The sequence below is a fragment of the Priestia sp. TRM10 genome, from assembly GCF_057808375.1.
Genome location: NZ_JBJZOT010000013.1, coordinates 518,262 through 633,604, shown reverse-complemented (window position 1 = coordinate 633,604; position 115,343 = coordinate 518,262). Strand labels below are relative to the sequence as shown.

110 protein-coding genes, 1 pseudogene and 2 riboswitches (1 of these 113 only partly in view) are annotated in these 115,343 nt (G+C 36.2%); of the genes and pseudogenes, 24 read left to right on the top strand and 87 right to left on the bottom strand.

All coding sequences use genetic code 11. From position 1 onward, the window contains the following. Positions 1 to 579: 579 nt before the first annotated feature. On the bottom strand, positions 580 to 1,500 hold the full coding sequence (locus ACK3CR_RS14515; protein WP_430239162.1) for a DMT family transporter: 921 nt from the start codon (positions 1,498 to 1,500) through the stop codon (positions 580 to 582). A gap of 118 nt (positions 1,501 to 1,618) precedes the next feature. On the opposite strand from ACK3CR_RS14515, the gene ACK3CR_RS14510 reads away from it, so the two are divergent. After that, a complete protein-coding gene (locus ACK3CR_RS14510) occupies positions 1,619 to 2,956 on the top strand; it encodes an aminotransferase-like domain-containing protein (protein WP_410915039.1) in 1,338 nt (445 codons plus the stop codon). Positions 2,957 to 3,473: 517 nt separating this feature from the next. Here ACK3CR_RS14510 and ACK3CR_RS14505 read toward each other — a convergent pair. From ACK3CR_RS14505 to ACK3CR_RS14470, 8 genes are all read right to left on the bottom strand, one after another. After that, positions 3,474 to 4,577, bottom strand: coding sequence for a GerAB/ArcD/ProY family transporter (locus ACK3CR_RS14505; protein ID WP_488975634.1), 1,104 nt, complete (start codon positions 4,575 to 4,577; stop codon positions 3,474 to 3,476). 314 nt (positions 4,578 to 4,891) lie between these two features. Further along, positions 4,892 to 5,905, bottom strand: a complete 1,014-nt coding sequence (locus ACK3CR_RS14500; RefSeq protein ID WP_243512583.1) for a DUF3231 family protein — start codon at positions 5,903 to 5,905, stop codon at positions 4,892 to 4,894. 641 nt (positions 5,906 to 6,546) lie between these two features. Beyond that, positions 6,547 to 7,311, bottom strand: a complete 765-nt coding sequence (locus ACK3CR_RS14495) for a DUF817 domain-containing protein (RefSeq protein ID WP_488975633.1) — start codon at positions 7,309 to 7,311, stop codon at positions 6,547 to 6,549. A gap of 135 nt (positions 7,312 to 7,446) precedes the next feature. Further along, on the bottom strand, positions 7,447 to 7,668 hold the full coding sequence (locus tag ACK3CR_RS14490) for a helix-turn-helix domain-containing protein (RefSeq protein WP_061806037.1): 222 nt from the start codon (positions 7,666 to 7,668) through the stop codon (positions 7,447 to 7,449). Between the two features lie 10 nt (positions 7,669 to 7,678). Further along, positions 7,679 to 8,161, bottom strand: a complete 483-nt coding sequence (locus ACK3CR_RS14485; protein WP_243512601.1) for a DUF2975 domain-containing protein — start codon at positions 8,159 to 8,161, stop codon at positions 7,679 to 7,681. A gap of 369 nt (positions 8,162 to 8,530) precedes the next feature. Continuing rightward, entirely contained in the window at positions 8,531 to 9,472 is a 942-nt protein-coding gene (gene manA, locus ACK3CR_RS14480) for a mannose-6-phosphate isomerase, class I (protein WP_243512604.1), read from the bottom strand. Positions 9,473 to 9,489: 17 nt separating this feature from the next. Continuing rightward, on the bottom strand, positions 9,490 to 11,436 hold the full coding sequence (locus tag ACK3CR_RS14475; RefSeq protein WP_243512607.1) for a PTS fructose transporter subunit IIABC: 1,947 nt from the start codon (positions 11,434 to 11,436) through the stop codon (positions 9,490 to 9,492). Between the two features lie 149 nt (positions 11,437 to 11,585). After that, the gene (locus ACK3CR_RS14470) at positions 11,586 to 13,532 is read right to left on the bottom strand and encodes a BglG family transcription antiterminator (RefSeq protein WP_488975631.1); all 1,947 of its coding nucleotides are present in this window, start codon (positions 13,530 to 13,532) and stop codon (positions 11,586 to 11,588) included. A 707-nt stretch (positions 13,533 to 14,239) separates the two neighbouring features. Here ACK3CR_RS14470 and ACK3CR_RS14465 point away from each other — a divergent pair. Both ACK3CR_RS14465 and ACK3CR_RS14460 read left to right on the top strand, forming a co-directional pair. Then, on the top strand, positions 14,240 to 14,548 hold the full coding sequence (locus tag ACK3CR_RS14465) for a four-helix bundle copper-binding protein (protein ID WP_488975630.1): 309 nt from the start codon (positions 14,240 to 14,242) through the stop codon (positions 14,546 to 14,548). Positions 14,549 to 14,673: 125 nt separating this feature from the next. Beyond that, positions 14,674 to 15,258, top strand: coding sequence for a cysteine hydrolase family protein (locus ACK3CR_RS14460; RefSeq protein WP_243512638.1), 585 nt, complete (start codon positions 14,674 to 14,676; stop codon positions 15,256 to 15,258). Positions 15,259 to 15,395: 137 nt separating this feature from the next. Here ACK3CR_RS14460 and ACK3CR_RS14455 read toward each other — a convergent pair whose 3' ends face one another. The 6 genes from ACK3CR_RS14455 to ACK3CR_RS14430 form a co-directional block, all read right to left on the bottom strand. Further along, positions 15,396 to 15,632 carry a DUF3953 domain-containing protein gene (locus ACK3CR_RS14455; protein WP_243512641.1) on the bottom strand — a complete coding sequence of 79 codons (237 nt, stop codon included), beginning with the start codon at positions 15,630 to 15,632 and terminating at the stop codon, positions 15,396 to 15,398. Positions 15,633 to 16,209: 577 nt separating this feature from the next. After that, positions 16,210 to 16,641 (bottom strand): MarR family winged helix-turn-helix transcriptional regulator, encoded by a 432-nt coding sequence (locus ACK3CR_RS14450; protein WP_268585474.1) that lies wholly within the window; start codon positions 16,639 to 16,641, stop codon positions 16,210 to 16,212. A gap of 447 nt (positions 16,642 to 17,088) precedes the next feature. Next, the gene (locus tag ACK3CR_RS14445) at positions 17,089 to 17,568 is read right to left on the bottom strand and encodes a hypothetical protein (protein WP_243512660.1); all 480 of its coding nucleotides are present in this window, start codon (positions 17,566 to 17,568) and stop codon (positions 17,089 to 17,091) included. Positions 17,569 to 17,825: 257 nt separating this feature from the next. Further along, complete coding sequence (locus tag ACK3CR_RS14440; RefSeq protein WP_488975629.1) at positions 17,826 to 18,812, bottom strand: proline dehydrogenase family protein; 987 nt, start codon at positions 18,810 to 18,812, stop codon at positions 17,826 to 17,828. A 307-nt stretch (positions 18,813 to 19,119) separates the two neighbouring features. After that, positions 19,120 to 19,968, bottom strand: a complete 849-nt coding sequence (locus tag ACK3CR_RS14435) for an STAS domain-containing protein (RefSeq protein ID WP_328122835.1) — start codon at positions 19,966 to 19,968, stop codon at positions 19,120 to 19,122. 211 nt (positions 19,969 to 20,179) lie between these two features. Then, positions 20,180 to 21,076 carry a Cof-type HAD-IIB family hydrolase gene (locus tag ACK3CR_RS14430; protein WP_410915083.1) on the bottom strand — a complete coding sequence of 299 codons (897 nt, stop codon included), beginning with the start codon at positions 21,074 to 21,076 and terminating at the stop codon, positions 20,180 to 20,182. A gap of 194 nt (positions 21,077 to 21,270) precedes the next feature. On the opposite strand from ACK3CR_RS14430, the gene ACK3CR_RS14425 reads away from it, so the two are divergent. Continuing rightward, a complete protein-coding gene (locus ACK3CR_RS14425) occupies positions 21,271 to 21,609 on the top strand; it encodes a cupin domain-containing protein (RefSeq protein WP_410915082.1) in 339 nt (112 codons plus the stop codon). Between the two features lie 111 nt (positions 21,610 to 21,720). On the opposite strand, the gene ACK3CR_RS14420 is transcribed toward ACK3CR_RS14425, so the two are convergent. Continuing rightward, entirely contained in the window at positions 21,721 to 22,302 is a 582-nt protein-coding gene (locus tag ACK3CR_RS14420) for a GNAT family N-acetyltransferase (protein WP_488975626.1), read from the bottom strand. Positions 22,303 to 22,735: 433 nt separating this feature from the next. On the opposite strand from ACK3CR_RS14420, the gene ACK3CR_RS14415 reads away from it, so the two are divergent. From ACK3CR_RS14415 to ACK3CR_RS14405, 3 genes are all read left to right on the top strand, one after another. After that, complete coding sequence (locus tag ACK3CR_RS14415; RefSeq protein WP_488975625.1) at positions 22,736 to 24,001, top strand: Y-family DNA polymerase; 1,266 nt, start codon at positions 22,736 to 22,738, stop codon at positions 23,999 to 24,001. Positions 24,002 to 24,015: 14 nt separating this feature from the next. Beyond that, entirely contained in the window at positions 24,016 to 24,348 is a 333-nt protein-coding gene (locus ACK3CR_RS14410; RefSeq protein ID WP_488975623.1) for a YolD-like family protein, read from the top strand. 192 nt (positions 24,349 to 24,540) lie between these two features. After that, positions 24,541 to 25,455: a class I SAM-dependent methyltransferase gene (locus ACK3CR_RS14405; protein ID WP_328122826.1), complete on the top strand. Its 915-nt coding sequence runs from the start codon at positions 24,541 to 24,543 to the stop codon at positions 25,453 to 25,455. Between the two features lie 156 nt (positions 25,456 to 25,611). Here the strand turns inward: ACK3CR_RS14405 and ACK3CR_RS14400 are convergent, their stop codons facing one another. From ACK3CR_RS14400 to ACK3CR_RS14335, 14 genes are all read right to left on the bottom strand, one after another. Continuing rightward, the gene (locus ACK3CR_RS14400) at positions 25,612 to 27,225 is read right to left on the bottom strand and encodes a C40 family peptidase (protein ID WP_488975622.1); all 1,614 of its coding nucleotides are present in this window, start codon (positions 27,223 to 27,225) and stop codon (positions 25,612 to 25,614) included. A 637-nt stretch (positions 27,226 to 27,862) separates the two neighbouring features. Further along, on the bottom strand, positions 27,863 to 28,996 hold the full coding sequence (gene ald, locus ACK3CR_RS14395) for an alanine dehydrogenase (RefSeq protein ID WP_488975621.1): 1,134 nt from the start codon (positions 28,994 to 28,996) through the stop codon (positions 27,863 to 27,865). 285 nt (positions 28,997 to 29,281) lie between these two features. Beyond that, complete coding sequence (locus tag ACK3CR_RS14390; protein WP_488975620.1) at positions 29,282 to 29,815, bottom strand: NAD(P)H-dependent oxidoreductase; 534 nt, start codon at positions 29,813 to 29,815, stop codon at positions 29,282 to 29,284. Between the two features lie 171 nt (positions 29,816 to 29,986). Further along, entirely contained in the window at positions 29,987 to 31,198 is a 1,212-nt protein-coding gene (locus ACK3CR_RS14385) for an NAD(P)/FAD-dependent oxidoreductase (RefSeq protein WP_488975619.1), read from the bottom strand. Continuing rightward, a complete protein-coding gene (locus ACK3CR_RS14380) occupies positions 31,195 to 31,521 on the bottom strand; it encodes a (2Fe-2S)-binding protein (protein ID WP_488975794.1) in 327 nt (108 codons plus the stop codon). The genes ACK3CR_RS14385 and ACK3CR_RS14380 overlap by 4 nt, the downstream gene beginning before the upstream one ends. Before the next feature lie 5 nt (positions 31,522 to 31,526). Next, positions 31,527 to 31,799, bottom strand: coding sequence for a (2Fe-2S)-binding protein (locus ACK3CR_RS14375; RefSeq protein ID WP_488975618.1), 273 nt, complete (start codon positions 31,797 to 31,799; stop codon positions 31,527 to 31,529). A 317-nt stretch (positions 31,800 to 32,116) separates the two neighbouring features. Continuing rightward, complete coding sequence (locus tag ACK3CR_RS14370; RefSeq protein ID WP_488975617.1) at positions 32,117 to 32,911, bottom strand: aspartate/glutamate racemase family protein; 795 nt, start codon at positions 32,909 to 32,911, stop codon at positions 32,117 to 32,119. Between the two features lie 94 nt (positions 32,912 to 33,005). Continuing rightward, positions 33,006 to 33,941, bottom strand: coding sequence for a 4-hydroxy-tetrahydrodipicolinate synthase (gene dapA / locus ACK3CR_RS14365; protein ID WP_328122818.1), 936 nt, complete (start codon positions 33,939 to 33,941; stop codon positions 33,006 to 33,008). Positions 33,942 to 33,972: 31 nt separating this feature from the next. Further along, the gene (locus ACK3CR_RS14360) at positions 33,973 to 35,166 is read right to left on the bottom strand and encodes an NAD(P)/FAD-dependent oxidoreductase (RefSeq protein ID WP_243512734.1); all 1,194 of its coding nucleotides are present in this window, start codon (positions 35,164 to 35,166) and stop codon (positions 33,973 to 33,975) included. A gap of 37 nt (positions 35,167 to 35,203) precedes the next feature. Continuing rightward, the gene (locus ACK3CR_RS14355; protein ID WP_243512744.1) at positions 35,204 to 36,724 is read right to left on the bottom strand and encodes an aldehyde dehydrogenase family protein; all 1,521 of its coding nucleotides are present in this window, start codon (positions 36,722 to 36,724) and stop codon (positions 35,204 to 35,206) included. A gap of 369 nt (positions 36,725 to 37,093) precedes the next feature. Continuing rightward, positions 37,094 to 38,578, bottom strand: coding sequence for an alanine/glycine:cation symporter family protein (locus tag ACK3CR_RS14350; RefSeq protein WP_488975616.1), 1,485 nt, complete (start codon positions 38,576 to 38,578; stop codon positions 37,094 to 37,096). 1,032 nt (positions 38,579 to 39,610) lie between these two features. Continuing rightward, positions 39,611 to 40,951, bottom strand: a complete 1,341-nt coding sequence (locus tag ACK3CR_RS14345) for an aspartate aminotransferase family protein (RefSeq protein ID WP_276517267.1) — start codon at positions 40,949 to 40,951, stop codon at positions 39,611 to 39,613. Positions 40,952 to 40,996: 45 nt separating this feature from the next. Beyond that, complete coding sequence (locus ACK3CR_RS14340) at positions 40,997 to 42,454, bottom strand: CoA-acylating methylmalonate-semialdehyde dehydrogenase (RefSeq protein WP_243512749.1); 1,458 nt, start codon at positions 42,452 to 42,454, stop codon at positions 40,997 to 40,999. A 190-nt stretch (positions 42,455 to 42,644) separates the two neighbouring features. Beyond that, positions 42,645 to 44,270: a PucR family transcriptional regulator gene (locus ACK3CR_RS14335; protein WP_243512758.1), complete on the bottom strand. Its 1,626-nt coding sequence runs from the start codon at positions 44,268 to 44,270 to the stop codon at positions 42,645 to 42,647. 501 nt (positions 44,271 to 44,771) lie between these two features. Between ACK3CR_RS14335 and ACK3CR_RS14330 the strand changes: the two genes are divergently transcribed. Further along, the gene (locus ACK3CR_RS14330) at positions 44,772 to 45,653 is read left to right on the top strand and encodes a LysR family transcriptional regulator (RefSeq protein ID WP_243512760.1); all 882 of its coding nucleotides are present in this window, start codon (positions 44,772 to 44,774) and stop codon (positions 45,651 to 45,653) included. Between the two features lie 103 nt (positions 45,654 to 45,756). On the opposite strand, the gene ACK3CR_RS14325 is transcribed toward ACK3CR_RS14330, so the two are convergent. Next, complete coding sequence (locus ACK3CR_RS14325) at positions 45,757 to 45,900, bottom strand: FbpB family small basic protein (protein ID WP_488975614.1); 144 nt, start codon at positions 45,898 to 45,900, stop codon at positions 45,757 to 45,759. Positions 45,901 to 45,985: 85 nt separating this feature from the next. Then, a complete protein-coding gene (locus tag ACK3CR_RS14320; protein ID WP_243512805.1) occupies positions 45,986 to 46,168 on the bottom strand; it encodes a YolD-like family protein in 183 nt (60 codons plus the stop codon). A 356-nt stretch (positions 46,169 to 46,524) separates the two neighbouring features. Here ACK3CR_RS14320 and ACK3CR_RS14315 point away from each other — a divergent pair, with 356 nt between their 5' ends. After that, positions 46,525 to 47,067 carry a GNAT family N-acetyltransferase gene (locus ACK3CR_RS14315; RefSeq protein ID WP_328122814.1) on the top strand — a complete coding sequence of 181 codons (543 nt, stop codon included), beginning with the start codon at positions 46,525 to 46,527 and terminating at the stop codon, positions 47,065 to 47,067. Between the two features lie 318 nt (positions 47,068 to 47,385). Here ACK3CR_RS14315 and ACK3CR_RS14310 read toward each other — a convergent pair whose 3' ends face one another. After that, the gene (locus tag ACK3CR_RS14310; RefSeq protein ID WP_243512815.1) at positions 47,386 to 47,769 is read right to left on the bottom strand and encodes a VOC family protein; all 384 of its coding nucleotides are present in this window, start codon (positions 47,767 to 47,769) and stop codon (positions 47,386 to 47,388) included. 123 nt (positions 47,770 to 47,892) lie between these two features. Beyond that, positions 47,893 to 48,086, bottom strand: a pseudogene (locus ACK3CR_RS14305) (hypothetical protein); the annotation flags it as partial. Between the two features lie 207 nt (positions 48,087 to 48,293). Here ACK3CR_RS14305 and ACK3CR_RS14300 point away from each other — a divergent pair. Next, positions 48,294 to 49,052, top strand: a complete 759-nt coding sequence (locus tag ACK3CR_RS14300) for a DUF998 domain-containing protein (protein ID WP_480380820.1) — start codon at positions 48,294 to 48,296, stop codon at positions 49,050 to 49,052. 80 nt (positions 49,053 to 49,132) lie between these two features. Here the strand turns inward: ACK3CR_RS14300 and ACK3CR_RS14295 are convergent, their stop codons facing one another. The 4 genes from ACK3CR_RS14295 to ACK3CR_RS14280 form a co-directional block, all read right to left on the bottom strand. After that, entirely contained in the window at positions 49,133 to 49,306 is a 174-nt protein-coding gene (locus ACK3CR_RS14295) for a putative immunity protein (protein ID WP_410915324.1), read from the bottom strand. Between the two features lie 191 nt (positions 49,307 to 49,497). Further along, positions 49,498 to 49,824 carry an antibiotic biosynthesis monooxygenase family protein gene (locus tag ACK3CR_RS14290; RefSeq protein WP_410915325.1) on the bottom strand — a complete coding sequence of 109 codons (327 nt, stop codon included), beginning with the start codon at positions 49,822 to 49,824 and terminating at the stop codon, positions 49,498 to 49,500. A 94-nt stretch (positions 49,825 to 49,918) separates the two neighbouring features. Further along, the gene (locus ACK3CR_RS14285; protein ID WP_243512829.1) at positions 49,919 to 50,284 is read right to left on the bottom strand and encodes a nuclear transport factor 2 family protein; all 366 of its coding nucleotides are present in this window, start codon (positions 50,282 to 50,284) and stop codon (positions 49,919 to 49,921) included. An 88-nt stretch (positions 50,285 to 50,372) separates the two neighbouring features. Further along, the gene (locus tag ACK3CR_RS14280) at positions 50,373 to 51,284 is read right to left on the bottom strand and encodes a TetR/AcrR family transcriptional regulator (RefSeq protein WP_410915326.1); all 912 of its coding nucleotides are present in this window, start codon (positions 51,282 to 51,284) and stop codon (positions 50,373 to 50,375) included. A 243-nt stretch (positions 51,285 to 51,527) separates the two neighbouring features. On the opposite strand from ACK3CR_RS14280, the gene ACK3CR_RS14275 reads away from it, so the two are divergent. Next, positions 51,528 to 52,805, top strand: coding sequence for a cytochrome P450 family protein (locus ACK3CR_RS14275; protein WP_488975612.1), 1,278 nt, complete (start codon positions 51,528 to 51,530; stop codon positions 52,803 to 52,805). Positions 52,806 to 52,885: 80 nt separating this feature from the next. On the opposite strand, the gene ACK3CR_RS14270 is transcribed toward ACK3CR_RS14275, so the two are convergent. After that, complete coding sequence (locus ACK3CR_RS14270; protein WP_488975611.1) at positions 52,886 to 53,524, bottom strand: NAD(P)-dependent oxidoreductase; 639 nt, start codon at positions 53,522 to 53,524, stop codon at positions 52,886 to 52,888. A gap of 180 nt (positions 53,525 to 53,704) precedes the next feature. On the opposite strand from ACK3CR_RS14270, the gene ACK3CR_RS14265 reads away from it, so the two are divergent. Continuing rightward, positions 53,705 to 54,157 carry an Rrf2 family transcriptional regulator gene (locus ACK3CR_RS14265; protein WP_243512837.1) on the top strand — a complete coding sequence of 151 codons (453 nt, stop codon included), beginning with the start codon at positions 53,705 to 53,707 and terminating at the stop codon, positions 54,155 to 54,157. 54 nt (positions 54,158 to 54,211) lie between these two features. On the opposite strand, the gene ACK3CR_RS14260 is transcribed toward ACK3CR_RS14265, so the two are convergent. From ACK3CR_RS14260 to ACK3CR_RS14250, 3 genes are all read right to left on the bottom strand, one after another. Further along, positions 54,212 to 55,435, bottom strand: a complete 1,224-nt coding sequence (locus ACK3CR_RS14260) for an ABC transporter permease (RefSeq protein ID WP_243512846.1) — start codon at positions 55,433 to 55,435, stop codon at positions 54,212 to 54,214. Next, positions 55,435 to 56,304 (bottom strand): ABC transporter ATP-binding protein, encoded by an 870-nt coding sequence (locus ACK3CR_RS14255; protein WP_243512855.1) that lies wholly within the window; start codon positions 56,302 to 56,304, stop codon positions 55,435 to 55,437. Before ACK3CR_RS14255 ends, ACK3CR_RS14260 begins: the two co-directional genes overlap by 1 nt. A 185-nt stretch (positions 56,305 to 56,489) precedes the next feature. Beyond that, positions 56,490 to 56,666: a hypothetical protein gene (locus ACK3CR_RS14250; protein ID WP_243512864.1), complete on the bottom strand. Its 177-nt coding sequence runs from the start codon at positions 56,664 to 56,666 to the stop codon at positions 56,490 to 56,492. Positions 56,667 to 56,844: 178 nt separating this feature from the next. On the opposite strand from ACK3CR_RS14250, the gene ACK3CR_RS14245 reads away from it, so the two are divergent. After that, complete coding sequence (locus ACK3CR_RS14245; RefSeq protein ID WP_488975610.1) at positions 56,845 to 57,045, top strand: hypothetical protein; 201 nt, start codon at positions 56,845 to 56,847, stop codon at positions 57,043 to 57,045. Between the two features lie 21 nt (positions 57,046 to 57,066). Here ACK3CR_RS14245 and ACK3CR_RS14240 read toward each other — a convergent pair whose 3' ends face one another. Genes ACK3CR_RS14240 through ACK3CR_RS14225 form a run of 4 tightly spaced genes read right to left on the bottom strand, consistent with a single transcriptional unit; the run spans position 57,067 to position 59,138 of the window. Continuing rightward, on the bottom strand, positions 57,067 to 57,822 hold the full coding sequence (locus tag ACK3CR_RS14240; protein WP_488975609.1) for an STAS domain-containing protein: 756 nt from the start codon (positions 57,820 to 57,822) through the stop codon (positions 57,067 to 57,069). Next, positions 57,812 to 58,474: a cobalamin B12-binding domain-containing protein gene (locus ACK3CR_RS14235; RefSeq protein ID WP_488975608.1), complete on the bottom strand. Its 663-nt coding sequence runs from the start codon at positions 58,472 to 58,474 to the stop codon at positions 57,812 to 57,814. Before ACK3CR_RS14235 ends, ACK3CR_RS14240 begins: the two co-directional genes overlap by 11 nt. Positions 58,475 to 58,485: 11 nt before the next feature. Further along, entirely contained in the window at positions 58,486 to 58,836 is a 351-nt protein-coding gene (locus ACK3CR_RS14230; protein WP_480380827.1) for a hypothetical protein, read from the bottom strand. Beyond that, positions 58,833 to 59,138: an antibiotic biosynthesis monooxygenase family protein gene (locus ACK3CR_RS14225; protein WP_488975607.1), complete on the bottom strand. Its 306-nt coding sequence runs from the start codon at positions 59,136 to 59,138 to the stop codon at positions 58,833 to 58,835. Before ACK3CR_RS14225 ends, ACK3CR_RS14230 begins: the two co-directional genes overlap by 4 nt. A gap of 259 nt (positions 59,139 to 59,397) precedes the next feature. Here ACK3CR_RS14225 and ACK3CR_RS14220 point away from each other — a divergent pair, with 259 nt between their 5' ends. Further along, the gene (locus tag ACK3CR_RS14220) at positions 59,398 to 59,904 is read left to right on the top strand and encodes a DinB family protein (RefSeq protein WP_410914807.1); all 507 of its coding nucleotides are present in this window, start codon (positions 59,398 to 59,400) and stop codon (positions 59,902 to 59,904) included. Positions 59,905 to 60,149: 245 nt separating this feature from the next. Beyond that, on the top strand, positions 60,150 to 61,007 hold the full coding sequence (locus ACK3CR_RS14215; RefSeq protein WP_172460228.1) for a LysR family transcriptional regulator: 858 nt from the start codon (positions 60,150 to 60,152) through the stop codon (positions 61,005 to 61,007). A gap of 27 nt (positions 61,008 to 61,034) precedes the next feature. On the opposite strand, the gene ACK3CR_RS14210 is transcribed toward ACK3CR_RS14215, so the two are convergent. The 3 genes from ACK3CR_RS14210 to rpsN all read right to left on the bottom strand — a co-directional run bounded on the left by ACK3CR_RS14210 (position 61,035) and on the right by rpsN (position 62,701). Further along, positions 61,035 to 61,508 carry a DUF1643 domain-containing protein gene (locus ACK3CR_RS14210; RefSeq protein WP_243512866.1) on the bottom strand — a complete coding sequence of 158 codons (474 nt, stop codon included), beginning with the start codon at positions 61,506 to 61,508 and terminating at the stop codon, positions 61,035 to 61,037. Between the two features lie 79 nt (positions 61,509 to 61,587). Further along, on the bottom strand, positions 61,588 to 62,328 hold the full coding sequence (locus ACK3CR_RS14205) for an SDR family oxidoreductase (RefSeq protein WP_488975605.1): 741 nt from the start codon (positions 62,326 to 62,328) through the stop codon (positions 61,588 to 61,590). A gap of 103 nt (positions 62,329 to 62,431) precedes the next feature. Further along, positions 62,432 to 62,701: a 30S ribosomal protein S14 gene (rpsN, locus tag ACK3CR_RS14200; RefSeq protein ID WP_040058093.1), complete on the bottom strand. Its 270-nt coding sequence runs from the start codon at positions 62,699 to 62,701 to the stop codon at positions 62,432 to 62,434. A 240-nt stretch (positions 62,702 to 62,941) separates the two neighbouring features. On the opposite strand from rpsN, the gene ACK3CR_RS14195 reads away from it, so the two are divergent. Then, a complete protein-coding gene (locus ACK3CR_RS14195; protein WP_488975603.1) occupies positions 62,942 to 64,177 on the top strand; it encodes a Bcr/CflA family efflux MFS transporter in 1,236 nt (411 codons plus the stop codon). Between the two features lie 353 nt (positions 64,178 to 64,530). After that, entirely contained in the window at positions 64,531 to 66,147 is a 1,617-nt protein-coding gene (locus ACK3CR_RS14190; protein ID WP_019393416.1) for an ABC-F family ATP-binding cassette domain-containing protein, read from the top strand. Positions 66,148 to 66,182: 35 nt separating this feature from the next. Here the strand turns inward: ACK3CR_RS14190 and ACK3CR_RS14185 are convergent, their stop codons facing one another. The 7 genes from ACK3CR_RS14185 to gltB all read right to left on the bottom strand — a co-directional run bounded on the left by ACK3CR_RS14185 (position 66,183) and on the right by gltB (position 75,301). Further along, positions 66,183 to 66,857: a YjbE family putative metal transport protein gene (locus tag ACK3CR_RS14185; protein ID WP_488975602.1), complete on the bottom strand. Its 675-nt coding sequence runs from the start codon at positions 66,855 to 66,857 to the stop codon at positions 66,183 to 66,185. Positions 66,858 to 66,984: 127 nt separating this feature from the next. Beyond that, on the bottom strand, positions 66,985 to 67,182 hold the full coding sequence (gene cspD, locus ACK3CR_RS14180) for a cold-shock protein CspD (RefSeq protein WP_019393414.1): 198 nt from the start codon (positions 67,180 to 67,182) through the stop codon (positions 66,985 to 66,987). 234 nt (positions 67,183 to 67,416) lie between these two features. After that, positions 67,417 to 68,124 carry a poly-gamma-glutamate hydrolase family protein gene (locus tag ACK3CR_RS14175; RefSeq protein ID WP_488975601.1) on the bottom strand — a complete coding sequence of 236 codons (708 nt, stop codon included), beginning with the start codon at positions 68,122 to 68,124 and terminating at the stop codon, positions 67,417 to 67,419. Positions 68,125 to 68,311: 187 nt separating this feature from the next. After that, positions 68,312 to 68,467 (bottom strand): hypothetical protein, encoded by a 156-nt coding sequence (locus tag ACK3CR_RS14170; RefSeq protein ID WP_019393412.1) that lies wholly within the window; start codon positions 68,465 to 68,467, stop codon positions 68,312 to 68,314. An 87-nt stretch (positions 68,468 to 68,554) separates the two neighbouring features. Beyond that, positions 68,555 to 69,130, bottom strand: a complete 576-nt coding sequence (locus ACK3CR_RS14165; RefSeq protein ID WP_243512881.1) for an HAD-IA family hydrolase — start codon at positions 69,128 to 69,130, stop codon at positions 68,555 to 68,557. Between the two features lie 120 nt (positions 69,131 to 69,250). Next, on the bottom strand, positions 69,251 to 70,729 hold the full coding sequence (locus ACK3CR_RS14160; RefSeq protein ID WP_488975600.1) for a glutamate synthase subunit beta: 1,479 nt from the start codon (positions 70,727 to 70,729) through the stop codon (positions 69,251 to 69,253). Positions 70,730 to 70,747: 18 nt separating this feature from the next. Then, positions 70,748 to 75,301 (bottom strand): glutamate synthase large subunit, encoded by a 4,554-nt coding sequence (gene gltB, locus ACK3CR_RS14155; RefSeq protein ID WP_488975598.1) that lies wholly within the window; start codon positions 75,299 to 75,301, stop codon positions 70,748 to 70,750. A gap of 145 nt (positions 75,302 to 75,446) precedes the next feature. On the opposite strand from gltB, the gene gltC reads away from it, so the two are divergent. Further along, positions 75,447 to 76,349: a glutamate biosynthesis transcriptional regulator GltC gene (gene gltC / locus ACK3CR_RS14150; protein WP_243512904.1), complete on the top strand. Its 903-nt coding sequence runs from the start codon at positions 75,447 to 75,449 to the stop codon at positions 76,347 to 76,349. 216 nt (positions 76,350 to 76,565) lie between these two features. Here gltC and ACK3CR_RS14145 read toward each other — a convergent pair whose 3' ends face one another. Beyond that, positions 76,566 to 76,940, bottom strand: coding sequence for a hypothetical protein (locus tag ACK3CR_RS14145; protein WP_019393406.1), 375 nt, complete (start codon positions 76,938 to 76,940; stop codon positions 76,566 to 76,568). Between the two features lie 257 nt (positions 76,941 to 77,197). Between ACK3CR_RS14145 and ACK3CR_RS14140 the strand changes: the two genes are divergently transcribed. Next, positions 77,198 to 77,572 (top strand): thiol-disulfide oxidoreductase DCC family protein, encoded by a 375-nt coding sequence (locus tag ACK3CR_RS14140; protein ID WP_243512906.1) that lies wholly within the window; start codon positions 77,198 to 77,200, stop codon positions 77,570 to 77,572. Between the two features lie 32 nt (positions 77,573 to 77,604). On the opposite strand, the gene ACK3CR_RS14135 is transcribed toward ACK3CR_RS14140, so the two are convergent. The 5 genes from ACK3CR_RS14135 to glsA all read right to left on the bottom strand — a co-directional run bounded on the left by ACK3CR_RS14135 (position 77,605) and on the right by glsA (position 80,760). Beyond that, positions 77,605 to 78,447, bottom strand: a complete 843-nt coding sequence (locus ACK3CR_RS14135) for a prohibitin family protein (RefSeq protein WP_328122791.1) — start codon at positions 78,445 to 78,447, stop codon at positions 77,605 to 77,607. Between the two features lies 1 nt (position 78,448). Next, entirely contained in the window at positions 78,449 to 78,595 is a 147-nt protein-coding gene (locus ACK3CR_RS14130; protein WP_172461076.1) for a hypothetical protein, read from the bottom strand. 253 nt (positions 78,596 to 78,848) lie between these two features. Continuing rightward, on the bottom strand, positions 78,849 to 79,037 hold the full coding sequence (locus tag ACK3CR_RS14125; RefSeq protein WP_488975597.1) for a hypothetical protein: 189 nt from the start codon (positions 79,035 to 79,037) through the stop codon (positions 78,849 to 78,851). A 61-nt stretch (positions 79,038 to 79,098) separates the two neighbouring features. Continuing rightward, positions 79,099 to 79,623 (bottom strand): hypothetical protein, encoded by a 525-nt coding sequence (locus ACK3CR_RS14120; protein WP_488975596.1) that lies wholly within the window; start codon positions 79,621 to 79,623, stop codon positions 79,099 to 79,101. 207 nt (positions 79,624 to 79,830) lie between these two features. After that, a complete protein-coding gene (glsA, locus tag ACK3CR_RS14115) occupies positions 79,831 to 80,760 on the bottom strand; it encodes a glutaminase A (RefSeq protein WP_410914944.1) in 930 nt (309 codons plus the stop codon). A 208-nt stretch (positions 80,761 to 80,968) separates the two neighbouring features. Between glsA and shc the strand changes: the two genes are divergently transcribed. Continuing rightward, positions 80,969 to 82,825, top strand: coding sequence for a squalene--hopene cyclase (gene shc, locus ACK3CR_RS14110; RefSeq protein WP_488975595.1), 1,857 nt, complete (start codon positions 80,969 to 80,971; stop codon positions 82,823 to 82,825). 42 nt (positions 82,826 to 82,867) lie between these two features. Here shc and ACK3CR_RS14105 read toward each other — a convergent pair whose 3' ends face one another. The 20 genes from ACK3CR_RS14105 to ACK3CR_RS14010 form a co-directional block, all read right to left on the bottom strand. After that, a complete protein-coding gene (locus tag ACK3CR_RS14105) occupies positions 82,868 to 83,068 on the bottom strand; it encodes a DUF6501 family protein (protein WP_019393399.1) in 201 nt (66 codons plus the stop codon). A 64-nt stretch (positions 83,069 to 83,132) separates the two neighbouring features. Further along, on the bottom strand, positions 83,133 to 83,873 hold the full coding sequence (locus ACK3CR_RS14100; protein ID WP_328122782.1) for an alpha/beta hydrolase: 741 nt from the start codon (positions 83,871 to 83,873) through the stop codon (positions 83,133 to 83,135). Between the two features lie 116 nt (positions 83,874 to 83,989). Next, positions 83,990 to 84,133: a CapE family protein gene (locus ACK3CR_RS14095; protein ID WP_019393397.1), complete on the bottom strand. Its 144-nt coding sequence runs from the start codon at positions 84,131 to 84,133 to the stop codon at positions 83,990 to 83,992. Between the two features lie 24 nt (positions 84,134 to 84,157). Next, positions 84,158 to 85,711, bottom strand: coding sequence for a gamma-glutamyltransferase family protein (locus ACK3CR_RS14090; RefSeq protein WP_488975594.1), 1,554 nt, complete (start codon positions 85,709 to 85,711; stop codon positions 84,158 to 84,160). A 15-nt stretch (positions 85,712 to 85,726) separates the two neighbouring features. Continuing rightward, positions 85,727 to 86,899, bottom strand: coding sequence for a CapA family protein (locus ACK3CR_RS14085; protein WP_243512938.1), 1,173 nt, complete (start codon positions 86,897 to 86,899; stop codon positions 85,727 to 85,729). 14 nt (positions 86,900 to 86,913) lie between these two features. After that, the gene (pgsC, locus tag ACK3CR_RS14080; RefSeq protein ID WP_019393394.1) at positions 86,914 to 87,363 is read right to left on the bottom strand and encodes a poly-gamma-glutamate biosynthesis protein PgsC; all 450 of its coding nucleotides are present in this window, start codon (positions 87,361 to 87,363) and stop codon (positions 86,914 to 86,916) included. 15 nt (positions 87,364 to 87,378) lie between these two features. Then, positions 87,379 to 88,563: a poly-gamma-glutamate synthase PgsB gene (gene pgsB, locus ACK3CR_RS14075; RefSeq protein WP_061805970.1), complete on the bottom strand. Its 1,185-nt coding sequence runs from the start codon at positions 88,561 to 88,563 to the stop codon at positions 87,379 to 87,381. Positions 88,564 to 89,078: 515 nt separating this feature from the next. After that, positions 89,079 to 90,773, bottom strand: a complete 1,695-nt coding sequence (locus tag ACK3CR_RS14070; protein ID WP_488975592.1) for an ABC-ATPase domain-containing protein — start codon at positions 90,771 to 90,773, stop codon at positions 89,079 to 89,081. A 77-nt stretch (positions 90,774 to 90,850) separates the two neighbouring features. After that, entirely contained in the window at positions 90,851 to 92,128 is a 1,278-nt protein-coding gene (odhB, locus tag ACK3CR_RS14065; RefSeq protein ID WP_410914803.1) for a 2-oxoglutarate dehydrogenase complex dihydrolipoyllysine-residue succinyltransferase, read from the bottom strand. A gap of 15 nt (positions 92,129 to 92,143) precedes the next feature. After that, positions 92,144 to 95,002 (bottom strand): 2-oxoglutarate dehydrogenase E1 component, encoded by a 2,859-nt coding sequence (gene sucA / locus ACK3CR_RS14060; RefSeq protein ID WP_243512966.1) that lies wholly within the window; start codon positions 95,000 to 95,002, stop codon positions 92,144 to 92,146. A gap of 412 nt (positions 95,003 to 95,414) precedes the next feature. Further along, positions 95,415 to 96,752 (bottom strand): 5'-deoxyadenosine deaminase, encoded by a 1,338-nt coding sequence (locus ACK3CR_RS14055; RefSeq protein ID WP_410914802.1) that lies wholly within the window; start codon positions 96,750 to 96,752, stop codon positions 95,415 to 95,417. 160 nt (positions 96,753 to 96,912) lie between these two features. Beyond that, positions 96,913 to 97,779 carry a LysR family transcriptional regulator gene (locus ACK3CR_RS14050; RefSeq protein WP_328122777.1) on the bottom strand — a complete coding sequence of 289 codons (867 nt, stop codon included), beginning with the start codon at positions 97,777 to 97,779 and terminating at the stop codon, positions 96,913 to 96,915. A 60-nt stretch (positions 97,780 to 97,839) separates the two neighbouring features. Next, positions 97,840 to 98,619: a class I SAM-dependent methyltransferase gene (locus ACK3CR_RS14045; protein WP_488975591.1), complete on the bottom strand. Its 780-nt coding sequence runs from the start codon at positions 98,617 to 98,619 to the stop codon at positions 97,840 to 97,842. Positions 98,620 to 98,745: 126 nt separating this feature from the next. Further along, complete coding sequence (locus ACK3CR_RS14040; protein ID WP_243512981.1) at positions 98,746 to 99,801, bottom strand: C45 family autoproteolytic acyltransferase/hydrolase; 1,056 nt, start codon at positions 99,799 to 99,801, stop codon at positions 98,746 to 98,748. Between the two features lie 75 nt (positions 99,802 to 99,876). Continuing rightward, the gene (locus tag ACK3CR_RS14035; RefSeq protein ID WP_488975590.1) at positions 99,877 to 101,805 is read right to left on the bottom strand and encodes a vWA domain-containing protein; all 1,929 of its coding nucleotides are present in this window, start codon (positions 101,803 to 101,805) and stop codon (positions 99,877 to 99,879) included. Positions 101,806 to 101,816: 11 nt separating this feature from the next. Continuing rightward, positions 101,817 to 102,683, bottom strand: coding sequence for an ATP-binding protein (locus ACK3CR_RS14030; protein ID WP_040058469.1), 867 nt, complete (start codon positions 102,681 to 102,683; stop codon positions 101,817 to 101,819). 114 nt (positions 102,684 to 102,797) lie between these two features. Then, on the bottom strand, positions 102,798 to 103,001 hold the full coding sequence (locus ACK3CR_RS14025) for a DUF2187 family protein (RefSeq protein WP_019393383.1): 204 nt from the start codon (positions 102,999 to 103,001) through the stop codon (positions 102,798 to 102,800). A gap of 239 nt (positions 103,002 to 103,240) precedes the next feature. Then, positions 103,241 to 104,491, bottom strand: coding sequence for a hypothetical protein (locus tag ACK3CR_RS14020; RefSeq protein WP_488975589.1), 1,251 nt, complete (start codon positions 104,489 to 104,491; stop codon positions 103,241 to 103,243). Further along, a complete protein-coding gene (locus ACK3CR_RS14015; protein WP_488975587.1) occupies positions 104,481 to 106,466 on the bottom strand; it encodes an AAA family ATPase in 1,986 nt (661 codons plus the stop codon). The genes ACK3CR_RS14020 and ACK3CR_RS14015 overlap by 11 nt, the downstream gene beginning before the upstream one ends. A gap of 22 nt (positions 106,467 to 106,488) precedes the next feature. After that, complete coding sequence (locus ACK3CR_RS14010; protein ID WP_410914754.1) at positions 106,489 to 107,424, bottom strand: alpha/beta fold hydrolase; 936 nt, start codon at positions 107,422 to 107,424, stop codon at positions 106,489 to 106,491. A 279-nt stretch (positions 107,425 to 107,703) separates the two neighbouring features. Between ACK3CR_RS14010 and ACK3CR_RS14005 the strand changes: the two genes are divergently transcribed. Beyond that, a complete protein-coding gene (locus tag ACK3CR_RS14005; protein WP_243513014.1) occupies positions 107,704 to 108,906 on the top strand; it encodes a MerR family transcriptional regulator in 1,203 nt (400 codons plus the stop codon). 32 nt (positions 108,907 to 108,938) lie between these two features. On the opposite strand, the gene ACK3CR_RS14000 is transcribed toward ACK3CR_RS14005, so the two are convergent. Further along, a complete protein-coding gene (locus ACK3CR_RS14000; protein WP_019393378.1) occupies positions 108,939 to 109,073 on the bottom strand; it encodes a hypothetical protein in 135 nt (44 codons plus the stop codon). A gap of 148 nt (positions 109,074 to 109,221) precedes the next feature. Then, positions 109,222 to 109,323: riboswitch (TPP riboswitch) on the top strand. Positions 109,324 to 109,406: 83 nt separating this feature from the next. On the opposite strand from ACK3CR_RS14000, the gene tenA reads away from it, so the two are divergent. Then, positions 109,407 to 110,096 carry a thiaminase II gene (gene tenA / locus ACK3CR_RS13995; RefSeq protein ID WP_488975793.1) on the top strand — a complete coding sequence of 230 codons (690 nt, stop codon included), beginning with the start codon at positions 109,407 to 109,409 and terminating at the stop codon, positions 110,094 to 110,096. 28 nt (positions 110,097 to 110,124) lie between these two features. Here tenA and thiE read toward each other — a convergent pair whose 3' ends face one another. Genes thiE through thiW form a run of 4 tightly spaced genes read right to left on the bottom strand, consistent with a single transcriptional unit; the run spans position 110,125 to position 112,868 of the window. Then, positions 110,125 to 110,754, bottom strand: a complete 630-nt coding sequence (gene thiE, locus ACK3CR_RS13990; RefSeq protein ID WP_243513019.1) for a thiamine phosphate synthase — start codon at positions 110,752 to 110,754, stop codon at positions 110,125 to 110,127. Next, a complete protein-coding gene (gene thiM, locus ACK3CR_RS13985) occupies positions 110,729 to 111,553 on the bottom strand; it encodes a hydroxyethylthiazole kinase (protein WP_243513021.1) in 825 nt (274 codons plus the stop codon). Before thiM ends, thiE begins: the two co-directional genes overlap by 26 nt. Beyond that, complete coding sequence (gene thiD, locus ACK3CR_RS13980) at positions 111,553 to 112,368, bottom strand: bifunctional hydroxymethylpyrimidine kinase/phosphomethylpyrimidine kinase (protein ID WP_488975586.1); 816 nt, start codon at positions 112,366 to 112,368, stop codon at positions 111,553 to 111,555. Before thiD ends, thiM begins: the two co-directional genes overlap by 1 nt. Continuing rightward, positions 112,365 to 112,868 (bottom strand): energy coupling factor transporter S component ThiW, encoded by a 504-nt coding sequence (thiW, locus tag ACK3CR_RS13975; RefSeq protein ID WP_040058113.1) that lies wholly within the window; start codon positions 112,866 to 112,868, stop codon positions 112,365 to 112,367. The genes thiD and thiW overlap by 4 nt, the downstream gene beginning before the upstream one ends. Before the next feature lie 84 nt (positions 112,869 to 112,952). Then, a riboswitch (TPP riboswitch) is annotated at positions 112,953 to 113,063 on the bottom strand. A gap of 378 nt (positions 113,064 to 113,441) precedes the next feature. Between thiW and ACK3CR_RS13970 the strand changes: the two genes are divergently transcribed. Both ACK3CR_RS13970 and ACK3CR_RS13965 read left to right on the top strand, forming a co-directional pair. Continuing rightward, positions 113,442 to 114,332 (top strand): EamA family transporter, encoded by an 891-nt coding sequence (locus ACK3CR_RS13970; RefSeq protein ID WP_488975585.1) that lies wholly within the window; start codon positions 113,442 to 113,444, stop codon positions 114,330 to 114,332. A gap of 450 nt (positions 114,333 to 114,782) precedes the next feature. After that, positions 114,783 to 115,343, top strand: partial view of a spore germination protein gene (locus tag ACK3CR_RS13965; protein WP_488975584.1) — the 5' end (the start) only. 918 nt of this gene lie beyond the right edge of the window; 561 of the gene's 1,479 nt are visible here — the first part of the coding sequence; the start codon lies at positions 114,783 to 114,785; its stop codon lies off the right edge, out of view.

Sequence of the window (115,343 nt, the reverse complement as noted above, 5' to 3'; positions counted from 1 at the left end):
CAAAACAGGATTAAAAACACCTATTGTTTTAACTTACAAAGTCTCTTACATTTTTGTAAGATATAAAAAAGGAGAGTAAGGGAATAAATTCGTGTACAACATATGTATATAAGAAAAAACGCTGCAACCCTTATTCTTATGGTTTGCAGCGTTTTTTCTTAAAGTAGAGATACAATATTCCGCTTCTCCATCATCTACACTTTATAACAATGTATATTTCTAACATATCCTTATAAAAAGGTCCCCGATCTTACATAAAACTTTTATGAATTAGAAGCTCTGTTTTACCTTATAAAATATCATTTTTTAGTCTCGATAATTTATCTTCGCCACAATAAATAGGCACAAACTTCTTGGTAAACAAGGAATCTGTGCCTTCTCTTTCTTTTCTATGCAGTTTTTTCATTTCTTATTTGATTAATTATAATAGAAATTTCTTTATAAATGGTTAATAGTTCTGTTGTACATTGCTCACTTTTATATCTGCCTCAATATTTAACTAAGCATCTATTAGTTTTAGAAGAGCTCTTGCTCATTTATGGATATCGTATAATTCGTCATCAAAACAAGAGTAAGAGGCTATGCCTTTTTATTGATTTTACCCCTTACACCAACAAAATTTGTCCCCACAACACCAATAATAATGATAATTCCACCAATTAAGTGATAGAAGTGGAACGTTTCTTGTAAAAATAAAACGCCAGCTACAATTGTAATTAGCGTAGCCACATTACTAAAAACACTCATTTTGGCTGCTTCGATTTTGGACAAAGCAAAATTTGAAAGATATGACGTAACAAGCGATGATAATATTCCTAAATACAAAATAGCTAATACAAAGTCCACATGTAAAAATGGTTGAAAAAATCCACCCATTGTTCCTTCTATCATACGACTTCCAATTGCCATACTATTAAACACAACAAAACCAAATAATGTCATAACATACGTTATCGTTAATAAGGAATATTGTTGTGTAAGCTTTCTTGCAAAAACATTATATAAGGCAGAAGCAATAGAGGAAATAATAATAAGTGCACTTCCGACTAAATTTGCTGTTTTAGCTCCTGTCCCATTCATCACAAGTAAGTAAATGACGCCAATCACTGATAAACATATAAAAACAAGCTGCACACGTTTTGCTCTCTCCTTCAAAATTACAATAGCAAATAGTAATGTAAAAATAGGTATTGTAGCTTGTATAATTCCAGCTTCCGAAGAAGATGTCCTAGCTAGACCAAATATTTGAAAAGCGAAAAATAGCATTGGATATAACAGGGCTAAAGGTAGGATTCTAGTAATATCTCTCCAATGTATCTTTAATTTATTTTTAGTGAATTGTACAAAAATTGTCGCTCCAACAAAGGCAATGGTAAAGCGATGAGCAAGTGTGTCTAATGGTGTAGCCACCACCAAAGTCATTTTAACAAACATAAAGGATAGCCCAATAATAAATGCATAGGCTATCGCAGCAATATAAGCTTTACTTTTTTCAGTCATACAAATTACTCCTTCTATTTTTTATCCGATTGATAAATCCATCATAATCAATCTTAGAACTTTTTGCGATATAATAAATACGCATCTGTACCGATACAGATAATAAAGGAGGCTTCATATGTTTAAATACGAATCGATATACAATAACATAAAAGATCGAATTCAACTGGCTGATTTACAGGCAGGTGAAAAGTTGCCATCTATTCGTGATTTATCTCAGCAATTTACTTGTAGTAAAAGTACGATATTAACGGCTCTCAATAAACTAGAAGATCAACACTTGATTTACGCCATTCCTAAAAGTGGTTACTATGTAGTAGATCATCAAATGCCACATAAACCTTCTACTACCGATTTTATAGACTTTGCTACGTCATCTCCAACATGGCACGCCTTTCCTTATAAAGACTTTCAACATTGCATGAATAAAGCAATTGATACGTATCAAGAAGAATTATTTCATTATGGAACCCCAAATGGTTTGCCTTCCTTAATTGATGAAGCTAGAAAACTATTAGAGACGTATCAAATATTTACACATTCAGATCATATTTTTGTTACTTCAGGCGTTCAGCAAGCTTTAGCGATTCTTAGTCTCATGCCTTTTCCTAATCATCGTAAAACGATACTTGTTGAACAGCCAAGTTATCATCTTTATATGGACTTTATAAAAACCTATAAGCTACCAGTAGTTGGGATTAGAAGGACCGTAAATGGAATTGATTTAGAGGAATTAGAACAAATCTTCCGTTCTCATGATATTAAATTTTTTTATACGATGCCACGATTTCATAGCCCTTTAGGCACTTCCTATCGTAAAAAAGAAAAAGAAGCCATTCTATCTTTAGCCGCTAGATATGATGTTTATATTGTAGAAGATGACTATTTAGCCGATTTTGAACAAAATACAAAAGTAGATCCGCTATTTTCGTATGATACACATAATCATGTGATTTATTTAAAAAGTTTTTCTAAAATTATGTTCCCTGGATTACGTATAGGGTTTGCGGTCTTACCACCATTATTAACTCCTCTCTTTCAGAGATATAAAAAAACAACGGATATTGACAGCTCAATGATTTCACAAGCAGCATTGGAACTTTATATAAAGAGTGGCATGTTTAATCATTATCGTGCTAGAGTAAGCGGTACTTATGCAGCCCGCGCAACCATACTTCAGCATGCTTTAAAAAAACATTTGTCTGTATATCAATCTCCCTCAGAAATTTGTATGCATAGTCACATTGTATTACCAAAGAGAGTCAATTTAAATTTACTTATTTCTCATTTAAATCAACATAAAGTTTTATTAGAACCTATTGATGGAAATTATTTAGATGGCGTTTTGAATGAAAGAATTTTAAAGTTGAATATTTCTAACATAAAAGAATATAAAATTGAAGAAGGAATTAAAAAAATCGCTATAGCTTTAAATAATAGCAAAAACTACTTCTAATAAGAAAGATGATTCAATTATACATTTCCAGGTTATGTGGTGATATTGATAATCATAGTAACGAGGAAAAAATCAGTTCAGTTGTTTTTATAACCAAAGCAAAGATGAACACTATACTTTAGGTGTCAAAAAATGAGTTTATGGAGTAATACATACAAATTCAGGAAAATGTTTCAGTGCATAAATTAGATACGGATTGTTAATTATTATGGATATATTGCTATTGTAAAATTTAATATCATTGAATTAACATTTTAGCCAAAAATAATCTGATCCTTAGTAATAGAATAAACATACGATATACACGGCTAGTTCACAAAACACGGTAAAGAAAGTTTGATTAAATCAAATCTCCTTTACCGTGTTTTATTCAATCTTGATAAAAATAAGGATTAGTAATTCGAGATAAAACAAAGAAAAATCCCACTAAATACGTTTCTAATCCGAATGTAAAAATCCCTATTTACCCTTTTTGTTATTATGCTAAATTCTCTTTTTATTCGTGTTTAATAATAGCTTATTGCTCGTTCAATTTCCTTTTAAAATGCGAACGGATACTAGAGATTAGCAGCATAAACAAAGGAACAACGACAAACATAACGAAAGAAACGATCTCTGTAATAAAACCTTCTTCCCCTTGCTCTGAAAAACTAGAAGCCATTGTAAGAGATAGGAAAATAACAATAGTCCCTATAGGTAAAAGAATGGGATGATACCTTTTTAATTTAAATAAATCAGCTATTCCAATAATTGCACTATATAAATAGACCGATGCTTTGAAAAAGACAGTAATCAATAATGTAAAAACCACAATTGCGTCAAGTCTTTCAATAAAATCCAACAGATTGACCTTCCCAACTGCTGTTAACGTTGGAAATGTAGACTTTTTCATCACTTCTAAACCAAGAACAGATATATTTAACAAGACGGTCCACCCTAAAATAAGTCCGCTTGAAATTAAGGCTACCAGCCATACTCTCTTTACTAATTGAGGTTGATTTAAATATGGTGCGATCATCGTAAAGGCTATCATTTCACCAAATGGGAAAATGAGTAGATGAGGAAAGGCTGTAGTAAAGATAGGCTTCCATCCATGTTCAAGAAAAGGAAGGATATGATGAAAATCAACATCTCCTGATACAAGAACAAAAAAATTCCCCGCTCCCCCTAACAAAAGTAAAATAACAATAAATACTTCTGCTGTCCTCCCTACTACTTCCACTCCTAGATGAATGACATAGCACATCACTAGCACAAGGGTAAGATTAATTGCCAATAAGGGGGTTTCTGATAAGGTAGATGAAACTAATAAATCTCCGAATTCCCGTACGTTTCTTCCGCAAATATACAAGAAATAGACACAGTATAACAAACCAACAATCCATCCAACGTATTTACCCAATATCTCACGTGTATATCCAGTAAGAAGCAAGTTAGGATATTGACGAAATAAAAAATAATAGATAAACGATAAGATAATCCCTCCACTCATTGCTAAGAGAATAGAAAGCCAGACATCCTTTCCTGCCTCTCCTCCGTAGCTGACAACCAAGGCTGTTCCTAACTCAAAGATAAACATCAAAGCAAAGAGTTGAATTCCGCTTATTTTTGCTTTCTCCATTCATTGAAAACTCCCTTCTTTGCTTATATCTATTGATTTATATAGGATTTGATTGTCATACTTGTTTAAGGGATGAAGCGTACTGGGATGATCGTCGAAACAGCTGACATGGACATCCGAATATCGCTTTCATACAACATTAACAAGGTGAACTTGAGCCATAACACTTCTATAAAGTTATTTACCATCTTTAAAAACGAGAAAACGACTGATTCAAGTCGTTTCTTCTCGTTTTATACTTTAGATGATATCCAAATCTTATTTACATCATTATATTTTTATCAAATCGTTCTTTCATAACTCCTCTTACGGGTTCATTTTTTCTTTTTTACCAGTTGCTCTTTATCTAATGTTGTAGGAGGCTGCTCCATCCATTTATTCTTAATCATGATATCAGCTCCATCCTTAGCATACTGAGCCACCTCAAAGGATAAACGTTCATAATTAAGAATGAGGTCCGTTCTTTGACTAGCTGATGCTGCTGTAGAGTAATTTCCTGTTCCTGTTGCACTTAACATTCCCATATGAAACATAGCCAGTTTATCCGAAAAAGGCGGTGTTGTAGCATCGGTAATGGCAACATCAGATGAAATAGGGGATTCTATATCGCTATCAAGAAGAATCCTTGTGAAAATCCGCATATGTTTTCGGGAAATATCCCTTCCTCTTAACATCCAATTTTGAATTTCTTCATGAGGGGAGACCTGAGCAAAACTAAGGGACAGTTTACTTCCGATATGGTTAGTGACACTATTCATGTATAAATGAGAAATTTCTATAGCATTTAATGGCCGTTGTTTATTGAATAGAGAAAAACCACTTAAATATTTGTGACTATCTACAAAATCCGTTTTGGTCGGGTACGGGATATAAGGTGCTCGAATATATAATCCCTTTTCTAGTAATAAATCTGTAGTTTTATCAAATAAATCAGATGTTTCTCCCAGTCCTTTTATAAAATACGTTTTGAGGTCTTTCCTCGCCCCCATAGAGGTGAATCCACTATATCCAAGCATCCCTACTCTAGTCATATGGGCTAAATATTGAAGGATAAAAGCATCTGTATATAACCGAGGAGCATTCACATTCACATCCTCATCTGTAAATCCTGTTGGGAGTGGAATCTGTTCTTGTTGAAATAATGTGGTTAACTTCTCAATATGAGCACAAGAGATATCATACGCCTCCTGAATAAGGGGACGCATATCTTCATCTTCTACCGTCTGTAAGAAATAAGATAATACACATTTGGACATACTATCTTGCATATAGTTAGTCCATATACAAGCTATTTCAGCTGACGTTAATTGAGTAGGATGTGTCGTCATAATCTAGGTACCTCCAGAGAATAATTGTTCAAGATATGTATATTATTTACAGATTTAATCTAAATTATTATGACGAAAGCCAAGGGAGAATCTCCCCTGTCCTTTATTTATTATTTAGTGGTATCTTTTTTCTGCCTGAAACCAATTTACAAAACGATGAGTAATCAATAGTAAAACAGCATAAATCATGATATTCAGATATCCCCGTTTTTCTTCTATTTATAAATTTTCCATACAAAAACTCACTAAGACATAACTTAGTGAGTTAGAAAATGTATAGATTATGTATTTTTAATTTACATAAAACATCTTTGGGAAAGTTAGAGAGGCTTGGCTCCCGTATCATTTAAGAGTTCTGTGCCTTTTCTTTTTTCGTTACTCCATAAATGCGCTCGATAAAGAACTTAAATAAACTTCCCTCCTATAGTTTAAGTAAATATTTTCACAAGAACCCCTACTAAAGAAAGCTATTTATAAAGAAAAAAGCAACAATTCTAACGTTGCTTTTTCCAATTTATCTTATTCGCAATTTTGTACGCTAGAGGAATTTCAACTTACAAAAGCCCAATGCCTTATTATGCTAAGGATTTGACTCTTAAAAAGAGCGTTCTTAGCAGTATAAAAATTAACTAGTATCTATCCTAGCGGTAATTTTCCTTAACCTGCTTTAACGTCGCTACTATAAGAAAGCTAACAATCACTAATAAGAGCCATGAACTCACCTTTCCTAGATGAACGAGGCTCCATGAATCAGTTTGGTTTGGATATTCCCACGCTCCAAAGAACGTTGCGATATTTTCGGCTATCCATATAAAAAAACCGATGAGCACAAAAGAAAGCGCGATTGGCATACGGTAACGAGTTCCATCAACTTCGTATATGACCCATGATTGCCAAAAGACGATAATTACAAGTCCAGATAACCACCAACGAATATCAATCCAATAATGGTGGGTGAAAAAGTTCAAATAAATCGCAGCTGTAAGAGGTACAACTACCAAAAACGGTGGCCACTTAATCAGTTCAACCTTAAATCTCCTCCACGCCTGGCAAAGATAACTCGCTACACTTGCGTACATGAATCCACTATACAAAGGTACTCCAAAAATTTTAGAATATCCTTCCTCTGGGTAAGACCAGGAACCCATATGTACCTTAAAAAGTTCAAGAAAGAGTCCAATAAGGTGAAACAATGTGATAACCTTTAGTTCATCCTGTGTTTCAAGTCCAAAACGCACCATCCACCACTGCATCAGAAGACAGATGATGAGCAGCCAGTCATATCGTGACAGGAAAGATATCGGCATGATTTGCGTAAAAGCCAAAGAGGCAAAAATAACGACAGGAAACAAACACGAGAGGGCCTGCTCCCAACCAAAACGAACGAGTTGTTTTAGTGCCCTCATGATTCTGTGCTCCAGAGTTTTTTTCTGAATATAGGGAAGTCCTGCTTAGTGTAGATGAATACATTTAGAGTTAGATGCATAAGTTCACCCCTGAACAACTTTCTCTTCCTCTCTATGTTACATATTCCTATTTTATTAATCTTGGGTATCTTCATCACTTCGGTATTCTAGAAGATCTCCTGGTTGACATTCTAATGCTTTGCAAATCGCCTCTAAAGTGGATAATCGAACTGCCTTTGCCTTTCCATTTTTCAATATAGAAAGATTAGCCATCGTTATTCCAACCCTCTCCGAAAGTTCCGTAACGCTCATTTTCCTTTTAGCCAGCATCACGTCAATATTGATTATAATTGCCATTGTTTTCACCTCAGACTGTTAAGTCATTTTCTGATTTTATATCAATCGCTTCTTTTAATAGTTTTTGAAGAACAGCAGCAAAGACCGCAATTACCATTGAAGCAAAAATAATTACTAATCCAATTAATATAATACCCGGGGCATCGTCTTTCTCCGCTATGAGATATAAAAGTGGCATGCCGACCACATATAAGATACTGATTGTGATGGCACAGTATTTTATATTCTTTAAAGCTTTTACAGAAATTGTAGAGAACGCTTTATTCTTATCAATATAACTTAAAAGTTTAAAAGCTTGATACAGAGCAATGTAAAAAGGGATTGCCGCTGCATACAAATCGATAAAAATAAGATATTTTATATACGCCATATCTGGATACAATTCTGCTGCATAACTCCCTACCTCAGGCACTAAAAATATGCATAAAGCAAGAACTGGAATTCCCATAAGAATAACAGCTATCTTTAAAAAGAAGGTTGTTCCTTTGTTCATAAAAAGCACCTCACTTATTTATTGTCAGTTTGAATTTAACACATAATTTATTGTTTCACAATAAATTTTTATTCAATATTGTTATTTTTTTATTGCTAAATAAATGTTAATTGTTTCAAAAGCGATAGGTGGCCTTAGTCAAAAGACTACGATTCTATCTCGTAGTCTAAAAAAATAGATTTGACTTATTATTAGAAAGTATTATCAAGTTAAGTAAAATAGCTGTAGTAATTGGGAATAAAAAAAGCTTTGGTTAGACCAAAGCTTTTTTTATCCTTATGTTGTAGTAGAAAAAGGGAAAATGTCATTAAACAGACTTTCTAGTATTATCAGTAACAAGTAATATACTACGCTTAATAAATACAGCTATTACAAACTTGAAACAATACATTTAGTATCACCGACAAGTTCATATTCTCCAAAACTAGTAGGCAATATAAAATGATCTCCCTTTTTGAAGAAATAACTCTTATCTTCCTTTATTAGTTCCCCTTCTCCATCAATTATGCTAACAAGAAGAAATTGCTTTTGCTGTTTCAAATGGGCTAACCCTTTTAGCTCCCATTTTTCTACCGAAAAATAATCTCCTTGAACAAAGTGTGTTATGCTCAAATTTTCTACTTTTTCATGCATAACTGATAGTTGATTTTGTGTAAATGGTGTCTCAGTCACTTCAATACTCTTTTCAAGATGAACCTCACGTAAATTCCCTTCAGAATCTCTTCTATTATAATCATATAATCGATAAGTTGTATCTGAATTTTGCTGCGTTTCTAATATTAAAATCCCTTTACCAATTGCATGAACCGTGCCGCTTGGCACATAGAAGAAATCTCCTGGTTTTACCTTTATTCGATGTAATAGTTTGTTCCATTCTTGATTTTCAATCATAGCAATTAATTCTTCTTTTGTTTTTGCATGATGCCCATAAATAATTTCTGCATCTTCTATAGCATCAATTACATACCAACACTCTGTTTTTCCTAGTTCTCCTTCATGGATACTAGCATATTCATCATTTGGATGAACTTGAACGGATAAGTCTTGATTAGCATCTAAGATTTTTGTAAGAAGAGGAAAACGTTCTCCCTCCACATTCCCAAATAAATCTCGATGTTCTTCCCATAATTCACCTAAAGATAATCCTTTATATTTTCCGTTCTTAACCACACTTTGTCCATGTGGATGCGCTGAAAAAGCCCAGCACTCCCCAGTATGATTCGATGGAATTTCATATCCAAAAGAAATTAATTGTGTCCCCCCCCAAATTCTTTCTTGAAAAACTGGTGCAAAAAATAACGGTTCAGTCATAATTAAAATCCTCCATTCTATGCAATTTCATCTAGTAACTTGTATGCGTCTTCTTTTGTTTGAACAGATAATAATCGCTCTTTATAACTGTCATCCATCAGTTTTCGAGAAAGCATTTGAAGGATTTTCAAATGTTCATTCCCTTCACTTTCTTTTGGTACAGCAATCATAAATATTAACTTCGCTTCCGTTCCATCAAGGCTTTTCCAATCCACACCTGATTGCTTGATTCCAAATACAACACTTGGTTTCCTGACAGCATCTGATTTTCCATGTGGAATCGCAATGTTCATGCCAATACCTGTTGTACCTTCTTGCTCACGATTCATAATTGCTTGTTTAAATTCTTCCTCTGAATGAAGTGCACCAACATGGTTCAATTTTCCGATCATTTCATCAATGATCTCATCGCGTGTTTCCCCTGTTAAATCCGTTTCAATAAGCTCTAAATTTATAATTTCTGTTAGTTTTTGAATAACAATTTGTTTACTTTCTATTTGAGTTTCTTGTTGCACTTGTGGCATTTCTCTTGTTGCTGAAACTTCTTTTATTTGTTCAATTTCCGGCTTTTTTATTTTTGACATATCTTTTTTCAATACATTTACTATAATAGCCGTCACACTAGATCCTACAATTACAGCTACAAAGAACATCACTACATTATCTACAGCTCCTAACACAGCAACAATTGGACCGCCATGCGCTACTCTATCTCCTACATGACCAATCATTGCAATAACGGCACCTGTCATAGAACCCGCCATAACACTTGGAATAACACGAAGGGGATCTTGTGCTGCAAATGGAATTGCACCTTCAGTAATACCAAATAGCCCCATTGTAAATGCTGCTTTCCCCATTTCCCTTTCAGACGTTTGGAACTTTCTCTTTCCTATAAACGTAGCAAGCCCCATTCCAATTGGCGGAATACAAATTGCTGCAGCAATTGGACCCATAATTTCGTAGTTTCCTTCTCCAATCATCGCTGAACCAAACAAGAAGGCTACCTTATTGAACGGTCCACCCATATCAAAAGAAATCATAGCTCCTAAAATAAGCGCTAAAAGAATAGAACTTGAACCTTGCATACCTGCTAACCAAGCTGTTAATGACTCAAAAACTTGTGCGACAGGAGCACCAATAATAAATACAAATGCAAGACCTACAATAAGTGAAGCAACTACTGGAATGATAATAATCGGCATAATAGGTTGAATCGCTTTTGGAACTTTTAACTTTTTAATCCCTAACGCCATATAACCAGCTAAGAAACCAGCGATAATTCCGCCAAGGAAACCAGCACCGCTTTCACTTCCATAAAAACTTCCCGTTGCCGCAATATATCCACCAATCATACCAGGAACAAGGCCAGGCTTATCTGCTATACTATAAGCAATATATCCTGCTAAAATTGGCACCATAAATGTAAAGGATGTGCTGCCAATTTGCTCAATTGTTTTCCAAAAAGAACCTTCTGGAATAACTAAACCACCTGGTGTTTTTTCTCCCCCGAGAGTTAGCGCAATGGCAACTAATAATCCACCTACTACAATGAATGGCACCATGAAAGATACTCCATTCATTAAATGACGATATATTGGATTTTGTTTTTTCGCTGTTTGATTCCCTTCTAGCGTTTTAGACTGTGAACGATAAATTGGTACATCACTACTTACTACTTTCTGGATCAATTCCTCGGGTTTACGAATACCATCTTGTACTCCAACAACTAGTAATGGCTTTCCTACAAATCTATCTTTATTTACAGCTCTATCAGCAGCGATAATAATACCGTCTGCTTCGCGGATATCCTGCTCATTCAGTTCATTTTCCACCCCGATACCACCTTGGGTTTCAACCTTCATTTGAACTCCTAATTTATCCGCTGCTTTTTGCAAATTTTCCGCTGCCATATATGTATGGGCAATCCCATTCGGACACGATGTAATGGCTAATATTTTCATTTTCAATCCTCCTCACTTCCTTTGTAAGCGCCTACATTCAATATATATCAAGATGAAGATGACAAAAGTTTCGTTTTTTACCGTAACTTCCGGAAAAATCGACCTTTTACCATAATAAAAAAGTGAGGTATCTCAACCTCACTTTTCGCTTAATTATGCAAATAGGATAAAAACTTCATTACATTTGTTTCCTTTGTCAGCTTTTGAACAAAAGATGGTTGTTCACTTATAACAGAAAGCTCTTGGAATAGTCTCTTTGTTACTTCTTTCCCATCGCTCTTAACTGCTAACATGAATACAAGTGATACTTCCTCCGTTCCCCATTCAATTGGTTCTTTCAATGTCGCAATGGCAATAGCTGATTCCTTAATAAACTTAGCATTCGCATGAGGAATGGCAATCCCGGTCCCAATCGCTGTTGCTGACATTTTTTCTCTTATAATCGCATGTTCTGCATAATCTTTATCAACATAACCTTTACTATGCAAAGCTTCTGCTAACTTTTCAATTAACTGATAAGGGTGTTTCACTTCTTGTTGTAAAAACACTAAGAACGGCGTTGTGTAGTTTAACATAACAAAGTCTTCTTTTTCTTTATAATGTGTTTTATTCAGTTGCTTTATAAAATCTTCTAGTTTTTTTTCTTCTGTCCACTCTAATAACGGAGATACGACAAAGTGAGGAAGAGCGAGTTTAGGAAGGGTGATTGTAGAAATAATAAGTTCTACATCTTGATGTGTCGCTAAGTACGCCTCCAAATCTGCTTTCGCTATACACCCCATCACGTGAACATGACGAAATCTCCGTTCAATCTTTGTGCGTAACAACTGGGACATTCCAATTCCCATATGGCAAACAATAATGACTTTTTTAGATTTTTCTTGATGATCCAAACGTTCCATCGCTGCTTCAAAGTGTAAAGTAAGATATGCTGCTTCCTCTTCTGGGATGTAAACAGCAAGCGTTTCATTCATTTCTTCTAATACTTGAATTAGCATATCGAACATATAAGGATACATTCTTTTTATATCATGAAGCATTGGATTCGATAGTGAAAGATCATAATGCAACCGATTCAATGTGGTATATAAATGAATATGTAACCCCTCAATAAGAACTGGATCCTTACTAAAATCTATTTCATTTAACTGTGACATACGTGTAATCAAATATTGAACAATCTGGGAAAGAATCAGGTTATTTTCACTAAACTTACTCTCTCCTTCTGCTTTCTCCTGATAACGAAGCTTCCCTCCTAAAATATGAGTTGTTAAATAGATCGCTTCTTCTTCTGGAAAACGAATCGTAAAAACCAACTCCAGTTGTTTTAAAAATTCCAACGTCCAGTTGTATTCTTTTGTTTCTTTCATTATTTTAATTTCTTGTTCAGAAATTGAAATAGACTGCTTAAGTTTTATTCTCCGTATCATAAGTAACGTGTGGGTCAATAAACTTTCAAATGTATCATCTGTAAAGAACAAGGAATGCCGTTTTTGTAGCGCTTTCAATTCCTTCATAACAAATTCAACTTCATGATATAGAAATTGCTTCTTAATAAATTGATGTGTAAAATCCGAATTACGAATTAAATCTGACAATCTAGCTAGCGCCTTTCTTTTATCCTTTTCACTTCCCTCAATCATCAATCCCACTCTCTGTTTGGAAATGATCGTTAATCCAAAACGACTTAACCACTTTTCAATGTTATCTAAATCTTTCTTTATAGTAGCCCGATTGACAAAATGCTGAGTAGCCATCTCCTGTGCTGTAACTGATTTTACATTCATCAACAAATTATAAGCAATATCCAAAATTCTTTCTTCATCTGATTCATACTTTGTACGATTATGAACACGATACAATCTATTAAATAAATCTATCTTTTCAGCTTCCTCAATCTCTAAGTACACCCCTAATCCAGGTTTTCGAACAAGAAGGGCACTCGAATACTTCATAAGATAATCCTCAATTGCTTTAAAGTCATTACGAATCGTTTTTTCCGAACAATTCACTCGATCTGCAAGGTCTTGCACCAATACATGTTCATCGGATTCAGATAACAATAAAAATAGAACTTCCTTTTGTCTTGTATTCATTCATTTCACCTATTCCCTATATCCTTTTATTCTCTGTCCATTATTTCTCCCTATGTTTAAAGGATATTTTGCTTTCTTATAAATACTGCTTTAATATATATGTATTTATTCTGGACGTTCACCTATATTTATACTATAGGTTATTACCTAAATACCATAACATAATAGTTGATGACCCCGATCATGGTAAATATTAAAATACCTTTGTTTTGTAAATAATATAACTTCCTTTTCTATATTATTTTTAGTGAAATCTATTTCTATATACACGATAAAATCCTACATTAATGAGCAAACTATTCAAGGGGTTGTGAGCTTTCCAGTTTCTTTAAGCCTTATCTTGCTCTAAACAAAAAAGATACTGGATCCCTCTCATATCCTTTTTTGTTTTTACATTGTATAAAGAACATAAACCTAGTTACCCTAATGTTACTTATCGTACATAAACTACTAGAGAAAACTTTCTAAAATATATAAGTATATTAATCTAATAGTTTGGACAGACTACTTATGTATTCCCTCCCCTATTCGGATAAATGAAAAAATCCTTTGCTGTACCAAGCAAAGGATTTTCTTTTGATTAAAGGTTATTTATTATAGGAAATTGCACATAATGAAAACTCTCTGTTATACATTTATACGTTTAACAAAAGAGAAAAAAGTCTAGTGTAATTAAAGAAGAAAAAAATGATAGGAGGAATTTTAATATGTCACATGAAAACTATCAATCTATAATTGAAACTCTACATGAATGTATGACTACTTGTAATCACTGTTATGATGCCTGCTTGAAAGAAGAGAATGTTAAAATGATGGCTCAATGCATTCGTTTGGATCGAGAGTGTGCAGATATTTGTGCTTATTTAGAACAAGCTTTAGGAAGAGGGACACCCTTTGTTTCTGAATTAGCTCAAGTATGTGCAGCTATTTGTGAAGCATGTGGGAACGAGTGCAAAAAACACGATCATGATCATTGTCAAAAATGTGCAGAAGAATGCAAGAAGTTAGCTTCATAAGCTAGAGATGGATATAAAACTTCTAAAAACATATTTTAGGAAATTTAAATAAAATTCTCACTTTATAATCCATCTCTATAACATAAATGTTAAAATATGTAGAAAAGACGTAAGGAGATTGACACATGAAAGAAAACTTTACTAATACGGCTTTAATAATCATTGATGTCCAAAAAGCTTTTGAAGATGAAAAATGGGGGCCAAGAAACAACCTGCATGCTGAGGACAATATTAAACTCTTATTAAAAGCGTGGAGAAAAAGAGAATATCCAATTGTACATATTCAGCATTTATCTGATAACGATCAATCCATCTTCCATCCTAATAAACAAAGTTCAGCTTTTAAAGATAGTGTAGTTCCAATAAAAGATGAAACTATTTTTAAAAAGAAAGTAAACAGTGCTTTTATAGGAACTGGTCTTGAGGAACATTTAAAAGAAAACAACATACAAAAAGTTGTCATTGTAGGATTAACAACTCCTCATTGTGTATCTACTACTACTCGAATGAGTGGTAATTTGGGATTTGAAACTTACTTAGTATCTGATGCAACGGCTGCATTTGCCATCAAAGGAGCAGACAACACCTATTATTCCGCTGAACAAATCCATAATGTTTCTTTAGCAACTTTAGATAATGAGTTTGCTAAAGTTTTGAGAACGGAAGAAGTAATGCAAAAGTTAAATTCAATTGAAACAACACAATTATAAGCATTGACTGTTTACTATAATAAAACTCAGTGACTATGATCTTGATTATAAGCAGGAAAAAGGAGTGAGATCTTTTAGATAATCATTCCTTTTTCTTTTAAGAATTTCTCAAACAAAATATTTAGCTGTTACAATCACTAATTTAATAAAAACCCTTGTATAGATCCAGATAAGGCAAATAAGGAAACCACAATGCACACATAACCCCAAAATTCTTTTTTGTTTTTTTGAAGTTCAATGAATCCTGTTACTAATATTAGAGCGCTCAATAGTAACATAGAATATGGCATAAGCTTAAAACTTTGAGTGAGTAAGCCATATCCAGATAAAATAACAACTATTACTGATAAAAAAACTCTTAATCCTTTCAACATATCTGTCCTCCTCCACGATCTAGTTTCATCATATCGTTTTGTTTTATGTTCTTAAAACTAGGCATCAAATTCTTGAATAAAGAAAGAAAGCATCATTCCAAGAAGGAGCATTATGTATAAAATATAAAACAGTTTAGATGTTGCCTCCCACCGTTTCTTCCAACTCTCTCTAAAAATTTTCTATCTATACTTCCCTTCATTTTTAAAAAGAAGATTTGCTTTTACTAAGGTACCATATTCTATTCGTGAACTAATCTCCCGCACTGATTTTTATTATAGCATCTATTTATTCCCCTCTATTTTATACGAACACATTAAACAAAAGTTCTATGATTATTACATAGATAATTACGAAAGAGGAACTTTGGCAATTCTAGTTACGTCTAGTTCATCTAACACAAAATATCGTACGTAAAAAGCTGTTGAGATTATGGTTTTCAATACGGTTTATGTCTTGTCATAAAAAGAAAAAAGCACAACTCCGTTGCCTGGCAAGGAGTTTGTACTTTTTCTTTCCCTTAGATCTACCTTCTAGAACTGAGTGTAGAAGGCATAGCTAAAGTCATATTATTGATCATCACGTTCTTTCGAGTTTTATCTTTTTTAACAAATAAATAAAGTCTTCTAGTTCCTCATTTGTGAAATCTTCAAATTTCTCATCGAAACATTCATATAGCACTTGTTTCATTTCCTTAGTAAGTTCTATTCCCTTATCCGTCATGGTAACGTATACAATTCTACGATCTGTTGTACTCCGTTCTCGAGTGATTAACCCTTTTTTAATTAACCTGTCACTAACACCTGTAATATGACTTGTTGCTACTTGAAGCTTATTCGAAATTTCCGAAACTGTCATCTTTTGATTATGTTCAAATAAAACTTTTAGCACGTAAAATTCATTTAGCGGGATATAATGTTTTACTATAGGTTGGATAGTTGAGCGTTTTCTCTTGATTTGTGTCCTAAAGGTTAGTACTAGATTTTTTACAAGTAATTCTCTTTCTTCCACTCTCCATGCTCCTTTGTTAATAATGTAATTAAAATAAGCTTATATATATTATATTAAATATAATGGTTTTTTGCACAGATAGATTACTGAATTTGGAATTTGATGATAAATGTCTATTTGAAAAGGAGAAAATAATAGAATAAAGACAGTGTAGAATAGCAAAAAGTAGGGAAGTAAAAAAGCCCAAAATCGTTAATCAACAACAAGTTTGGGCTTTTCCTTAAATTGTAACGAAGGTCAAGCAGAAATGGTCCTTGGCCTTTAGTTTATGAGTAAGCTTTCTCTGCTTAATGATAGATATATTCATTTCTAGTCCATATCACACTTTTTATAAAGCATACATAATAGTAAAAGCAATTGATCCCTATTTTTGAAATGAAGATAATATTGCCTTTTTATCGAAGTAATGGCAATGACCAGACATAAATTATTGAAATAGGCACATGCCTAGTTTTGCTTTTTTATTTCCCTATCTGACTTTAAAACATCTTGTATAAAAAATTGATAACCATAATTAATAACGGCTGTAGCAATTGATAAGATGAATAATTGAAAACGAGTCATATTTACCATTTTGTAGATTTTTAATTTTTCTGCAATACTTGTTAAAGGATAAGCAAACATATAATCAAATAAAATATTAAGGAGCATATAATGACTAAATTTCCCATACGTTAATTTAAAAACCCAAAAGTTTGCTATAAAAAATGGCCCAAAAATAAAAGAAATGTCACTTGAAAGTCTTGGAAAAATGGGCGTTTTAACTTTCCACCATGTATAACTTTTAGATAGTTCACTGATTAGAGCAATAACTAATGAACTAAAAGTTAAAACAGGCAAATATCTTTTAAAAGTCAACTTATCCACCTTAAAAAGTGATAACCAAGGTAATAGAAGCACAGCAAGCAACACTGATTTTCCTTTCACTACACAACAACTCCTATTAAAAATAAAAAATCCTATTACTATTAAGTTAAACTAGAATTATTCTGTGCAATAAATTAAATTTGATACCCCTAAAAGAATTAGTGAACGATTAACTCATTTAGCTTTCCCTTTTTAGGTTGGATGTTCTACACATTTTTAGTGATTATAATGTAACTTTTTAATACTTACATAAAATAGTTACATAACAAAGTAAAAAAGGTTGCGTAATTCACAACCTTTTTTACTCCATTCTGCGCTTAGTATAGAGACTGATTGCCGTTGTGGGGAGTAATCATATCTGTGAGGGCTACATAGATGTTAGGCGGATATTCAGCAAGTCTGTGACACAAATACAAGTACCACTCTGTTCCGTATGTAAGATCCACTCTTGTTTTATAATTTCCGTCCTTTAAACGTTTCATGAAATCAGCTCTTACTCCATATAACATTTCAAGTTCTACGTTGTCTTGATTTAAATGGCCTCGTTTTTTTAGTTCTTGAATGATCGATTCATCGTGGGTTGCAATGGAAGTAGGATGGTTTTTCTTTATTAATAGCTCAGCAAACTGAAGATAACGATGATTTAATTCATCTGACCTCGTAATAGCAAGGTTAGGTGGCTCTTGATAAGCACCTTTTACTAACCTAATTTTCCCTGGATAATGAAGTAAATCAAGAATGTCATCTTCGGAACGATTCAAATGAGCTTGGAGTGTAAGGCCGACATTATCATATTCTCGAGATACCTTTTTATAAATTTCAATGATCCTATCGGTTTTATTTGATTCTTCCATACTAATCATAATGTACAAACTGGATTTCTTTGCTTTCGCAGCCAATTCTATAAGGTTTTTGAGGGCAATATCGGAATGAACGGACAAGCCTATGTGAGATAAATCAAGAGATATGGTAGATGGCATAGATGCTTCCCCTAAGCTTTCCATTAAATCCATAAACCTTTCCTTAGCACACTCACACTCCTCAACTGTTTCTGTATTTTCTCCTATGTATTCAAGAGAAATAGCATAACCTTTGTTTAGTAATTCTCTTCCTTTTATGATTCCGTCTTCTTTTATTTCTCCCGCAATAAACCTTTTCGCTGCACGTTTCAATAAAGGATAAAGTTCTTCAGATCCCTGAATTTTTGTCTTTACTTGTTGATTTCTCGCAATTGATTTTAGAGCCTTAATAACATTACTTTCTTCCTCAGAAAACAAAGTTACACCATCTTCAACTTGCTTCATCTGTAAACACCTCTTCATTCCTTAAAATGTAAGATTTCATTCTAAATTTTACCATAAAGATGTGTGTAAACGACATTATTTAATACCTACTCTATACAAATTCAGGTTACATATAACCTAACGTACCTCTTATATAACGTTAGGGTACATAATCTTGATTACTCACACTAAAAAGACCTTATTAATTACTAATAAGGTCTTTTTAATCTTTTATTTATTAAAAAATACAAAACTTGCTTATTTAAAGGTTTTCGTTTCTCTAAATTCCCTTTTCATATCCATAACCCGACTGCATGCAAATAACAGGTTACTGAAGTAAACTTCGTTGAACTAAAGCTTGATGAATACTAGAAACCACAGATAAGTCATCAAAATCGATTCCAATTTGGATGGCGGTTTGAGCAATTTCAGGTCGAATTCCTGAAAGTGTACAGGTCACACCAATTAATTTCAAAGCCTTGATTAATTGAAAGATTTGATGAGCCACCATCGTATCGATAATGAGTACTCCAGATAAATCAATTAAAAGATGATTTACTTGTTGATCTGAACATTGCTGTAAAGTATTTTCCATTACCTTCTGAGCACGATCAGTATCAATATCTCCTACAAGAGGGAGAAGAGCGAGCTCTTCACTAAGTGAAATAATCGGGGAACTTAATTCATGAATCATATCCTTTTGAGCAGCTAGACGTTCTTCCGCATATTTATAACTTTCTTTTGAAAAAGCTAAAATCACACGATTAAAGGTTTCAATAATCTTACGATTCCAGCCGTTAATCGTTTCTTGCGAATAGGTCTCTTTGCTCGTTTTTACAAATTCTTGTATATAATCTAAATACTGTTCTTGATTATTAAAGAACTCTCGCAATATTAAGTGAGTTGGTGTATGTTGATGTTCTTCTTCCCGGGAAGTCTCATGAATCCATTTATTGAAAGTAGATAAAAACTCATCCTTAGAACATGTTTCATCAAAGACTCTACAAAAACGTAAATGAAACTCATAATTTTGGTTCTTTACCATCTCAACAACTTCAGGGTCATCAGATGCATACACACCAGATGAATTGTCTTTGTCTAAAGCTTCATACCATTGTTCAGTCAATAAGCGTGTTCTTTCTAATAAAAAATGATATAGTTGGTTATTTTGATCCATCTTTACATACTCTCCTCATTTCTTTCTAAAAACCTTAAACATGTATTAAGTATATATGTTTTAACCTGTTTTCAACAACTATAAGAGGATAGCTTATAATAAAAGCTCCTCATTTTTGCTTAAGACTGATAAACTAGCATAGCTAACAACAAAAAGCATAGCTAACAGGGCTATGCTTTTGTCTTCTTTTTTTAAGAACTGATGAATTAGGTTATTTATTATCTTTTTTAGAAGTGATCATCTCTTGATTTGGCTTTTGCAGTCTGAATTGAGAAAGATAGTGATATACTCCATCTTCATCACATGTAAACTCTGTTACATCATCAACAATTTCTTGAATAGAAGCCGATGCATTCTTCATTGCTACAGCATGGCTAGCAAATTGAAACATTGGTAAATCATTATTACTATCCCCAATAGCAAGAATTTCATCCGCAGCCAATCCAAAATGATTTAACATCTGCTTGATCCCTGTTGCTTTATTTACATTTGCAACCATTACTTCGACATTGTGATTGGAAGAAGTAGAAGTCGTAAAATCTATTTCTTTCTTTAGTTCGTTGAGCTCATCTTTCCATTTATTAATATGTTCTTTTGTTCGTGAAAAGAAATAGAACTTCGAAAATTCACTTCCCTCAACGTCATCTTTCCAAGCAATTTCTTCTTTAAGAGCATTCTTGCGTGAAAGCCACTCATTAATTTCAACACTGTCTGGCTTTGGCTCTCGAATTTCTTCTTCCACGTATTGTTTATCTTGTTTTAATGTCATACGTTGAGCATCATATGGGAAAAGCTCATAGTACACCTTGTTTTTTCTCGCTTTTTTAATAATCGTTTCTACCAGCTCAAGGGAAAGAGAATGTTTAAATACGGCCTCTCCGTCTACATATCCTGCCATACCATTTGACGTAATACATCCATCAACTTTAAATCCTTCTGGCACTAATTCTTCTATTTCATCAAAGGCTCTTCCTGTAGCAATAAAAACAAATATTCCTTGAGCCCGCAAGTCATCAATAATTTCTTTTGTTGCCATACTCACCTTATTATAGCGGTTTAAAATTGTCCCATCCATGTCTAAAAATATTGCTTTAGGTTTTAAAATCATGCCTATTCCCCCTATATGTAAAAAAGCTTACCTCGCAAGTATAAGCTTTTCTATTTATAACCTCAAGAAAACCAACCAAATACTGATGGAGATTTGGATTATTCAAGAAAGCAGTTATTGTAAAGTAAGAATCTAAAAGTTATAGTATTCATCTCACAGAATTATCTGATTATACTGAAAGGAACGAGATAAAAATGAAAATCAGTCAAAAAAATGCAGAACATTATATTTGGGGAGATCAATGCGATGGATGGCGTTTAGTAAATCAAAAAGATTTAAGTGTTATCCATGAACGTATGCCCCCTAATACCGCTGAAGTACGCTATTACCATACAAAATCTCGACAGTTTTTCTTTGTATTAAAGGGAACTGCTACATTAGAAATAGATGGACAATTAGAAAATATAACACCACTTGAAGGAGTAGAAGTTCCTCCTCATGTTGCCCACCAAATGATGAATCGCTCTGACGAAGATGTTGAATTTCTTGTTATTTCTCAACCAACAAGCAAAGAAGATAGAGTCCAAATTTAAGGGTACTGATCCTATATTCCACAATTAATGACCAGGTAAATTTTAACACAAATTAAGAGTTCTAGTATGATATAAGGAAAAAATTTAATTTCTATATGGATGCATGTTTGTTTACATATTTAGCTTACTTTCTTGCAGTTTCTCAAAATCTTGCTTTAACAAAGAATACATATATAAATCATCAAATTTCCCACATGTGAACTCATAATTCCTCAATAACCCTTCTCTAATAAAACCTTTTTTTTCTATTAATTTCTGTGAAAGTATATTAGGAGGCTCTACTAAAGCTTCTATTCTTTGAAACTTTAAATCTTTAAACCCATACCTTATGACAGCCTCCAATGCCTCACTCGCAATTCCATGCCCCCAATAATCTCTATTTAATTCATAACCAATTTCAGTTCGGTAATGCCCGGGAACTCTATTAAGAAAGCCGCAACTCCCTATAACTTCATCTTTTCCTTTTAAAGTGATTCCCCATCTTATTCCCGTTTGTTCATTTAGTATTGATTGATACCAGGAAATCTCATTTAAAGCCTCATTGATGGTTTGAAAAGGTGCTAAACCGTAATATTTCATTACTTCTTCATCAGACAGATATTTTAAAATATCATTTGCATCATCTTTTACAATTTCTCTTAATAACAGCCTATTTGTTTCAATGAATGGAAAGTTATTAACATCTTTAGTCATATAAATTCCCCCATCTCATATTTGTTCTTATCTTTTTAATTATAAATATTTCTAAACATCTCGCATCTTAATATATAAGTTTACCCTGTTTAATCGCCATTAGTGAAAAGTTAAGATGTGTTGATATTTATAGAATCCCCAGCTGGTTCTCTCTCTTCACATACTATAAACAGGGATGACTGAAGCGTAAATAAAACAACCTAGTAGTAGATAAGAAATATTAAAATTGTGTTGAATGTTACCTCTTATCATGCGGATAATTTTATCTTCTACAAATTAATAAACTAACAGACTCCTAACTTAAAGCTCAAAAAATGGTTATTTTATACTTCATTTTAAGGATTATGGAATACACCCAATTTTTAATAGGTTGATAAAGGAACATTTGTTCTTATATAATAGAACAAATGTTCTTTTTCAAGGGGTTATTTTTATGGATTACAAGCATCTACCAAACAGAGTCATTATGTGTATTGATATGAAGTCCTTTTTTGCTTCCGTTTCTTGCGTAATACGACGGTTAGATCCTTTAAAAACAAAACTTGCTGTTGTAGGAGATACAAAACGGTCAGGATCTATTGTGTTAGCCTCTACACCGTTATTAAAAAGAGAAGGAATTCAAACAGGAAGTCGCCTCCTCGATATTCCGAAAAGGAAAGATATTTATGTTGTGAATCCTTCTATGGAGCGATATGTTAAAGCTTCCAACTATATTTCAAGTCTAGTCTTACAATATGTTGCTCCTGAAGATTTCCATGCATATAGTATTGATGAGTTATTTATTGACGCTACAGCTTCTTTACATCTATTTGCTCGAACACCAGAGGAGTTAGCTCATAAAATAATCCATGAGATTTATCAAAAGACGCGGCTGGCAGCTACAATTGGAATTGGTTCGAATCTCTTACTCGCTAAAATTAGTTTAGATCATGAAGCAAAGCATAGCCCAACAGGAGTCGCTTATTGGCGCTATGAAGATGTTCCTTTTAAGTTATGGTCCGTTCATCCGATGAAAGATTTTTGGGGAATTTCATCCGCTACAGAAAAACGATTAAACAGGTTAGGCATTTATACGATCAAAGAACTAGCCCTATCTTCTAGAGAAATGTTAAAAAAAGAATTCGGTGTCCTAGGGGAAGAACTCCATCAGCATGCTAATGGCGTTGATTATAGTCGTATCTCAGAGATATACATTCCTCGATCTCGTTCATTTGGGAAGAGTCAAATTTTATTTCGTGATTATACAAATCGAAAAGAAATTGAATTATTGCTATTAGAGCTATTAGATGATATATGCTTTCGCTTACGAATGCATCAAGTAGTCGCTCAAACGATTCATTTATACATTGGTTATAGCACACAAAGAGGTAGAGGATTTTCAAGACAAAAGAAAATGGTAAGAGCCTCCAACTTAAGCCAAGATATTTTCCCCTATTGTTTAACAATCTTACATACATATGACAACGGAATGCCTATCCGCTCTATTGGCATTTCATTATCGAATACAAGCATTCAACAAGAAGAACAAATGAGCCTGTTTGAAGATAGCAATCAGCGCGAAAAAGCGTATGCATTAGCCAAAACGATCGATGAGATTCGTCTTCGTTATGGGAAGAATAGTCTTCTGCGCGCTTCAAGCTCTCTCGATTATTCAACCGTTCGTTATCGAAATAGCTTAATGGGAGGACATAAAGCATAAAGGAGGATGATACGATGAAAGACAGAGGAATGAAAAAATGGAGAGCTTTTGCAAGCATACCTGAACAATACATAGGATTACAAGAAATTATAGATAGGCAATTAGAAATACCTAAGCCTCTTTTAACAGAAGATCAAATGGGGCAGATGAATCAAGTATTGGTTGAAGCTTTACATACGAATCAAAAAGTATATCTAACTTGCTACAAGCATGGAAAACACATCACGGAAACGGGGTTCATTCAGTTTGCTGATCCCTCTAGAGACCTCTTTATGTTCACTGATAAAAACTCTAAATTAAAGAGAAAAGTGAAATTAAGTGAAGTGATGAATATTCAGTTTGTCTAACCAAAAAACTATTTTCTAAAGTAGCTTTCTCTTTATACAATGAATACGGAGAAAACAGTACTTATCACTTGAAATTTGACAAAAAAATCATTTTATGCTATAATTTACAAATAATAAACTAACGTATATAATAGGATTCTCCTGGCCAGGAGAATCCTATTTTTTTGTTCTAAATTGAAGGAGCGGGTTTGCGTGAAAAAAGATGAATCCAGTTTAACTTCATTGATATCTACTTTTGGCAGAGCTTATCACAGTCAATTTGATACCCCTAAAATCTTTGACGACTACCTAGCTAAAGAGTTAATTTCGCAACAAGAGTTCAGTAACATTAAAGAGAATATGATTCAAGGAATACATTTCTTCAACAAAGATATAGCACAGAAACTTAAAGGAAATGAAGAAGAAATATTAAAGTGGATCACCCAAGTTCAACTTTCTCCAACACCCTTGGCCCGTACTGCATATTGCGAAAAGGTACTACTAAATGAAATAGGGTTAGGGCTAGAACAATATGTCATACTTGGAGCTGGATTGGATACTTTTTGTTTTAGACATCCAGAGTTGCAACCTCGTGTAGAGATATTTGAAATTGATCACCCTTCTACACAACAATTTAAAAAGTCCCGTTTAAAACAAGCTAAATTTGAAATTCCGAGTAATCTTCACTTTATTCCTATGGACTTTACTCAAACGTTCTCTTATCAATCCCTAATAGACGAAGGATTTGGTCACAAAAAAACGTTTTTTAGTCTTCTAGGGGTTTCTTATTATTTAACAAAAGAAGAAATTTCAAGCTTAATCAATCATTTATTTGCTGAAATTCCAGCAGGAAGTTCCATTGTCTTTGATTACGCGGGTGATAACCTTTTTAAAGAAAAAGGATTGTCCAATAGAGTTGAAAACATGATCAAAATGGCTGAAGCAAGTGGAGAACCTATGAAATCCTGTTTTTCCTACAAGGAATTAGAGCATATGTTAGAAAAATCAGGATTACTTATTTATGAACATCTATCTCCCTCTCAGATTCACGAGCTTTATTTTTCCAACCGAGGAGATTACTTATCAGCTTTTGAAACGACTCATTTTCTTCATGCTGTAAAAAGGTAAATCATCCATAAAAAGAATAATAGTTCTTCACGAATGTGAATCTAAAAGGCTCCTTTGCGTACTCGAAGCAAAGGAGCCTTTTTTCTTAAAGATGATGTTTTGAAATAGAGCCCACTACTTTATAAGAATCATTTCATTCAAAGCTACACCGAAGAGTTATCCTTCGACATTAAGACGTCTAGCACTATAATAAATAGGGTTCCAATAAGAGCTCACTTTATAATTGGCAATGCGAACCCCTTCCATTCTTGAAACAACGGCTATTTGTCCATTTCCAACATAGATAGCAGGAATAATACTGTTAGATTTAAAGAATACGAGATCTCCTGGTCGCAAATCCTCTTCTTGTACTTCTGTTCCTTCTTGAAGCATATTTTTCCCATAACGAGGTAAATCAATGCCTATTTGTTTATAAACATATTGAACAAATCCACTAGTATCAAATCCTTCTGGTGATGTACCTCCTGATTTGTAAGGAACATCTAGCAAATCTATTGCTTCTTTAACAACTGGAACATCATTAGGGATGGTTAGATTTTTCACTCGTCTAATACCAGCGAATTTTTCCGTGTAGAAATTATATGATAAGTAATTGATTCTGACCTCTGCTGAGCCTGTTCTTGACGCATGAATCATTTGATTGTTTCCTGCATAGATTCCCACATGAGAGATGCCTGGACGATGCGTATTTTGGAAGAATACGAGATCACCTACTTCAATATCTTCCTTTTTAACAGGTGTACCTAGCTTCCACTGTTGTTCAGGTGCTCCAGGTAAGTAAATTCTGAGTACTTTTTCATACACATATTTTGTGAATCCAGAACAATCGAAACCACTTGGTGTTTTACCACTTTCAAGGTAAGGTGCTCCCATGTATTTTAAGGCCTCACTGATTAGTGGGTCTTCACGATCAATATCCCGAACCTCTGTTATTCGTTTAGCTCCATAAAAACGGCTATTCCAATAAGAAGAATCTTCAAAATCAATTATAGTTATGCCTTTTGTAGACGAACTGTAAATCATTCTTCCCTTTCCTACATAAAAAGCTGTTGTCGTAATATTTCCTGTATCAGCATTTTTAAAGAAAAGAACGTCGCCAGGCTGAAGATTTCCCTTTGATATGTCTGTTCCTAAACTCCATTGTTCACTAGAGTTATCCGGAATTTTGAGATCCAGAGCTTGTCCAAATACATACTGAACAAATCTTGCCGAATTAAAACCTTCCTCAGGCGTCTTCCCGTTGCTTGAGTAATCAACTCCGATGTACTTCATCGCTTCTTTTAAGAGCGGGGATTCAACTCCATAAAGATTGTTAGGATCAAGTCGTTTAGCTCCGATATATTTATTAGCATAGTAGCTTCCCTCTGTTAATTCAGCTTTTATAACCCCTTTTGAGACGGAACTAATGATGATTTCATTGTTACCATTATAAATGCCAACGCTTGTTACATTTTCTGTATTTTCTCCTTTAAAAAAGACAAGGTCACCAGCCTGGAGATTTCCCTTTTCTACATCTTTACCAAGCTCGAATTGTTCCCTTGGATACAGGGGTAACTCCACACCTTTAGCTTCTTTAAAAACATACTGAACTAACCCCCCCGTACTAAATCCTTGATTGGGTTCTTTCCCATCTGTAAGATAAGAAACACCCAAATACTTTTGAGCTGTTTCTGAAACACTTTTTTCTTCATTCGCAAAAGCTGAATTGGGGAGGAAAATGAATAGAAAAAAGATGCCTAGAATTAAATATGTATGAAACCGTTTTGACAAATCTCTCACTCCTTCTTTTTTTACCTTTCCATTATTCCGTCAATCACATTTGGATACAATAGTTAAAACCGCCTGTTTTTTGTAAATAAGTTAATGTAAGTGCTCTTCAGGCAGACAATTACCCCTAAGTAATTATCCTTAATACCCGTAGAAGAAAGAATATAATTACCTATAGACTGACTTTATCGGTAGTGAAAAGAGTTGAGTTCATTTGAATTTTGTAGGGACAGGTACCCTTTTATAGAATGAATAGAAATATCTAATACTCTTTGGGATGTAACATTAGTAAATTTCACTGTTACATTAAAGCTATAATACCGATTATTATCACCTGTCACTTTTGCCTGGATCATAAGTCTTTCTTTCCTAACGTCATAACGAACAATATGTGAAGAAAGATTATGAGCCAATCTATACCTTCACTTTTTAAATATTTACCTTTTTTTCAAAATACGACTACACAATACCTCCATAAAAAAGCAGGCTATCCCGCTTTCTTTGGATAACCTGCTTTTTATGAACATTTCTTCTCACTGTGCAGCTTTTTTACTCATACATAATCATACCTCAATCGAGGAACGTTAATATATGGCCTCCTGTAATTTTGAAAGGGGTTAGAACAATATATTCACTTCTCTTAAACAGTTGTGAATTCTTTTTCGAAAACCTGTTCTGGAGAGACAAAGTTATAGGCAAGATCTTTTGCGACAGCTTCATATGTGATTTCACCGTTTGCTACATTTAATCCAAGTTTTAACGATTCATTATCGAAGATTGCTTTGAATACACCTTTGTTTGCAATCTGTAATGCGTAAGGAACAGTAACATTTGTTAAAGCAATTGTGGATGTTCTTGGAACTGCTCCAGGCATGTTTGCTACTGCATAATGAACCACATCGTATTTTGTGTATGTTGGGTTGTCATGTGTAGTAATTTGATTGACCGTTTCGACAATACCACCTTGGTCAATAGCTACATCTACAATAACAGAGCCCGGCTTCATAGCTTCTACCATGTGTTCTTTTACCAACTTAGGAGCTTTTGCACCTGGAATTAAGACTGCTCCAATTAAAAGGTCAGCCTCTTCTACCGCTTGTGCTATGTTAGATGGGTTAGACATTAATGTTTTAATTTGATTACCAAAAATATCATCTAGCTGACGTAAACGACTTGCACTTAAATCCAGAATGGTAACATCCGCGCCTAACCCTATTGCGATTTTTGCTGCATTTGTACCTACGACTCCCCCACCGATAATGGTTACTTTACCGCGATTAACACCTGGAACCCCAGAGAGAAGAATACCTTTACCTCCATTTGATTTCTGTAAAAACTGAGAACCAATTTGAGCAGCCATCCGCCCTGCTACTTCACTCATCGGAGTAAGAAGAGGAAGAGTACCGTTTTCTACAACTGTTTCATACGCAATGGCAATAACCCCTGTATCCTTAAGAGCTTGAGCTAGATCTGGCTCAGCAGCTAAGTGTAGGTAAGTGAATAGAATTAGTCCTTCACGGAAATAACGATATTCACTTGGGAGTGGTTCTTTTACTTTCATAATCATTTCAGCACGACTCCATACTTCTTCGGCATTCGTAATTATTTGTGCTCCAGCAGCGGTGTAATCTTCATTTGTAAACCCACTTCCACTTCCTGCGTCTTCCTCAATCAGAACTTCATGTCCAGCATTTATAAAAGAAACGACTCCAGCTGGTGTAAGAGCAACTCGGTTTTCATTATTTTTAACTTCTTTTGGTACTCCAATAATCATTCTACTTTTCCTCCCAATTTAAACATTTTCTGATATACAGTATAGGTTTCCAACCTGACCAAACGAATACTTCTTTTGATTACAGTTAGGATTGTATTTCAAGTATAAACACTGGTTCCTTATCCAACATTAGACACACTGTAAGAAACCGTACAGATCTCATAGGACATACAGGATTATTCCCTTGCAGAAAGTGAGGTTTATATACTCTTCAAAAAAGGTGAAGGTCCCCTTTAATTAAAGAGGATCTCCACCTTCTTTCTTACCCTATGTATCCTTCGTACTTTACTCAAGGATATCTCTAGACAAAATATAATTTGCATATTCTCTAGCATTCTCTTCTATTTCTTCTATAGTTGCCTTATAAGTTCCATGAAAAACAAACGATGGTAAAAAGGTAGTTCCTATTAAATTACTAGTTGCTTGAAATGGTTTCAAAAGCTCACTCATCGAATACTGATTACGTCCACCAGCTTGATATCTTTCTTCAGCACTTCCGGATGTTACGGCTAAAATAAGATCTTTATTGTGTAATTTGTTCCCTTCAGAACCGTAAGCCCATCCATAAGTGAGCACCTCGTCTTGCCATTTCTTTAGTAATGGAGGTGAACTATACCAATAGAAAGGAAACTGTAAAACAATTCGATCATGTTCCTCACATAACTTCTGCTCTTTTTCAATATCAATGATTTCATCAGAATATTGTTTATAAAGGTCATGAATGGTTATATTAGAGTGCTTTTTCAATTCTTCCATCCATGCTTTGTTTACAGTTGAATTTTCAATATTCGGATGAGTAACAATGACTAATACTTTCATTATTTCTCCTCCCGTATATTCTCTAGAATTTCATTACTTGTATCTTCAATAATAAAAGGGGGTTTTTACATCAAAAAATCTGGATCAATACTACTTCTACTATAGAACCTAAGCAATGTATGATAATTATGGAGTAAAAAAAGAATACATTAGGAAACCGCTATTTTATAGTTAAATAGATATTTTTTTATCCGTTGATTCGTAAAATTTACGATGCAGGGCTTCGCGAGCCTCTTCAATACCCTGATTAAATTGGATAAGTGCTTTACGTCTTGTTTCTATCGTTTGTTTAATTGCTTCATTAATTTTTTCATCAGCACGGTCAGTTAGAGCATTCAGTTCACACGCAACGGAAAGCCCAGCTACATTCCCTTGAGCCTTAGCGACTTTAGCACTTTCAACTCCCGTAATGTTACCAGCTACATACAATCCTTTAAGATTTGTTTGCATACGTTCATTATGCAAAGGTACATGTCCCCCTAATTCCGGAACATAGGAGAAAGAACATCCTGCAACTGCAGCGAGTTCAGACATCGGAGTAAGTCCTCCTGCTACACACACAAAGTCAGCCTCTATCACTTTCTCCGTTCCAGGTATAACCGTTCCGGTTGCCGAAATATTAGCAATACGCACACCTTCTACTTGTTCCTCTCCAACAATTTCAAGAGCTGTTTTGCGTAATTGAATAGGAATCCCCCACATTTTGAACCCATTCTTAGGATATAAACGTGCCCCAAGTTTTGGACTTACCCACTTTCCACCAAATCTTATTAAAGGTGAAGGAGCTAAATGTGAAAGTCTTAAAAGTGACTCCATCATTTTCTCTGGATTGGATAAATCCCCAGATATAAGACTAGGAGGTGGAAGTAGAATATTCTCAATGCGAACCCCGCATAGCTGTAATTCACGAGAAATAGCTACCGATAGAACATTAACACCAATAATAACTCCCTTCTCTCCTGCTTTTACACGATGAACATTTCCCATCACCTGTGCTGCTCCAATTGACATCACCCCAGGGAGAGTCCATCCAGGAATAGGGATAGGAATTTCTGAAGCTCCTGTAGCAAGTAAGAGACATTTAGATTCAATTATTTTATCTGTAGTGTATACACACCATCCAGTTTGCGATTTAACTAAATCATAAACAGATACTCCACACAGGATGTTCACACCTAATTCGATGGCACGATCATAAAGTTTTTGTGCTTCCTCAATCCCATTTACCCACTTGCCATCAGGTTCTTCATGTAACTGTCCTAATAAACGGCCCCCTGGCTTTACAAATTCATCAAGTATATACACTTTTAATCCATTTTCAGCTGCTGAAATAGCTGCTCCTAAACCAGCTGGTCCGGCACCAACAATTACAAGATCAATCATACTGATCCTCCTTTGAGAGAAGTTGGGGAAAGAGTTGCATTTGACTCAATTTTCATATTCTCTTCCACTGTAGTCAGGCAAGCTCTCACTGTTCTTTCTCCATCTATGATTACCCGACATTCAAAGCAATGACCAATATTGCAGTAGATACCACGTGGACTAGCCTTATCCTCATGTTTCCGTAGTGTTCGAACTCCAGAGGCGAGCAAAGCAGAGGCAATGGTATCTCCTTCATAAGCTATATAGCGCTTACCATTAAAATAGAAATTCACCCCTTGCTGCTCTTTAATATCACCTAAAACTGGATGTTCATTAACTCTCATAGATTTCACTTTGTTTCCCCTCCTAACACCCCAAATGAAACAGGTCTGACAGGGGGACGATAACTAAGTGATACCTCATCAGAAATCGCTGGACCACCTAATTGCTCTACTAATTTATCAATTGTGCCACGACAAGTACGTCCTCCACAAGGTCCCATTCCTGCCCTTGTTCGTAGCTTTACTTCACGTGAAGAGCATTGAAAACGTTCAACTGTTCCTTTAATTTCTCCCAGTGTAATTTCCTCACATCTACATACTACGATTTGATTTTCGTTCATTGGATTTATCCTCCATTACTATAAGTTAACCTCATAAACCCGAAATTCTTCATTCTCTACACTTTTAGAGAATGACTGAGAACAATCGATCATTGATTAGAAGATATCTAGAAGCTCTTATATAAGTTACAGCTAGATAAATAAAGAGACATCAACATTCATTCCTTCTAAAATAGATGTACGGTCATCTATCTTATCCAAGAGAGAACGTTACATGTCTCATCCATCCACACATTTAAAAAATATGGTTAAAACAATTAACTAATTGCGTGTACACGCTACGTTTATGTTAATTATTTACTAACTCCTTGGTGTTTTTAGATAAAACCGTAATATGGTTTTTGACTAGTAGCATAATGAACCCATCTAATCATTGTAATAAAGTCAAACACAGGCATTTTCACTGCTCTTTGGATATCAGCTGCATACGGTGGTAAATCACTACATTCAAGCAGAATTGCTCCAATGTCAGGGTTTTCATTTATCATATCCGTAGCTGCTTTTATCACTTCTTGTTTTACTTTTTCATTATCAAAAGATCCTCTGCTTTCAATAATAGCCGAAAACTCTGGTAATCTTCCTAAATCCTTAACGACACAAATACTTGGGTCATCTATACCGCAGCTTTTAAATAAATTTGGCGTAATTCCATGTGCATCTGCTGTCAACATGCCTATCTTCTGATTAGGTTTTAACCCTGTTTTAATCCAAGGGACTTGAACAACACTTGAAAGGTAGACTGGGATATCAACAGCTGCTGCTACTTTCTCTTGAAAGTTACCAAAAAATCCACATGCAGCACAGATTGCTCGTGCTCCTTCCGCCTCGAACTCTTTTGCAGCTTTTATAATGTCTTCTAGTAAAGTAGGATCGCCTGCATGAATTCTTTCCTGATTACAATTTGGAACAACCTTTAACCTTACTGGAAAGTCATAGGTAGATAAATTAGCGACGTTTCCCGGTAAAATAGGGTACCAGCATTCATCTAAGTAGAGAATCCCAACTGAATATCCTGCCACATACTGGCCTTTTTTCATTGTAATAATCGTGCTTTCTTTTTCCTTCCCTAAATAACCGTATTCTCGTTCATCATCTAATGCTTTGATAGTCAACTACGGCCCCTCCTTATAGTTTTAGAGAATACATTTGTATTCTCTAAAACTATTAATCTCATTCTATTCACATTCATCTTCTATCACGCTCAGTTTACACCCCAGAAGTAATCCCTTTATCCATTGATTTAACCTCGTATCCTAACTTTACCAGTTCCTCTTTCAGCTTCATTTTGATTTCATCAGTAGGCTGTGTTAAAGGCTTTCTCACTTTTCCACCTTTCATTCCGATCAAGTCCATGCCTGCTTTTACCGGTCCCGGATACGGATTACCTTCCGCCTCCATTAAGCCATAAATACCCGATAATTTTCGGTTCAAATCACGTGCAGCATTTACATCACTTTTCTCAACTATCAGTTCGTACATCTCTACAAGTTCTTTAGGAAGCAAATTAACGAGGATCCCAAAAGCACCTTGTCCTCCAACGGAGAAAGTAGGAAGGATAAAGTGTTCTTCACCCGTAAATACCGTAAAGTTTTCAACATCCTTCGTTAAAGCTACAACCTCACATAAGTGACCAAAATCTGCTGATTCCTTAACGCTTACAATGTTTTCTTCCTGGCTCAATTCATAAATCATTTCAGGCGAAATGGTAACGCTAGTTGCTCCTGGGTAATTGTAAATGACGATTCCGACATTTGATTTTGCAGCTACTTCCTTGAAAAATTCACGAATTCCTTCTTCACTTGTCTTATGATAATAAGGAGGTAAAACTAATCCCCATTTAGCACCACATTCTGCCGCATAATTGGCAAGTTCAATCGTTTCCTCGGCAGTTGAGCAGCCAACACCTGCCATAACAGGAACTCTTCCTGCGGCATACTCACAACCAGCCTTAATTAAACTTTTACGTTCGTCTAATGACATAACATGGTACTCTCCTGTTGTGCCTCCGACTAAAAGACCATGGACTCCACTTTCAACTTGGAAATCGATTACTTTCTTATAAGACTGAAAATCAATTGTTTCATCATCATTGAATGGCGTAATTAACGGTACAAAAATTCCTTTTGGTGTAATACTCATCATATATTCCTCCTATTATTTACATTCCTTAGTTTTAGATGTTAACAGCTAGTTTTTTTTTGTATCTCGAATAATTCAGTTTATCAATGTTAAAATCGGTTGGCTCACCTGTAATAAGCTGAGTTACCATTCTTCCAGTGATAGGAGACATACTAATTCCATCCCCTTCATGTCCACTAGCAATGAAAAATCCAGGTACATGTTCTACCTCTGATACAATTGGAAGATGGTCTTCAACCCAAGGTCTTACTCCTGCATAGGCTCTTATACAGTTAATATCTTTTAGTTTTGGCAAAAAGCGAATGGCTCTCTCTGCTATTGCACGCATTACTTCAACTTCTGAACTGATATCAAATCCTCTAAAGGCTCTATGACCGCCTACTAAAAAGTTATTTGCATCAGTGGGCTCAATCGTGAAGGCTACATTATGTTTTTCAACTAACTCACTGACATTTCTTTTAAAATGAATATCTTCAAATTTAGATAACATATATCCAAATTCATGAACTTTTTGACTTGCTACCTTAAACGGCGTTTTTTCAGATATTAATACCATGCCTTTTCTTGGCTTAATTGGTATATGAACGCCTACCATTTGAGCTATTTTAGGTGACCATACTCCAGCACAATTCACAATTCTTTTTGTTTTAAAGGTGCCTCGGTCTGTTACTACACTTTCAACTCTTCCTTTGTTATCTAGTGTAATATCTTGTACAGAATGATAGTCATAGACTTTCAATCCTAACTTTTTTCCTTCTTCAACAAACGCATAGCATAATTTATAAGGATTCATAGACGAGTCTACCTCTGTCCATATCCCACCAGCTAAATCATCTGCTAAATATGGCTCAATTTCCTGTAATTCCCCTTTGTCAACCATGCGCATATCATAACCATCTTTAGCTTGTTCAGAAACATATCCTCTGGCAATTTCTAGCTCTTTATCTGTCTCGCAAACATAGAGACTTCCTCTTGAAGCAAATTCAAAATCTACCGAAAATTCTTTTGCTAATTGTTTAAAAAGTTGGATACTTGCATAGCCAATTTCCGTATCAATACCTGGTTTTTTATCGCAAATTAAAGCTACTGCGTCACATCTGCTAGAAGTACCTGATGCAACACCGCCTTTCTCAATTAATGCGACTTCTAACCCTTTTTTAGCCAAATGATACGCTACACTAGATCCGATTACACCAGCTCCGATGACAATAACGTCAAAACTTCCCATTTGCATTCCCCTCTAAAAAAGAATGGTTTAAATACTCTTATTTCCCCTCAAAGAACCCTGATGGTTCTACTTTAAGATTTACATTAATTTGTTTGGTTTCTAGATACTCCTCAAAGCCATACGTTCCTAAATCTCTTCCAATTCCACTCTGCTTGTAACCTCCCCAAGGAGCTTCATTAAACGTTGGATGATACGTATTAATCCAAGTAATTCCTGCACGTAAACCGCGAATAACACGTTGCGCTTTCGCTCCATCTTGTGAGAACACAGCTCCTGCTAAGCCAAAGTCTGTCCCATTTGCTAATTCAATCGCTTCTTCTTCTGTTTTAAAGGTCTGAATGACTAAGACAGGTCCAAAAATTTCTTCTTGAACGATTCTCATATCAGGTTTCGTATTACCAAAGATCGTAGGTTCAACAAAGAACCCTTTACCAAACTCTCCTTCGACAATTCGGTTACCACCGCAAAGTAAGGTAGCTCCTTCATTTTTTCCGATCTCGATATAATCAAGAACTGTATTCATATGGTCTTCTGAAACAAGTGGCCCCATTTCAATACCATCCATCCAACCTGGACCTACTTTAATCATCTTGGCGCGTTTCACCAGTTCAGGTACAAAACGATCATATAAGCTTTCTTCTAACAGTAGACGGGAGCCTGCTGAACAAACTTGACCTTGATTGGCGAAGATAGCATACAATGCATAATCAACAGCTACGTCGAACTCTGCATCAGCGAAAACGATATTAGGAGATTTACCTCCTAACTCTAGACTGATATTTTTCACCGTGTCAGCTGCTGATTTCATTAACCTAATGCCTGTATCAGTACCACCAGTAAAGGAAATTTTATCGACATCCGGGTTAGCAACTAATTCTGCTCCAACCTTACTTCCGGCTCCTAACACTAGATTTACAACACCTGATGGAAATCCTACTTCATCAATGATTTCAAATAAACGAATGAGGGAAAGCGGTGTTTGCTGAGCTGGCTTAACTACTACTGTGCATCCAGCAGCAAGGGCAGCTGCAATTTTTTGATTAGCCATTACTAATGGATAATTCCATGGAACAATAATGCCCACAACTCCAATCGCTTCACGAACGACCATCGCTTGAATATCATCCGGAACGTCATATGTTTGACCATGAGGCTTCGTTGCTAACCCAGCATAATAACGTAATTGATTTACCGCATCTTCAACATCAGCTATTGATTCTCGTAATGTTTTTCCATTGTTTAATGTATCTAAATAAGCAAATTCTTCTTTTCTCTCTTCTAATTTATTTGAGATTTGAAGAAGAAGTTCTGCACGATCTCGAGCTCTACTGTTCATCCATCCATCTTCATAAAATGCCTTCCTAGCAGCTGTTATAGCTTTTTTGGCATCTACTTCTGTTCCTTCAGTAACGGTTCCAATTACTTTACTATTTGCAGGATTGATAATTTTCCTTGTCTGGTTTCCTTCACTTAATGTCCATTCACCATTGATATACATCTTTTGAGTGATATCATTGCTAATTAAGGCTGACTCAACTTCATTTATTGTTAGATTCATTACTCTCTCCCCTTCTCCATTATTTGATAACTAATCTCTAATATGTGATTAATTTAAAGATAAAATATATTACTCATTGTTACATTGGACACTGTGTAAGAAGTAGAGACTTATAAATTAGACACGTATCAACACTGCTTAGTATACATTCCAGCAATTATTGATGAGATAAGGTATGAAGCCTGTTATTTTCCTCTATATGACTACCTACCTGGCCAAAACTAAACAGTTAGGCTAATTTTTTAGAAACAAAAATAACCAGCGATATCTTAATTAAATTTCAAGGTATCGCTGGTTATCCGCAAATTTTAACAACATTAATCATTTAATTTTGTATTCTAGTTTAAAGAATTCACAAACGGATTTTTATCATGATGAAATAATCTTCCGATCCTTTCGTTCAGTATCTTCTTTTTCAAGGCTTTCTTTTTCCCAAAACTCTGCATCCGAAATTCCTACCTTTGTAGAGTCAAATACAGGATTTTTCCCTTCTTTTTTTTGTCTCTCATAATCTTTTAATACTTTTAAGGCCGTTTTGGTAAGAAGGAAAATACTAAAAAGGTTTAACCAAGCCATAATACCAAAACCCAAGTCACCTAACGCCCAAGCAAATGCGGACGTATTTATACTGCAATAAAAAACAGTGATCAACAACGCTATCCTTAAAACATGCTTAGGCCAAACTACCTTTACTTTCCGATTTCGATTAAGAAAAGCTAAATTGGTATCTGCCATATAAAAGTAAGTTATAAGAGTCGTAAATGCAAAGAATAGAATAGCAATCGCAATGAAAGGAGCGCCAAAGCCTGGGATTACTGATTCAACGGCATTTTGGGCATAAATTGGACCTGGTTCAAGGTTCCCAAGGTTATTTACAATAGGTTGTTTCCCTTCCGGTGTTACATTATACATACCTGTAACAAGAATCATAAACGCAGTTGCTGAACAAATAATTAATGTATCAATATATACCGAGAAAGCTTGAACTAATCCTTGTTTGGCAGGGTGGGATACTTCTGTAGCAGCAGGATAAAATGTTTCGCTACCAAATCCAGCTGCATTAGCAAAAGCCCCTCTTTTTACTCCCCATGTAATAGCTGATCCAATAATCCCACCAAACGCAGCATTTGTACCAAATGCACTTGTGAAAATAAGGACAAACATTTCAGGAATCTTATCGATATTGCCAACTAAAACGATAATACAAACGATGAGGTAGGCGCTAGCCATAAAGGGGACAATAACCTCAGCTGTTTTTGCAATTCGTTTGACACCTCCAAAAATAATAAATGAAAGCGCAACCACTAATACGATCCCTGTAAATACCGGTTCTATACCAAAGGCAGTATTCATAGCCGAAGCAACAGTATTTACTTGAACACCTGGTATTAAAATTGATGCTACAATCATCGTTATCACAGCAAACAATACTGCTAACCACTTTAGCTTTAAACCTTTTTCAATATAGTAAGGTGTTCCACCTCGAAACTCTCCATCTAATTTTCTTTTATATACTTGCGCAAGCGTTGTTTCAATAAATGAGGTACATGCTCCTAAACAAGTCATAAACCACATCCAAAATACAGCACCAGGACCTCCATATGCAATTGCAGTAGCTACACCCGCGATTGTCCCTACTCCTACCCGACTTGATATGGATAATGCTAAAGCCTGAAAAGAGGATACTCCAGCTTCAGAACTTTTGCTTTCAAATACTAGTTTTATCATATCCTTAAAAAGTCTAAACTGAAGAAAACGAGTAGCAATCGAGTAAAATAAACCTAATCCAAGAAAGGTATAAACCAGTACAGGACTCCAAATATAACTATTTAACCAATTTACTAATGTCTCCATAAAAATAACCCCTCTCATCAATGGAAATCATCTTTTGAAATCTCACTTCTTCTAACAATTCTAGTAAGGATGATACACATTTACTTACATACAGTGTTTTTTCTTAGTAATGGCATTCTCATTCATTATGTGCTTAAAAATCCTATTTCTTTTGTTCTTATACCTTTATCAACAAAGTTATCTTATTTAGATATATTACTTCTCATTTTTCAAATTAAAAGCCACGTTAAAGATCAGAATTTTATTGTCGTGTTCTCCTTAATAGATTCTCCTATTCCTCCTCACTTTTTTTCATATTTCTAGCAATTTCACTTAATAAAACACTTTAAATTTAACGGAATATTGATAATATTAAGATAATTCATTCACAAAAATTTAACATTAGACAGTGTGTTAAGGATTTTGGTTCTACAATCATACACTGAGATATTTTCCCATTATGTAAATTGATCATAATTACCCTGAAATCTAAATATCTTATCAGAGTTCTTTATAAATAATTGGTATATTAATAGTGTTAAGAAAGTAATGCTGAGGTTGAGATAGAAAATGAAGTAAAGTAATAGATAAAAAGACGATTTTATTCTATTAAGGAAATCGTTTTAGACATTCAATATGATAAACTGTATGTTTCGTCTTCAAATTTTAGATTTAGGAGTAGTAAGGATCGGTAAAAGAATGGTTCTAATCCCATTCATTCTATTACCTATACACCTATTAATGGCTCTTAAAAAAAGAAAGCAACCATAATGTATATAATTAAATGATTTATTTTCATGTGAGAACCTGATTGGTTTTAATCGTATCCTCTTATGTATGAAATGTTGTACTTATTTAAAATAAAGATTAAATTCAATAAAACTGATACAAAAGAATAGATTGGTATCCTTTTGTATCAGTATATTTTATATTCATCTTACAACTCATATCATTGTTTGCATGATGGAGAGAACAATGTACATCATCTGTTTTGATTTCTTCTTCATTTCTACTACTTTTTAAGACCTTTTAACTACGATTACTTCTACGTTATTACAATTGAGCTATGCTCTCTTTTAACGTTTTAACAATAAACATAAAGTCTTCTTCCGTAATACTTAAAGGAGGAGATAGCTGTAGTATGTTATTATATCCTGCAACTGTGTCACCATTTTTACCAACAATCAATCCTTTTTCCTTGCACGTATTGATAACTTGATTGATCTTCGTCATTTCAATTGGTTCTTTGGTTTGTTTATTTTTTACGAATTCAATTCCTAAAAGCAGTCCCTTGCCACGAATATCTCCTACGTTTGGATGTTCTTTTACATCCTCTAATTCAACTAATAAGCGTTCACCTAATTCTCTAGAACGTTCAATAAGGTTTTCATTTTCCATAATTTCTAGATTTTTTAGCGCTAGAGCACAAGCAGCTGGGTTTCCTCCAAATGTATTAACGTGACGGAAACGATCATAATCCTCACTACCCATATATGCTTCATAAATTTCTCTTTTAACTGCTGTAGCAGACAAAGGAAGATAAGCGCTTGTAAGTCCCTTTGCCATTGTAATGATATCTGGTTCAACTCCATAGTTCATAAATCCAAATGGTTTACCCGTTCGACCAAAACCACATATAACCTCATCACAAATAAGCAACGCGCCGTGGTCTTCACAAATTTCTTTCACTTTTGCCATGTATAAATCTGGAGGCATTAAAATGCCACCACCCGTAATAATGGGCTCCATAATGACACCCGCAACCGTTTGACTTAATTCCCATGTCATCACACGATCAATTTCCCAGGCACTTGAAAGGGTATTAATATCCTCTGGATTTCGATACGTATCAGGAGGAGCTACGTGCAAAAAGCCTTGTCCTAATGGCTCATATTTGTACTTACGTTGTGCTTGACCTGTTGCAGCAAGTGCCCCCATTGAATTTCCGTGGTAAGCACGGTATCGTGAAATAAATTTATAACGTCCATGATCTCCTTTTTGCTGATGATATTGACGAGCAATCTTAAAGGCTGTTTCATTTGCTTCTGATCCACTATTCGAAAAGAAAATAACATAATCGCCGCCAAGCCACTCATTTAACTTTTCAGCAAGTTTTATAGCAGGAATATGACTTTGAGTTAAAGGAAAATATGGCATTTCTTCAAGTTGTTCATACGCTGCTTTAGCAAGTTCTTTTCGACCATATCCAACATTCACACACCAAAGACCAGACATACCATCTAAGTAACGATTTCCATTAATATCTGTTACCCAAGCTCCTTCTGCTTTGTTGATAATGAGATTTGAAGGGTTTGTAGCTGCCCCTTTCATAGCGTGCCAAAGATATTTTTCATCTGTTTCTTGTAAGCTTTTTGTTCCTTCTGTTGCTTGCACCATAATCAACTCCATTCTACCTTTTTATGATTTTATATACTTATCTTAGTATCGAGCAGTAAGCATTTTCTTACGTGTATAGAATTCTACTCCATCTTTTCCATTTGCATGAAGATCTCCATAGAAGGATTTTTTATAACCAGAAAATGGGAAAAATGCCATCGGAGCTGGGACACCAAGATTTACACCCAACATACCTGCATCAATTTCCTCACGAAATTCACGAATTGCTTTAGCACTATCACTATATAAGCAAGCACCATTTGCAAATTCAGATTTATTTGTGAGCTCAATGGCTTCCTCTAAAGTGTCTACGCGAACAATAGATAAGACAGGAGCAAAGATTTCATCTTGCCATATTTTCATTTCGGTCTGTACATTGTCAAAGATTGTAGGCCCTACAAAATAACCTTGTTCGGTTGCCGTGTCTTTTCTTCCATCACGAATGAGAGAAGCTCCTTCATTTTCACCTAACTCAATATATTTCAGCGTACGTTTCTTATGTTCCTCACGAATTACCGGTCCAAGAAATACACCTTCCTCTACGCCATTACCCATCTTGATTTCATCTGCTGCTTCCTTTAATCGATTTACTAATTTATCTGCCACTTCTCCTACAGCGACGACAACCGAAGCTGCCATACAACGTTCTCCCGCAGATCCAAACGCAGCACCGATAATATTATCTACCGTAATCTCTAAGTCAGCATCTGGCATAACAATAGAATGATTCTTTGCGCCAGCAAGAGCTTGCACACGTTTACCATTAGCAGCTGCTCTTTTGTAGATATATTCAGCTACAGGTTGAGAACCAACGAAAGATACAGCCTTTATATCTTCATTATCTAATATGCCGTTTACCACATCGTGTGCTCCATGGACGATATTTAATACTCCATCCGGAAGTCCTGCTTCTTGAAACAATTCAGCTAAGCGATTAGCTAATAATGGCGTTCTTTCAGATGGCTTTAATACAAAAGTATTTCCGCATGCAATGGCAAGCGGGAACATCCAGCATGGAACCATCATAGGAAAGTTAAATGGCGTTATTCCTCCAATTACGCCAATCGGATAGCGATACATTCCAGATTCAACGCCGGTAGCAATATCAGGGAGTTGCTCACCCATCATTAAAGTTGGTGCTCCTGCAGCAAATTCCACACATTCAATTCCACGTAAGACTTCTCCATAAGCTTCGCTGTAACTCTTTCCGTTTTCTAAAGTAACAAGTTTTGCTAGTTCCTCCCAATGTTCAACTAATAATTGTTGATAACGAAATAGAATACGAGCACGCTTAGGGACAGAAACCTTTTTCCACTTCTTAAAAGCCTCTTTAGCAACAGAAACAGCATGATCTAATTCTTGTTGAGTCGAGAAAGGGACACGAGCTATAATTTCTCCTGTAGCTGGATTAGGAACTTCTTCTATTTGTTGAGTTTGAGATTCTATCCATTTACCTCCTATGTAGTTCTTTAATGTTTGAATAGTTTGTGTTGATTCCATTAAAAACCCTCCTGTTTTCAAAATATAAAAGATTGTTTGAACTTATTATATTTTTCATAACCTCTTCTATCATTGGACACTGTGTAAAATATTCAGGCGTTTTTTTCTGCAAGATAAGCTTTGTAGTTTATAATTTTTTTACAAGTTGTCAGATAAAAAAAGAAACCCTATTACTGGGTTTCTTTACAAATTATGAAGATTTAAATTTAGAAATATATTCATATGAAAACTTAGAAGCAGAAGCATATTCATAAGCAGAAATAGAAGCTTCAATTGCTTGGCGTTTATAAGGTTCCATAAAATCTCTTCCGATTAGTTCGTACAGCCGATCAAGGCGGTGGTAAAGTGTTTGACGAACAATATGAAGTTGTTCAGCTGTTTCTTTCTTTGCACCTTTACATTGTAAATATACTTTTAAGGTTTTTAATAATTCTCCATTATTTTGTTGATCATGTAATAGGACAGGTCCTATATAATCATGAATAAACTCATGTAGAACCCCTTGACTATTAGCTGCCAAAACGAGGCGGAAAATGTATAGGTCTTCATAAAAGTAATTAAGCAATTCGTTTGGCATTTTCTCTCGTAGACTCATTGTTTCCTTTGCAGTATGATAACTACTTTTAACATAATCTAAATTATTCACGAATTTTCCTACGCTAAATTCAAGATGGGACAGTTTCTGTTTTTTTATAAACTCAGATCCTTTTAAATGGTCAATGACTTCCTGTACTCTATATTTAAAATCGTTATCCTTACGATTGTTAAGAAGAATAAAAATAATTGTATCTTTCTCAATGTGTGTTAAGAGAAAAATTCCTTTACGTTCAAAAATAGATCGAGTATATAATTTAAAATAATTAAATTCTGAAGTTACTTTATTTAGGTTCTCTGCCTTGCAAAGTAAGACAGTGCATCCGTTCGGTCTAAGGTTAGGATCGATTTCTAAAAGATATTTATGGATTTGCTCTTCACTATTTTTGCCTGCCAACCAGGTTCGAACCCATTCCCCCTCTTCTGTTTTCCTTTGTTCTTCAATATAGAGTTCACGCAGAAGACTTTGAGCTAATGCTATAGCACTACGATCTAGAATTAGAGAGTCAAATTCGGTAATTTCATCTCTTTCTGAAACAATAAATAAATCTGCAAAAGTATGATCTAACGCTTGTACAGATTGATGAGCACTATGTAGACTTGAGGTAACTTCCTCTCTCTGAAGGGCTTGAAATATTTTTTCTTGTTCTATAGGCGTTTTTTTAGGAATGACTTGAATTTCACCTTGATTAGAGATGTAGAATACAGTTACTTTTAAATAATCATGTAGAAATTCCAAAATCTTTTTATGGGGATTAGAAGAAAGAAGTAATTGATTTAAATTGCTTGAATACTCTTCTAAATCTTCAAGTATTTGATAATGCTTTTTGATTAATAGACTATGAATCTCTTGGGTAATATCAATAAATTTTACTTTCTTAAAGAAAACGATGATTGGGAAATCATAGGAATTAGCTAAATCTATAATCTTTTGAGGAATCTTTGATATGTAAGTTCCCAGTTCTATACACAGTCCAGCAGCATTAGCATTAATAGATTGCTGAACTAACGAGTAAAAGGAGTTATGATCCTCTTTCCATCCTACTCCCGTAGAAAGGATAAGTTCATTACCATGTAAAAGGTTTTGAATAGATGTTACTTCTAAAACATGAACCCACCTAATAAGTCGATGGATGCCAGCTTCTCCTGCTATTACTTTTGCATCTGCAAAATGTTGAGTTTGTAAGATTTCTTGTACCGACAATTTCCCCTCAAAATTCATTGAAATTCCCCCTTGATTAGTGTCTCAAAACACAGAATAAGTCCTTATAACTTATTTGAATTTTTAGAATTTTAATCTTGTACTATTCTTCCTATTCATACGACTAAATATTTTATAGCTATTTTGAATTTAATACGGTTTAGATATTTATTATATTAATAAATTTTCGTACATATTCAACACAGAGGACATATGTTCTAACACATTTTCTAAATTTACCCTTGTAACCCTTTCAACAAAAGAATTTACCTATCAAAAAAGGCTACTTACCAATAGAAATTATATAGCTTCAATTTAATTAAAAGCGCTTACAATTTATATTTCAAAATAACGATAGAGCTTTACATCTCTATTTAATAGGAATACATATTGATTTACTTATCGTTAATACCCCTTATAGAGTCAATGAATTAATTCTAGTATAACTTGACTATTTCACATTAGTAAAATGAATGTTTATAATATAATACATAAGAATAACTTATACAAAAGGAGAATATCATGACCTTAAGTAGATTTGAAGTCTTTTATACGATCGTGCAATGCGGTAGTTTAACAAAAGCTGCAGAGATATTAAAGTTAACACAGCCTGGCATAAGTCACGCTATTACGAGTCTTGAAAATGAGTTAGGCTTTTCTTTAATTACTAGAAATCGGTCAGGTATACATTTAACACATAATGGTGAACATATGCTTCCATATATTCGTGATATTTTGACCTTAAATAATACAATTAAGCAAGAAGCTGCAGCAATAAATGGATTAGAAGTTGGAGTAGTAAGAGTAGGCTCATTTACTAGTGTTGCCACTCAATGGTTGCCCTATATCATAAAAGAGTTTCAAGATGATTATGAGGGTATTGAAGTAAAATTACTTGAAGGGGATTATTCTACATTAGAAAAGTGGATTTCAACAGGCATAATTGATTGTAGTTTCCTTGTTTCACCTTCATCTCAGTCTTTTGAATTTCAACCGTTGAAAAAAGATAAAATGGTTTGTATCCTGTCAAACGAGCACCCTCTTTCTAGACAAGATAAAATCTCTTTTGAGCAAATAGAAAGAGAACCCCTCATCATGCCTAAAGAATCTTGGGATAATGAGACACGTCAGATTTTCCGGGAAAATAACATCAAGCCCAAGGTGAAATTTGAAGTTTCCGATGATCAAGCAATTATGGCGATGGTGCAAAATAATTTAGGTATTAGTGTCCGCCCAGAAATGACGCTAACTCATATTCCTGATAATGTACATGTTGCTAAGTTAGAGAAAGATTGTTTTCGGCTTATCGGTATTGCTGCTAAGCCTAACAGTTCTCCCGCAACTAAAACATTTATCAAGTATGTTTATTCATGGGTAGAAGAACATCATTTTTTAGATATTTGATTTTATAGATACTAATAGTTGTACTTCTTCTTAGGAAAGGAACCTAACGTTATTACCATATTTTTTATAACTAAATTAAGTGAAAAGCACGATCATTACGTCCTTAATATTTATTTAAAAGCTTGTGACGTTTTTCAATACGCTTTTCAATCCTTTCTAAAGCTTGCTTATCTTGAAGTAATGCCTCCTTGTTTTCTTTTACTAATTCTTTAAACGTCTTTTTATTTTTAAGTTGTCTATTTATCATCTCAGTCTCCTTATGTTTTATAGAAAATGATTATGAAATCATAACTTTAAGATTACCTGTTTTATTAGCCTCATAAAGATAAAAATTAGCAAATTTCCTTTATTTCAAATAAAGAAATAGAATAGATTTGCTGATTTTTATCTTTTATAAAAAGGGTTTGTTTATACAAGTCTAGCTGGTGAACCTCCCCTTTACACGTTTGTAGGAGGCCATTTCTACAATAAATAACTGTAAGTGAATGTTTGCTCGTGAGTTTTTTTAAAAACATCTATATCTCTCCTTTTTGTTGCATTAGTCATTAGCGTTTTAATTCTAGATCTCTTTAAACAAATTATATTTTTAAGAGCCTGTTTTATCATTGGACTGTATGTAAGCTTTTTCTAAGAATTCTTTCTACATTGTGACTGAAGCACTAAAAAATAAGTTATGAAAGTACAAAACACAAAGAAAATTCTAAATAATGATTCTTTAGCGTAATTAATTGCATTTCTAGTAGGTCTGTGTAAAAATAAGCATTTCAAAAAGGGTTTATTCTGCTTGATTATTAGACCAAAAAGTGAAGAAATTACTCACACTGAATATGAAATAGCAATACTAAAGTTGGAAATATAGGAGTTGATATAGATGATTACAGCTGAGAAAAACATAGTGAAGTTTAAAGCAAAAGATGGACGTGAGGTGACTATTCGTCCTGCGCAAGCAAGTGATGCAGAGCACATTACAACAGCAGTCAGAGAAATTATTGAAGCTGGGGAATTCATTCAAAAAGATGAACCCCGTACAATTCAAGAAGAGCAAAATTTCATTGCGGAAGTAGAAAAGAACAATCATATGTACGTTGTAGCTGAAGTAGAAAGTGAAGTGCTAGGTATTGCTCGTGTTCTAAGAGGCGAAATTAAGATGAAGCGTCATACAGGTCTCTTCCGTACATGGCTGATTTCTAAAGCACAAGGAATGGGGATTGGCAAGCAATTTATGAACTATACACTAAATTGGTGTAAAGAAAATAATCTTCATAAACTATCCTTAACCGTTTTTGCTTCTAATGAAGTAGCCTATCAATTATATAAAAAAGTTGGGTTTGAACAAGAAGGTATTATGAAAGAACAAGCTTATTTTCATAATGAATATGTAGATGAAATTTATATGTCTATCTTCTTTTCCTAAATGAAAAAGACCTATTTTAATCAATTTATAAAGAAGACCCTTACGTTAAGGGTCTTCTGGCTATTTAAGAGGAAAATTGAGAAAAATTTTCTGTTAGACTTTACTAGAAGAGTTAGGAACCTACGTCAAGTTGACGGAGAATGCCATTTATATCACCGTGGGATCTCTTTTCAATGATTTTATCGTCTTCAATTCACAGTAGCATCATCAGAGAATAACTTACATCTTTCCCTGTGGCAGGAATGCCCCTAAGTAGAATGCCAGTATGCTTTCCTTCAAAGAGGAAATAAACAGCTCCTTGATTCCCCTCATCCTAACTTATTCAACAGAAGTACAAATTTCAATATAATGTCCATCTGGATCTGCTACATAGGCAACTGTTTGTCCCCACGGCTTTGTAACAGGTTCCTTTAAGATTGTAACCCCTTGTTGACGTAGAGTTTCGATTGTTGATACAACGTCTTCTACAACAAATCCGACCTCAAATGTTTGTGTTGAAGCAGAACCTTCAGGAACATTTAAATTTGTTAATTCTTTTACATCCTTACGAGTGTTAATTGATAAAGTTGTGACACCTGTATCAAATTCAACATATGTACCTTGTTGCATTTTAACTGGGAGACCAAGAATACCACTATAGAAATCCATTGTTTTTTCAAAATCATTCACATATAAAATGACATATTTCATTACTAACTTCATCTTTCACCCTCCGCATTTAAAAATTTAAGAACCCAAATAATAGTCTATACCACCGTATTAATCATACTATTTAATTCGGATAAAAGTCTGAATAATCTTAATATTTTAACTTTTATTTTTCAACTATCCTGCCGTATTGATGGAAGAAAGTCTATATCCGGAACTTTGACAAACGCATACTGTCGTCACTTGAAACACAAAGGAGGAAAGTAAGAACTCTTTGATATTGTGTCAAGTCTTTCATTGCTGCAATTCTCCACAAAGAGGAACCAAGCAAGGTAATTATCGAGATATTTTGTAGCCACACCTTTAAATTGAAACTTTCACGTCTTATTACACAAGCTTGTGCTTTCATCTATAAAGTAAAGATAAATTATCTTTTCCATATTATACATACAACCCTAGTCTTACTATTTTATCGGTCTAGAATCGCTTACTTCTAAAACACCTTCCATATATAATAAATATACATTGTTTGATATTTATGCACTGTATATAAATAGCTCCATTAAAGGAGGAAGACAATGAACAGTTATGCACCTTATTTCTTAATGGCCATAATCTTTATTCTTGTAATTTGCACGGTTTTCTTTCTACGAAAACAACATGTTGCATTGAAAAAAGTAGGGTTTATATGTTGGATATCTCTAGTTTTTTATTTCTTCATCGAATATATCATTATTAGGGCAAGCACTGTTCCCTACAGTTTTTTTAAACAACCGATGAGTGATCTTGGAGTAACAGTGTGTGGAAAGAACACATACATTCTTGCTTCTTATGAAATTTGCTCTCCTTATCATTTGCTGATGAATTGGACATTTACGATTACAGGTCTTGTCATTTTAATAGGGAGTGTTGGTCTACATCAATTTTGGCCTCATAAGCAACAAACTAGAATTGCCACTACTTTGCTTATCACCTTTGGAATAAGCTATAGCATTTCTGGAATTGTCCCAGCTGATTTGCATTTCCTTTGGCATACGCTCTCTTCTTTTCCAGGAATGATTGTTCAAATACCTGCTCTCTTAATAATTGGTACCTCCATTCGAAAAGCAAAGCCAAAATTAGCACTGTGGACTTTTTTCTGTTCGTCTGTCACCACGATTTCACTTCTTCTAATTCTTTTGCTTCCTTTATTTCCTGAGTTTCCTGGGGGACTTTTACAGCGAATACTATACGGATCTGTTTATTTATGGATGACTGTTACAGCCGTTGTTCTTTGGAGAAAAGAACATATAAACTTAGAAGATAAGCCCTCTAAGTACTCTTCTAGAAAAATATAATTCTTGTGTATCCTTCTCTAATTTATGTGGTGAACACTTGGATATATAAATAAAAAGCATTTATCTACTGATGTGTTTAGTCAATCATGATTAAACACATCAGCTATTATACGTAATTGTCTTTCCCTTTCTTCTGTTGCCGATTCTAGAGAATTATGAAGTAAAGTATTGATAAGTTTAATTACATCATCACTACTAACAAGCGCATGTTCTCTCATATGCTCTGTTGCAACAGCTTGTGCAAAAGCGTGCACAGAGAATCAACATAATCCTTATTTTAGGTTTACTGTAAGAGAATTTATTTTTCCTTCTCTGCTCGTCTTCATGCTTATTCAATAAGTATTCATTAACATCCACTGAAACGTCCCCTATTATAGGCATTATCTTCATCGTATTTAATATAGTAGGCATAAGCAGATACAATAGATAGATCTATATAGAAGCATTACATCTCAAAAAAACGATGTCTTTCAACTTTACAAACTCTAAACGAAAAATTTTTGTACCATTCCCTTTTCCCTTTATCTTGCGCTACCTTATGTGCTGAGTTTTCTTTCCAAGCTTTTATAGATTCTAGGGAATCCCAATAGGAGATTGTAATTCCTAATTCTTGATCTCTAGCACTTTCTACTCCTAAGAAGCCTTTCTGCTTAGAAGCCAGTTCGACCATTTTGTTTGACATTACTTCATACCCTTTATCCCCTTCAGTCCGCTGTGAAGTGAAAATTACCGCATAATAAGGTCGTTCAATATTTCGAGCTGCGCCAATCATATATTTTTCCCCCTTGAAAAGTTCAATATAATGAAGCATCCTATATATTTATACAAAATAAATTCATAAAAGATTCATAATGTCCAATCAGAGCTTAGAGTGCTTTTGTAGGAGTGCCTTGATGAAAAATCATTTGCCACTGTTCGCCTGTTAACTTCCAAATAGAACTACGTAAAGAATATTGCATAGAATCACGTTTAAGTAATCTAAATGTTGTTAAAACAACATGGGGTGCTAATAGCTTAATCTCAAAATCTGTGATTGTCATCTCACCTACAGTCTCTTCATTAGGAAGGCTATCTATTGTTATTTCTTTATTAAAAACACGTCCTGAACTTCCAAATTCCACAAAGTCATGTGCTAAAAGCTCCTCTAACTCTACAACAGACTTACGCACGTCTGACTGTAGCAATTTTTCTTCAAGACCATAAAGATGTTCTTTTAGTTCTATCTCTGTCATTGAACACTCTCCCTTCATTTTTACAAGAGATACACATTAACAAGATTTTCATCTATGAAGAGAGAAATCAAAATCATGATAAAGTTTCCTAATTCTCCTCTCTAGTTGCTGAATTTCCAATGAATCGATTTAATCCTCTCTTATATTCTTCTATCTCACTACTACCTGTAACAGGCTCAATCTGTTCTAAGGAGGAAAGAGAGCTGTTAATGATAAATTTACGAGGTAAAGCGTTATCCTGTAATACTTCATCATAAATAAATGTAATAAATTCTAAACACTCTTTCTGTTTCATTTCGTCCGCAACATTATTCTTCACAAAACGTTTTAACGCTGAGGTTACACGAATAAATTCAGTTGAAGAATGCTCGTCTCTTCGCTCTTCAAATAAAGAAGCGATTACCTCTTCATTAAACAAGGGATCTTGATTCCCAATGCCTTTTTCCATTATTCCTCTAGTATATTCCATGCAATAACAAACAGCATGTTCAATTGTTAATGAGGTGTTTAATATTTTATTTGTTCTAAGAACATTGTTAAGCATCCCATCAAATAACACAGCTCCATCAAACAATTGGGGATAGTCTGCTTTTGGGAAGATTTGTTGAAATCGTTTATATATCCAATTTAAAGTTGAGATTTTCAGTTCTTCTATATAATGAAAAATCTTTCTTTCGTTCAAGACTAATGTTGTTTCAATAATCTTAGATATGTTATTTTCCGCTATAAAATGCATCATAAAAATCATTTGTTTCTCAAACATGTGACAATCACTATCGGTATGTTCATCCGCTAGTTTTTCACGTTGTACAATCATTGATTCTTGTAAAGTAGACAGCAATGATAATAAAAGTTCACTTTTAGATGAAAAGTATTTATAAAATGTTCCTTTTGAAATACCACTTCGTTCTAGAATGTCTTGGATGGAAGTATCAAGATATCCTTTTTCTATAAAAAGCTTGTGTGCTTCTTCTAAAATGTCTTGTTGTTTCTTGTTCATCTTATGACTCCTTTATACATACGTTCTCTTCTATTTAATATATCTCATGTAGCTTTTACATTATAGAATTTTTCTTATCTCTTGATGAATGAATAAAAATAATTATATACTTGTAGTACAATAATTATACTACCAGTATATAATTGAACTAATGGTATAATTAAAATTAAAAATTTTTAATTTGTGTCCTTATAAAGAGATTACAAAAGAAGCATGTAGAAAAACAAGGAGCTCTGATAGAGGATGCTCTATGAAAGGAAGATTATGATGGAGAATTCAAATCAACGTTTACCAGAAAAAGAAGTATTAGGCTTACTCAGTGGCAAGAATGGTGAAGATCCATTTCCTTTATTCGCACAACTTCGAGAAATAGGACCTGTTATCTCTATCCCATCTCCACTACCTGGCACAAATCATCAAGCATGGATGGTTACACGTATGGAAGAAGCCATGCAGCTATTAAAAGATCATACTCACTTCACTGTGGATCAAAGTACAATTGAAGGCCAAGTGGATATTCGGAAAGGTAACAGTGATGCCTCTGCTCCTCCTACCTTTTTAACCGGAAAATCAATGCTTTCCGTTGACAATCCTGATCATAAACGATTACGTAGACTTGTATCAAAAGCTTTTACACCACGTTATATGGAAAGCTTGCGTCCTCGCGTCCAGAAAATTGCTGATGAATTGCTTGATCAAGTTATTGATAAAGGTGAAATGGATATTGTGAAAGACTACGCTTATCCGTTACCAATTAACGTGATTTCCGACATGCTTGGCGTACCTCAAGCAGATCAAGGAAAAATTCACAAATGGTCTTCAGCCATTGCGCATGGTTTAGGGCTAGGAAGAAAAGAACCAGGAGTTGCAGAACAAATAAAAGCTTTCGGCGAATATATTGCAAAGCTTGTCGAAGACAAGCGTCATCATCCTAGCGATGACTTAATTAGTCAGCTGATTGCCATTGAAGAAGAAGGAGATAAACTTAGCATAGAAGAACTTCTTTCAATGATTTCTCTATTAATTTTTGCGGGACATGAGACAACTTCAAACCTGATTGCAAATGGGACTTTAATATTACTAGATCGCCCAGATCAGCTTGAAAAACTTAAGGAAGATGCTAACTTAGTTCCCTCAGCTGTAGAGGAATTGCTTCGTTTTAACGGACCTGCCACAATAGCAGGACCTCGCTTTGCTACTGAAGATATTGAATTTGCGGGGCAGCAGATTACTAAAGGAGACATGGTTATTCCAATATTAAAATCAGCAAACCGAGACGAACTCATATTTGCAGATTCAGAAGATCTCGATGTGACACGCGAAATTAAACAACATCTTGCTTTTGGACATGGCATTCATTCATGCCTAGGTGCACCGTTAGCTCGTATAGAAGGAGACGTTGCATTTTCTACTCTTTTAAAACGCATGCCTAATCTACGACTCAGCGTTCCTAGAGAGAACGTTAACTGGGAGTTCACTTTAAGTTCACAAGGATTATCTTCCCTTCCTGTTGCTTTTTAATCAAAATGGCGCCAGAAAAATACTTTAGCTAGAGATTTATGAAAAAAGCACCCTTGCTAACAAAGGGTGCTTTTTCTTTTTTACTGAGCTTCTCCTACAACAGAAAAGCGTTGTTTTATATGTTTTGAAATTTCAATTTCATCAACAACTGCAATGGCATAGTCCTCATAGCTGATATAGCTTTCTCCTTTATTGTTTAGGATAAGCTGCTCCCCACCTGTTTTATACTCCCCAGTTCTCTTTCCTGCTGGATCAAAAAAAGCAGCTGGACTAAGGTGAGTCCATTTTACATCTTCAGTCTTTTTGAATTCCGCTAAGCTTTTCCCCATATTTGTAGCTGTTGGAAGATATGCTTCAGGAAAATCAGGAGTGTCAAATAAGCGTGTTTTTTCTTCCTTATCAACATAAAGACTGCCTGCTCCCCCAACAACAATTACTCTTGTATCTGTTCCTTTTAGAGCTTCTATTAATACTCGGCCTGCTTCAATATGCTGCTGTTCTTCTCCATGCGGTGCGTTGAAAGCATTTACTACTACATTAAATTTTTGAAGATCTTCTTTCTTTAAGTCGAAAATATTTTTTTCTAGAACATCTACTTCTTTATTTTCTATCTTTCCTGCATTTCTTACAATCGCTGTTACTTCATGATTTCGATTTACAGCTTCTTTCAAAATTAAGTTCCCTGCTTTACCGCTTGCTCCGATAATACCAATCTTCATCTTTATTCCTCCTAAAAAATTAACTTGTAACTATTTTTATTACATGTAACAATAATAATTACAAGTGCGTTTTTTGTCAATAGAAAAATCACTCCCTTCTATCCTTTCCTTCTTTTCGTGTATAATAATGCTTGTAACTTCTATCAAATGGCTAGAATATGTGCAAGGAAGGTGACTGATATGTCTATAAGCAGCCGATTCTCTGTCGGAATTCATATATTATCTCTTTTAGAACTAAACAAAGAAAACGTTAATTCCTCTGAATGGATTGCCAAAAGCGTAAATACAAACTCTGTTGTCATTCGTAAGATTATGGGAATGTTAAAAAATGCAGGATTAGTGAACGTTCGCCCCGGAGTTGCTGGAGCAGAGCTTGCCAAAGAACTTTCTGCTATTACCCTTCTTGATGTGTACAAAGCAGTGAACGTTGTACAAGAAAATGAGCTATTTAACGTACATGGAAATCCAAACCCAGAATGCCCTGTTGGAAAAAACATTCAAGAAGCGGTGATGCCGATCTTCACAGCTGCACAGTTAGCACTTGAAAAATCGCTCGGAAATGTAACCATTGAAGATGTTGTAAAGGATATTAAACAAAAAACCGAAACAGAGAGCACAAATACAACATGCTAAATATAAAAAAGCAGCAGGATAGCTAAGCTATCCTGCTGCTTTTTTTAGAACATGTTATCCTTTGATACTTTCTTTTTTCATCATCCCAAATACTTGCTTCCAAGACATCTTCTCACTATATTTCATAACGCCTCGTTTGTATAAACGGTTCGCAACAATACTTATAAGAAGTGTTGTGACGATAATAATGACAATTCCTAAAGCAAGTTCCCATCCAGCTGCACTTCCCATTAAATAGCGACTAAACATAAGGGTTGGTGTAAGAACAGGAATGTATGAACAAATTGTAATATAACTAGCCGTCGGATCTCCCATTGTCATCATTCCTAAAAAGAAGTTTGCAAATGAAATCATCATCAAAGGAGAAGTGAAGTTTCCAATGTCTTCTGAACGAGATGCAAGTGACCCTAATGCTGCGTAAATCATTCCATTTAACATAAATCCAATTAAGAAGAACAAGATAAACAGAAGAGTAACCGAAACAGTAAAGCCACTTACATCAATAAAATCTAAGGCCAAAGTATCTGCCCATCCCAGTGACTTAACAATTAGGAACGAACCTAGGATAACGAGAATATTCGCAAGACCCATGAGCATATTGGAGATAATTTTTCCGTACATCATTGTAATAGGTTTTACTTTTGTAATCATAATTTCCATTACGCGGCTGCTTTTTTCACCAACAATTCCATTTGCAATACCTATTCCATACAAAAGGATAAACATATACATTGTGAAAACAAATACCCAGACAACCCCTGTTGGTTTATCATCTGTATCTGAATCTAATACCGTGTCTTTAATGGTAATTGGCGTTTGTAGCTCTTTTAATACATCGCCAGAAATGCCTTGTTCAGTTGAAACCTTTGCACTGTACTGCTGTTGCAGAGTGCCTTGTAACACCGTTGTAACTGAAGCTGGTGGTGTAAATTCGTAGCGCTGTTCAAGAACAGGCTTTCCTGATTGTTCTTCAATAATATAAAGAGCTTCATAATCCCCATCTTTTACACCTTGTTGTGCTTTACTAACTTGATTACCTTCTAAAAATTTAAACTTGTAATCTTCTTTTAAGCTCCCTAACATTGCATTATCTGATACTTGATATGTTGTACCTTTATTTACAATGGCAATCGTGTCTTTCTCTCCATCACTTTTAAAATGTGTAAACCCAAAAAAACCAATTATCACTATAGCAGGAATAATAATCCCGATCCAAAAACCTTTTTTCCCAAACTGCTCTTTTAAATGAAACCCAAGTACTTTTCCGAAATTCCCCATTATCTCACCTTCTCCACAAACACTTCATGAAGGGTTGGCTCAAGAAGTGTGAATTCTCGAATTGCAATACCATTTTGTTTTAAAGTGTGAAGTAGTTCTAATCCTTCGTCATCGCTTTTCACTTTTTGTTCGTAGTACAGACCATTTTTTTCCCACTCACTAGAAAGAGGTTGATCAACCTCTGGCAAGACACGAAGATAACGATACCCATAACTTTCTTTAATTTCTTTTACTGTTCCTTGCACAACTGGGTTTCCAGCTTTCATCATAATAATATGCTGACAAAACTGTTCAACCTTATCCATCCGGTGAGAAGATAAAATAAATGTTTTACCTTTATGTACTTCTTCTTGAATGATGCGTGATAGTAAATCAGCGTTCACAGGATCAAGACCGCTAAATGGTTCGTCTAAAATGATAATATCTGGATTATGTAGGACGGTTGCGATAATCTGAACTTTTTGCTGATTTCCTTTTGAAAGCTCTCCTGCTGTACTGTTATGATAATGAGAAATTTCAAAGCGTTCGAGCCATTCTTTAATCTTTTCTTTTGCCTGCTTGCGTTTCATGCCTTCAAGCTCTGCAAAATACAGAAGTTGCTCACTCACTTTTGCTTTTGGATACAGTCCTCGTTCTTCTGGAAGATATCCAAAGGTTACGTTCCGTTTAGAAAAGTTTTTTCCTTCCCAAAGTACGCTTCCCCCGTTTTTCGGAATAAGATCAAGCATCATTTTTAATGTCGTTGTTTTTCCTGCTCCATTACGACCAAGCAAACCAAGAATCTCGCCGCGTGGTAATGTAAAGGAAAGATTGTTTACTGCCTGATTAGACCCAAAACGTTTGCTTAATCCTTCAACTACTAACGTCATGTTTGCACCTCTCTTTTTTAATTAACATGTTTTTAGTTTGCTATTTTTTAAATAACATGCAATCTAACTTTTCATTTATCCTTCCTTTACTTTTTTATACGAACAACTTCTAAAAAGGTTTCAAACCTTTTCCATTTTTTTATCCTTTTTTTCCTAGAAGTAATAAGTTCTCCCTAGCTTTCTTACTAATTTAAAAAGATACCAATAAGCGTTGTTATAAATAATACAACAAAAAAGGCAATTATAACGTACCCAATCATTTTAATGCTTTTTGGAGTGTTTTTATGACTTCCTTTGTATGGATTTCCTGTTACTTTATCTACATGATCTTCAACATCGTTGAAAGGTTCTTTTTCTTTCACATATATCTCCTCCTTCATTCTACGATAACAAACTTTTTCCTTCTTTTTCACACAATAATAACCATTATTTCCAGTCACCTTTTAATGTTCTTTTCTCGCTAATGTTTCATCCTCCTATAAAATAGGGAAAAGAATAGTGTAAGGACAAATGATTATACAGAAAAAGGACGGATTTATAATGAAAAACAAGCCTTCGAAAAACGAACTTATTATGTCAATTCTTTTCACCATTATTATGGCTATCTCCGCCCTTTACTTTCTTACAACACAGCATAGTAAAAACGGTTTGATTGTTTCCCTTCTTTTCACCATCATGGGTGGTTTAATGGTAAAGAAAGCCAAGAAAAATTCCCATAAACAAAAAAGCAGAAAGCTTTAAATATGCTTCCTGCTTTTTTGTTTATGTAGCACAGTTCAATCTTTTTAACACTTTACTTAAACTGTTTTGGAACTCAATGTTCATCTTAATGGATGTTTTGTTTAAATACATGGCATACTTAGGCTTAATAGCTACGACACTAGGTACAACACCCATCAAATCTAGTTTGTGAAGAAGTTCAACAAACTTTGACACACCGTCGTCTGTAATCCCTCCAACGCCGCTAAAATCAAAGTGAATAACATCATACTCTTTCTCAAAAATCTTAGTAAGTAATAGTGTTTCATTATGTTCGATAAGCTCGCTATCCAAATCACCAAAAAGAGGCACAAGCGCTTCTTTTTTCGTAATTTCAATGAGCGGGGAGCTTAGCTTTTTCACTTTTGTTAGAGCTTGCTCAAGTGCTTCTTTTTTATCTAAAAGCTCCATATTTGTTTCAGCAAGTCGAGCTCTGTGCTGAGAGACTAAACTTTCTAATTCAGTAAGGCGTGTATCTTTTTCAATACAAAGCAGATGCCCTTCTCCAGCGTGCCAATGAATGGACACATCCATGAGAGCATATGGTGAATAAAGCGTGCGCATTGTAAGCTCACATGCTGCCATTCTATTAAACTCGCTTAGAATAGACAATGCCTTACTTTTACTTCCCGAGTCCACAAGTTCCAAAAAGTTATCTGCACGTGGAAAAACATCATTGCTTTGTGCTGATTGAGATAAAATTGTGAAATCATGCTTCACATGGAAATACGGATGTGGTAAATATTGACTAACTGACACTTGTCTCCACTCCTTGTGGATAGTTATTTATCCAATTCTGAGTTTCTGCTAGACTACTGATAAGTACAGTTCGCTCAGACGTATGCGAAGCAAAAGAATACTGTGAAATAAGCCGTCCCCCGACAATAACGATTGGGCTATTTGGCAGATTTTCAAGTTCTTTAATATATTCTCTTAGCTGTTCTGCATGATAAATAATGGAAAATGAAAGGGAAATCACATCTGGTTTCCATTCTTTTGCTGCTGTTGTTGCATACTCGAGCGGAAGATTTGGGCCCATAAAACGAGTTTCCCAGCCACTTTCTTCAAAGAGATTACAGGCCATTTTCAAGCCAAGATGATGTTGTTCATGCTGAAGACATAAAAACATGGCTTTTTGGTTTTTAGGCGGACCCTCTTGTTCCCTAAGCTTTTCCCACTGATATCTTGCTAAAATAAATTCACACGTTGACGTAGCTAGGTGCTCATCTGCAACGGTTACTTCATTTTTTTCCCACAAGTATCCAATGTGTCCCATCGCTTTTGCTACAAGCTCTTCATAAATGTATAGGCTATCCTGCCCGGAATTCTTTTCATCAGAAAGAAGCTTCCATGCTTCTTCTTGATTTCCTGCTAGCAACAATGAAGAAAGCTCAATATATTTTTCAGGCAAGAAACATCACCTCATTTATTTTCTAGCGTTTCTATTGCCTTTTGCAAAAAGGAAATGTGCTTTTGTAACTCTTCATTTTTCTGCTTTTTAAACTGTTTAATAAGTCGTTCAAAATTATCGATCAAATGATCCGTTTTCATTCCTCGAGATGTTAAAATACCGTCCAGCCATTCTGAGTAGTCAATAAACATTTTCACGTTATCGTGATGAACGGCAGCGCGAAGCTGATTCAAATGATGTTCATTGTCCTCTAGGCATTTCTGTTTGCCCACTTCTCCAAATTTTTGAAGAAGTTCTGGATACTCAGTATAAATCTCTTCTGTAACTTCCGCAACGATCTTGTTTGCTATAGCACTATTCATGTTGCTACCTGTCTATATCTGCTTACTTTTGGGCGAATAGAAGCAAGGTTTTGATCTGGATAGTTTTTTTCAAGTTCATGCACTTTTTTATACTCTTTGCTTGTTATATATTGAACGTAATCTTCTTTAGATTCCCAACATATTTCAACTGTCAATTCTGCTGGGTGCTGTTCATTTTGTAACAGTTGGAAGGAAACAAACCCATCAAACTTATCAACTAATTTGGAACGATTTTGATAGATATGAATAACTTCATCTATTTTATCTTCTGGCACTACTACTGCTGAGTGAACGGTGTACATATTTTCTCCCCACCTTTATTCAGTTAAATAAAGAACTGCATACATATTATTTTAACAAACTCCATCCCCTTTTGAAAACGATAGTCGGTTTTACTCATAATGGTGAATAGAACATAACAAGAAGGTTGTATTTTATAAAAGTTCTCACCTTTTGAAATTTAAATTATAATAATCTTCTAATAAAAAAATGAAATTCCTGCTTTTTTTGTCGAATGGGTAAAACTCTCTCTAGAATTGATAAAAGAAAGGAGCACGCAAAGTGAAAGATTTATCAACACCTAATATGGATATTATTACAGGCATCCTCTATAGCACAGTTTCAGAAAATGTCCTCCGTCTTAAAGAAAGTGTTGGAGATGCAAGCGAAGCTGAAATTCATTTTAAAGGAAAAGAGCATAATGAAAATAGTATTGCAGAGCTTTTAAAACATATTGCATATGTTGATTTAAGGTGGGTGTATAGATTGAAGGGTACTCTTGTTCCTCCAGAGCTAGAGAAAGCGTACGGGCCTGAGTTAGATAAAAAAGGGAATCTCCCCTCTGCTGAAGGATCTTCTCTCTCCTTTCTTCTTCAACAACTAGACGCTGTTCACCAAAAATTAAAGGAAGTTTGTGTTACGTTAAAAGATGAAAATTTAACAAAGGTTGTTTCATATGAAAAAGGCGAAAAAGCAACAATTAGATGGGGACTTTGGCATATGGCGGATCATAATCGTTATCATCAAGCACATATCAACAAACTCCGTCAAATGTATAAAAGAGCATAAAGAAAAAGGCATTCACCGCCGTGAATGCCTTTTTCTATAAGGGGAAATTCTTTACAAGAGTAAAGAGGGTTAAACAAAATAAGGGAAAGTCTTGCTACCGCTTTGTTACATTGTAAAAAAGAGTTGTAATTTGACTTTTTTGCTTGTTTTGTTTGACATCTTTATCTTATTATAAATATGTAATAAAATAAAATGATTAAAATTAACAAAAGTCATCATTTTTTTTGATGGGAGTCCAACAACAAATGGAATTTAAAGATTTACTTATTTTTAAAACACTTGCTGAAGAAGGCAACGTCACAAAAACAGCTGAAAAGCTTTGTTACGTTCAGTCGAATATTACCACTCGGATGAAGAAATTAGAACAGTCTCTAGGAGCTACACTATTTTATCGTCACTCAAAAGGAATTACGCTCACTTCAAAAGGAAGACTTCTTCTAAAAAAAGGAGAAGAAATTTTGCGGCTTGTAGAAGAAACGGAAACGTTATTAAAAGAAGAAGACAGTCCAGCAGGTCATTTAACAATTGGAGCTAATGAAACAACGGCTCTTGTGCACCTTCCCCCACTTTTGACAACGTTTAGCATGCAATATCCTGATGTCCATCTTTCTCTGCAAGTTGATTCAACCGAAAACTTAGTTGAAAGCGTTCTTTCTCACGAACTTGACGGCTCTTTTGTTGTAGGTCCTGTGCATCATATTGAAGTTGAAACTCTTCCTGTATTAAATGAAAAGCTCGTTATCATTACAAACAGTGAAGAACCTTTTAATGAAACAAATCCAAGTCATCAAACTCTTTTAACTCGCCCAAACTATGTTCATCACGCTCGTATTCATGAATGGCTAAATGGAAATGGGATTAGACCTGCAAGAACGATGGAGTTTAATACGTTAGAAGCAATTATTAGCTGTGTAAAAGCAGGACTCGGGTTCTCTGTATTAACTAAATCTCTTGCAGACTATCATCGGAATGATGGATATCTTCACTATCATGAGCTTTCTGCTTCTTCCTTCCAAACCATTTTTATTTATCGAAAAGACGGATTAATCACAAAAGCATTTGATGCTTTTACAAAGTCAATTGAAGCTGAATTTCTCTCTTAAAAAGCACGAATTTCTCGTGCTTTTTTTCTATGAATTATACAGGAAAGGTTTAGCGGACTTCCTCATGAAGAGCGGGTGTCTTGGATGACGCTCTTTTGTAACCCCAAGCGCGTAGAGAGGATAAGATTTTAAAAGGGTTAGGACTTTTTCATTTTGCTTCAAAAAAGCTCCATGTATTCCCCATGCAAGAACAATACGTTCTGCTCGATTAGCAGCTTGCAGCAAAAATTGTTCGTTACTTGCCCCAACAGGTTCCTTTGCTTTTTTCAGCATTTCTGGTGTGCTTGCTCGATAGGAAAATAAGTTGACAACTTCAAGAGAACCATATCCCCATTCCTTTGCAAATGCAATACATCTTCTAACAGTGGGATTATCTTTTGTTTCTCCTTCTGTGCTTGGATTAAGCATAATAAAGACAACCCTTGGCTTCGTTTCGTCCCAAATACGCCAAAGGGAATAACGGTACACTCTTGTTTCATCTAAGCTTGCGCCTGTAATCATTCTCTAACTCCTTTGCTCATTTTCTTGAAATCAGTTTACCACAAAAAAACTCCCAGTCGCTTGGACTAGGAGAAGGTAATTATTGTTTATGATGCATTGGTCGAACAGTTACTTCATTTACATTCACATTTTCCGGCTGTGATAAAGCGAAAGAAACGGCTCTTGCAATATCCCCTGGTTCTAATGGATTGACAGTACTTTGATGGTTTCTACTTATTTCTAATACTTCTTCATCTGTTGTATGGCCTGATAGTTCCGTTTCAACCATGCCTGGCGAAACATTTGTAACGCGTACACCTGTTTTTGCTAGTTCTTTCTCCATTCCCATTGATAGCGCCCGTACGGCATATTTTGTTGCCCCGTATACAACGTTTGACCGTGATATTTCATGCCCTGCTACAGAAGAAACGTTAACAATATGACCGCTTCCTTGTGCAATCAACTTCAGAAGCACAGCATGAATCCCATATAGGACACCTTTAATATTCACATCAATCATTTTCTCCCATTCTTCCACCTGATCGTTTTTTAAGAATGAACGATACATAACCCCTGCGTTATTAATGAGAAAGTCAATTCGCCCAAACGCTTCTTGAGCTTTGGTCACCACATTTTCTACTTCTTCTTTTTTCGTTACATCAGCTTGCACAACAAGAGCATTGCTTTTTTCTTCAATTTTACGAGCTAAATTCTCTAACCGTTCTACACGACGAGCGGATAAAACAACTTGAACTCCTTGTTCAGCAAGCTGTAGAGCAATTGCTTCTCCAATACCACTGCTTGCGCCTGTAATAATCGCTACTTTTCCTTGTAAATTCATCTTTTGATTCCTCCTATGTATTTCTTTTCTTTTTCTTTCCCTTTATCATCTTAACGTAATCTATTTTTCAATTAAAATAAAAGAGAGCTTCAATCGCTCTCTTTTACCAGCTTGATTTCTTAACACCAGGAACCTGACCTTTATAAGCAAGCTCTCTAAATGCAATACGCGACATTTTAAATTTGCGCAAGTATCCGCGAGGTCTTCCTGTTACTTGGCAGCGATTGTTCAGACGAGTTGGTGAAGAATCACGAGGAAGTTTCTTAAGAGCCTCATAATCCCCTTTTTCTTTTAGTTCTTTGCGAAGCTCTGCGTATTTTTCAACCATTTCTTGACGCTTTAGTTCTTTTACTACTTTTGATTTTTTAGCCATGATATTCTCCTTTCAAAAATAAAATACTCTACATAAAACGTAACCATTACGATTTAACTCCATTAGTTTAACTCATTCATTTCAAAAAATCAACTTATTCGTATCATCTATAAAACATCATTTCTAGTTTTCAAAATGGGTCATATCCATTAGACAGTGAAGCATCTGTCATGTAGAATTGGATTATCTGTTTTTTAGCGGAAAACAAATTAATAGTCTATTAGAAAGGTTGTTTACGCAATGACACAAAATCCTACAGGTAAAGAACGCTTTGCATTAGCGGCTTTACTTAGCTTATTAGCAATACTCGGCCCTCTTAACATCGATATGTATCTGCCAAGCTTTCCTGACATTGTAAAGGACTTGGATACAAATGCATCACTTGTTCAATTGAGCCTAACAACCTGTCTGATCGGGCTTGCAGTCGGACAGCTCGTTGTTGGACCAATTAGCGATGCGCTTGGGCGTAAAAGACCCATGGTTGTTTCTATTATCTTATTTATTTTAGCTTCTCTTCTTTGCGCCTTCGCTCCAAACATTGTTGTGTTAATCATTGGACGTTTTCTTCAAGGTTTTACAGCTGCAGGTGGAATTGTTGCGTCTCGTGCCATTGTTCGTGACGTATTTAGCGGTCCTGATTTAACAAAATTCTTTGCCCTTTTAATGGTAATGAATGCAATGGCGCCAATGCTTGCTCCTGTTGCAGGTGGAGCTATTTTATTACTCCCTAATGCTCACTGGAACTTTATTTTCTTCTTTTTAAGTTTACTTGGATTAATTATTGTAAGCTTCACATCTTGGAGATTAAAAGAAAGTTTACCTGTTGAAAAACGCACAAAAACATCACTAAAGAAAACTTTCCAAACGTTTGGAAGTTTATCAAGAGAACGTTCGTTCATCGGATATGCTTTAACGCTTGGTTTTGCTCACGGAGGAAGCTTTGCTTATGTATCAGGAACTCCTTTTGTATATCAAGGCATTTATAACGTTTCTCCACAAACGTTTAGTTTACTTTTTGGGGTGAATGGTATAGCCATTATTACGGGAACATTTATTGTTGGACGCTGCGCCGGAAAGATTCGTGAACAAACTATTCTTCGCACTGCTTTACTTATTGCATCTGTCGCAACAACCATACTACTAATTATGACCATTATAAAAGGTCCGTTATTTATGATTGTTGGGTCTATCTTTGTGTATATGATTACAATGGGAATGATTACGACAACATCCTTTTCACTTGCTATTAATAAACAAGGACATCGCGCAGGAAGTGCTAGTGCCCTTCTAGGGATGATGCCTTTATTTATTGGAGCTTGCGTTGCTCCGCTCGTTGGTCTTGATGAAAGTACTGCAATCCCAATGGGAGCAATTATTTTCACTTCTACTATCATTGCGCTCTTTTCATTTTTCCAAATTGCACGTAAGGGTGAACGTTTAGAAGAGAAAATAGCCAAACATTCTGTTACAAGCTAATAAAAGCTGGGTGAATTGCCCAGCTTTTATATTTTTATTATTCTTTTAGAACATAGTTTAATTAAAAATATTGTTTTTCGTTTCTTATTTACTAACACCAGATATTAAAATTGTTGATTTTTCCTTTTCTCTTGAAAGATTAATCGTTCTTTCAACTCATTTAACCTCCTATAAAATGTTTCCTCATCTCCTTCTTATTCTGTGCAATAATGCTTAAAAGAGAAAAAAATGAGGTACCTTTCTTTTCTTCCTTCATACATTCCCTTCTTATCGTTCAATGCTACTAGCTTCAATGCCCTTTCTTGTGCTATACTTCCTTTGTGCATAGTAGAGATTAAAATTGGAGGAATCCTATGTTATCAGTAAATAATATTGGCTTGCGCTTTGGTGATCGCAAGTTATTTGAAGATGTTACGATTAAATTTACGCCAGGAAACTGCTACGGGCTAATTGGGGCAAACGGAGCTGGAAAATCTACTTTCTTAAAGATTTTATCTGGTGAACTTGAAGCCCAAACTGGCGATGTTCATATGAATCCAGGTGAACGCTTAGCTGTTCTTAAGCAGAACCACTTTGAATATGAAGAACATGAAGTTCTTCAAGTTGTTATTATGGGACATGAGCGTCTGTATCAAATTATGAAAGAAAAAGACGCTATTTATATGAAAGAAGACTTCTCTGATGAAGACGGCATTAAAGCAGCTGAACTTGAAGGGGAATTTGCTGAGCTTAACGGTTGGGAAGCAGAATCAGAAGCAGCAATCCTTTTAAAAGGACTTGGCATTTCTGAAGATCTCCATACAAAAAAAATGGAAGACCTTACAGGAGCTGAAAAAGTAAAAGTATTATTAGCTCAAGCTCTATTTGGCAAACCTGACGTTCTTCTTCTTGATGAGCCTACAAACCATCTTGACATTAAGGCTATTCAATGGCTTGAAGACTTTCTTATTAACTTTGAAAATACCGTTATCGTTGTTTCCCATGACCGTCACTTCTTAAACCAAGTTTGTACACATATCGCAGATCTTGACTTTGCAAAAATTCAAATCTATGTTGGAAACTACGACTTCTGGTATGAATCAAGTCAGCTTGCAGCAAAATTAACGCAAGAAGCAAATAAGAAAAAAGAAGAAAAAATTAAAGAGCTTCAAAATTTCGTTGCTCGTTTTAGCGCTAATGCATCGAAATCGAAACAAGCAACATCTCGTAAGAAAATGCTTGAGAAAATTACGCTTGATGACATTCAGCCATCTTCTCGCCGTTATCCTTACGTTCAATTTACACCAGAACGTGAAATCGGAAATGACCTTTTACGTGTAGAAGGTCTATCTAAAACAATTGATGGTGTGAAAGTGTTAAACAACGTAAGCTTTATTATGAACAAAGACGATAAAATTGCGCTTGTTGGTCATAATGAACTTGCTAAAACAACGCTTTTCAAAATTCTAACAGGTGAAATGGAAGCTGATGAAGGAACGTTCAAATGGGGAATTACAACTTCTCAATCTTACTTCCCAAAAGACAATGCGCCTTATTTTGAAGGAAATGATTTAACGCTTGTTGACTGGCTTCGTCAATACTCACCAGATGACCAAACAGAAACATTCCTACGTGGATTCTTAGGTCGTATGCTCTTCTCTGGTGAAGAAGCGATGAAGAAAGCTAGCGTTCTTTCAGGAGGAGAAAAAGTTCGCTGTATGCTTTCTAAAATGATGCTAAGCAATGCGAACGTTCTACTGCTTGATGAACCAACAAACCACTTAGACCTTGAATCTATTACATCATTAAATAACGGACTTATTAACTTCAAAGGATCGCTTATTTTCGCTTCACATGACCATCAGTTTATTCAAACAATTGCAAACCGCATTATTGAATTAACGCCAAACGGTCTTGTTGATAAAGAAATGACATATGATGAATATTTAGCAGATCCTGATGTACAAAAGAAATTAGCTCAACAGCAATAAATAAAAAAGCTTGTAGCACAGTGCTACAAGCTTTTTTATGTACGAAAGTAAATAAACTTCTTCTTCAACACATACAAGATATTAAAACAAAGCACACTAATGGTAAAAATGGTCGGAAGCATTGTTTTTAAGAACGGCAGCTGAATAAAAAAGGTAACCAAGAAAGGATCACTTACCATCATCATTGTTGCACTGTACGTTAAAATAAGAGATCCTGCTGTAATGAGTAATGGATAGCTTCCCATAAGCTGAGCAATGTGAGTGCTTCCCCACACAAGAAAAACAATGCTAATCATAATAGATCCAATCATAAGAGGAAAATTACCTTTTGCAAGCATTGTAATGGACAATACGTTATCTAACCCAATAACAACGTTAGAAAGCAAAATCACAAAAAGTGCTTTTCTGACTGTCTTACTTTTTTTATCTTCTCCATCGTCCACCTGTTCTGCTGATGTTAACAATTTCACAGCTGTAACAATAAGTAGAATCCCCCCTACTAACTTCACAAAAGGGAAATGAAGGAGTACGCTTGTCAAGCTTGCTAAAACAACGTAAATGATACTAATTCCGCACGTTCCGTAAATAAACACTTTGCGCCGCTGCATGTCTGATAAATGGCGGCTTGCCATTCCAATAATAAGAGCATTATCCCCGCTTAAAATAAGGTTTATAAACACAATCTCAACGAGTGTTAACAAAGTTTCCAACCGCTTTTCAGCTCCTGCCTGTCCGCTTTTTATCTACTATATGAACAGCCAAGAAAGTTTATCCCCTTTAAAACATGAAAAAGCTGCCGAGAAAATTTCTCGACAGCTTTTATATCATTAAAACAGCTTACTTTTGAACGTTAGCTGCTTGTGGTCCACGGTTACCTTCAACGATTTCGAAAGAAACTTCTTGACCTTCTTCTAAAGTTTTGAAGCCTTCGCCTTGAATAGCAGAGAAGTGAACGAATACATCGTCTTGACCTTCAACTTCGATGAAACCGAAACCTTTTTCTGCATTAAACCATTTTACTTTACCTTGTAACATGTTATTTCCTCCTACTGCACAACATATGTGTACAAATATATTACTATTCTTGCCCTTGCCACATATAATACTTCAAGACAAAAACTTTTTTCGAAATGTTTATTCTATCCATACATATAGCGAACAAAAATAATTATCTTTAATGTATCAGGTTTTTAAACATGTTGCAATAGTTTTTCACAAATTTTCTCTTAAGAAAGCGTTTTATATGGAATTAAAATACAATTAATCCTTTTAAAGGTTCCTCTTATATTCAGAGGATGCTTCTTCTAATGCATCAATGAATTTATAATAAACAGTACTTTTATTTTCAATATTTCCTCTCGACCAATCGTTATTTTCAAAAAAAGAACGTCTGACAGAAGAAGAAATCTCAAGCTGAACACCTTGTTTTAATAGCGTATCATTTACGATATTTTTAGGTTCTTCTCCTCTTAGATCTGCTCTAGGTTCTTCAGTACGGAACCCTCGTTTAGTAAGCGCTTTCTTTATTTCGTATTTATATAGCTCATTCCTTCCTCCCACATATATAATTTTTTCCTCACTTGAAAAGCCGTGTAAAGAAATCATTGTTTGAGAATGCCTTGCAAGTGTTCTTGCGATAGGCTCATCAAATTTCACTGATGTAATATGAAGAATTCCGTTATCTTGTGATTTAATTCCTTCAAACATATAGTAAGAATAGTTACCTCTTGAGGCTAAACCTTCAACAACTTCTGATGTCCCAATTTCAATTCTCCCACCGTGAATCGCAAAAACAGCAATACTTGTATCTCTGTTTTCGTAGCGAATGCGGTAATCAACTCCTTCTTTCTCTACCTCTTTTAACTGCTCATAGCTCTCATACCCTTCTGAGTTTTGAGAGATGGCTTTTGTTCCGGAATTCAGTTCAATAGGATGAAAAAGCGAAACAAAAAGATTTACAATAAGCATGATCAACATAAGATTTTCTCTCCTCTAAAAACAAAATAGGAATATGACATTTTGTTTATCGGTAGGTAGAAAGTAATGTTTAGCTTTTAGATCTTTTCGTCCATATTCTTTAATATATTCACAACTGTTTTCTTATTTATATATGCATCATTTTATTTTCAACCACAAAAAACTCGTTTGTTTAAAACAAACGAGTTTAAGAAAAGCACTTTTCTTGTTCTTCATTTCTAGCTAATAGTTTCTGAAGCTCTTCTTCTTCAAGATGATGAAGATTTTTTCCACTTTGTCCTTGATAAATCCCCTTACTTATTAACCGATAAATCAAAATTGACTGAATTGTAATTTGTTCCATTTTGATTCCCCCTGGCTCTTTGTTATATCTACTATAACAAACCCTAACAAGGATTTCTCTGTTAATGTGAGTTTTTCTAACATAACCTTATAAGTGTGGCATAACTCTTGTGAAAAATTGCTGATAATCTTGAATATGGAAATCTGCTTCAAGATGAGTATTTTGAAACGCACATGTCTTAATCCCAATTTCTCGCCCTGGCTGAAGATCAAGTTCACGATCACCAATCACTAAATCAATATGATATAAGTTATGTAAATATCGGTATGACTGAGGATCTGGCTTTCGATTATAGCCGTCATCAAGTGCAATGATTTCTGTAAAGTAATGCTTTAACTTGTAGTGTGTTAAAATATCCACTGCTGATTTTTTAGCTTTATGAGTTACGATAACGTTACACGTAGCGGCCTTCAGCACTTCTTCAACGTGAGCAAACGGAGGCTTTTCTCGAACGTCAAGCTCGCTTTCTTGTTGATGAAATGTTTTATCAAACTCCTCTTTTTCAACCCCAAAATAGTCCATTGCATGAAGCGAAGATACTTTTAATTTTTCGAGTACTTCTTCATCGCTTACATGCTTATCATTTATTAAACGTTTAAAAGTCTGAACAATAGTCGGATATGTATCAAAAATGGTTCCGTCAAAATCCCATAGAATATTCATTTCAGTTCCCCCTTACATTTATCGTATCACAACAACGCGAAAAAGCAGAGCAATCCCCTTACTGCTCTGCTTTCTTCTCTATATGTGAACCCCTTTTATTTAACCCCTAAAACACTCCCATTAGACAGGTAAGTTTGTAACGCCCATCAAATAATGATCAACGCTCTTCGCTACGCCACGTCCTTCATTAATTGCCCAAACAATTAAACTTTGACCACGACGTGCATCACCTGCAGCAAAAACGCCATCAACGTTTGTCTCATATGTGCCGTATTCTGCTTTAACACGGTTACGCTCAACTTCTACTCCAAATTGAGAAGGAAGCGGCATTTCTGTTCCTTCAAATCCAATTGCAACGAATACAAGCTGTGCAGGCCATACTTTTTCAGTTCCTGGAATTTCATTAAAAACAAATTTTCCGTTTTCAATTACTTTCTCCATTGCCACTGTATGCACTTCTTTTAAGTTGCCTTCTTCATCTCCCACAAACTTTTTCGTTTGGATAAGATATTCACGAGGATCTTTTCCTAGAGACGCCTGTGCTTCTTCATGAGCATAATCAAGCGCAAATGTAAGCGGTGATTGTGGCCACGGATTATCTAGTGAGCGATCATTTGGTAAAATTGGATGTTTACCAAACTGAGCTAAGCTATTACAGCCTTGACGCACAGCTGTTGCGATACAGTCAGCACCAGTATCCCCGCCACCGATTACAATAACGTCTTTTCCTTTTGCATCAAAAGCTTCATCAAAATCTGAACCGTTTAACACTTGCTTTGTTGAATGTGTTAAGTAGTCCATTGCAAGATGAACTCCTTTTAATTCGCGTCCTTCCATTACAAGATCACGCTGTTTTTGCGCTCCCGTACAGAGAATAACAGCATCATATTCTTCTTTCAGCTGCTCTGCTGTAATGTCTTTTCCGATCTCTGTATTTGTCACAAAATCAATGCCTTCTTGGCGAAGTAAGTTAACGCGACGTTCTACAACTTCCTTTTCAAGCTTCATGCTTGGGATACCGTACATTAAAAGGCCGCCGATACGATCTGCACGTTCATATACTGTAACAGTATGACCAACTTGGTTAAGCTGGTCAGCCGCTGCTAATCCTGCTGGACCTGATCCAACAACAGCAACTCTTTTTCCTGTACGCTCGCTTGGAATACGTGGTGTAATCCACCCTTCTTGGAAGCCTTTATCAATGATTGAGCGCTCGATATTTTTAATCGCAACGGCTGGATCATTGATTGAAACTGTACAAGAGCCTTCACAAGGCGCTGGACAAACGCGCCCTGTGAACTCTGGAAAATTATTTGTTTTTAGAAGTCTGTTTAATGCTTCTTTCCATCTACCGCGGTACACAAGATCATTCCACTCTGGAATTAAGTTATGAATAGGACAGCCTGCTGTCATCCCATTTATTTCAGTCCCCATTTGGCAAAATGGTGTGCCGCAATCCATACATCGAGCGCCTTGGCGACTCAACTGGTCATCTGTAAATGAGTTGGCGTACTCTTTCCAATCTCCTGTGCGTTTTTTAGGGTCGCGCTGTTTTGGTGCTTCCCGATCATACTCCATAAATCCTGTTGCTTTTCCCATAACCGTTCGCCCCCTTTATTAAGATCCGATTGTTTGAAGAGTCTCATCTACTTTTTCAGATTTGTTTGATGAGTTTGCTTTAAAGGCAGCCATAACTGCTTCATCTTTTTCCATTCCAGACGCTTTCATTGCTTCAATTGTTTGTAGCATGCGTTTGTAATCTTTCGGAATGACTTTCACAAACTTTGCAACAGACTCTTCCCAATGAGCTAAAATTTGTGTTGCTTTCACACTTCCTGTATAGTTCATATGTTTTGTTAACATTGCTTTTAGTTCTTTAATGTCTTCTTCATCTTGAAGAGTTTCAAAATACACCATTTCTTTATTTGCCGTTTGATCAAAGTGCTCAACATCATCTGGAAGAACATACGCAACGCCACCTGACATTCCAGCGCCGAAGTTTTTACCAACAGCACCAATAATAACAGCGCGGCCTCCTGTCATGTACTCACAGCCATGATCTCCAACACCTTCAACAACAGCGTGTGCTCCGCTATTACGAACACAGAAGCGTTCCCCAGCGCGCCCTTCAATATATGCTTCACCAGCTGTTGCTCCAATAAGTGAAACATTTCCAGCAATAACATTGTCTTCTGGCGCCTGAGCTTTTACTTCAGGAGCGCGAACGATAATTTTACCACCTGAAAGTCCTTTTCCAACGTAGTCGTTTGCATCTCCTTGTAAGTTCAGTGTCATTCCTTTTGGAACAAATGCTCCGAAGCTTTGACCTGCTGAACCGTTAAAGCGAAGCGTGATCGTATCTTCTGGAAGACCTTTCTCACCAAAACGACGTGTTACTTCACTTCCCACAATAGTTCCAACAACACGGTTAACGTTGCGAATATTAAAGCTTAAATCAACTTGTGTTCTATCGTTAAGAGCACGCTCACATTTTGGTAAAATCTCGGCTACGTCAAGTGATTGATCAAGCTTATGATTTTGATATTCTGTACGCGTATGCTCTCCTTCTACTTTATAAAGAAGCTTTGTTAGATCAAGATGCTTTGCTTTCCAGTGAGATTTCGTACGTTCACTCACTTCAAGCACTTCTGTTTGACCAACCATTTCTTCCACTGTACGGAAGCCAAGCTCTGCCATAATTTCGCGTACTTCTTGTGCGATAAAACGCATGAAGTTTACGATATGATCTGGGTCGCCTAAAAACTTTTTACGAAGCTCAGGGTTTTGAGTTGCAACACCAACAGGACAAGTGTCAAGATGACACGCTCTCATCATAATACAGCCAAGAACAACAAGTGGAGCTGTTGCAAACCCGTATTCTTCTGCTCCAAATAGAGCAGCCATTACAACATCACGGCCTGTCATCAGTTTTCCATCTGTTTCTAAAATAACGCGGCTGCGAAGTTTGTTCATCATCAGCGTTTGATGCGCTTCTGTTAAGCCAAGCTCCCATGGAAGACCTGTATGCTTAATACTTGTTTTTGGTGATGCACCTGTTCCTCCATCATAACCACTGATTACAATAACGTCTGCAACTGCTTTTGCAACACCCGCTGCAATCGTTCCAACTCCTGCTTTTGATACAAGCTTTACGCTAATGCGTGCTTTTGAGTTGGCATTTTTAAGATCATGAATAAGCTGTGCTAAGTCTTCAATAGAGTAAATATCATGATGCGGCGGTGGTGAAATTAAGCTAACACCAGGCGTTGAGCCACGCACTTCAGCTACCCATGGATATACTTTTGTGCCTGGCAGCTGACCACCTTCACCAGGCTTTGCTCCTTGTGCCATTTTGATTTGAAGCTCATCTGCATTTACAAGATAGTGTGAGTTTACGCCAAATCGGCCTGATGCTACTTGTTTAATCGCACTGCGGCGGTAGTCTCCATTTTCGTCTCTTGTAAAACGTGCTGGATCTTCTCCACCTTCTCCACTGTTACTCTTTCCGCCAAGACGGTTCATTGCAATCGCTAATGTTGAATGAGCCTCTTCACTAAGAGATCCAAACGACATTGCTCCTGTTTTGAATCGTTTTACAATTGAATCAACAGACTCTACTTCATCAATTGAAATACTTTTTCTCTTTTTATTAAATGAAAAGGCATTGCGTAAGAACGTAAGCTGTTCGTCATCTGCCATTTTCGAATATTTTTTGAAAAGTTCATAGTTTCCTGTACGACATGCATGTTGAAGCGTATGAATTGTTTGTGGATTGAATGCATGATGCTCACCATTTCGTCTCCACTGTAGTTCACTTCCAGCTTCAAGCGTTTCATCCTTATAGTTGCCAACAAATGCTGCTTCATGACGCATTTTCACTTCTTGTTCAATAACGTCTAGCCCAACTCCACTAAGCTGTGATGCTGTACCTGTAAAGTAGCGGTTAATAACATCTTCTCCGATACCTACTGCTTCAAAAATTTGAGCACCTCTGTAACTTTGTACAGTTGAAACCCCTACTTTTGACATAACCTTTACAACACCTTCAGATGCTGTGTTATTGAAAGTTGCAACAGCTTTGTCATAAGAAACTTTAATAACGCCATCTTTAATTCCTTCACGAAGTGTTTCATATGCAAGGTATGGATTGATTGCATCGATTCCATAACCAATAAGAACCGCAAAATGGTGAACTTCACGAGCTTCTGCTGTTTCTGCAACTAAGCTTACAGCTGTTCTCGTTCCCTTTTCTACAAGATACTGATGAACAGCACTTCCTGCTAGGAGCGTTGGCATTGCCATATTGTGCTCATCAACGCCTCTGTCTGATAAGACGATAATTGTGTTTCCTTCTGCCATTGCTTTGTCTACTTCCCCACAAAGCGTTTCAAGCGCTTTTTCGATATCTTCTTTAAAAAGAAGTGATAGCGTTTTTGTTTTAAATTCTTTCACATTCGTTTCTTTCAAACGGGCTACTTCTTCATTTGATAAAAATGGTGCATCAAGCATAATGCGACGTGCTGCTGATTTATCAGGATGAAGAATGTTGCCTTCTTGACCTAACAGCGTCATTGTGGATGTCACAATTTCTTCTCGAATTGCGTCAATTGGCGGGTTAGTAACTTGAGCGAAAAGCTGTTTGAAATAGTTGTACAATAGATGTGAACGATTAGAAAGCACAGCAAGCGGTGTATCAAGTCCCATTGACCCAATTGGATCTTTTCCTTCTGTAACCATAGGAATAATATTTTTTGAAACTTCCTCATACGTATAACCAAATGCTTTTTGCAACTGAACTAAATTTTCGACTTTTTCTGAAACTTCAGCTTGCTCTAAGTCATTAATTTCAATCATTTGCTCGTTTAACCATTCGCGGTATGGATGCTCTGAAATCATCTCTTCCTTCAGCTCACGGTCTGAGATAATTCGTCCTTCTTCAAGGTTTAAAAGAAGCATTTTCCCTGGACTTAAACGATCTTTATATAAAACATTCTCTGGATCAACGTCAATTACGCCAACTTCAGAAGACAGAATAAGATAATCATCTTTTGTGACATAATAACGAGCAGGACGAAGACCGTTACGATCTAAAATAGCGCCAATTTCATTTCCATCTGTAAACACGACTGCCGTTGGACCATCCCACGGCTCCATAAGACAGCTATGATATTGGTAAAAAGCTTTTTTATCATCTTCCATATTCTCATCGCGTGCCCATGGTTCTGGAATAAGCATCATTGCAGTATGGGCAGGTTTTCTGCCAGCAAGCGTGAAAAATTCAAATGCATTGTCTAAAATAGAAGAATCACTTCCATTTATATCGAGAAGAGGCATTACTTTATCTAGGTCATCGCCAAATGCTTCTGAAATAAACTGCTGCTCACGTGCTCTCATCCAGTTAATGTTTCCACGAAGCGTATTAATTTCACCATTGTGAATTAAATAACGGTTTGGATGCGCTCTTTCCCAGCTTGGGAACGTATTTGTACTAAAGCGTGAGTGAACAAGTGAAAAACCTGATGTAAAACGCTCGTCTTTTAAATCTTTATAAAAACTAGATACTTTAGACGGTGTCATAAGCCCTTTATATACGATCGTTTGGCTTGAAAGGCTTGCAAAATAGAACGCCGTATTTTCACCAACTTTTTCAGCACGTTTGCGAATTACATACAATTTTCGCTCAAACGGTAAGCCTTCTTCAACATTTTCATTTTTGGCAATGAAAACTTGACGAACGTATGGCTGACTTTCTCTTCCTGTTGGTCCGATGTACGTACTGTCAACAGGCACCGTTCTCCAGCCTAATAATTGTTGTCCTTCTTCTTCGACTATTCTGTTAATTTCCGATTCATAGTGAGCGCGCTCTTTCTCATCCTGTGGGAAAAAGATCATACCAACTCCATAGTGGCCTTTTTCAGGGAATGTAAAAGTACAAACGCTTTGAAAAAAGTCGTGAGGAATTTGGACCATAATGCCAACTCCATCACTTGTATCTGGGTCACTTCCCTGCCCACCACGATGCTCTAATTGATCAAGCATATGAAGCCCTTTTTCCACGATATCATGCGACGCACGACCGTTTAAATGTGCGTAAAGACCGATTCCACATGCATCATGCTCAAATTCTGGGCGGTAAAGACCTTGTGCTTGAGGTAGTTTATTTATTGTCATAGGGCATTCCTCCAACTCCATATCTTTTTCTCTCTATGCCGATTACGTTACAATACTAATTGTAGTTTCACAAATTGATATAAACAATATATAATTTAGATTAAAACAATCTCAATATGAGATAGGTTTAAAGGAGGGAGATAAAATGGAGCTCAGACAGCTTATTTATTTTGTAGAAGTGGCAAAGCGTGAGCACGTTTCAGAGGCTGCGTTTGCCCTTCACGTTGCTCAGTCTGCTGTAAGTAGACAAATTAGCAATTTGGAGACAGAACTTGGGGTTGCTCTTTTTGAGCGAGAGGGTCGAAACATTAAATTAACGACAATCGGGAAGCTTTTCTTAACTCACACAGAGGTAGCGTTAAAAGCAATTGATAATGCAAAGCAGCTTATTGATGAACATCTTGATCCTGAACGTGGGACAATTAAAATTGGCTTTCCAACAAGCCTTGCAAGCCACACATTACCAACCGTTATTTCCGCCTTTAAAGGAAAACATCCGAACGTTGCCTTTCATCTTCGTCAAGGTTCTTATAAATTTTTGATTGATGCCGTTAAAAACCGAGAAATTGATTTAGCTTTTTTAGGACCTGTTCCACGAGATGATAATGATATAGAAGGAACGATTTTGTTTTCTGAGAAGATTTTAGCTCTTCTCCCTTCAAACCACCCTCTTGCAAGCAAGGAACGAATTCGACTTGATCAACTTCGCAATGATGCATTCGTTCTTTTTCCAAAAGGTTATGTGCTACACAGGCTTGCAATTGATGCATGTAAACAGTCGGGATTCAAAGCAAATGTATCATCAGTTGGAGAAGATCTTGATGCAATTAAAGGACTTGTTTCAGCAGGGATTGGTGTAACGCTCCTTCCAGAGAGTACGTTGTATGAAACAATGCCAAAGTTTACGGTAAAAGTGCCGATTGAGTTTCCACATGTGACAAGAACCGTTGGCATGATTATTCCAAAACATCGTAAACTTGCTCCATCTGAACAACTTTTTTATGAATTTGTGAAAGACTTTTTTTCTATTCTACAGCAGTACAGTTAAAAAGGCTCCAAGTATGGAAGCCTTTTTAACATGCTTAATCATCATAATCATAGCGAAAACCGTCTTGACTCTTGTCTTGATTTCCGTTTCCTCGTTCATTTGCCAAATCTCTTCTTTCTTTTTGTTCTTCTTCGGTTTGCTTCTTATTCATCATAAGCCTCCTTTTTTAGGTAGTATGTTCCTAAACGAAAAAAAAGATGAGCCTGGTACTTGAGCTCACCTTTTCTCTACTTTATAAAGTCCGTTTGTTGGTACTTTTTTGTCGAAATAAGCTTTTATAATATCACCTTCTGCAAGCTTGTCACTAAGCGGTTCCTCAAGGCTCTTTGTTGTAAAGGTAATGCTTGTTCCTTCTTTTGTTTTAGCCTTGTATGAATTCCCATCTATTTTAGTGATTTGATAGTAGTAAATATTAAATCGCTCATTTTTTGTATCTTTTGTTTTCTCAGATGCAGGCAAACTTTGCAAAACTTCTGCTTGCTCCTTCGCATCTGTTTTGTTAGCTACGTTGTTCATATAATAGAAAACTAGTAAACATAAAAACACAAGTAAAAGTACTAGTAGCATTAATTTTTTTCCTGCAATGGACAACCTAATAACCTCCTGTATAGTCTCGGATTGACCATCATATTTTAAACGTATTATAACATAATTTCAATACAGAACGTACATATAGAGGTCAATGTTCACCTTTTGCTCAAAAATGGAAACCAGGCTTTTGAACTACAACTCTTTCTTTTTTCCTAATTACTATGAAGAAATGCTAGAAAATATTCCTTTTCAAAAAGATGTGTAAAATATACCGAAGAAGGGAAAAAGAGCACTACATATGAAAGGTGGTAGATAGTATGAAACATCTTGTTTTTTATGATGCTGACTGTCCCCTTTGTTCAAATGTAAAAAAAGTTGTCCAAGCCCTTGATTGGGGGAAACGTCTTGATTGGATGCCAGTTCAATCAATTCAATCTGAACAAAAGTTCCGCTTCTTAGCTAAGCGTAATATTTACGATGAAATTCATATGATTTCTCGTGATAATGAACTGTTTAGCGGGTTTTATACCGTTCGGAAAATTTTAAAATCACTCCCGCTTACATGGCCAATTGGCATGCTTCTTTCTCTTCCGCTCATGGAGAAGCTAGGTGTGCCGCTTTATACATGGGTTTCTGAAAACCGCTATGAATGGTTTGGACGCTATTCAGAAAAAGGACAGCACGCGTATTAAACAAAGAACCGAGGCAAAAGCCTCGGTCTTTCTTATTTTCCACCAACAATAACGTCAGAATCAGAGCCAACAACTTTCGTTTGAACATTTTTGTCTCCATCCCATTTCTCAATACGCTTCATTTCAATTACTTCTGGTGTTAATGATTCACTGACTACTTTGTTTGCTTCCGCTTCTGCTTTTGCTTTAATAATTGCAGCGTCTGCCTTACCTTGTGCTTCTACTTTTGCTTTTTCAGCTTGAACTTCTGCTTGCTGCTTCTCAACATTCATTGCTTCAAGCTTTTGCTGTGCATCTACAACATTTTGAATGGCTTTTTGTGTTTTTTCATCTGGTTTTGGTGTGCCAAGAACAAAGTCTGAAACAACAAATCCATACTTATTGGCATCTTTTATGAACTCTTGCTCAATCTCTGTTTTAATTTGCTCACGCTTTTGGAAGATTTCAAGAATCGTATATTTAGATGTTACAGATAATGCCGCATCTTTCATACGTGACTGAAGGAACGTGTTCTCAATCACTTCTGGTTTTGCTCCTTTAAACTTATTGAAGATATCAACAACTTTCTCAGGATTGTTTGCATAGTTATATGTTGCATCAATATCAAGCGGTTTTCCATCTTTTGTTGCAAGTGGTACATCTTCATATGATACCGTTTCCATTGCAACCGGATATTGCGTGACTTTCTTCCACGGAGATACAAAGTGCCACCCTTGACCAAGCGTTTGCTTTTCAACCCCGCCAGATCTGTTGTACACAACCCCAATATGACCTTGATTAACTTGGGTAATCGACATAATGGCAAGCACCCCACCTAAAATAATCGCTAGCCCTACAAGCACGGCCCCAAGCTTTGCTTTTCCTGTTTTCAACATATTATTTTTCCTCCTTATCTTTAAATGCATCTTTTACTTCCTCTGCTTTCTCTCCCACTTTTTGAAATACACCCTTCTTCCCTAACCAAAGCCATATGCCGCCAAGGCTTAAAAAGAACAAAATAAATAAGACGTATAAAGAGAACAATTCATCACCCCATTAACTTATTAAAGTGAAAAAGTTCACATTAATCCATCCTCCCTTATTTGGAGAAGATATTTTAATTCCTCTTTTACACTTTATGTTGTTATCTTAGTATTATTTACGATAAGGTTACAAAAAGGTTTCATTTTTTTAAAGAAAATTGTAAAAAAGCAAAGAAATGGAGATTTCTTTGCTTTTAGGCAGTAATATCAATTATAAAGCCCTTTGAGAAGTAATATTCTTAATCGATATACAATTACGTTTTATCTTCTTCTTTTGCTTTTAATTTGTTATTCAGTTCTTCAATTGCTTTTTGATCCTTATACCAAGATTTCTTCATGTCTCCTGGACTATGATAAATGTCTTTCTGAGTATCATTAATTAGTATTTTATATATTTGAGTTGACCCTTTATATTCTATTGTTAAAGAAAGATTACCATCCATTTCGTGATTTCGTAAATCTTGAAGAAGATTATAAACTTTCTCATTTTCACTTTCTTGCTGACTACCATTTTTTAGGAAATGTTGTTTTCACCCTAATATCAATATTATCAATTATGTCTTCTTTTCCATATTGCTCCCTTATCTCTTGAATACTTGGTACATTCTTAATCTTAACTGGTTGCTCTCTTTGAATTCCTACTGTTCCATCTATATCTTCAAATTGAAAAGGATGTTGCTTAATAATCTCGTTTATTTGTTGACGATATTGTCGCCTCCATAATTCACTAATTACATCATAACGAAAAAGAGAGGTCGAGGCATCTTCATTTTGTTCAAGTGTAAATGGATCTTTTATTCCTTCCATTTTCACTGTAACATGATAATAACTTCCTGATTCATCTTTGGAACTCTGAATATCTGTTACGATGAATTGACGGTCCATTAGACTTTCAAGTTGGTTTTCCACTTCTTTGGCTATTTGATGTTTCTTAAAAGTAAAATATCCCCATCCTAAACCAACAATAATGCCTATTACTAAAAAACAAGTAAAACTCTCTTCACTTTCCCTTCTTAACCTCGCAATCATCGCTTTAGATGGGCATTTTCTACGTAAATCACAAAATCCTTTTATGTATGAAAGTTACTTTAATTCCATAATTCTACCAGGATACAAATAGCAACTCATGAGCCAATTTTCCTTAAAACCCTTTCTTATTCAACTAAAGAGTAGAAAGACTGAAAGAATAAAGACCTATCCTTTCATACAAAAAAACTGCCGAATCCTCGGCAGTTTTTAAAACATACTCAACGCATATTTTCTAGACATCATTTCTAACAACTTAATACCTGCTACACTGTTCCCTTTATCATCTAGCGCAGCACCGTAGATACCAATTCCACAACGATTAGGCACAGCTCCCATTACACCGCCGGATACGCCACTTTTGGCTGGAATGCCAACATCAATTGCAAATTCTCCAGAAGCATTATACATCCCGCACGTCACCATAAATGTTTTACATATTCTTGCGATATTAGCTGGAATGATTTGCTCTCCTGTTCTTGGGTCAACGCCGTTCATTGCAAACACGCAGCCAATTCTCGCTAAGTCTACAGAATCAACTTCAATTGCACACTGTTTTGTATATAGCTCCATTAACTCTTCAACATCTTCGTTAATTACGTCATGCTGTTTTAAGAAATAACAGAGAGCTCTGTTTAATTCAGCTGTTTCAAATTCAGACTGAGCAATTTCTTTATTATACGTAATTGTGGGCTTGTCTGTAAGTTCTTTAACAAAGTCTAAAAGGCGATTAAATCTTTCTTCTACGCTGCTTCCCATGAGCATATGTGTAACAGCTAATGCTCCTGCATTAATCATTGGGTTCAGAGGTTTAGAAGGTGAAATCGTCTCTAATTTAATAACTGAATTAAACGGATCACCAGTAGGCTCTTTTCCTACATAGTCAAATACGAAATCTTCTCCTCTATCCATTAACGCTAGCGCTAAACTAATGACCTTAGAGATACTTTGTAGCGTCATCTTATGTTTAACATCTCCCGCTGCATAACAGTTACCATTTGGATAGTAGACAGCAACAGCCAATTTATCTGGATCTGCTTCTCTTAAAGCTGGTATGTATTGAGCAACTTGTCCTTCTTTTGTATAAATTCTAGCTTCATCAACTAGGTTTTTTAAGTCTTGACTTGATTCACATTGCATTAGCATAACTCCTCACCTACATTTCTCTCTTTAGGTTATCCCATTAGAGGTTGTTTATTAAATATGCTTCTTTTCTTACTATTCATATTTAAGCTTTCAAATCTTGTTTTGCATTGTTCCCAATCGTTTCTTTTCACCACGTTGTTTACATAGTAAAAAAATTTTTGAATATAAAGTTATAAAGACATTTTTAAGGTGGCGAAGAAACGTGTGGACTAAACAAGCAAAACAGCATACAACTCATCTTATCAAGGAGCTCCGCGAACTTCAACAAGAGAATGGTTCATGGCTCTTTCCTTTTGAAACAGGCGTTATGTCTGATGCCTATATGATTTTAACCTTAAGAGCTCTTGGAGTTGAAGAAGAGCTCTTAATTGCCAAACTTTCTAAGCGAATTCTTTCCCTTCAGCATAAAGACGGTACATGGCGACATTATGAAGACGAGCCAAAAGGCAATTTGTCAGCAACCATTCAAGCATATACAGCTCTCCTTGTAGCAGGAGCTTCTTCAAAAGAAGAAACACATATGAAACGAGCAGAGCGCTTTATTCAGCAAAACGGTGGTGTGAAAAAAGCTCATTTTTTAACGAAATGGATGCTTTGTGCAAACGGCTTATATCCATGGCCGCGCTTTTTTTATGTACCGATGACCATCCTGAATATCCCAACGTCTTTTCCGCTTAATTTTTTTTCGTTAAGTACGTATGCTCGTATTCATTTTGTACCAATGATGATCGCTGCTAACAAAAAGTTTTTCATCCCGAGCAATCATAGCATTTACTCTCTCTATGAACGTGAAGGAGCTGAAGAAGAATGGAACGTTGAAGATGAACGATTCATTATTAAAGACCTGTTTTTTTATTTAAAACGATTGCGTAACTTACCAAGTTACATGCACCAAGCAGGCTATAAAAAAGCTGAATCGTATATGATTAGCCGAATTGAAGATGACGGCACCTTGTACAGCTATGCAACGGCTACATTTTTTATGATTTATGGATTACTAGCATTAGGGTATGAAAAAAACTCTCCTCTTATTATCAATGCCATAAATGGTCTAAAAAAGCTCGTCACCTCTGTTGACGGCATGGATCACCTTGAAAATTCAACATCAACCGTATGGGATACAGCATTGCTTTCTTATTCTCTCCAAGAAAGCGGTGTGAGTTATAAGGATCCAATGATAAAAAAAGCGAGTTTCTACCTATTAAACAAGCAGCACAAAAAAGTAGCCGACTGGGCTGTTCACAATCCTCACATAGCACCTGGAGGCTGGGGGTTTTCACATAACAATACGATAAACCCCGATCTTGATGACACGTCTGCCGCACTCAGAGCTATCACTGCTCCAAGCGTTCACGATACTCGGTATCTTAGCTCATGGAATAGAGGCGTTGATTGGCTTTTGTCTATGCAAAATAGAGACGGAGGCTGGGCGGCATTTGAAAAAAACGTCGATTTTCAGCTCCTAACTCATATCCCGTTAAAAAATGCAGAAGACGCTATTATCGATCCTTCAACAGCAGATTTAACAGGGCGAGTGCTTCAGTTTCTCGGAAAATTCGCTGGTTTAACAGAAAAACATCCAGCCGTAAAGCGAGCTGTGAAGTGGCTTTGTGATCAGCAAGAGAAGGATGGTTCATGGTATGGACGTTGGGGAGTTTGCTATATTTACGGCACATGGGCAGCTTTAACAGGCATGAGAGCGGTTGGAGTGCCACTTGATGACCCTCATATCCAAAAAGGCGTTCTCTTTCTTAAAAAACATCAGCGTCAAGACGGAGGTTGGGGCGAATCTTGCCGAAGTTCTGAAGTTAAGAAATACGTACCTCTTCTGTTTAGTACTCCTTCTCAAACATCATGGGCACTTGATGCTCTTTTAACATGTTTGCCAAAGGAACACATCACTATTAAAAACGGAGTAAAGTTTCTCTTAACCCCGCATATTCACAAAGCAAAAACATATCCAACAGGAATTGGCTTACCAGAGCAGTTTTATATTCGCTATCACAGCTATAACTATATCTTCCCTCTGCTTGCTCTTAGTCACTATTGCCAAGCGTAAAACGCTTGGCTTTTCTGTAAAAAGAAAAGAATAAGCAAATGCTTATTCTTCAAAATATTCCTTATAATAGCCGCCAACTTTTCCTGTGTTGTCAACAACAAAATAAAACTCTTCTGTTTCGTTTTTTACTTCATATGTTTTATTTACGCTTAGTACGTTTTCAACCATATATTTACTTGCATTTGTATGCACACATTTAATTTCTTTAATTGTTGGACGGTCTTTCCAGTTTTGATGAATCATGAACGTACACTCCTTTAAGTTTGTCCGTTCTATTGTACCGAATTCTTCCTCTAAAAAAAAGAGGCTAACATCTTTCACTAATAAACTTTACGATTTTTTCACATAAAAAGTCTTGATCATAATCAAGCGTTGCAACATGAAAGCTATTTGGCAGCGTTACCATTTCTTTTTGCTTGCTTTCAACATTGCTGAAAACATATTGGCTATTATGGGGTGGAACAACATTGTCCGTTTTAGAAGAAAGCAAAAGAAGCGGTGATGTCACTTGATGAAGTTTGTTCTTTACTTTCTCCATTAATGCAGTGAGCTCTCTTATTGAAGCAACAGGTGTTTTTTCGTAAGCAAGTTCGTGTACGCCTTCTTTCTTAATATCAGACCCGATTCCGGTTAAAAAGCGAGCCTCTGTCTCACTCTGCTGTTTTAAATGAGGCATATCAATAGCCGGATTAATCGGAATAATGCCTGCGATATTTTGGTATTGAGTACCTAAATGAAGGGCTAGCGTCCCACCCATCGAAAGGCCTGTTACAAATATACGTTCACATGCTTCGGTTAGTTTTTCATATCCTTCTTGAGCAGAAGAAAGCCAGTCTTCTTTCGTGCTTTTTTCCATATCTTCATGATGCGTCCCATGCCCTTTAAGGCGCGGGGCATATATAGTGTATCCTTTATCCTTTAGCACGTTATATACAGGTTTCACGCTTTGCGTTGTGCCTGTAAACCCATGGAGCACTAATACCCCTACTTCATTACCTTGATGATAAAGCTCTTCAGCGTTCTGAACAACCGCATACTTTTCATCCATCCCTTGTCACCCTTTGTACTCTTTCTTTCTATCGTACCATGTAACAGAATATTAAAACAAATTAAAACATCTTCTTACAAAAAAAGCTTAGCTATCCGCTAAGCTTTTTCATTTATTTATTTAGCAAGTTGAACGTCAATCTGTTCTTGTTCTTGCGGTGTTAATGTTTCTGTATGTTTAAACTCTCCAAGTGTGAATAAAAGTCCAGCAACAATAGCGATCGGCAGTACAATACCAAATGTTCTTTTTAAAATAGTCATGATTTTCTCTCCTTTTATTACCCTTTATTTTTTAGCCCAATTCCCACCTCGACGTGCATCAGCTTCTCCTATTATATGACCGTCTTCATCTTTCTGAAGAACTTGCACACTGCCAAAGTGCATCGGGTTATCACTTTTTCCAAGCTTATATCCATAAGATTTTAGAGCTGCGCTTTCACTTTTCGTTAGAGAACTTTCTTCTTCAAGAGTGATAGAATCAAAGGCGAATCGCTTATGTTTTACAGCATCGCTCCACGACTTTCCTTCTCTCATATGATAATAGAGTACTTGAGCAACCATTTGTGGAATTCGATCTCCACCAGGTGAACCAATTCCAATTGTCCCCTCTTCTGTCTTCACAACTGTTGGGGCCATAAATGTTCTTGGTCTTTTTCCTGATTCAATATGATTTACTCCATCACCAAAGTTTTGAAGCTGGTTGTTTAGGAAAAAGCCGTTTGTGTAGTCCCCAGAACCGAAAAAGTCGCTTAGCGTATTTGTTGTTGAAACAACGGTACCCTCTTTGTCCATTACAACAAAATGCGTTGTGCTTTCATGTTCTTTATCAACCTCATACTGTTCTCCCGCATTAGTGGAGTTAAGCTGCCGGTTTAAGAGATTCACATATTGAGAGCTTGTCCAATCTTGTGCATATTGATTTTCAAACTCAGGATCTGCAAGCTTTTCAATTCGGTCTTTGTATGCTGCCTTTGTAATCTGTCCCATATAGTGAGTAAACAAGCTATCACTTTTAATAGAAGAAAGGTTTGCATCATCCATCATCATGAGCATTTGAATAAGTGTTGTTCCTGAAAATGGAGGTGGTGCTGAGATCACTGTGCTTTCCCCATATTTCCCTACAACAGGATCTCGCTCTTTCACCTTATAATCTTGTAAATCGTTTGTTGAAATATGACCCTCTTCTTCAATGTCTTCTGCAATAGAACCTTTATAAAAAGCTGAAGCTCCTTCATCTCGAATTTCTTCGAGCGTTTCAGCAAGTTCAGGCTGCTTGAGTACGTCACCTTGCTTTAAAGGATCTCCGTCAGGATAAAACGCTTCTCTGTTATCCAGCTTTTTTTCGTGCTCTTGAATTGCAAAGGAGAGCGGTTCATTTATCTTAAACCCTTCTTTTGCATAGTGAATAGCGGGATTTAAAAGCTCGTTCATATTTAGTGAACCGTATTTATCATGAGCGTACGCCATACCTGCTACAAACCCAGGTACTCCTGAGTTTCCTTCACGCTCTCCATCAATCTTTTGTGGAGCTTCTTCACGGTAGTCAAGAAACGTTGCTTTTTTGTCAGGAGAAGAAATGAGCATCCCACCGCCGCCGCCAATTCCAGATCCGTACGGTTCTACAACGTTTAACGTGTATGAAATCGCAATGGCTGCGTCAACTGCGTTTCCTCCATTCTCAAGCACATCCATGCCAACTTTCGTAGCAATCGGATTTGAGCTGCTCACGCCATAATCCTGTGCACCAATGGTTCTTTTCCATAACGTTTGACCAGCTAAAAATAGTGAAGATACGAGAACGATAGCAATGACGATTTTTAGAATGTTTTTCTTACTCATATCTCCCCTCCTAACCTAGCTTTTATTAATGACTTTGTTGTGATTTAAGAATATGCGAATTTTATCGTCTTTCTGTTCCCAAAGAACTCCTTTAGATACGCCTTTTGTTAAGCTGTTGAAAATTTGTTTCTTATACCACCAATTGTCAACAGGACGCGGACTTCCTTCTTCAATTCGAAGTGGGACAACATCTACATACGCTGTTCCATCTTCTTTTAGTTTATATTGTGCAAGAGCGGTATTTTTTGTATTTGACCAGCCTTGATCAGATACAAAGTTACCTAAGCTATAAAAGATCACGCTGTCTTTGTAAACGTCAAAGGAAGATAAAACGTGTGGATGATGACCTGCAATCATATCTGCTCCTGCATCAACCATTGCTTTTGCTAAAGCTTCTTGACGTGGACTTGGCTCCATGTCATATTCTTGCCCCCAATGAACATTCACAACAACAAGGTCTGCGTTCCCTTGTTTCGGATCTTTTGCTTTTTCAATTTCGTTAAAAAGTACATCTGGATCAGTATAGACAACACCTGCTTTATTTTTCTTTGCTTCTGTACCTTCAGAGCGGACATCTGTGAAGCCAAGTGTTGCAACTTTTAATCCATTTACATCTTGATACGACACTTTTTTAGCACTGCTTGCATTTTCACCTGCACCAACGCTATCAATGCCTTCTTCCTGAAGCGATGCTAGCGTATCTTTTAACCCTTGTTCCCCATAGTTCATCGCGTTGTTGTTTGCTAAGTTCAACACGCTAAATCCCGCATTCTTTATCGATTTTAAAGAACGCTTGTCAGTTGAAAGTAGAAGATCTTTATCAAGTGGTTCATACTGACTTTCATCTTTTGTTAGAATAGGAACATCTAAGTTTCCTGTCATATAATCAGAGTCTTTTAAATAAGGCTGCACGTGCTCAAATAAATAATCTGCCCCGTGTTTATCCACAATATTTTCTGTGAAGCGCCCAAGCATTAAGTCTCCAACTAGGGTCATCTTTGCTTTGTACTGCGCTTGTTCAGCAACAGCTTTCGTATCTTCTGTACGTGTTAACCAAGCTGACAAAACAAGTGCAATGATAATAAGCGGTGTTAAAATGGCTACATACTTACCGTTTTTTGGTTTTGTTTTTTTAATAAAGATTAGAATTTTTTCTTGGAAATTTAGCTTTTTTATTTTTTTATCCATTTGGGATCAACACCTTAAATAAAGTAGTACAAGTTCATAATTCCAAACGTTAGTCCGCTTAAAAGGAGCGTACTTCCAACTGTAAACGGAATGCCTTGTTTTTGGATTGTATTCGCGATAAGACCAGGAACGATAATTCCAATTCCGCGGAATTCTTGAATCTCAAATGGCATAACAGGATAAAAGTAGTCAAAAACAAGCTTTAAACAAATACCAACGATAAGCATTGCAGCAAATTTACGCTTTCCATAAAGAATCGCAAATCGCCCAATTCCATACATTACAATCACATATGTTAAAATACTAATAAATAAAACAACTAATATAAAAACTGGTTGGTCAAATACAAGAGCTAAATACCCCGGTACAACAAGACCTGCTGGAATAATTCCCGTTTTTTCTGCGAAAAGTAGACTGAGCGTAACGCCAAGTACTAATGCAATATATAAATCTGCACCAAACATCTTTTTCCTCCTAAATTAACCTGCTTTACGAACAGACTGCATGTTGTTGATCGCTTCAATAAGCGGTTCACCAGAGCCGTGAATATTACCAACTCCGTAGACAACGCGTCCTTTTAAGTATGGTTTTAATTCTTCCATAATTTCTTCTGTTGAATATCCTTCAAGGTCAAAATATTGATTTGTGTCAAGATCGCCGCGTTCATAAGCGTCGCTAATTGGAGATGTTGTTCCACCAATTGCAATGACAATCTCTGATGGTATGTAAGGTAGAACGTCTTCAGCAAACTGAATTGTTCGATCAACACGATCATCGCGACAATTCATAATTACAATAGGATGATTTGTACTATAACCTAACTCACTCACACGCTCCCATATTTTAAGCGTAGATGATGCATCATTTGCTGCAAATCCATTAACGAAAAAGGCTGGATTTTCTTCATCTTCTCCGAAACGGACGATGCGCATTGCACCTGGGTCTGGCTGAGCATTAAGCATTCCTGCCATAGCTGTTTCTTCATCAATACCAAGCGCTTCAGCTACAGCTAAGGCAATTGAAGCATTGTCGGGAAATACCATGTAATCGAACTTACGTAAATATTCTTCTGTAATTTTAGAGTTGTCTGCTACGATGACTTCTGAATTACGCTTTTTCGCTTCTTCTTTAAAATAATCTAAATAAGGGCTTTCGATTGTCACAAGATGACCATTATAAGGGATAGCGGCTAAAAAGGCTTGAGCAACTTCATCAAGCGTTGGTCCCATGACATCCATATGGTCTTCTAGTACGTTTACGATAACGCCGACATTCGCTTGTAAAAGCTGATTTTGAAACGTAATTTGATAGTCAGGCTGAACAGCCATACATTCGCAAATCAGTGCATCTGGTTCAAGATCTTCAATCTTTTTCATAACACGGCGCTGCTCTCCGATGTTTGGTCCTTCAAGTCTTCTCTTAATTGGTTCTTCTTCGCTCGTATGCCAGTAAATCATTCGAGCGGATGTTCCGGTTGTTTTACCAATTGTTCTGTAACCCGCTTCTTTTACAACTCCTGTTACTAATCGTGTAACAGTTGATTTTCCACGGATTCCATTAATATTCACGCGGATTGGCACAGCGTGGATTCGTTTTAAATGCTGCTTATAATCCCACATTCCTAAGCAAAGAAGTAAAACGGCACATATAATAATGAGTGCCATACTCTCGCCCCTTTCTTTATCATTCGAAATATTTTGTTGTAGTGGGTACCCGGGAAATAATTTAGCACAGAAAACATATGAGTTCTATCAAACGTCTTTACCATGTAAAGGGAATTGTAAATTTTGTATTATTGTTCACAAAGGGATGATAAATAAAGGAATTTGGGGACTATTTGCTCTTTAACGTAGGTAACTTCCGTGCATTTTCCGCCCATAACTACTTGTAAAGATGCGAAAAGAATCATAATCACTCTCTAGGACATAATCAATTTGTCACGTTTAATGTAACAAAAATCGAAAATTATCTGTAACATTAGAAATATGAAGAAAATTTATTTTTTGTAAATTTTCTTTAACCCACGCCTTTCTTTCCTTCTTTTCTTCCTTGTTTAAAGATTGAAATATGCTGTAATGCTTTATATCTATAAATAAAAGGGGAATTAAGTCTTATATAAAAGATTAGGACTAGGGGAAAAGACACAATAAAAAAGAAGAGAAAAGATTCTCTTCTTTATTTATATCACAGAGAGGGAACGAAGCCTGTTTAACGCTGCTGCGATTTCATGTGCCCGAGGCTCTGCTAATTCTCCTTCACCTTTTTTTGAGCTTGCAAAATGTTTCAAGCCGTGTCTTTCCATTTCTTGTTGAACACACTTCAATAAATCTTTCATCGTTTTTGAAGAACAAAGCAAATTTTTTCGTTCTATATGACTAAGAATTTCTGCAATTGCTCTTGTTTGACTTTCATTTACAAGCTGTTCTACATAGTGGAGGTTAATGATGCTTTTTCCATATTGAATCGTATCTTTTGAACGAACTTTTATCATTCGTTTTCTTCCTTGCTCACTTTGTAAACTTTTAGGTCTCACTATTCTTTCTCTTCGTACTCGATGTTTCGCAACTGCATATCTCTGTTGTTCAGGGTATTTAGCCGCAATTTCTTTTGCCTGATTTGTAACGTCCGTACAGTTGTAATTATTGAGCTTTAAAACAGTATGTGCTTTTTCAAAATATGCCCCAGATCCCCCCATCACAAGGATAGATGATATTCCTTCTTGCTCGTAAAGGGTACTTACTCGATCAATAAAAGGGGTGATTGGTTCTTCTTCCGGGGAAATCAGTTCTTTCATTCGCATATCGCGAATCATAAAATTTGTAGCGCTTGTATCTTCATCAATAATTAAAGTCCCTGCCCCTGCTTCAAGCGCTTCAATAATATTTGCCGCTTGGGACGTACTTCCGCTTGCATTTTCACTTGAAAATTCTGCTGTACTCCCTCCGTTTGGCAAGTTATTTACAAATAGAGAAATGTCTAATTTTTCAACGTTTCGTCCGTCTTCAGCACGAATTTTGACAGCCGTATTTTCCGTAATCACAAACTCACGGCCGTCTCCTTTTCTATAGTTATAAACGCCTCTTTCAATTCCTTGTAAAAGCGTACTTTTCCCATGATAGCCTCCCCCAACAATAACCGTAACCCCTTTTTTTACTCCCATTCCCCTTAAATGCTTTTTTGTATGTGGAATAGGAATAGCAATCTCTAATTCTTCTGGACTTTGAAAAGGAACAGCTTTTTGTAAAGGTAGCTCACTCACACCGCTTTTCCGAGGAAGGATGGATCCATTAGCGACAAACGAAATAAGGCCATGTTCTTTTAAATAAGCACGAATAGCTTGCTGCTGATCAGTGAGGATAACCGCCATCTCTAATTTTTTTATATTCATTTGAAAAATGGAGTTTTCTACAACAGCGGGCAGAAGAGTCTTGAAAATAAGCTCAGCTTGTTCCCCTAAAATCCGGCGTCCTTTTGCAGGTAAGCCAACTGACAGTGTGACAGTCATCAGTGATGCGGAAAAAGTAACGGAAGTTCGATTGAGCACTTCTTGTCCGGGATAATCAATTAGAATCATTCCACTTTTTCCGGACCCTTTTGCTCTTTCCGCTTCTTCTTTTAAGCTTTTATCTATAAGCCGTGTAATATGGTCTTTACAGCATATTTCACGATATTTATCTCTTAGCCACTCTTTTTTTATCTCTATATTTTTCAAAGGAATATGTAAACAAATTTTAGATGGACTTGCAAAAGGATCTCCTTGCACATAGTTAACAGCTAATTCATAATGTGGCCACTTGTATCTCCCTTGTATCCTTTTATAGTTTGGATATCCTTTCCCATCGATTTCTTTAAGAATTTGTAACAGCTTTTTCACTTTATCGCTCCCTTCTTTCTAGTATGTTTAGTGTAACAAAAAACAGCCTCTCCTTATAAGGAGAGGCTGTTTTTTCTTTATCCTTCAAGAAGAAGTGTTTCTGGATCTTCTAATAAGTCTTTAATTGTAGCAAGGAAGCTTACCGCTTCTTTTCCATCTACAATACGGTGATCATATGATAGAGCAATATACATCATTGGACGATTTTCGGAACGTTCTTCATCAATTGCAACAGGACGAAGTTGAATTTTGTGCATACCGAGAATTCCCACTTGTGGTCCATTTAAAATTGGAGTTGAGAGAAGAGAACCAAAGACTCCTCCGTTTGTAATCGTAAATGTTCCACCTTGTAAATCTTTTAACGTTAATTTATTGTCACGCGCTTTTTTTGCTTTATCTAAAATATCTCCTTCAATATCAGAGAATGTTTTACGATCTGCATCACGTACAACTGGAACAACAAGACCATCATCAGTTGATACGGCAACACCAATATCGTAATACTTTTTCAGAACAAGCTCATTTCCTTGAATTTCAGCGTTTAAGAGCGGGAACTTTCTTAGAGCAGCCACAACTGCTTTTGTAAAGAAAGACATGAATCCAAGACGAACATCGTGCTGTTCAAAGAAATTATCTTTACGACGCTTGCGCAGAGCCATAACAGCTGTCATGTCAATTTCATTAAACGTTGTCAGCATTGCTGCTGTTTGCTGAACCTCTACAAGACGATTAGCAATTGTTTGACGTCGACGCGTCATTTTTATGCGTTCTTCCGGTTTCTGTGGATCTTGTGGCTGTACTTGTTTTTGTGGCTGAGGTGCACTTTGCCCTTTAGCTGCTGGTTTATTCTCATGTGACTCGATATCATGTTTACGAACGCGCCCCATTGGATCTGTTGTTTTTACATCATCAAGTTTAATGCCGCGCTCACGAGCAAGTTTACGAGCTGCTGGTGAAGCAATCGTACGGCTTGTCGATTTTGCTTCTTCTTTTGGTACTTCCTTCGTTGCTACAGCTGTTGTGCTTTCTTTTGGCGCTTCAGCCTCTGGTGCTTTTTCCTGTGATGCTTCTTCTTTCGCTTCTGGTGCAGAAGAAGATGTACTTTCGCCTCCGCCTTCTCCACTTTCATCTAAGCGAGCAATCACTTCACCAACGTGAACAGTATCACCAGGCTCTTTCAGAAATTCTGTAATTACGCCAGACTCCTCAGCTGTGATTTCAACATTTACTTTATCTGTTTCAAGCTCTGCAATATATTCACCGCGCTCAATTTTGTCGCCTACTTTTTTTAGCCACTCTGAAATTGTGCCCTCTGTAATTGATTCTGCTAATTCTGGTACTTTGATCTCTCCCATTGTCCTGGCCCCTTTCTAACGTCTTAATACATGATTAGTTAGTTTTAGTGCTTCATTTACGATACGTTCTTGTTCTTTCTTATGAACAGTTGGATCCCCTTCAGAAGGACTTGAACGGCGACGACGTCCAACATAGCCAATCTCAACACCTTCTGGAACAATTTCCTGAAGACGAGGATACGCATATGACCACGGTCCCATATTTTTTGGTTCTTCCTGTACCCATACAAGCTCTTTTAAATTCGGATATTGTGCTAGAATCTCGCGTGCCTGTGCAAGCGGGAATGGATAAAGCTCTTCAACTCTTAAAATATGAACAGAATCAATTTCTTCTTCTTGTTTTTGAACTGTATCGCGTAAATCAATAGCGACTTTACCACTACACATAATAATACGCTCTACTTTTTCTTTTTGTTTTCCTGTTGTTTCTTCTTGTAAGATTTGTTTAAATTCACCTTTGCTCAAGTCATCAAGATAAGATACGCTGTGAGCATTGCGCAGCAAGCTTTTCGGCGTCATAATCACGAGCGGACGAATGTCATCATGTTTCAATAGAGCCGCTTGGCGACGCAGAATATGATAATACTGTGACGCAGTTGTTACGTTCGCAATATCCCAGTTGTTTTCAGCTGCAAGCTGCAGGAAACGTTCTAAGCGTGCGCTTGAGTGTTCAGGACCTTGACCTTCATATCCGTGTGGAAGAAGCATAACAAGACCTGATTTTTGTCCCCATTTTGCTTGACCTGCTGTGATAAACTGGTCAAAGATAACTTGTGCTGCGTTCGCGAAATCACCGAACTGTGCTTCCCAAATAACAAGTGTTTCAGGAGCAAACACATTGTATCCATATTCAAATCCGACAACAGCTGCTTCTGTTAACGGGCTGTTATGAACAGCAAATGAAACATTCACATCTTCTAACGTATGAAGCGGTGAGTAAACATCTCCTGTTTTCTCATCATGTAAAACAATATGACGATGTGCAAACGTACCGCGTTCTGAATCTTGCCCTGTTAAACGGATTGGTGTGCCGTCTTTTAAGATTGTGGCAAACGCAAGTGCTTCCCCTAGTGACCAGTCTACTTTTCCATTGTCTTTTAAATTAGCAGCACGCTTTTCAAGGATTTTTTGCAGCTTTTTAAATACGCTAAATCCTTCTGGCCATTTCACAAGCTGATCGTTAAGAGCAAGGAGTTGTTCTCCATCAACAGCAGTCTCAATTGGTGGAAGCTGACGCTCAGGCATTTCAGGCACTTCCTGTGGCTGGAACGATTTTTTATCAGGCGTTTTGCTAAATGCCTCTTGAAGACGCTCTTCAATTTTTTCATCAATTGCTTTCACATCTTCCTCAGTTACAACGCCTTCTTTTTGAAGCTGCTCTGCATATAAATTCTTCACCGTTTTGTGAGCGCGTACAAGCTCATATGTTTTAGGCTGTGTTGCAGATGGTTCATCCATCTCATTGTGACCAAAGCGACGATATCCAATAAGATCAATGATAAAGTCTTTTTTGAATTTTTTACGATATTCAAATGCAAGATAAGCCGCTGCTAAACATGCTTCTGGATCATCTGCATTGACGTGAATAATCGGCATTTCAAATCCTTTTGCTAAGTCACTTGCATATTTAGTTGAGCGAGAATCAACGCTCTCTGTTGTAAAACCAATTTTGTTATTCGCAATAACGTGAATCGTTCCACCTGTATGATAGCCGTTCAAACCGCTCAAGTTTAGCGTTTCTGCAACAATTCCTTCCCCTGGGAACGCTGCATCACCGTGAATTAAAACAGCAAGTGACGCTGTGGAATCAACAGAAGGATATCCCGCTCCTGTACGATCATCTTGTACAGCTCTTGTGTAACCTTCAACAACAGGGTTTACGTATTCTAAATGACTTGGGTTGTTTGCCAATGTTAAGCGTGTTTTAAATGACTGATCTTGTTCACTAATGTGTTTGTCAGCACCAAGGTGATATTTTACGTCACCGCTCCATCCGTAGCTGATTCCAATTGAACCTTCAGATGGAACAACCTCTTTATTTGGCGCGTGCTGAAATTCTGAGAAAATAAGTTCATATGGTTTTCCAAGCACGTGAGCAAGTACATTAAGACGTCCTCTGTGCGCCATTCCAATATTAATAGACTTTGTTAAATTGTGAACAGCGTGTTCCACAACTTCATCTAGAAGCGGAACAAGCATGTCAACTCCTTCAACAGAGAAGCGCTTTTGGCCTACGAAAGAACGATGTAAAAACTGTTCAAACCCTTCTACTTGCGTTAATCGTTTTAAAACAGATTTTTTCTTATCAGCAGAAAGAGAACGATATATTTTACCCGATTCAATCATCTCTTTTAACCAAGCGTTCTCCTCTCGGTTATGTACGTGCTGGTACTCAAAAGCAATTTTTTTCGTGTATACTTCAATTAAATAGTGATAAGCAGCCAAACCATCCTTTTGTTTGATATGATCTGGTGCGTTTGGACAGAGAACATGAGGCGGAATGCGCTTCACATCTTCTTCTGTCAAATCAAAATTTTCCAGTTTTAGCAGCGCCATCTCCGTTTTATTTTTCTCAAGCGGAAAAATAGATGCATAAAGATGACCATAAGTACGCACATAAGTTGCTAGCTTCACAGCTGTTGCAATCTTTTCAATTTGTGCAGGATCCGTATAATCGACTCCTACCCCTTCATTTTGACTGCTGCTTTTGTTTAGAGAAGGCGGTGTTCCCCACTCATCAAAAAACGCTTTGACTTCAGGGTCAATTGATTCAGGATCTTCTTGATACTGATCATACCATTCCATGACATATCCTAAGTTAGGTCCAAAAAAACTATGCCAAGGAGCTTCGTTTCCTGTGTTTTTTCTCTCCATGATTTCTCCCCAACCCCTCTTTCATTTAGCCTCTTACTTTTTTATAAAACGCTTATTATACTATATTGAAAGCCTATACAAATCATTGTAACAACCCGGAAAGTTTTACTTGGGATGTTACACTCATAGTAACATTTTTGTCACAATTCCTCAAAACATAAATAGGCGCGAAAAGACAAGCATTCTAGCGGTTTTTTCAAAAAAGAAAGCGATTTCTTCGTTTTTTTCGCTTTTTTGTGAAAATAAGCACTATTTTGCTCATCCTTACCTCTTTTTACCGTTTTCTCTTCCTTAATTGATTTTCTTATGAAGAAGAAAACCTTGATTTATCAAGGTTTTCTCCTAAACACGTAAAAAAAACACAACAGAAGAATCAATTATTTTGATGGAAGCTATTCTTTTTTTTCATAGCTCAATAAGCAATTGTAGGCAGCTTTTCAATTAACCTTTTGCTTGATTTGTTGGCCTCTTTTAAAATAATATCCTCATCCATTGTTTTTAAACGTCGATTTTCCATTACAATTTCCCCATTAATGATGACCGTTTCTACATCTGAGCTATAAGCGGAATAAACAATGCGGGAAATAGGATCAATATCATAGGAAGGAAAAGCATGAAGCTTGTGAAGATCAACCAAAATTAAATCCGCCTTTTTTCCAACTTCAATACTTCCAATCTCGTGCTCTAAGCCGAGTGCTTTAGCTCCTCCAATCGTGGCCATTTGTAATACTTGTTTTGCTTTCATTGAAGTTGGGCCATGGATGGGCTTTTGGATAAGAGCGGCAAGTTTCATTTCTTGAAACATATCAAGATTGTTGTTGCACGGAGCTCCGTCCGCGCCTAAACTAACATACATATCACTCTTTAGCATATGGGGCACTTCGGCAATCCCTGAAGCGAGCTTTAAGTTCGAGCCTGGACAGTGGCTTACCTTTACTTTTCGATCTCTAATAATTTTTTTCTCTTCCTCATCTAACCAGACGCAATGTGCTAAAATAAGCCGCTCATTGGCGAGGCCGAGATGATCTAAATAAACGACATTACGCATGCCTCGCTCTTGCTCTACAATTTGGATTTCACCTTTATTTTCTGAAGCATGGGTATGTACACGAACTTGATATTCTTCAGATAAAAAAGCAACCTCTTTCAACAGTTCCTCTGAGCATGAGACAACAAAACGAGGTGAGAAAGCATATTGGATGCGCCCGTCTTTGTTATGCCATTTCTCATACAGGTCCATGCTTTCTTGCAAGGAGGCGCTCGTTGTTTCTCTAAGGAGCTTTGGCACTTCTTCACCATGATCCATCATCACTTTACCCGCAAGTGCCCGAATGCCGCTTTTTTGAATGGCCTGAAAAGCAAAATCTGTGTGATGTACCGTTTCCATGTCTACAATAGACGTTGTACCACCTTTTATCAATTCCCCGATGCCAAGCATCGCTGAATAGTAAATGGATTCTTCATCATGAGCCGCTTCAAGGGGCCAGATTCTTTTTTTCAGCCAGTCCATAAGCTCCCAATCATCTCCCTGTCCTCTGAAAAGCGTTTGACAAAGATGAATGTGCGTATGAATAAACCCTGGAAGAAGAATTTGATGACGTGCGTCTATTTCAGCGTCCACAGTATCCGGCTGTAAGTTCGTCCCGATTTCTTTAATTCGTTCTCCCTCAATTAAAACATCTCCGTGAAAAATATCGTCTTGTTTGTTCATCGTAATAAGCTGAGCATTTTTGATTAGCAACCGTCTCACTGTCATCTCTCCTTTGAAGTCCCAAAATACTGTCATATGCCTACATGTAAAGTAAGTTTCCATATTATATGTTTTTCTCATTAAGAATGGCGAGCATATTGTAAACGGACTTGACAAGAACTTTTATGTTTAAAGTAGCAACTCATAAAACAATATGTGATTAATCAACGCCGTTAATGAATTGCTGAAGAGTATCGATAAAAGTAAGCACGTCCTCTGTTTCTCTTCTGTACGCAACGTAAATGTTTGATACAGGAAGAGGAAAGATAGAAAAAGGCACAGCATCTATTTTCCCTTCCTTCACTTCCCCTTCAACAACGGAAAAAGGAAGAAAAGACATGCCTAATCCTTCCTCAATAAACCGTTTTGTAATTTCTACTTGATTAACGACCATCGTTTTCACGCCCTTATATGCCTGCTGAATAGACGGCAAAATTTCTTCCCAATAGAAAGGATGATTGTTAATCAATAACCGATGCTGGTGAAAAAGAGAAAAAAGGGATTCATTTTCACTAGAAGGAGGAGCTGCGAGAATAACGGAATCTTGTAAAATACTTTTGCATATTGCGTGTGAAACAGGCATCCTTGATAAACCAACGTCTGCTCTTCCGCTTTCGAGCTCACCGCTAATTTCCATGGACTTTACAACATTTATCATAACTTCGATTTTAGGATATTTATGTAAAAAAGAGCTAAGAAATCTCGGCAAAATAGCTGAAGCAATATAAGGAGCAACAGCAACTGTTATTTTACGCTGAAATCCTTGCTTAAAGCTTTCTAAAGTTTGCACACCATCATAATAACTTTCCACCAATTTTTCAGCATGTGGAACAAATCTTCGTCCTGCTTCTGTTAAATAAACGTGGCGTCCGGAGCGTTTAAAAAAAGAAATGCCAAGCTCTCGTTCTAAATGCTTAATATGTGCTGTAACAGTTGGCTGAGAAAGAAAAAGAAGCTCAGAGGTCTTTCTGAAATTTTCATGCTTTGCTGCAACAAGAAACGTTTCTATCCACTTCATATCCATCATTATGCACTTCCTTTTCATAAAAAAACCTTATGACAATTTTATCATAAGGTTTTTTGCTCTTTATTTTTTTATTGCTAAGAATCGCAAGCGTTTGTAGTCAGCAACCCACTTTTCACTTTTATACAAGTGTTCCTTTGCAATGCTCTCTACTCTTTTTACAACTTCTCCTTGAATACTTTGGTCTATATGTGTTAAAAAGTCTCCCGCAAAGTTAGCAATCCATCCCTTGATGCCTTCATTTTCTTTAGCAAGTTCTGTTGGTCGATCGAAAGAGGAAACGTAACATACTTCAAATCCTCCCTGTTCAAGAAGAGTTGTATATTCGCCAACACTCGGGAAATACCATGGATTGTATATATCCTTTTTTTCTATTCCATACTCTTCTAAAGCTTGATACAGAGCTTGAATAATGGAATCTACATTCCCTCTACATCCCATTTCCCCAACAAACCGACCTCCGCTTTTTAAACAGTGATTTACGGAAGATATAACTCGTTCAGGCCTCTTCATCCAGTGTAGAGCAGCGTTTGAAAAAACAGCGTCTACTTTTCTTTCAAGCTGAAAATCTTCTCCGTTGCCAGTTCTAAACTCAAGTTGAGGATAGGATTCTTTAGCTTTTCTAATCATGTTTTGTGAAGCATCAATTCCTATAACACTTGCCCCTATTAATGCAATCTGATGAGCATGAATTCCTGTTCCACAGCCCAAATCTAAGATACATTCCCCCTCTTTTGCACGAAGTAACGAAAGCACATCTTCCCCATATTTAGCGACAAATGATGCAGTTTGATTATAGTATTCTGGGTTCCACTGATTTTTTGTACCAAGAGCTTCTTTCATGTTGCGTCCTCCCTTTTCGTTCTTTTTATAGATTATCACTCTTATATATTAAAGAATATTAGATAATTGATCCCTCATTGATAGGGATCTCCTATCAATAAAAAAACACCTCTTGAAAAAGAGGTGTTATAAAATGCTCAAATGAGGAAAGTCTAAATTTGTATCTACTTCTCCTTTGATTTTTGTAACTACATTTTTTTGTCCTTTTATCCAATCATAAAAAGAAAAAATTACAGGACGACGATTTTCTCCAACTCCAACATATACTCGCCCTGTTTTTGGAGCATAAACAGAAGAATGAATCGTTCCTGCCGAGTTTCTGTAGTCGCGTTTAAAAAACGGATAATCTGTATGATTAAAAAGCTCAAATGCTCCATAGGGTGTTAGCGGATTTTCTAATGCTTCTTCAAGTTTTGCTAGTCTTTCTTTTGACTCAACAAGGTGACGGCGGTTTTCATCTTGAAGTTCCCGAGATCTAAAATGATTGGAGCATGCAAGACTTCTTCCATATGAAACGTTAACTCCGCGCGGAGAGGCTTCAACAATTGCAGCACGGTCATTTTTATCATTCATCGTATAGTTAAACGAGTGGCGGTGTGGAATATTTCTTAATACTTCTACTGCTTCTTCTGTTGTTTGACATGTATCAAGAATAAACCGCGCAATGGAGCAGCAAATAAACCCGTCTCCTGCTTTCTTTCGATGTACGAAATGATACCCAATTGAAAGTCCCTTTTCATTCATTCCGTCCATACGTCCAATCAACCTTTGAGCAAATCCGATACTTGCATATGCTTCGCTCGGTTGCCAAAGTAAAAAGCGACCATCATATGTTTTAGGATGGTAATCATAGTTTCGAGCATAAAAGCCTTCCGCCATAAGAGCAGAGCACCCTGACTTTTTCCATTCTCCTTGATAGCCGCTATACTCATGCACAACGTCTTCTAATCGCCACTCCATTCCATCTGAAATGCCTTCAAGCTCTTCCCATATGTGTGGTGCAAACTCTTCTACTCTCTTACGCGCTTCTTTTAGTTGGATGGGATAGCTTCTTAATGACTTCTTTCTTCGTCTTTTATGTGACTCATACAAAATTGTTCCTTTATGCCATTTGCCAAGTATGTGGCCAAGTTCATATGATGTGCCTCTTCCTTGCTTAACGTTCACAAAAATGGATTGCATAGTCTCAACTCCAAACTCTGTTTTTAAGAGAAAAAGAGCTTCTTACCCTTATAGGAATAAGAAGCTCTAAAAGAGTTATCCTGTTTGAATACTCTTATGAAGAAGTCGTTTTAGAAGTGGAAACAGAACGTTCGGAAGTTCTGAAACGTCTTCAACTAAAATACTGTATTTCCCGTAAATATTGCGAATTGTAGTTTGCTGTCCTTCATCAATTGGTTCATTTGATAAAAAGACGTTGATTACTTCAATTCCCTGTTTGCGCGCGAGTAAAACAGCTTCGTGTGTATCAACAACTCCGTTTTGCTCATATCCCATTGCAGCAGGCTCTCCATCTGAAAAAACAAGCAGAAACTTTTGTTTTTCGCTGCGCTTCATTAAACTTTGAGAAGCGTGACGAATTGCAAAGCCGTCTCGGTTATCTTCCATTGGTTCAAGCTGCATAATTTCAGATCCGCTTTCTTTCTTATACGATGAAGAAAAATCAATAACATGTTGAAAATAGTTTGGCTGATACGTTTCTGTTGCATCGTTTGTATCTTCCCAAAAGCCGACAATTTCATGTGGCACGTGTACAGATTTTAATGCTTCATGAAAAAGAGTAATGCCAAGCTTTGTTTGCTCCATTTTGTCGAACATAGAGGCTGAACAATCGACAAGAAGCGAGAATACAGCATCAATTTCATGAGATGGATCGTTCTTTTTATGAAAAAGCCGCGGATTGTCGTCTGTTGCAAGACGAAGCAAGTTTTTTTGATTTAAACGCCCAAAATGCAGATCAGTGCGAGGTAAAATCCGCTTATGCTCAAGTGTTTTTGAAATCATTTGTTTTAACCGCTTTTGATATGGTGCAATTTCTTTTACATTTGCACTGTACTGTGAACGCTCCTCTGACGTTGGGCGCGTTTTTTCTTTTACTAATGCTTTCGCATAGCGATTGTCTTTTCCAAACGACTCATCTCCGCCTTCTTGTGGTTCTTCTTTTCTTGTTTCAAGCGCTTCTAGCTTTGAATAATCGTTCCGCTTTGCTTTTTTAGATTGCCCTTGAACAACACCTAGCGCTTGATCTCCGTCTTCTCCTTCACGAACAGCGTCATCTCCCCCTAAATCTGTTTTTGAACCTTGCTCTAAATCAAACTGAAGGAAACTTTCCGTTGCTTTACTTGTTTCTTGATGCCATGTTGGCAGTTTATCTTCGTGAACGTCTTCTTCCCCTGACTTCTCACCTTTAATCACATCATCATTTTTAAGTTTAGATTTTCTTTTTAAATCATCAAATGTTAATCCTTGCTGCAGCTCTTCATAATTAAAATCTGGAAGAAGGAAATACGTGTTTAACATATCTTTTTCAAGCACTTCTTCTAGCACATCACTTATCTCTTCGCAAATACGCGTCACCTCACGCGTTGTCTTAGCTTCAAAGGTGCGCATAATTTGCTCGCGTAAAAATGGAATCACTCGGTCAATATCAGGTTGAATAGACGGAAGTTCTTCAAAGGGATTATCTACTGTTGCTAGCACATATAAAGCACAAAAAAGTGCGTCAGTGTGAATGTTACGCTCCACATTAAAGCGAAGCTGTGTGCTAAAGTACATTTTATACATTTCTCGTCGCTTTAAAAATACTTTTTTCGTACCTGGTCGGTCTTTTTTGCAATCTTCTTCAAGACGCAAATTTTCAAATACCATAAACAATTGGCGCGCGAAACTTTGAACAGGAGAGCGACGAATATGCTTTACATAACGAGCAATGGCCCCGTAATCACCATGGGTAATTTCCGTGCTTCGTAAAAACACGTCGCTTTTTAAGCCTGCTACTGTTTCCTCATGTGGACGCTGCCCCCAGAAATGGCTTAGGTACATTTTTTTTAAATATGGATCATAATAGGAAGAAACGCGATACTCAATCTCCATTTCTTCATCTTTTGTCAACGTTCGGGCTAAGTCTTCGAGCTCCATAAATAGAAAAGAATTAATTTGACTATCATTAAATTTAATAAACTTCATGAAACAACACCTTACTCAAAAAGAGTTTCAGCAATATTTTGGACAGCAGCCTTTTCACGCTCATCTTCTAGTTTTTGAACAATACCACGCTCAATTGCTCGAAGCGGGGGCATATAAAGAGCAAGATCACACGTATCAATAAGCGCTCTAATTGAAGCTGCTTCTTCTGAAACTTGTCCGTTTTCTACTTGTGTGATTAAATCTGTTGAAAGTCTTACAAACTTATCAATCATTTTCTCGTCATTAAGGCGAGATTGTGAAGAAAGAACCGCTTTTAAGCTTTCTCCTTTAATATATGGAACATCAATAATGACGAAACGGTTTTTAAGTGCTTCATTCAAAGGTACTGTCCCAACATATCCTTCATTGATTGCGGCGATAACGCCAAACGTTTGCTCACCGCGCACAACTTCACCTGTAAACGGATTTGTAATCATTTTACGATAGTCAAGTACTCCGTTTAAGATTGGCAATGTTTCGGGCTTTGCCATGTTGATTTCGTCAATGTATAGAAGATGACCCTTTGTCATAGCTTGAATAACAGGTCCTGGAACAAAATCAATGTTTGTTTCTCCTCCGCTTGTATGAATCGTTTTAAATCCAAGCAATGCTTCGGCATCAAGGTCAACTGAACAGTTCACACTGTGCATTGGCTGTTTGAAGTAAGCTGAGAGTGTTTCAGCTAGCTTCGTTTTCCCTGACCCTGTTGGTCCTTTTAAAAGTACGTTTTTCCCTAATGAAAGCGCGATAAGAGCATCCGTTATGATAGCTTCATCTTCAGCCATATAACCGCCCTTTCCAATAAGACGCTCATCGTCTTGATATGCTCCTTGTTGTCTTTCTTCAATAAGATTTTCAATTTCTTTTGGTATGTTCATTGTTGTTTCGTTCCTTTCTTCCACGCTTTTTTTCACTACTTTTATTGTACTAGAAAGCTTTTTCTCTTAAAAGAAAAATGATGAAAGGGACGCCTGTAAGCGTCCCTTTCGTTTTTAAGCTTTTACTTTTTTATAGTTACGATGATTGATTACTGTACGAACAGGCTCACCAGAATCTGAGTCAACGCCCATTTCCACAATAACAGAGCTTTCGCGCACTGTCATAACTTTTCCTTTGAATCCTTTGTACATTCCTTTATTAACTTGAATCATGTCACCAACGTCTGCCGTCGGTTGAGCTTTTGGCGTGTTTTCCATATAGTTAGCGACTCCTTTTCATTTCAAAATTGCAAAGCATTAACAATCAATAAAGATCATTTTCATCTGTTTGTTTGCACTATTTTTTATTTTCATTTAGAACATAATTCTAGTGAATAATATAACGAAAATTTGACTTTTTGACAAGCTATGTTTCTTCTTTTGCAAATATTGTGGTAGAATCCGATCTTAAAACCTGACATTATTATACACTAAATTTGCCGTTTCTATTTATATTTTTAAGGTGTAATCGCTAAATTTGTTGAAGAAGAAAGACTGTATGCTGAAATTTTACCTTCTTCAACATTTGAAAAAGGTGCATCTCTTAAAAACAACCGCCCTTCAATCATTCCTTCTTTTGCATATGAGTTGTTTATCTTAGCAAAATATAGATAATCACAAAGCTCCCGAAGACCTTCTCTTGCGTATGTTTCAGAGTCCGTAAACTTAACTTCACCTACAACAGCTTTATACAGCTCATTGCGTCCTTTCTCTCTCATTTCAACAACAAGATCTGGACGCCCTTGCCAAAATATATGCTCTCTCGCCTTTGTTGTAAAAAACTGATTTCCTAACCGATTTGCTTCTTTTTGGGATAGAACTTTTCGTGCTAAATACGGATGATCGCTTTCATCGACTTCTCCCATTTTTACACTGAAGGAAAGAGCGGAACCTTTAGAGTTATGATAAAGTTTATACGTATAGCTCATATCTTCCCAGCTTGCAACTAAGTTTTCTCCTTCATATAAAAGGTGGAGTGTAGCTTCTTTTGTATTTTCTTTGACGAGTTTTAATGCCCAGTAAAGTTCAAACAACACATCCATTTGCTCAGGTTGCCAAAATGTACGTTGAAAAAGATGCAAAAGATCTTCTTCATTCACTTTTTTAGCATTCAAACGATTGTATTGTAACAAAAGAAGAGCTGCTTGGCGGTACAAACTTACTTTCGATGTTGTGACATCTTTAATCTCTTCATTTGTTATTTTCTCACAACTTATGCTTGTTAATAGTGAAAATGCAAGATAGTTGTTTATTTTTTGTTCATAGTCTCTCACAGACGATAAAAGCTCCGTTTTTTCACCGTACTTCTGCACTAATGAGCGTAACATATTAAGACAAGCTTTTAAAACTTTATTTTCCTTTGTCTCAAATGTTCGGTTTTTCGAGCCGCTGACATATGTCGCCCGATTTGTGAATCCCTCTCTGCTTCGAGCTTCAATAGTCTTTTTCCACTGAATATGGCCTGCCATTTTCCCACTCTGCTTTTTATGAATATTTGTTGAAGAAGGGAAAAGCTCTCTTGTTTTCGCTAGCTCTTCCAAGAAAACGGCTGTTTCGTCTTGAAGGAGAAAATGAATCATTGCAAGCTCTTCAATTGAATCAATGTGAAAAGATGCTTTTTCAAAAAAAGACGAAAGAGAGAATCGATTTCCTTTTAGAAAAATAAGAAGAATATCGCTCATCTCTTTCAGCCATTCTTTATTGTTCATCTTTCCACTCCCTTCTTATTGTTTCTTCGTCAATAAAGTTTAGGGAACAAATCTCATTCATAAACTCTCTTTCTCCTTCAAACAAACGAATTTGAGGCCATAAAAACAGCTGAAAGGCAGATGTAAAATCTCCTTCATCTTTCGTAAAGAGAGCCACATCCTGAATGAGAGCAGGCCCGATTTGTTCATATTGATTTATAACATGCCAAAGTTTTGTAAGTTCTGTAATAAATGGATAGTTATCAATTCCCCATTTATTCATATACCGAAACAAAACCTTTTCGGTAATCTCACTTGGAGGATGAATAGAAATAAAGGCAAATCTTCTCATAAAAGCATAGCTCATTTGAAATAAAGTTGCTTTATCTCTTGTATTCATTGTGCCAATAAGCCTCCATGAGGAAGGAACGCTATATTCATGAACATCATCTCTTCCTTCTTCTTGTGGGGAAATCGTGACGTTTTTTCCATTCTCCGCTTTAAATCCTAAAGAAACGCGATCACCTGCTAAAACTGAAAGAAGGGCACCAAATGCTTGATCAAGGTCAGCTCTGTTCATTTCATCAACAATAAGCCACTTATTTTGCTCTTTTTTCGTTCTGTCATCTTTAAAACATTGCAAAAAAAGGCCTGGATGAAAAGTTAATGTCCCTTCTCTTGTTGGATGGTATCCTCCAATGGTTTCGAACGTTGACCAATCAGAAGAGGCTGTTGTAAATACAGACTGAACTCCATAGCTTTTACAAACTTCACTCGCAAGCTTTGACTTTCCTGTACCAGGAGGTCCTGCGAAAATTAAATGTTTTCCGTTTTTCAATGCGGATTGAATTTGCCTTTTCAAGCGTTCTTCATCTTCAAAATAAAGGGAGGGAAACTGCACATTATGATCAAATGAAACAGGCTGACGCTCATTTTCTTCCCTTTCCCCATATGAAGCTCTTTCTTCTCGCACTGTTTGCCTATTAAGGCGAATGAGTCGTTCATAAGCTGTTTCATATTTCTGCCGAAGACGTGAGAACGAAAAGTCTTCAATTCGATGAATAACGTCCATGTCTTTCTCATACTCGTCCATAATGCCATAGCGAATTTCATCTTTTTCAATTTCTAAAAAAAGTTTTACATGACCTTCTTGTTCTTTTGTATAAATAACAAGAGAAGGATATGAATCATTTTTAAATGTTGTAAGTTCCCGGGCCTTTTGAATACAAAGAGGCGATAACTCTGGTATCTCACAGATTGCTCCATGAACCATTTTCAAAAGAGCACAAACTCGTGCATCTTCCGCCTCTTCGTAAGATTTTTCACTAAGATGCTTTAAATAATGAATAATAACAGGAACAAAAAGCTCTCTATATTTTGTTATGCAATAAAGGAAATCTTGCACATCCAGCATTGTTGCATTTTTTACTTCACGAGCCACAAATGGTAAAAGATACTTGCACAGTTCAACATACTGACTATAGTTATCAGCAGCACGCCCTAATTTCTCATGTGCTCCGATCATATTTTTAAATGTTTCAAGCACTTCTTTTTTGTACATAGGGTACAACGTATAGTCAAATGCTGCAAGCAAGTAACCAAGAAGCGGAGCTCCTAATGAATAGCCACATGAGTGACTTTGACGAGTCGCCTCATTAAGTCTTTCTTTAAGAGGCTTCTCATCGTCATAAAGCGTTCTAAGCACATCTGTACATTGTTCTTCATAAGTGATAGAGAACCGTTCAAATTCGAGTAAGCTACGCCAATAAACAAAGTACCCGCTCGATGTATTTTCCTTTTTAAGATAATGAACGATTTCCCCAACCGTTTCTTTTGTTATAACACTTCTCTCCATAAATTCGTTTAACTCTTTTAATACATACCACTTATATTTTTGATCATAGTGAGCTGACTCTTTGAAGCGATTGTAATGAGCAAGAGCAATTGTAATAAACTCATCTTCTTCAAAATGAAAGGCTCCAATTGTTTCCTTCATCTTTTTTCATCCTCTTGCAATTTTATTCTTTCTCTTTAGTTTGTACCACTTTCTCTATTTTTTGTAACACAATATTGCGAAATATTTCTTTTTCATTTAACAGCTGATGATCTCCTCCATCTACTATAATGCATGAGGAGTTTGGAAATTTTTTTTGTAGAAATGGCAAGTTATAACGATGTAAAACGGTTTTATCTTTATTTCCTTGAATAAAAGTAACAGCTTGAGTAGAAGCACGCCTGTTGTCAAGCGTATGCGTCCATGCTTGTACAGCTTTTATCCATTCTAACGGAAGTCTTGTAAACTGAAGCGGATCCCTTCGCACCTCTTGAAGGTATGCTTTATCGCTTGAATTTCGTCGAAATACTCGTTTGAAGCTTTTCACATATGGAAAAAGAAGCGGAATAGATAAAGCTGCCAGCTGCCACCCTTTCATCCGGACAAGAGGGGCAAGAAAGAACACATGCCTAAATGGGCATACATGACTATCTTTTAAAAGATAATCAACAACAACCCCTGCCCCTGTGCTATGTGCCACAACAAATGGAGGAAACTCTTTTTGACAATATGTATGGATAAAATGTGAGAATGCTTCTCTATATTGAGAAAACTCTTTAATCGTCGCTTTCTCTCCTGTAGAGAGACCGTGACCTTGTAAATCATAGCATATAACTTCATATTTCATATTTGTAAAATAGCGGATAGCATGCTTTAATGTTGCGCTATGATCATAATAGCCGTGAAGAACTACAATTGTTCCACGCTTATTTTCGGGACGAAAACGCTGCATGAAGAAAGATTGTGAACGATGGTCAAAAAAACCGAACTCATACTGAAGGTTTGACACATCTAGCTTATAAAACTGAAGATAGTCCGTAATTTGATGATATTCTTCCTTTTGCCGATACAAAGTTGGAAATGGAAACTGTTCTTTGTCTAGCGATTGAAAACTATACATGTCATCCTCCTCTTTCTCCATTTTATATCAGTATTCTCTTTTTATCAGAAGAAAATCAAAATAAAAAGGGTGACACTATAAGTCGAAATTTCTCTTCTTTTTATTTTAGTTGTAGCAAACAAACACTAGTTTTGACAACCTTTGTCTTTCAGCAGGAAAATGAGGCTTAATTGAAGGAATAGTGTATTAGCATAAAAAGACAAGATGAAAACATAACGATACCAATAATGGATTTTTTAATAAAAACTGACGTAACCCGCTTGAGGAGGAGTGAGTAAAATGCAAACGTATACGACGAAAGAAGCTGCTAAAAAGGTCAATGTTCCGCCAAGAATTATTAAACAATGGGAAAAAGAACTCGACGGATTTTTTTACATTCCTCGCACAAAACAAGGTGCACGCATTTATACAGAAGAAGAGCTCCAAATGCTGAGAACGTTAAAAGACATGTACGGAAAGAAAACAAAAAAAGAAGAAATTAAGCTGTTTCTTAAAAAGGCGAAGCAGAAACCAGAATCCTCACAAAATAGTACTGAGCAGTCTAATGTCTTATCCTTTGCTAAACATAACAGTTCTCTTAATGAAAATAACAATGAAAAAAAACAAGCACCACCTCCTTCTTCTATCGATCAAAAAAAGCAGCAAAGAGTCGTTGAACAGCGTATTAAAGCTGAACGTGAACGCCAGCGCCTTCAGCAGGAAGAAAAGAAAAAGAACGAGGAACTTTCTACAATGCGCCCAGTAGACTCTACTCCTCAGCCTGTAAATCAAGTAAAAAGTGAATTGGTTGAAAAAGTTCAAACATACAAAGATGTATTTGAAGCTTTCGATACATTCAAACGCGAACTTTTAACAGAGGTCAGAAATGAAATTCGCGGTGAAGTGAGAAATGAAATTATTTCTGAAGTAAAAGAACAGCTTCAACATAACAATGAACAGACAGTAGAAGCAATTGAAGCGATTAATGCGGTTGTCTCTGAATCTGGTGAACAAACGTCGAAAGAAGTGCAGAGAGAGCTCAAACATGTTTCAAGCCGATTAACAAAAATAAGTGAAGAAACAACTGAAGAAATGCAGGGGTATGTTGAACAAGTTTCAGCAGAAGCATTAGACAGACAAGCTGAGCTCAAACATTGGCTTACAAATATTGAACAGTCATCGGGAAGTTCAATGGATGAGATGAAAAAAATGGTTCATGAGTTAGAAGAAAATTCAAAGTCGACAAGCTTTGAACTTCGCTCGTTTGCTCATGAGATGACGAAGCGTTCAGACTGGAAAGCAGATGAAATGAAAGATTTAATTGATTCTATTAAACGTGATAGAGCAGCATATGTAAATGAACTAAAGCATGACAGACAAATGCATCGTCAAGATATCGAAGAGCGTGAGCGCCTCTTCCACGACTTTGTTCATAATTTTAGACAAACAGCAGCAGCTGAAGAAGAAGAAAAAGTCAAATCATGGTGGAGGTTTTGGAAATAAAGGAAGAACGAGAGCCAAATGGGCTCTCGTTCTTAGCGTGGATTTGTTTTTTCTACAGATGTATGGGTGCTTTTAGGATTTTCATTTATTTCACGTGCGATTTCCATTTTATTCGTTTTGTTCACACTTTGTAAACCAGACTTTGTTTTTTGATTACGCTTTGTCATCGCCATTCTCCTCCTTTTATACTGCTTTCCCTTTTAATATGGGCGAGAATACTCGCCTTCATAACCTAATTTGAAGCTTTACAAACATTTCCGGATAAGGGATATACAAAGATGGAAAAATCATGTTATACTAAGTGCAATTACATAGGAAGTCCACTAGGGGTGCCGTAATGGCTGAGATAAGAGCTTTCTTAATCCCTTTGAACCTGATCTGGTTTATACCAGCGTAGGAAAGTGGCAGCAGCGTTTTTTCGCTCGTTGTCCACTCTTGTTATGAAGAGTGGTTTTTTATTTCCTTTCCCTTTTGGCCTTCCACTATAAGGAGGAAAAATGATGTCTTTTAGTCAAGAACTTCGTCACGTTGCAGCACCTGTTTACGAAACAATTTTCAATCACCCTTTTGTGAAAGGAATTGGAGAAGGAAACGTTCCAAAAGACGCTCTTATTCACTACGTTTGTCAAGATTTCGAATATTTAACTTCTTTCTGCCGCGTATATGGCGTTGCTATTTCACGCTGTGAAAATCGTGAACAGATGGAACTTTTTAATGAACAAATCAATTTTGTGCTTCATAGCGAAGTTCATCCTCATCACAATTTCTGTGATGTTGCAGGAGTTAAATATGAAGATCTTCAAGCAAAACCACTAGCACCTGGTGCACATCATTATATTAACCATATGACAACCGTTGCTCAAACAGGCTCGCTTGGAGAAATCATCGCGGTTCTTCTTCCTTGCCCATGGACATACTTAGAAATTGGTCAAAAACTAATTGAGAAACACAATCCAACAGAAGATCATCCTTTCTATGAATGGATTATGTTTTATGGCAAAAAAGAAATGGACTCTGTCACACATAAGCTTTGCGCTCTCTTAGATCAGTGGGCAGAAGGCGCTTCAGAGCGTGAAAAAGAAAAAATGAAAGATCATTTCATTAAAAGCTGTGAGCTTGAGTATTTATTCTGGGATATGGCTTATCAAAAACAGCAGTGGCCAAGTGAAATGAACCCTGTAGAAGCATAAAAAAAAGAGAGACACCTGTCTCTCTTTTTTATTGAATATCTAATTTCTCGTTTAGTTCTTCCGCTGCTTTCTTTGGATCTTGATTTTTTAAAATAGCTGACACAACAGCAGCTCCTTTAATACCTGTTCCATTTAATTTTTCAATGTTTCCAGCTGTAATTCCACCAATTGCAACAGCTGGAATACGTACGCTTCCCGTAATTTCAGTCAGCTCTTCTTTTGTAATTCCTTTTGCATCAAGTTTTGTGCTTGTCGGAAAAACTGCGCCAACTCCGATATAATCTGCTCCGTCCTCAACTGCTTTTTTCGCTTCTTGAACTGTTCGGACAGATACGCCAACAATCATATCTCCTACAAGAGAACGCACAACTTTTAGTGGCAAATCATCTTGCCCAACGTGTACGCCAAAAGCCCCAACAGCAAGTGCTACATCTACCCTGTCATTAATAATGAGCGGAACGTGAAATCGATCAAGAAGCTTTTTAAGCCGGAGGGCACGCTCATAAAACTCTTTTCCGTCCGCTTCCTTTTCACGAAGCTGTACGAGCGTTACCCCTCCTTCAAGCGCTTTTTCCACTTTTGCTAAAAGTTCTTCTTCTGTTCCCCCAAACAAATCTGTAACAAGATACATTTTATAAGATAGGTTGTTTTGCTTCATACATTTTCACCTCTTTTTCCCACGTTGTACTCGTAAGTGTTGATAGTTCGTCAAAAAGATTAATTTTAAAAGTGCCAACCCCTTCTCCTTCTTTAAGACGCTTTACGGCTCTTTCTCCAGCAAGTCCCATATAGGAAATACCAGCAAGCGCTCCTTCTAACACACTCCCACTTGCTCCAACAAAACAGCCAATAATAGATGCTGTCATACATCCTGTCCCACTTACACGCGTTAACATCTGGTGACCATTCTCTACGTAGACGACACGCTCTCCGTCTGTAATAACGTCAATTTCTCCACTTATGACAACAACAGTGTTATACTTTTTGGCCGTTTTTTTAGCAATTGTAGTTTTATCTTCATCAACTTCTCCAGCATCAACGCCTGAGGTTTTAGCTTCTACTCCAATAAGAGAGGCCACTTCAGAAACATTTCCTCTAATAACCGTTACCTTTACTTGCTCTAACAGCCACTGAGCAGATTTCGTACGATATGTTGTAGCCCCAACTCCAACAGGATCAAAGACAACGGGAATGTCTTTTTCATTTGCTTTTCTCATTGCTTTTTCCATTGCAACAAGAGACTCTTTTTTGATTGTCCCAAAATTAATGACAAGTGCAGAAGAAATAGACGTCATTTCTTCTACTTCTTCAATAGCATCTGCCATAACAGGAGAACCGCCAGCAGCGAGTGTTGCATTCGCACAATCATTAATTGTCACAGCATTTGTAATATGATGAACAAGAGGATTTTTTTCTCTTGTTTCCTTTAACAACTCACTAATTCTTTGTTTCATCATTAGACTCTCTCCTCTTTATAGACGCCCGCTTTTTCGTAAAGATCATAAAAATGATGAGTTGGGCCATGTCCGCTTCCGATGTTTAAGCTATTCTTAATAGCTCCTGTAATATATTCTTTTGCTTGTTTTACCGCATCTTCAAGGGCTAATCCTCGTGCTAATCCTGCTGAGATGGCAGCTGAAAGCGTGCAACCTGTGCCATGCGTGTTTTTTGTTTGAATTCTCTTTCCATAAAAGTGTGTGAACATTTCTCCATTAAAAAGAACATCTGTTGGTTCTTCTTCTAAATGTCCGCCCTTCATTAAAACGGCTGATGGACCTTCCTTTATTAAAAGGCGTGCTGCATCTTCCATCTCCTCGATTGTCTTAATCTCTGCTCCTGTAAGTTTGCAGGCTTCAGGAACGTTCGGTGTTACAACTGATGCAAGAGGCAATAGTTCTTCTTTTAATGCCTCAACAGCTTCTGGGTGAAGCAAGTCATAGCCGCTTTTTGAAATCATCACGGGGTCTAATACAACATGCGGGGCATTGTATTCTTTCAGTTTTTTAGCAACTACTTTAATTGTTTCAACCGTTGAGAGCATTCCAATTTTCACACTATCAACTTTAATATCTGTAAAAATAGCATCAAGCTGATCTTCAATAATGTTTGGCGAAATATCTTGCACAGAAAGAACACCTTTCGTATTTTGAGCAGTAACTGCAGTAATGATGCTCATTCCGTACGTACCAAGTGCTGAAAAAGTTTTTAAATCTGCTTGAATCCCTGCTCCTCCTGAGCTGTCAGAGCCTGCAATTGTTAAAGATGTTTTCATGAATTTAGCCTCCTTAAATTTTCAATTCCATTTCGTTTTATAAGTACACGTAAAAAGATATAGCCAAGTAAAGCCCCACCAAACGAGCTCATAATAAATGATGGAACAAAAGCAAAGAGAGCGACGTTTTTCCCTAGAAAAAGAAGGGCAAAAGGATACGCTATTATGGCCCCGATAATCCCTGTTCCAACGACTTCTCCTAACGCAGTGAGCGCCATGTTCTTCGTTTTCTGATATAAAAACGCTGCTAAAAAGGCACCAATCATACTTCCTGGGAAAGCAAGAATTGAACCTGTCCCAAACAAGTTGCGTAAAAGCGATGTTCCAAACGCACATAAAACCGCGTAAAAAGGACCTAATAATACAGCAGAAAGCACGTTAATCACGTGCTGTAACGGAAATATCTTTGCAAACCCAAGCGGAATGTAAAAAAGATGACTTGTTAACGTTCCAATTGCCATTAAAAGGGCTGTTGCTGATAGCTTCGTTGTTTTACGCAAAAAAAGCTCCTCCTATGAGCACTAGGAGAAGCTTGTTATGTAAGTAAAGAGTACAACTTAAAAAGCCGATTTGTACACTTCAATTAATATCGTAACGCGACTTCCCTACGCTAGTTTTAACTAGTTCAGGTTTGAAGGGTCAAAGACAAAAGGTCTTACTCTCAGCCGGCTTCTCCAGCTCCCCTAGTGCAGAATACTTATGAATTTTTCTTTATTATATCAATTTTCGACAAAGTTGCAAAGGTAAAACATTCAAAGGCTATACTGATAATTTGTAATAGATCTAAAAACATGGTAGCCGCTCACGTTTACCCCAATCGTTCCTCCCCTAGGAAAAATGGTGTCCCCACAAAAAAGTCAGTTTCATACTTTATTTAGACAAGGTCTAATCATTGTTATATCTTTAGCTTGATGGATACACCGGGAAATTTTATAATATAAGTTATTGAATAATTAAAAGCTGTAAAAATCAATTTACAGCAGGTGGATTTTTATGTAATATTGCTTTACTTTTCGCCACCCATCTCTTTTTAGAGATGGGTGGCTTTATTTTTTTGTATGGAGGATTTAATAATGAAGATTTGGAGCTATGCATTACTTGTCTTTTTAGGTGGCTGTTCTTATGGAGTAGTATCAACATTTGTTAAAATAGGCTACAGTCAAGGATTTAAACTAAGTGAAATAACAGGATCTCAATATTTACTTGGATCTATCATGTTGTGGATCATTTCAATTTTTGTGCCAAAAGTACGTTTAAAGTGTAAACAGTGGCTAACTTTGATTCTAAGTGGTATACCAATGGGCTTAACTGGGATTTTTTACAACCAAACTCTTAATTATGTTAATGCCTCGTTTGCCATTATTCTTCTCCTGCAATTCACATGGATAAGTATAATTTTACAATATCTCTTTGATAAGAAAGTACCCACTCGCAAAAACTTAATTGCAACAGGAATCATCCTTTTCGGTTCTGTCCTTGCTTCTGGCTTTTTGAAGAGTGAAATTACTTTTTCACTTACTGGCATCAGCTTTGGGTTGCTTGCTGCTTTATCATTTGCTCTTTTTATTTTTCTAAGTGGACGTGCAAGTATACCTATTCATCCAATTTATAAAAGTGCAATTATGACAACTGGAGCGACATTGACTATATTTGTTTTGTTACCGCCTGTATTTCTTGTAAATGATGCTCTTGCAAATGGACTGTGGATATACGGTCTTCTCACAGGATTCTTTGGTTCAGTCATTCCCCCTATTTTATTTAATATTGGTATGCCTAAAGTAGGCGGAAGCTTAGGCACCATTCTAAGTGCCTCAGAGCTACCAACGGCTGTAACCATGTCTACCATTGTTCTGCATGAAACGGTGACCTTATTCCAATGGGTGGGTGTCGTTATCATTCTAGCGGGAATTACTTACCCAAACTTCAAAATCCGTCAAACTTACTCCCTTGACAAAGAACATTAAATATTTGAAGCAAACTATTATACAAGATGAACTGTTCCTTCATTGTTGGACAACAATGAAGGGCAATTTAGTTTTTTCTTTTTTAAACTATAAGTAAGCCTCAGTATAAGGCATTCTAATGTCGTTTGCCGTTATTAATTCCTTTTAAAACACTAATGTCTCCTCATTTAACAAAGAAGAAGTATTGTATTAAACATGTCCTCCTTCTGATTCTGATACAAACCATTCCTTAAAGTACCTTGTTGTTTAAATTCTAATCTAGTTAACCAATTACTTCTATTGCTCTGAAAACTCATGTACTAATAGTCTTTACATCAAATTCTTAAAAGCACCAAGAAATCATTCATCATATTTTGGGCTAACTTATCAAAAGAAGAAACTTTTAATTTTAAATAATTAATAACAACAAAGGGAAGAATAAAAGAAATTCATCATGCCCGGAGTGATAAAATGACTTCCTCACTGCTTGAAATAACTATCGAACAGATAAAAAAATCTTTAGGTAATCCTACTGACCTTGTAGTTAGAAAGCTAAAAATAAAAGTTAACGATCAAAAAGTGAATACAGCACTTATTTATATAGCGGGGATTGTAAAAGAAGAGGAAATAGAAGACTACATTATTGAACCTATGCAACAACTTGTAATAAATGGTTCTGAAGATGATATCATCCATATACTGCAACAAGAAATTATCCAAGTTAAAGCTGTAACCATCATTACATCTCTTGAAGAACTCCTCAAAGAATTGTTAAACGGACAAACAGCTATTCTTGTTGAAGGGAAAGAAGACATTTTACTAGGCAATACGTCTATGTGGAAAGAAAGGGCTATTGAGGAAGCTCAAGGACAACGTGTATCTAAAGGTCCTGTAATTGGCTTTAATGAAAATTTGGATACAAATATCTCTTTGCTTCGAAAATCCATTAAAAGCGAAGAACTACGCTTTGAAAAACGCACTTTAGGGACTATTACAAACACAGATATTTGCCTTGTTTATCTCGAAAAAATG

Coding starts and splice junctions, on each gene's coding strand:
- ACK3CR_RS14515 (WP_430239162.1), bottom strand. CDS start 1,500: ATGACTGAAAAAAGTAAAGCTTATATTGCTGCGATAGCCTATGCATTT.
- ACK3CR_RS14510 (WP_410915039.1), top strand. CDS start 1,619: ATGTTTAAATACGAATCGATATACAATAACATAAAAGATCGAATTCAA.
- ACK3CR_RS14505 (WP_488975634.1), bottom strand. CDS start 4,577: ATGGAGAAAGCAAAAATAAGCGGAATTCAACTCTTTGCTTTGATGTTT.
- ACK3CR_RS14500 (WP_243512583.1), bottom strand. CDS start 5,905: ATGACGACACATCCTACTCAATTAACGTCAGCTGAAATAGCTTGTATA.
- ACK3CR_RS14495 (WP_488975633.1), bottom strand. CDS start 7,311: ATGAGGGCACTAAAACAACTCGTTCGTTTTGGTTGGGAGCAGGCCCTC.
- ACK3CR_RS14490 (WP_061806037.1), bottom strand. CDS start 7,668: ATGGCAATTATAATCAATATTGACGTGATGCTGGCTAAAAGGAAAATG.
- ACK3CR_RS14485 (WP_243512601.1), bottom strand. CDS start 8,161: ATGAACAAAGGAACAACCTTCTTTTTAAAGATAGCTGTTATTCTTATG.
- manA (WP_243512604.1), bottom strand. CDS start 9,472: ATGACTGAACCGTTATTTTTTGCACCAGTTTTTCAAGAAAGAATTTGG.
- ACK3CR_RS14475 (WP_243512607.1), bottom strand. CDS start 11,436: ATGAAAATATTAGCCATTACATCGTGTCCGAATGGGATTGCCCATACA.
- ACK3CR_RS14470 (WP_488975631.1), bottom strand. CDS start 13,532: ATGAATACAAGACAAAAGGAAGTTCTATTTTTATTGTTATCTGAATCC.
- ACK3CR_RS14465 (WP_488975630.1), top strand. CDS start 14,240: ATGTCACATGAAAACTATCAATCTATAATTGAAACTCTACATGAATGT.
- ACK3CR_RS14460 (WP_243512638.1), top strand. CDS start 14,674: ATGAAAGAAAACTTTACTAATACGGCTTTAATAATCATTGATGTCCAA.
- ACK3CR_RS14455 (WP_243512641.1), bottom strand. CDS start 15,632: ATGTTGAAAGGATTAAGAGTTTTTTTATCAGTAATAGTTGTTATTTTA.
- ACK3CR_RS14440 (WP_488975629.1), bottom strand. CDS start 18,812: ATGAAGCAAGTTGAAGATGGTGTAACTTTGTTTTCTGAGGAAGAAAGT.
- ACK3CR_RS14435 (WP_328122835.1), bottom strand. CDS start 19,968: ATGGATCAAAATAACCAACTATATCATTTTTTATTAGAAAGAACACGC.
- ACK3CR_RS14430 (WP_410915083.1), bottom strand. CDS start 21,076: ATGATTTTAAAACCTAAAGCAATATTTTTAGACATGGATGGGACAATT.
- ACK3CR_RS14425 (WP_410915082.1), top strand. CDS start 21,271: ATGAAAATCAGTCAAAAAAATGCAGAACATTATATTTGGGGAGATCAA.
- ACK3CR_RS14420 (WP_488975626.1), bottom strand. CDS start 22,302: ATGACTAAAGATGTTAATAACTTTCCATTCATTGAAACAAATAGGCTG.
- ACK3CR_RS14415 (WP_488975625.1), top strand. CDS start 22,736: ATGGATTACAAGCATCTACCAAACAGAGTCATTATGTGTATTGATATG.
- ACK3CR_RS14410 (WP_488975623.1), top strand. CDS start 24,016: ATGAAAGACAGAGGAATGAAAAAATGGAGAGCTTTTGCAAGCATACCT.
- ald (WP_488975621.1), bottom strand. CDS start 28,996: ATGATTATTGGAGTACCAAAAGAAGTTAAAAATAATGAAAACCGAGTT.
- ACK3CR_RS14390 (WP_488975620.1), bottom strand. CDS start 29,815: ATGAAAGTATTAGTCATTGTTACTCATCCGAATATTGAAAATTCAACT.
- ACK3CR_RS14385 (WP_488975619.1), bottom strand. CDS start 31,198: ATGATTGATCTTGTAATTGTTGGTGCCGGACCAGCTGGTTTAGGAGCA.
- ACK3CR_RS14380 (WP_488975794.1), bottom strand. CDS start 31,521: ATGAGAGTTAATGAACATCCAGTTTTAGGTGATATTAAAGAGCAGCAA.
- ACK3CR_RS14375 (WP_488975618.1), bottom strand. CDS start 31,799: ATGAACGAAAATCAAATCGTAGTATGTAGATGTGAGGAAATTACACTG.
- dapA (WP_328122818.1), bottom strand. CDS start 33,941: ATGATGAGTATTACACCAAAAGGAATTTTTGTACCGTTAATTACGCCA.
- ACK3CR_RS14360 (WP_243512734.1), bottom strand. CDS start 35,166: ATGGGAAGTTTTGACGTTATTGTCATCGGAGCTGGTGTAATCGGATCT.
- ACK3CR_RS14355 (WP_243512744.1), bottom strand. CDS start 36,724: ATGAATCTAACAATAAATGAAGTTGAGTCAGCCTTAATTAGCAATGAT.
- ACK3CR_RS14350 (WP_488975616.1), bottom strand. CDS start 38,578: ATGGAGACATTAGTAAATTGGTTAAATAGTTATATTTGGAGTCCTGTA.
- ACK3CR_RS14340 (WP_243512749.1), bottom strand. CDS start 42,454: ATGGAATCAACACAAACTATTCAAACATTAAAGAACTACATAGGAGGT.
- ACK3CR_RS14335 (WP_243512758.1), bottom strand. CDS start 44,270: ATGAATTTTGAGGGGAAATTGTCGGTACAAGAAATCTTACAAACTCAA.
- ACK3CR_RS14330 (WP_243512760.1), top strand. CDS start 44,772: ATGACCTTAAGTAGATTTGAAGTCTTTTATACGATCGTGCAATGCGGT.
- ACK3CR_RS14325 (WP_488975614.1), bottom strand. CDS start 45,900: ATGATAAATAGACAACTTAAAAATAAAAAGACGTTTAAAGAATTAGTA.
- ACK3CR_RS14320 (WP_243512805.1), bottom strand. CDS start 46,168: ATGTTTTTAAAAAAACTCACGAGCAAACATTCACTTACAGTTATTTAT.
- ACK3CR_RS14315 (WP_328122814.1), top strand. CDS start 46,525: ATGATTACAGCTGAGAAAAACATAGTGAAGTTTAAAGCAAAAGATGGA.
- ACK3CR_RS14310 (WP_243512815.1), bottom strand. CDS start 47,769: ATGAAGTTAGTAATGAAATATGTCATTTTATATGTGAATGATTTTGAA.
- ACK3CR_RS14300 (WP_480380820.1), top strand. CDS start 48,294: ATGAACAGTTATGCACCTTATTTCTTAATGGCCATAATCTTTATTCTT.
- ACK3CR_RS14290 (WP_410915325.1), bottom strand. CDS start 49,824: ATGATTGGCGCAGCTCGAAATATTGAACGACCTTATTATGCGGTAATT.
- ACK3CR_RS14285 (WP_243512829.1), bottom strand. CDS start 50,284: ATGACAGAGATAGAACTAAAAGAACATCTTTATGGTCTTGAAGAAAAA.
- ACK3CR_RS14280 (WP_410915326.1), bottom strand. CDS start 51,284: ATGAACAAGAAACAACAAGACATTTTAGAAGAAGCACACAAGCTTTTT.
- ACK3CR_RS14275 (WP_488975612.1), top strand. CDS start 51,528: ATGCTCTATGAAAGGAAGATTATGATGGAGAATTCAAATCAACGTTTA.
- ACK3CR_RS14270 (WP_488975611.1), bottom strand. CDS start 53,524: ATGAAGATTGGTATTATCGGAGCAAGCGGTAAAGCAGGGAACTTAATT.
- ACK3CR_RS14265 (WP_243512837.1), top strand. CDS start 53,705: ATGTCTATAAGCAGCCGATTCTCTGTCGGAATTCATATATTATCTCTT.
- ACK3CR_RS14260 (WP_243512846.1), bottom strand. CDS start 55,435: ATGGGGAATTTCGGAAAAGTACTTGGGTTTCATTTAAAAGAGCAGTTT.
- ACK3CR_RS14255 (WP_243512855.1), bottom strand. CDS start 56,304: ATGACGTTAGTAGTTGAAGGATTAAGCAAACGTTTTGGGTCTAATCAG.
- ACK3CR_RS14245 (WP_488975610.1), top strand. CDS start 56,845: ATGAAAAACAAGCCTTCGAAAAACGAACTTATTATGTCAATTCTTTTC.
- ACK3CR_RS14230 (WP_480380827.1), bottom strand. CDS start 58,836: ATGAATAGTGCTATAGCAAACAAGATCGTTGCGGAAGTTACAGAAGAG.
- ACK3CR_RS14225 (WP_488975607.1), bottom strand. CDS start 59,138: ATGTACACCGTTCACTCAGCAGTAGTAGTGCCAGAAGATAAAATAGAT.
- ACK3CR_RS14215 (WP_172460228.1), top strand. CDS start 60,150: ATGGAATTTAAAGATTTACTTATTTTTAAAACACTTGCTGAAGAAGGC.
- ACK3CR_RS14210 (WP_243512866.1), bottom strand. CDS start 61,508: ATGATTACAGGCGCAAGCTTAGATGAAACAAGAGTGTACCGTTATTCC.
- ACK3CR_RS14205 (WP_488975605.1), bottom strand. CDS start 62,328: ATGAATTTACAAGGAAAAGTAGCGATTATTACAGGCGCAAGCAGTGGT.
- rpsN (WP_040058093.1), bottom strand. CDS start 62,701: ATGGCTAAAAAATCAAAAGTAGTAAAAGAACTAAAGCGTCAAGAAATG.
- ACK3CR_RS14195 (WP_488975603.1), top strand. CDS start 62,942: ATGACACAAAATCCTACAGGTAAAGAACGCTTTGCATTAGCGGCTTTA.
- ACK3CR_RS14190 (WP_019393416.1), top strand. CDS start 64,531: ATGTTATCAGTAAATAATATTGGCTTGCGCTTTGGTGATCGCAAGTTA.
- cspD (WP_019393414.1), bottom strand. CDS start 67,182: ATGTTACAAGGTAAAGTAAAATGGTTTAATGCAGAAAAAGGTTTCGGT.
- ACK3CR_RS14175 (WP_488975601.1), bottom strand. CDS start 68,124: ATGTTGATCATGCTTATTGTAAATCTTTTTGTTTCGCTTTTTCATCCT.
- ACK3CR_RS14170 (WP_019393412.1), bottom strand. CDS start 68,467: ATGGAACAAATTACAATTCAGTCAATTTTGATTTATCGGTTAATAAGT.
- ACK3CR_RS14165 (WP_243512881.1), bottom strand. CDS start 69,130: ATGAATATTCTATGGGATTTTGACGGAACCATTTTTGATACATATCCG.
- ACK3CR_RS14160 (WP_488975600.1), bottom strand. CDS start 70,729: ATGGGAAAAGCAACAGGATTTATGGAGTATGATCGGGAAGCACCAAAA.
- gltB (WP_488975598.1), bottom strand. CDS start 75,301: ATGACAATAAATAAACTACCTCAAGCACAAGGTCTTTACCGCCCAGAA.
- gltC (WP_243512904.1), top strand. CDS start 75,447: ATGGAGCTCAGACAGCTTATTTATTTTGTAGAAGTGGCAAAGCGTGAG.
- ACK3CR_RS14140 (WP_243512906.1), top strand. CDS start 77,198: ATGAAACATCTTGTTTTTTATGATGCTGACTGTCCCCTTTGTTCAAAT.
- ACK3CR_RS14135 (WP_328122791.1), bottom strand. CDS start 78,447: ATGTTGAAAACAGGAAAAGCAAAGCTTGGGGCCGTGCTTGTAGGGCTA.
- ACK3CR_RS14125 (WP_488975597.1), bottom strand. CDS start 79,037: ATGGATGGTAATCTTTCTTTAACAATAGAATATAAAGGGTCAACTCAA.
- ACK3CR_RS14120 (WP_488975596.1), bottom strand. CDS start 79,623: ATGATTGCGAGGTTAAGAAGGGAAAGTGAAGAGAGTTTTACTTGTTTT.
- glsA (WP_410914944.1), bottom strand. CDS start 80,760: ATGCAATGTGAATCAAGTCAAGACTTAAAAAACCTAGTTGATGAAGCT.
- ACK3CR_RS14105 (WP_019393399.1), bottom strand. CDS start 83,068: ATGATTCATCAAAACTGGAAAGACCGTCCAACAATTAAAGAAATTAAA.
- ACK3CR_RS14100 (WP_328122782.1), bottom strand. CDS start 83,873: ATGGATGAAAAGTATGCGGTTGTTCAGAACGCTGAAGAGCTTTATCAT.
- ACK3CR_RS14095 (WP_019393397.1), bottom strand. CDS start 84,133: ATGACTATTTTAAAAAGAACATTTGGTATTGTACTGCCGATCGCTATT.
- ACK3CR_RS14090 (WP_488975594.1), bottom strand. CDS start 85,711: ATGAGTAAGAAAAACATTCTAAAAATCGTCATTGCTATCGTTCTCGTA.
- ACK3CR_RS14085 (WP_243512938.1), bottom strand. CDS start 86,899: ATGGATAAAAAAATAAAAAAGCTAAATTTCCAAGAAAAAATTCTAATC.
- pgsC (WP_019393394.1), bottom strand. CDS start 87,363: ATGTTTGGTGCAGATTTATATATTGCATTAGTACTTGGCGTTACGCTC.
- pgsB (WP_061805970.1), bottom strand. CDS start 88,563: ATGGCACTCATTATTATATGTGCCGTTTTACTTCTTTGCTTAGGAATG.
- odhB (WP_410914803.1), bottom strand. CDS start 92,128: ATGGGAGAGATCAAAGTACCAGAATTAGCAGAATCAATTACAGAGGGC.
- sucA (WP_243512966.1), bottom strand. CDS start 95,002: ATGGAGAGAAAAAACACAGGAAACGAAGCTCCTTGGCATAGTTTTTTT.
- ACK3CR_RS14050 (WP_328122777.1), bottom strand. CDS start 97,779: ATGATGGATATGAAGTGGATAGAAACGTTTCTTGTTGCAGCAAAGCAT.
- ACK3CR_RS14045 (WP_488975591.1), bottom strand. CDS start 98,619: ATGAAAGAAGCTCTTGGTACAAAAAATCAGTGGAACCCAGAATACTAT.
- ACK3CR_RS14040 (WP_243512981.1), bottom strand. CDS start 99,801: ATGCAATCCATTTTTGTGAACGTTAAGCAAGGAAGAGGCACATCATAT.
- ACK3CR_RS14035 (WP_488975590.1), bottom strand. CDS start 101,805: ATGAAGTTTATTAAATTTAATGATAGTCAAATTAATTCTTTTCTATTT.
- ACK3CR_RS14030 (WP_040058469.1), bottom strand. CDS start 102,683: ATGAACATACCAAAAGAAATTGAAAATCTTATTGAAGAAAGACAACAA.
- ACK3CR_RS14025 (WP_019393383.1), bottom strand. CDS start 103,001: ATGGAAAACACGCCAAAAGCTCAACCGACGGCAGACGTTGGTGACATG.
- ACK3CR_RS14020 (WP_488975589.1), bottom strand. CDS start 104,491: ATGAACAATAAAGAATGGCTGAAAGAGATGAGCGATATTCTTCTTATT.
- ACK3CR_RS14015 (WP_488975587.1), bottom strand. CDS start 106,466: ATGAAGGAAACAATTGGAGCCTTTCATTTTGAAGAAGATGAGTTTATT.
- ACK3CR_RS14010 (WP_410914754.1), bottom strand. CDS start 107,424: ATGTATAGTTTTCAATCGCTAGACAAAGAACAGTTTCCATTTCCAACT.
- ACK3CR_RS14005 (WP_243513014.1), top strand. CDS start 107,704: ATGCAAACGTATACGACGAAAGAAGCTGCTAAAAAGGTCAATGTTCCG.
- ACK3CR_RS14000 (WP_019393378.1), bottom strand. CDS start 109,073: ATGACAAAGCGTAATCAAAAAACAAAGTCTGGTTTACAAAGTGTGAAC.
- tenA (WP_488975793.1), top strand. CDS start 109,407: ATGTCTTTTAGTCAAGAACTTCGTCACGTTGCAGCACCTGTTTACGAA.
- thiE (WP_243513019.1), bottom strand. CDS start 110,754: ATGAAGCAAAACAACCTATCTTATAAAATGTATCTTGTTACAGATTTG.
- thiM (WP_243513021.1), bottom strand. CDS start 111,553: ATGATGAAACAAAGAATTAGTGAGTTGTTAAAGGAAACAAGAGAAAAA.
- thiD (WP_488975586.1), bottom strand. CDS start 112,368: ATGAAAACATCTTTAACAATTGCAGGCTCTGACAGCTCAGGAGGAGCA.
- ACK3CR_RS13970 (WP_488975585.1), top strand. CDS start 113,442: ATGAAGATTTGGAGCTATGCATTACTTGTCTTTTTAGGTGGCTGTTCT.